General features: G+C 62.6%; 102 protein-coding genes and 1 pseudogene. 48 read left to right on the top strand and 55 right to left on the bottom strand.

What is annotated here, in order from left to right:
* From CH283_RS18555 to CH283_RS18515, 9 genes are all read right to left on the bottom strand, one after another.
* Window positions 1-183, bottom strand: a 183-nt coding sequence (locus CH283_RS18555) for an acetyl-coenzyme A synthetase N-terminal domain-containing protein (RefSeq protein WP_141216250.1), incomplete at its 3' end; no start/stop codon positions are given.
* A gap of 44 nt (window positions 184-227) precedes the next feature.
* Window positions 228-1,430 (bottom strand): acetyl-CoA C-acetyltransferase, encoded by a 1,203-nt coding sequence (locus tag CH283_RS18550; RefSeq protein ID WP_094638264.1) that lies wholly within the window; start codon window positions 1,428-1,430, stop codon window positions 228-230.
* Between the two features lie 148 nt (window positions 1,431-1,578).
* Complete coding sequence (locus tag CH283_RS18545) at window positions 1,579-1,881, bottom strand: WhiB family transcriptional regulator (protein WP_068368216.1); 303 nt, start codon at window positions 1,879-1,881, stop codon at window positions 1,579-1,581.
* A gap of 250 nt (window positions 1,882-2,131) precedes the next feature.
* On the bottom strand, window positions 2,132-2,530 hold the full coding sequence (locus CH283_RS18540) for a carboxymuconolactone decarboxylase family protein (protein WP_094638263.1): 399 nt from the start codon (window positions 2,528-2,530) through the stop codon (window positions 2,132-2,134).
* Window positions 2,523-3,383 (bottom strand): HpcH/HpaI aldolase/citrate lyase family protein, encoded by an 861-nt coding sequence (locus CH283_RS18535; RefSeq protein ID WP_094638262.1) that lies wholly within the window; start codon window positions 3,381-3,383, stop codon window positions 2,523-2,525. Before CH283_RS18535 ends, CH283_RS18540 begins: the two co-directional genes overlap by 8 nt.
* On the bottom strand, window positions 3,380-3,865 hold the full coding sequence (locus tag CH283_RS18530; RefSeq protein ID WP_094638261.1) for a MaoC family dehydratase: 486 nt from the start codon (window positions 3,863-3,865) through the stop codon (window positions 3,380-3,382). The genes CH283_RS18535 and CH283_RS18530 overlap by 4 nt, the downstream gene beginning before the upstream one ends.
* A complete protein-coding gene (locus CH283_RS18525; protein ID WP_094638260.1) occupies window positions 3,862-5,028 on the bottom strand; it encodes an acyl-CoA dehydrogenase family protein in 1,167 nt (388 codons plus the stop codon). The genes CH283_RS18530 and CH283_RS18525 overlap by 4 nt, the downstream gene beginning before the upstream one ends.
* Window positions 5,025-7,031, bottom strand: a complete 2,007-nt coding sequence (locus CH283_RS18520; protein ID WP_094638274.1) for an acetyl-CoA carboxylase biotin carboxylase subunit — start codon at window positions 7,029-7,031, stop codon at window positions 5,025-5,027. The genes CH283_RS18525 and CH283_RS18520 overlap by 4 nt, the downstream gene beginning before the upstream one ends.
* 5 nt (window positions 7,032-7,036) lie before the next feature.
* On the bottom strand, window positions 7,037-8,614 hold the full coding sequence (locus CH283_RS18515) for a carboxyl transferase domain-containing protein (protein ID WP_094638259.1): 1,578 nt from the start codon (window positions 8,612-8,614) through the stop codon (window positions 7,037-7,039).
* 115 nt (window positions 8,615-8,729) lie between these two features.
* Between CH283_RS18515 and CH283_RS18510 the strand changes: the two genes are divergently transcribed.
* Both CH283_RS18510 and CH283_RS18505 read left to right on the top strand, forming a co-directional pair.
* A complete protein-coding gene (locus tag CH283_RS18510) occupies window positions 8,730-9,371 on the top strand; it encodes a TetR/AcrR family transcriptional regulator (RefSeq protein WP_094609749.1) in 642 nt (213 codons plus the stop codon).
* Window positions 9,372-9,910: 539 nt separating this feature from the next.
* Complete coding sequence (locus tag CH283_RS18505) at window positions 9,911-10,819, top strand: TIGR03619 family F420-dependent LLM class oxidoreductase (RefSeq protein WP_094609750.1); 909 nt, start codon at window positions 9,911-9,913, stop codon at window positions 10,817-10,819.
* A gap of 182 nt (window positions 10,820-11,001) precedes the next feature.
* Here the strand turns inward: CH283_RS18505 and CH283_RS18500 are convergent, their stop codons facing one another.
* The 3 genes and pseudogenes from CH283_RS18500 to CH283_RS18490 all read right to left on the bottom strand — a co-directional run.
* The gene (locus CH283_RS18500; protein WP_255183263.1) at window positions 11,002-11,850 is read right to left on the bottom strand and encodes a 3-hydroxybutyryl-CoA dehydrogenase; all 849 of its coding nucleotides are present in this window, start codon (window positions 11,848-11,850) and stop codon (window positions 11,002-11,004) included.
* A gap of 63 nt (window positions 11,851-11,913) precedes the next feature.
* The gene (locus CH283_RS18495; RefSeq protein WP_255183262.1) at window positions 11,914-13,224 is read right to left on the bottom strand and encodes an MFS transporter; all 1,311 of its coding nucleotides are present in this window, start codon (window positions 13,222-13,224) and stop codon (window positions 11,914-11,916) included.
* 825 nt (window positions 13,225-14,049) lie between these two features.
* A pseudogene (locus tag CH283_RS18490) lies at window positions 14,050-14,424 on the bottom strand (SDR family oxidoreductase); the annotation flags it as partial.
* A gap of 153 nt (window positions 14,425-14,577) precedes the next feature.
* Between CH283_RS18490 and CH283_RS18485 the strand changes: the two are divergent.
* Entirely contained in the window at window positions 14,578-15,258 is a 681-nt protein-coding gene (locus tag CH283_RS18485; RefSeq protein WP_255182677.1) for a TetR/AcrR family transcriptional regulator, read from the top strand.
* Between the two features lie 44 nt (window positions 15,259-15,302).
* Here CH283_RS18485 and CH283_RS18480 read toward each other — a convergent pair whose 3' ends face one another.
* Window positions 15,303-16,094, bottom strand: a complete 792-nt coding sequence (locus CH283_RS18480) for an SDR family NAD(P)-dependent oxidoreductase (RefSeq protein ID WP_094638255.1) — start codon at window positions 16,092-16,094, stop codon at window positions 15,303-15,305.
* Window positions 16,095-16,393: 299 nt separating this feature from the next.
* Between CH283_RS18480 and CH283_RS18475 the strand changes: the two genes are divergently transcribed.
* The 6 genes from CH283_RS18475 to CH283_RS18450 all read left to right on the top strand — a co-directional run bounded on the left by CH283_RS18475 (window position 16,394) and on the right by CH283_RS18450 (window position 23,568).
* The gene (locus CH283_RS18475) at window positions 16,394-18,073 is read left to right on the top strand and encodes a flavin-containing monooxygenase (RefSeq protein WP_094638254.1); all 1,680 of its coding nucleotides are present in this window, start codon (window positions 16,394-16,396) and stop codon (window positions 18,071-18,073) included.
* Between the two features lie 30 nt (window positions 18,074-18,103).
* Window positions 18,104-19,009 carry an alpha/beta hydrolase gene (locus CH283_RS18470; RefSeq protein ID WP_094609757.1) on the top strand — a complete coding sequence of 302 codons (906 nt, stop codon included), beginning with the start codon at window positions 18,104-18,106 and terminating at the stop codon, window positions 19,007-19,009.
* Between the two features lie 126 nt (window positions 19,010-19,135).
* Entirely contained in the window at window positions 19,136-20,281 is a 1,146-nt protein-coding gene (locus CH283_RS18465; protein ID WP_094638253.1) for an acyl-CoA dehydrogenase family protein, read from the top strand.
* A gap of 147 nt (window positions 20,282-20,428) precedes the next feature.
* On the top strand, window positions 20,429-22,009 hold the full coding sequence (locus tag CH283_RS18460) for a class I adenylate-forming enzyme family protein (protein ID WP_255183261.1): 1,581 nt from the start codon (window positions 20,429-20,431) through the stop codon (window positions 22,007-22,009).
* 150 nt (window positions 22,010-22,159) lie between these two features.
* Window positions 22,160-22,450 (top strand): YciI family protein, encoded by a 291-nt coding sequence (locus CH283_RS18455; RefSeq protein ID WP_094638251.1) that lies wholly within the window; start codon window positions 22,160-22,162, stop codon window positions 22,448-22,450.
* A gap of 68 nt (window positions 22,451-22,518) precedes the next feature.
* Entirely contained in the window at window positions 22,519-23,568 is a 1,050-nt protein-coding gene (locus tag CH283_RS18450; RefSeq protein ID WP_094638273.1) for an oxidoreductase, read from the top strand.
* Window positions 23,569-23,596: 28 nt separating this feature from the next.
* Here the strand turns inward: CH283_RS18450 and CH283_RS18445 are convergent, their stop codons facing one another.
* The 10 genes from CH283_RS18445 to CH283_RS18400 form a co-directional block, all read right to left on the bottom strand.
* On the bottom strand, window positions 23,597-24,367 hold the full coding sequence (locus CH283_RS18445) for an SDR family oxidoreductase (RefSeq protein ID WP_094638250.1): 771 nt from the start codon (window positions 24,365-24,367) through the stop codon (window positions 23,597-23,599).
* Window positions 24,368-24,589: 222 nt separating this feature from the next.
* Window positions 24,590-25,291: a TetR/AcrR family transcriptional regulator gene (locus CH283_RS18440; protein WP_094638249.1), complete on the bottom strand. Its 702-nt coding sequence runs from the start codon at window positions 25,289-25,291 to the stop codon at window positions 24,590-24,592.
* A gap of 129 nt (window positions 25,292-25,420) precedes the next feature.
* Complete coding sequence (locus CH283_RS18435) at window positions 25,421-26,620, bottom strand: acetyl-CoA C-acyltransferase (RefSeq protein ID WP_094638248.1); 1,200 nt, start codon at window positions 26,618-26,620, stop codon at window positions 25,421-25,423.
* A 43-nt stretch (window positions 26,621-26,663) separates the two neighbouring features.
* Window positions 26,664-27,401, bottom strand: coding sequence for an SDR family NAD(P)-dependent oxidoreductase (locus tag CH283_RS18430; RefSeq protein WP_094638247.1), 738 nt, complete (start codon window positions 27,399-27,401; stop codon window positions 26,664-26,666).
* The gene (locus tag CH283_RS18425) at window positions 27,398-28,429 is read right to left on the bottom strand and encodes a phosphotransferase family protein (protein ID WP_094638246.1); all 1,032 of its coding nucleotides are present in this window, start codon (window positions 28,427-28,429) and stop codon (window positions 27,398-27,400) included. The genes CH283_RS18430 and CH283_RS18425 overlap by 4 nt, the downstream gene beginning before the upstream one ends.
* Window positions 28,426-29,646, bottom strand: coding sequence for an acyl-CoA dehydrogenase family protein (locus CH283_RS18420; protein ID WP_094638272.1), 1,221 nt, complete (start codon window positions 29,644-29,646; stop codon window positions 28,426-28,428). The genes CH283_RS18425 and CH283_RS18420 overlap by 4 nt, the downstream gene beginning before the upstream one ends.
* 88 nt (window positions 29,647-29,734) lie before the next feature.
* A complete protein-coding gene (locus tag CH283_RS18415) occupies window positions 29,735-30,532 on the bottom strand; it encodes an enoyl-CoA hydratase-related protein (protein WP_094638245.1) in 798 nt (265 codons plus the stop codon).
* Window positions 30,529-32,346 (bottom strand): acyclic terpene utilization AtuA family protein, encoded by a 1,818-nt coding sequence (locus CH283_RS18410; RefSeq protein ID WP_094638244.1) that lies wholly within the window; start codon window positions 32,344-32,346, stop codon window positions 30,529-30,531. Before CH283_RS18410 ends, CH283_RS18415 begins: the two co-directional genes overlap by 4 nt.
* On the bottom strand, window positions 32,343-34,355 hold the full coding sequence (locus tag CH283_RS18405) for an ATP-binding protein (protein WP_217901123.1): 2,013 nt from the start codon (window positions 34,353-34,355) through the stop codon (window positions 32,343-32,345). Before CH283_RS18405 ends, CH283_RS18410 begins: the two co-directional genes overlap by 4 nt.
* A 7-nt stretch (window positions 34,356-34,362) precedes the next feature.
* Complete coding sequence (locus tag CH283_RS18400; RefSeq protein ID WP_094638243.1) at window positions 34,363-35,961, bottom strand: acyl-CoA carboxylase subunit beta; 1,599 nt, start codon at window positions 35,959-35,961, stop codon at window positions 34,363-34,365.
* 996 nt (window positions 35,962-36,957) lie between these two features.
* On the opposite strand from CH283_RS18400, the gene CH283_RS28800 reads away from it, so the two are divergent.
* Together CH283_RS28800 and CH283_RS18390 are read left to right on the top strand one after the other, a co-directional pair.
* The gene (locus tag CH283_RS28800; RefSeq protein WP_255183260.1) at window positions 36,958-37,086 is read left to right on the top strand and encodes a hypothetical protein; all 129 of its coding nucleotides are present in this window, start codon (window positions 36,958-36,960) and stop codon (window positions 37,084-37,086) included.
* 148 nt (window positions 37,087-37,234) lie between these two features.
* On the top strand, window positions 37,235-38,842 hold the full coding sequence (locus tag CH283_RS18390; protein WP_094638242.1) for a class I adenylate-forming enzyme family protein: 1,608 nt from the start codon (window positions 37,235-37,237) through the stop codon (window positions 38,840-38,842).
* Window positions 38,843-39,437: 595 nt separating this feature from the next.
* Here the strand turns inward: CH283_RS18390 and CH283_RS18385 are convergent.
* Genes CH283_RS18385 through CH283_RS18375 form a run of 4 tightly spaced genes read right to left on the bottom strand, consistent with a single transcriptional unit; the run spans window position 39,438 to window position 42,572 of the window.
* Window positions 39,438-39,833 (bottom strand): hypothetical protein, encoded by a 396-nt coding sequence (locus CH283_RS18385; RefSeq protein WP_094638241.1) that lies wholly within the window; start codon window positions 39,831-39,833, stop codon window positions 39,438-39,440.
* Window positions 39,830-39,952: a hypothetical protein gene (locus tag CH283_RS28795; RefSeq protein WP_255183259.1), complete on the bottom strand. Its 123-nt coding sequence runs from the start codon at window positions 39,950-39,952 to the stop codon at window positions 39,830-39,832. Before CH283_RS28795 ends, CH283_RS18385 begins: the two co-directional genes overlap by 4 nt.
* A gap of 32 nt (window positions 39,953-39,984) precedes the next feature.
* On the bottom strand, window positions 39,985-41,115 hold the full coding sequence (locus tag CH283_RS18380; protein ID WP_176460317.1) for an alpha/beta hydrolase family protein: 1,131 nt from the start codon (window positions 41,113-41,115) through the stop codon (window positions 39,985-39,987).
* Window positions 41,112-42,572, bottom strand: coding sequence for an APC family permease (locus tag CH283_RS18375; protein ID WP_176460316.1), 1,461 nt, complete (start codon window positions 42,570-42,572; stop codon window positions 41,112-41,114). Before CH283_RS18375 ends, CH283_RS18380 begins: the two co-directional genes overlap by 4 nt.
* 146 nt (window positions 42,573-42,718) lie before the next feature.
* Between CH283_RS18375 and CH283_RS18370 the strand changes: the two genes are divergently transcribed.
* Window positions 42,719-43,735 carry a LacI family DNA-binding transcriptional regulator gene (locus CH283_RS18370; RefSeq protein ID WP_094638239.1) on the top strand — a complete coding sequence of 339 codons (1,017 nt, stop codon included), beginning with the start codon at window positions 42,719-42,721 and terminating at the stop codon, window positions 43,733-43,735.
* Between the two features lie 552 nt (window positions 43,736-44,287).
* Entirely contained in the window at window positions 44,288-44,968 is a 681-nt protein-coding gene (locus tag CH283_RS18360; RefSeq protein WP_141215270.1) for a hypothetical protein, read from the top strand.
* A gap of 1,194 nt (window positions 44,969-46,162) precedes the next feature.
* On the opposite strand, the gene CH283_RS18355 is transcribed toward CH283_RS18360, so the two are convergent.
* Window positions 46,163-46,420: a hypothetical protein gene (locus tag CH283_RS18355; RefSeq protein WP_141215269.1), complete on the bottom strand. Its 258-nt coding sequence runs from the start codon at window positions 46,418-46,420 to the stop codon at window positions 46,163-46,165.
* Window positions 46,421-46,494: 74 nt separating this feature from the next.
* Window positions 46,495-47,961 (bottom strand): DUF6924 domain-containing protein, encoded by a 1,467-nt coding sequence (locus tag CH283_RS18350; protein WP_141215268.1) that lies wholly within the window; start codon window positions 47,959-47,961, stop codon window positions 46,495-46,497.
* 503 nt (window positions 47,962-48,464) lie between these two features.
* On the opposite strand from CH283_RS18350, the gene CH283_RS28790 reads away from it, so the two are divergent.
* Window positions 48,465-50,183, top strand: a complete 1,719-nt coding sequence (locus CH283_RS28790; RefSeq protein ID WP_176460584.1) for a restriction endonuclease — start codon at window positions 48,465-48,467, stop codon at window positions 50,181-50,183.
* Between the two features lie 50 nt (window positions 50,184-50,233).
* On the top strand, window positions 50,234-52,000 hold the full coding sequence (locus tag CH283_RS18340) for a helicase associated domain-containing protein (protein ID WP_369597654.1): 1,767 nt from the start codon (window positions 50,234-50,236) through the stop codon (window positions 51,998-52,000).
* Between the two features lie 21 nt (window positions 52,001-52,021).
* On the opposite strand, the gene CH283_RS18335 is transcribed toward CH283_RS18340, so the two are convergent.
* Window positions 52,022-55,621, bottom strand: a complete 3,600-nt coding sequence (locus tag CH283_RS18335) for a DEAD/DEAH box helicase (RefSeq protein ID WP_141215266.1) — start codon at window positions 55,619-55,621, stop codon at window positions 52,022-52,024.
* Between the two features lie 219 nt (window positions 55,622-55,840).
* On the opposite strand from CH283_RS18335, the gene CH283_RS18330 reads away from it, so the two are divergent.
* Together CH283_RS18330 and CH283_RS18325 are read left to right on the top strand one after the other, a co-directional pair.
* Window positions 55,841-56,431, top strand: coding sequence for a type IV toxin-antitoxin system AbiEi family antitoxin (locus CH283_RS18330; protein WP_255183258.1), 591 nt, complete (start codon window positions 55,841-55,843; stop codon window positions 56,429-56,431).
* 244 nt (window positions 56,432-56,675) lie between these two features.
* A complete protein-coding gene (locus CH283_RS18325; RefSeq protein WP_217901122.1) occupies window positions 56,676-57,731 on the top strand; it encodes a nucleotide kinase domain-containing protein in 1,056 nt (351 codons plus the stop codon).
* 26 nt (window positions 57,732-57,757) lie between these two features.
* Here the strand turns inward: CH283_RS18325 and CH283_RS28050 are convergent, their stop codons facing one another.
* The 4 genes from CH283_RS28050 to CH283_RS18305 form a co-directional block, all read right to left on the bottom strand.
* A complete protein-coding gene (locus CH283_RS28050) occupies window positions 57,758-58,531 on the bottom strand; it encodes a hypothetical protein (protein ID WP_141215265.1) in 774 nt (257 codons plus the stop codon).
* Window positions 58,531-59,325 (bottom strand): ImmA/IrrE family metallo-endopeptidase, encoded by a 795-nt coding sequence (locus tag CH283_RS18315; RefSeq protein WP_176460315.1) that lies wholly within the window; start codon window positions 59,323-59,325, stop codon window positions 58,531-58,533. The genes CH283_RS28050 and CH283_RS18315 overlap by 1 nt, the downstream gene beginning before the upstream one ends.
* A 233-nt stretch (window positions 59,326-59,558) precedes the next feature.
* A complete protein-coding gene (locus CH283_RS18310; protein WP_094638228.1) occupies window positions 59,559-59,924 on the bottom strand; it encodes a helix-turn-helix domain-containing protein in 366 nt (121 codons plus the stop codon).
* Window positions 59,921-60,202, bottom strand: a complete 282-nt coding sequence (locus CH283_RS18305; protein WP_217901121.1) for a hypothetical protein — start codon at window positions 60,200-60,202, stop codon at window positions 59,921-59,923. Before CH283_RS18305 ends, CH283_RS18310 begins: the two co-directional genes overlap by 4 nt.
* Before the next feature lie 93 nt (window positions 60,203-60,295).
* On the opposite strand from CH283_RS18305, the gene CH283_RS18300 reads away from it, so the two are divergent.
* Complete coding sequence (locus CH283_RS18300; protein WP_094638227.1) at window positions 60,296-61,165, top strand: nucleoside triphosphate pyrophosphohydrolase family protein; 870 nt, start codon at window positions 60,296-60,298, stop codon at window positions 61,163-61,165.
* 254 nt (window positions 61,166-61,419) lie between these two features.
* Window positions 61,420-62,634, top strand: coding sequence for a deoxyguanosinetriphosphate triphosphohydrolase family protein (locus CH283_RS18295; RefSeq protein WP_179275562.1), 1,215 nt, complete (start codon window positions 61,420-61,422; stop codon window positions 62,632-62,634).
* On the opposite strand, the gene CH283_RS18290 is transcribed toward CH283_RS18295, so the two are convergent.
* The 3 genes from CH283_RS18290 to CH283_RS18280 all read right to left on the bottom strand — a co-directional run bounded on the left by CH283_RS18290 (window position 62,628) and on the right by CH283_RS18280 (window position 65,692).
* Complete coding sequence (locus tag CH283_RS18290; protein ID WP_094648549.1) at window positions 62,628-62,843, bottom strand: hypothetical protein; 216 nt, start codon at window positions 62,841-62,843, stop codon at window positions 62,628-62,630. The two genes, CH283_RS18295 and CH283_RS18290, sit on opposite strands and share 7 nt — an antisense overlap.
* Before the next feature lie 678 nt (window positions 62,844-63,521).
* The gene (locus CH283_RS18285) at window positions 63,522-64,502 is read right to left on the bottom strand and encodes a DUF368 domain-containing protein (protein ID WP_094638224.1); all 981 of its coding nucleotides are present in this window, start codon (window positions 64,500-64,502) and stop codon (window positions 63,522-63,524) included.
* 275 nt (window positions 64,503-64,777) lie between these two features.
* Window positions 64,778-65,692, bottom strand: coding sequence for an aldo/keto reductase (locus tag CH283_RS18280; RefSeq protein ID WP_094638223.1), 915 nt, complete (start codon window positions 65,690-65,692; stop codon window positions 64,778-64,780).
* A 170-nt stretch (window positions 65,693-65,862) separates the two neighbouring features.
* On the opposite strand from CH283_RS18280, the gene cynS reads away from it, so the two are divergent.
* Window positions 65,863-66,312, top strand: a complete 450-nt coding sequence (gene cynS, locus CH283_RS18275) for a cyanase (protein ID WP_094638222.1) — start codon at window positions 65,863-65,865, stop codon at window positions 66,310-66,312.
* Between the two features lie 9 nt (window positions 66,313-66,321).
* On the opposite strand, the gene CH283_RS18270 is transcribed toward cynS, so the two are convergent.
* Entirely contained in the window at window positions 66,322-67,605 is a 1,284-nt protein-coding gene (locus CH283_RS18270) for an esterase/lipase family protein (protein ID WP_141215263.1), read from the bottom strand.
* Window positions 67,606-67,714: 109 nt separating this feature from the next.
* On the opposite strand from CH283_RS18270, the gene CH283_RS18265 reads away from it, so the two are divergent.
* Complete coding sequence (locus CH283_RS18265) at window positions 67,715-68,005, top strand: hypothetical protein (protein WP_094638220.1); 291 nt, start codon at window positions 67,715-67,717, stop codon at window positions 68,003-68,005.
* Window positions 68,006-68,010: 5 nt separating this feature from the next.
* On the opposite strand, the gene CH283_RS18260 is transcribed toward CH283_RS18265, so the two are convergent.
* Window positions 68,011-68,994: a phytanoyl-CoA dioxygenase family protein gene (locus tag CH283_RS18260; protein ID WP_094638219.1), complete on the bottom strand. Its 984-nt coding sequence runs from the start codon at window positions 68,992-68,994 to the stop codon at window positions 68,011-68,013.
* Complete coding sequence (locus CH283_RS28045) at window positions 68,985-69,797, bottom strand: class I SAM-dependent methyltransferase (protein WP_176460313.1); 813 nt, start codon at window positions 69,795-69,797, stop codon at window positions 68,985-68,987. The genes CH283_RS18260 and CH283_RS28045 overlap by 10 nt, the downstream gene beginning before the upstream one ends.
* Window positions 69,798-69,860: 63 nt before the next feature.
* Between CH283_RS28045 and CH283_RS28040 the strand changes: the two genes are divergently transcribed.
* Window positions 69,861-70,721, top strand: a complete 861-nt coding sequence (locus CH283_RS28040) for a class I SAM-dependent methyltransferase (protein WP_141215262.1) — start codon at window positions 69,861-69,863, stop codon at window positions 70,719-70,721.
* A 108-nt stretch (window positions 70,722-70,829) separates the two neighbouring features.
* Here CH283_RS28040 and CH283_RS18250 read toward each other — a convergent pair whose 3' ends face one another.
* Window positions 70,830-71,726, bottom strand: a complete 897-nt coding sequence (locus CH283_RS18250) for a hydroxymethylglutaryl-CoA lyase (RefSeq protein WP_094638217.1) — start codon at window positions 71,724-71,726, stop codon at window positions 70,830-70,832.
* Window positions 71,727-71,863: 137 nt separating this feature from the next.
* Between CH283_RS18250 and CH283_RS18245 the strand changes: the two genes are divergently transcribed.
* The 7 genes from CH283_RS18245 (at window position 71,864) to CH283_RS18215 (ending at window position 80,272) form a co-directional block, all read left to right on the top strand.
* Window positions 71,864-72,529 carry a GntR family transcriptional regulator gene (locus CH283_RS18245; RefSeq protein ID WP_068056015.1) on the top strand — a complete coding sequence of 222 codons (666 nt, stop codon included), beginning with the start codon at window positions 71,864-71,866 and terminating at the stop codon, window positions 72,527-72,529.
* On the top strand, window positions 72,526-73,731 hold the full coding sequence (locus CH283_RS18240; protein WP_094638216.1) for a CaiB/BaiF CoA transferase family protein: 1,206 nt from the start codon (window positions 72,526-72,528) through the stop codon (window positions 73,729-73,731). The genes CH283_RS18245 and CH283_RS18240 overlap by 4 nt, the downstream gene beginning before the upstream one ends.
* Window positions 73,732-73,782: 51 nt before the next feature.
* Window positions 73,783-75,879: a hydantoinase/oxoprolinase family protein gene (locus CH283_RS18235; protein ID WP_094638215.1), complete on the top strand. Its 2,097-nt coding sequence runs from the start codon at window positions 73,783-73,785 to the stop codon at window positions 75,877-75,879.
* Window positions 75,879-77,768: a hydantoinase B/oxoprolinase family protein gene (locus tag CH283_RS18230; protein ID WP_068056026.1), complete on the top strand. Its 1,890-nt coding sequence runs from the start codon at window positions 75,879-75,881 to the stop codon at window positions 77,766-77,768. Before CH283_RS18235 ends, CH283_RS18230 begins: the two co-directional genes overlap by 1 nt.
* Window positions 77,765-78,394 carry an isochorismatase family protein gene (locus CH283_RS18225; protein WP_094638214.1) on the top strand — a complete coding sequence of 210 codons (630 nt, stop codon included), beginning with the start codon at window positions 77,765-77,767 and terminating at the stop codon, window positions 78,392-78,394. The genes CH283_RS18230 and CH283_RS18225 overlap by 4 nt, the downstream gene beginning before the upstream one ends.
* A 169-nt stretch (window positions 78,395-78,563) precedes the next feature.
* Window positions 78,564-79,778, top strand: a complete 1,215-nt coding sequence (locus CH283_RS18220) for an acyl-CoA dehydrogenase family protein (protein ID WP_094638213.1) — start codon at window positions 78,564-78,566, stop codon at window positions 79,776-79,778.
* 95 nt (window positions 79,779-79,873) lie between these two features.
* Window positions 79,874-80,272, top strand: a complete 399-nt coding sequence (locus tag CH283_RS18215; protein WP_094638191.1) for a VOC family protein — start codon at window positions 79,874-79,876, stop codon at window positions 80,270-80,272.
* Window positions 80,273-80,292: 20 nt separating this feature from the next.
* On the opposite strand, the gene CH283_RS18210 is transcribed toward CH283_RS18215, so the two are convergent.
* The 4 genes from CH283_RS18210 to CH283_RS18195 form a co-directional block, all read right to left on the bottom strand.
* Window positions 80,293-81,801, bottom strand: a complete 1,509-nt coding sequence (locus CH283_RS18210) for a protein adenylyltransferase SelO (RefSeq protein ID WP_094638192.1) — start codon at window positions 81,799-81,801, stop codon at window positions 80,293-80,295.
* 60 nt (window positions 81,802-81,861) lie between these two features.
* Window positions 81,862-82,665 carry an ABC transporter ATP-binding protein gene (locus CH283_RS18205; protein WP_094638193.1) on the bottom strand — a complete coding sequence of 268 codons (804 nt, stop codon included), beginning with the start codon at window positions 82,663-82,665 and terminating at the stop codon, window positions 81,862-81,864.
* The gene (locus CH283_RS18200; protein ID WP_373557603.1) at window positions 82,662-83,660 is read right to left on the bottom strand and encodes a FecCD family ABC transporter permease; all 999 of its coding nucleotides are present in this window, start codon (window positions 83,658-83,660) and stop codon (window positions 82,662-82,664) included. The genes CH283_RS18205 and CH283_RS18200 overlap by 4 nt, the downstream gene beginning before the upstream one ends.
* Before the next feature lie 65 nt (window positions 83,661-83,725).
* A complete protein-coding gene (locus tag CH283_RS18195) occupies window positions 83,726-84,772 on the bottom strand; it encodes an ABC transporter substrate-binding protein (protein ID WP_094638194.1) in 1,047 nt (348 codons plus the stop codon).
* A 180-nt stretch (window positions 84,773-84,952) separates the two neighbouring features.
* On the opposite strand from CH283_RS18195, the gene CH283_RS18190 reads away from it, so the two are divergent.
* Window positions 84,953-85,372, top strand: coding sequence for a nitroreductase/quinone reductase family protein (locus tag CH283_RS18190; protein WP_094638195.1), 420 nt, complete (start codon window positions 84,953-84,955; stop codon window positions 85,370-85,372).
* Between the two features lie 115 nt (window positions 85,373-85,487).
* Here CH283_RS18190 and CH283_RS18185 read toward each other — a convergent pair whose 3' ends face one another.
* Entirely contained in the window at window positions 85,488-86,105 is a 618-nt protein-coding gene (locus CH283_RS18185) for an NAD(P)H-dependent oxidoreductase (protein WP_094638196.1), read from the bottom strand.
* A gap of 79 nt (window positions 86,106-86,184) precedes the next feature.
* On the opposite strand from CH283_RS18185, the gene CH283_RS18180 reads away from it, so the two are divergent.
* Window positions 86,185-86,760 (top strand): TetR/AcrR family transcriptional regulator, encoded by a 576-nt coding sequence (locus tag CH283_RS18180; protein WP_068056052.1) that lies wholly within the window; start codon window positions 86,185-86,187, stop codon window positions 86,758-86,760.
* Between the two features lie 9 nt (window positions 86,761-86,769).
* On the opposite strand, the gene CH283_RS18175 is transcribed toward CH283_RS18180, so the two are convergent.
* The 3 genes from CH283_RS18175 to CH283_RS18165 are packed head-to-tail and all read right to left on the bottom strand — an operon-like array spanning window position 86,770 to window position 89,521.
* On the bottom strand, window positions 86,770-87,561 hold the full coding sequence (locus CH283_RS18175; protein WP_068056055.1) for an ABC transporter ATP-binding protein: 792 nt from the start codon (window positions 87,559-87,561) through the stop codon (window positions 86,770-86,772).
* Window positions 87,558-88,505 carry a FecCD family ABC transporter permease gene (locus CH283_RS18170; protein WP_176460312.1) on the bottom strand — a complete coding sequence of 316 codons (948 nt, stop codon included), beginning with the start codon at window positions 88,503-88,505 and terminating at the stop codon, window positions 87,558-87,560. The genes CH283_RS18175 and CH283_RS18170 overlap by 4 nt, the downstream gene beginning before the upstream one ends.
* A gap of 26 nt (window positions 88,506-88,531) precedes the next feature.
* The gene (locus tag CH283_RS18165; protein ID WP_176460311.1) at window positions 88,532-89,521 is read right to left on the bottom strand and encodes a FecCD family ABC transporter permease; all 990 of its coding nucleotides are present in this window, start codon (window positions 89,519-89,521) and stop codon (window positions 88,532-88,534) included.
* 31 nt (window positions 89,522-89,552) lie between these two features.
* On the opposite strand from CH283_RS18165, the gene CH283_RS18160 reads away from it, so the two are divergent.
* The 6 genes from CH283_RS18160 to CH283_RS18140 all read left to right on the top strand — a co-directional run bounded on the left by CH283_RS18160 (window position 89,553) and on the right by CH283_RS18140 (window position 95,339).
* Entirely contained in the window at window positions 89,553-90,482 is a 930-nt protein-coding gene (locus tag CH283_RS18160; RefSeq protein ID WP_176460310.1) for an ABC transporter substrate-binding protein, read from the top strand.
* Window positions 90,483-90,590: 108 nt separating this feature from the next.
* Window positions 90,591-90,704 (top strand): streptamidine family RiPP, encoded by a 114-nt coding sequence (gene amiA, locus CH283_RS28785; protein ID WP_254924168.1) that lies wholly within the window; start codon window positions 90,591-90,593, stop codon window positions 90,702-90,704.
* 24 nt (window positions 90,705-90,728) lie between these two features.
* Entirely contained in the window at window positions 90,729-91,433 is a 705-nt protein-coding gene (locus CH283_RS18155) for a hypothetical protein (RefSeq protein WP_141215261.1), read from the top strand.
* The gene (locus CH283_RS18150; RefSeq protein WP_068056070.1) at window positions 91,430-92,761 is read left to right on the top strand and encodes a CocE/NonD family hydrolase; all 1,332 of its coding nucleotides are present in this window, start codon (window positions 91,430-91,432) and stop codon (window positions 92,759-92,761) included. The genes CH283_RS18155 and CH283_RS18150 overlap by 4 nt, the downstream gene beginning before the upstream one ends.
* Window positions 92,758-94,116, top strand: coding sequence for a YcaO-like family protein (locus CH283_RS18145; RefSeq protein ID WP_094638201.1), 1,359 nt, complete (start codon window positions 92,758-92,760; stop codon window positions 94,114-94,116). Before CH283_RS18150 ends, CH283_RS18145 begins: the two co-directional genes overlap by 4 nt.
* Complete coding sequence (locus CH283_RS18140; RefSeq protein ID WP_369679395.1) at window positions 94,029-95,339, top strand: MFS transporter; 1,311 nt, start codon at window positions 94,029-94,031, stop codon at window positions 95,337-95,339. Before CH283_RS18145 ends, CH283_RS18140 begins: the two co-directional genes overlap by 88 nt.
* On the opposite strand, the gene CH283_RS18135 is transcribed toward CH283_RS18140, so the two are convergent.
* Both CH283_RS18135 and CH283_RS18130 read right to left on the bottom strand, forming a co-directional pair.
* The gene (locus CH283_RS18135; RefSeq protein ID WP_094638202.1) at window positions 95,289-96,032 is read right to left on the bottom strand and encodes a SagB family peptide dehydrogenase; all 744 of its coding nucleotides are present in this window, start codon (window positions 96,030-96,032) and stop codon (window positions 95,289-95,291) included. The two genes, CH283_RS18140 and CH283_RS18135, sit on opposite strands and share 51 nt — an antisense overlap.
* A gap of 71 nt (window positions 96,033-96,103) precedes the next feature.
* A complete protein-coding gene (locus CH283_RS18130; protein WP_068056078.1) occupies window positions 96,104-96,352 on the bottom strand; it encodes a hypothetical protein in 249 nt (82 codons plus the stop codon).
* Window positions 96,353-96,514: 162 nt separating this feature from the next.
* Between CH283_RS18130 and CH283_RS18125 the strand changes: the two genes are divergently transcribed.
* The 4 genes from CH283_RS18125 (at window position 96,515) to CH283_RS18110 (ending at window position 100,460) form a co-directional block, all read left to right on the top strand.
* The gene (locus CH283_RS18125) at window positions 96,515-97,045 is read left to right on the top strand and encodes a hypothetical protein (protein ID WP_082898847.1); all 531 of its coding nucleotides are present in this window, start codon (window positions 96,515-96,517) and stop codon (window positions 97,043-97,045) included.
* Between the two features lie 181 nt (window positions 97,046-97,226).
* Window positions 97,227-98,699 carry a PepSY-associated TM helix domain-containing protein gene (locus CH283_RS18120; RefSeq protein ID WP_094638203.1) on the top strand — a complete coding sequence of 491 codons (1,473 nt, stop codon included), beginning with the start codon at window positions 97,227-97,229 and terminating at the stop codon, window positions 98,697-98,699.
* Window positions 98,696-99,244: a copper chaperone PCu(A)C gene (locus CH283_RS18115; RefSeq protein WP_094638204.1), complete on the top strand. Its 549-nt coding sequence runs from the start codon at window positions 98,696-98,698 to the stop codon at window positions 99,242-99,244. The genes CH283_RS18120 and CH283_RS18115 overlap by 4 nt, the downstream gene beginning before the upstream one ends.
* On the top strand, window positions 99,237-100,460 hold the full coding sequence (locus tag CH283_RS18110) for a Dyp-type peroxidase (RefSeq protein WP_094638205.1): 1,224 nt from the start codon (window positions 99,237-99,239) through the stop codon (window positions 100,458-100,460). Before CH283_RS18115 ends, CH283_RS18110 begins: the two co-directional genes overlap by 8 nt.
* 30 nt (window positions 100,461-100,490) lie before the next feature.
* Here the strand turns inward: CH283_RS18110 and CH283_RS18105 are convergent, their stop codons facing one another.
* Both CH283_RS18105 and CH283_RS18100 read right to left on the bottom strand, forming a co-directional pair.
* Entirely contained in the window at window positions 100,491-101,612 is a 1,122-nt protein-coding gene (locus CH283_RS18105) for a TIGR03364 family FAD-dependent oxidoreductase (protein WP_094638206.1), read from the bottom strand.
* A 1-nt stretch (window position 101,613) separates the two neighbouring features.
* Window positions 101,614-102,327, bottom strand: a complete 714-nt coding sequence (locus CH283_RS18100; protein ID WP_176460308.1) for a GntR family transcriptional regulator — start codon at window positions 102,325-102,327, stop codon at window positions 101,614-101,616.
* A 108-nt stretch (window positions 102,328-102,435) separates the two neighbouring features.
* Between CH283_RS18100 and CH283_RS18095 the strand changes: the two genes are divergently transcribed.
* The 6 genes from CH283_RS18095 (at window position 102,436) to CH283_RS18070 (ending at window position 108,477) form a co-directional block, all read left to right on the top strand.
* On the top strand, window positions 102,436-103,134 hold the full coding sequence (locus CH283_RS18095; RefSeq protein WP_176460307.1) for a phosphonatase-like hydrolase: 699 nt from the start codon (window positions 102,436-102,438) through the stop codon (window positions 103,132-103,134).
* A gap of 41 nt (window positions 103,135-103,175) precedes the next feature.
* Window positions 103,176-104,144 (top strand): phosphate/phosphite/phosphonate ABC transporter substrate-binding protein, encoded by a 969-nt coding sequence (locus CH283_RS18090; protein ID WP_094638269.1) that lies wholly within the window; start codon window positions 103,176-103,178, stop codon window positions 104,142-104,144.
* On the top strand, window positions 104,144-104,950 hold the full coding sequence (phnC, locus tag CH283_RS18085; protein WP_176460306.1) for a phosphonate ABC transporter ATP-binding protein: 807 nt from the start codon (window positions 104,144-104,146) through the stop codon (window positions 104,948-104,950). Before CH283_RS18090 ends, phnC begins: the two co-directional genes overlap by 1 nt.
* Window positions 104,947-106,539, top strand: a complete 1,593-nt coding sequence (gene phnE / locus CH283_RS18080; RefSeq protein ID WP_094638208.1) for a phosphonate ABC transporter, permease protein PhnE — start codon at window positions 104,947-104,949, stop codon at window positions 106,537-106,539. Before phnC ends, phnE begins: the two co-directional genes overlap by 4 nt.
* Complete coding sequence (locus CH283_RS18075) at window positions 106,515-107,597, top strand: zinc-binding dehydrogenase (RefSeq protein ID WP_094638209.1); 1,083 nt, start codon at window positions 106,515-106,517, stop codon at window positions 107,595-107,597. The genes phnE and CH283_RS18075 overlap by 25 nt, the downstream gene beginning before the upstream one ends.
* 82 nt (window positions 107,598-107,679) lie before the next feature.
* Complete coding sequence (locus tag CH283_RS18070) at window positions 107,680-108,477, top strand: DNA-formamidopyrimidine glycosylase family protein (protein ID WP_094638210.1); 798 nt, start codon at window positions 107,680-107,682, stop codon at window positions 108,475-108,477.
* A 117-nt stretch (window positions 108,478-108,594) separates the two neighbouring features.
* Here the strand turns inward: CH283_RS18070 and CH283_RS18065 are convergent, their stop codons facing one another.
* Together CH283_RS18065 and CH283_RS18060 are read right to left on the bottom strand one after the other, a co-directional pair.
* Window positions 108,595-109,314 (bottom strand): GAF and ANTAR domain-containing protein, encoded by a 720-nt coding sequence (locus CH283_RS18065; RefSeq protein ID WP_068056101.1) that lies wholly within the window; start codon window positions 109,312-109,314, stop codon window positions 108,595-108,597.
* 194 nt (window positions 109,315-109,508) lie between these two features.
* Window positions 109,509-109,679: a CsbD family protein gene (locus CH283_RS18060; RefSeq protein ID WP_027495724.1), complete on the bottom strand. Its 171-nt coding sequence runs from the start codon at window positions 109,677-109,679 to the stop codon at window positions 109,509-109,511.
* A 140-nt stretch (window positions 109,680-109,819) separates the two neighbouring features.
* Between CH283_RS18060 and CH283_RS18055 the strand changes: the two genes are divergently transcribed.
* Window positions 109,820-110,809 (top strand): YihY/virulence factor BrkB family protein, encoded by a 990-nt coding sequence (locus CH283_RS18055; protein ID WP_373454852.1) that lies wholly within the window; start codon window positions 109,820-109,822, stop codon window positions 110,807-110,809.
* Window positions 110,810-110,980 lie beyond the last annotated feature (171 nt).

The following is a 110,980-nucleotide window of genomic DNA, read 5'->3' as shown; positions in this document are numbered from 1 at the left end:
GGCGACGGGGGCGTCGGACCAGTCGAGTACCTCGGTGAACGGGGTGTGCCAGTGGAGTCGGCGAGCCTGCTCGGCCCAGAAGCCGAGTCGATCGTTCTCGGCGGCGGCGTAGAGGTCGGCTCCGGCGTTGGCCTGAGCGGCGAACTCGGCCGAGGGCGGATAGACGTCAGGGAAAAAGGGCATTTGCGCTGCTTTCGGATGAGGTGTCGAGGCGTTGCTACCGCTGCTCATCGTCGTCTCGGCACGCGGATGATGAGGGCGTCGCCTTGCCCGCCGCCGCCGCACAAGGCAGCGGCACCGATGCCGCCGCCACGACGTCGCAGTTCGAGCGCCAGGTGTAGTGCGATTCGAGCTCCGGACATTCCCAGCGGATGACCTATCGCAATGGCACCACCGTTGACGTTCACTTTGCTTGCGTCGATACCGAGCTCACGTGCGGAGGCGATACCAACGGCAGCGAACGCCTCATTGATCTCGATCAGGTCCAGATCCTTGGGATCGATCCCCTCCTTCGCGCACGCCTTGTCGATTGCGCGCGCCGGCTGAGACTGCAGAGATGAATCAGGACCGGCCACGACACCGTGGGCACCGATTTCCGCGATCCACCCGAGCCCGAGGGTCTCGGCCTTTGCTTTGCTCATCACGACAACGGCGGCCGCACCATCGTTGATCGTGGAGGCGTTTCCTGCTGTGATGGTCCCGGTCTTGGCGAACGCCGGCCGCAACTTGGCGAGTGAGTCGGTGGTGGTGTCGGCGCGGATGCCCTCGTCCTGAGTAACCACGATTGGGTCGCCTTTACGCTGTGGGATCGACACCGGTACAACCTCGCCGTCGAAGATGTTGTTTTTCCACGCCGCAGCCGCACGTTGATGTGATGCCGCGGCGAATGCGTCTTGCTCTTCACGGGTGCTTGCGCCTGCGCCTTCATTGCAGGCTTCGGTGAGCCCGCCCATCGCCTGATTGGTGAAAATGTCGTACAACCCGTCGTACGCGAGATGATCGCGCATGGTGATATCGCCGTATTTGTATCCTGCGCGGGACTTTTCGAGCATGTGTGGAGCCTGCGTCATCGACTCCTGACCGCCGGCGACAATCACTTCGAACTCTCCCGCACGAATCATCTGATCTGCCAACGCGATCGCGTCGATGCCGGACAGGCACACCTTGTTGATCGACAAGGCCGGCACATGCATCGGAATGCCTGCGGAGACTGCGGCCTGACGTGCGGGTATCTGACCGGCACCAGCGGTGAGAACCTGACCCATGATGACGTATTCGACGAGCTCGGGGGCGACACCGGACTTGTCCAGCGCGCCTTTGATCGCGATTCCACCCAGGTCAGAACCGGAAAAACTCTTCAACGCACCGGACAATTTGCCGACTGGGGTTCGGGCTCCGGCCACGATCACGGACGAGATGGGGTCGCTCATGCTGTTGAGTCCTTTTCATTCGGTTGCGGGCGACAGGCATCTGTCACCGAAGTCGAATTATTTGGCGAACGTTGGTGCGGGCGTGTTATTCGCGATGGAAATGAAAGCCGACTCTTTCGGAACAAGTCGGTCGACGTGCACGTCCGGTTCATCTCACAGAGCCGTTCAGTTCCCACGCAATGAGCGCTCGTTCTTTCGGCGTCGTTCCTCCCCAGATTCCGTGAGGTTCGTGATGGGCGAGTGCATAGTTGGCGCATTCGACACGAACTGGACAGTTCGAGCAGATGCGCTTGGCTTCCGTTTCCGCTCGATGTCGCTGGGGACCACGTAGTGACTCCGACGGAAAGAAGACCGACGAGGCGTAACCATGGCAGTTCCCACTCCTCTGCCAGGCCCACACCTCCTCGGTCGGCACCGCAAGAATCGCTGTGCCGGTTCGGTATCGACGCATGATCCCGTCGACCAGTTCAGGCGACAACGTTACGGGTGCGGGAAGTGTTCGAGGATACGGTTGGCTGTACTCGTGTCGACTCATTTCAATACGCCTACTAATCGATCTGGGCATCGCCCAGCAGTGCGCCACCGGGTGTAGCTACCGTGGGTCATTGGTTTCCTGTTTTCTCCATCAGAGTGAGCTACCACTGTCGGCTGTTGACGGCCTTGTACGACGCGATGGTTCCTGCAAACGTGTTGGACCGTAGTCAATCTGCGTTGTTCGACTCGTCGAAGACTTGTTGAACTACCCGCATAGCGGCAAGTGCAGCGGGTGCCCCGCAGTAACCCACGGCGTGGAGAATTGCCTCGGTGATTTGTTCACGAGACAGACCGTTGGTGAGCGCCCCCCGAACGTGTCCTCGAACTTCGTCGTGGCTGCGCAGAGCGGTCAGCATTCCAATAGTGACCAAACTTCTTTGGGCTCTGTCCAGTTGCGGCCGCGACCACAAAGCGCCCCAGATATGTTCTGTGACAAAACTTTGTATGTCTTCCGAGTCGGTTCCTCGGGCGTGGTCGAAGGCACCCTGAACGAAGTCGACACCCATGACGGCCGATCGAACAGCTATCCCTTGCGCGAGCCCAGGCGTCGGTGCGTCATCACGCATCTAAGGCCCCCGGTGACAGCGACTGATCCGCCCGTCGAACGTCTCCCTCACGTACCCGCGCGAGTATGCGACGAGCGTGTTGGATGACTGGGGCATCGACCATGTGCCCCTCGAAGGAGAAGACACCGCGATTGGTCTCCGCCGCGGCGAGCACACGCCCCGCCCAATCGATTTCCGTCTCGGCCGGGGCATAGGCCTCACGAATCACGCCAACCTGGGTGGGATGGATCGCTACTTTGCCGTCGAACCCGACTGCGACAGCGTCGTCGGCCTCGTCGCGTACGCCTGCCAGGTCGCCTATGTCGAGAAACACCGAGTCCAGCGCGAAAACGCCCTGTGCTTTTGCCGCCAAGAGTGTTTGCGATCGAACATGCTGTGCGACGTCGCGATAACCGCCGTAGTTGAACCTACTGGAGTTACCACCAAGCGCCGCGACGAGGTCTTCGGCACCCCACATCGCTCCGACGGCGTTGTTGGCACCCAGCGCAACGTAGCTGTTTATCGCACCGAGAGGCGATTCGATCAGCGCAATCACGAGGCGCGGAGCGAGCGCTGCGATTTGTTGTGGGCCCTCGCATTTGGGGAGCATTACGATTTGGTAGTCAGTACGGTCGAGTGCAGCGAGATCGGCTGACCAGTCCGCGCTTCCCTGGGGATTGATTCTGACCACTGTGGTGGCGGGGTCCAACGGTGTGGAGATGAGGGCTTCTCGTGCCGCGGCCTTGTCTGCTGGTGCCACACCGTCTTCGAGGTCGAGGATGACAACGTCCGCGCGAGCGGCGGCCTTGGCGAACCGTTCCGGTCGATCTGCCGGGCAAAACAACCAGGCAGGCCCAGGCGAAGACCACGTCATGACGGTTCCTCAGTGGGCCGCAATCGTACGAGGGTTTTGCGGACAGCCACGGCGACGATGTCTCCGTGCTGGTTTCGTCCGGTGTGGGTGAAGGTCACGATGCCTTCGCCGGGTCGGGACTTGGATTCACGTTTGTCGGTGATCACGGTCTCGGCGTAGAGGGTGTCGCCGTGGAACAGCGGTTTGGGGAACGACACCTCCGAGAAACCGAGGTTCGCGACGATAGTTCCCTGCGTCAGTTGGGCGACCGACAAGCCCACGACAGTGGAGACCGTGAACATCGAGTTCACCAGGCGCTGCCCGAACGGCGTCGACTCGCTGAACGCCGCGTCGAGATGCAGTGCTTGCGTGTTCATCGTCTGCGTCGTGAATAGGGTGTTGTCGGCCTCGGTGATCGTGCGTCCCGGCCGGTGTTCGTAGATTGTGCCGAGTTCCATCTCCTCGAACCACAGGCCGCGTTGGCGAATCCGCTTGTCGCTCATAGTCCCAGGCTCCGCGCGATCAGCATCAGCTGAACCTCGGTGGTGCCTTCGCCGATTTCGAGGATCTTGCTGTCGCGGTAGTGCCGTGCGACGACGTACTCGTTCATGAAGCCGTATCCGCCGTGGATCTGCGTCGCGTCGCGGGCGTTGTCCATGGCGGCCTCGGAGGCGACGAGCTTGGCGATGGACGCGGCCTTCTTGAACGGCTTGCCCGCCAACATCAGTGCTGCCGCGTCGTAGTACGCGGTTCGTGCGGTGTGTGCGCGGGCCTCCATGCGGGCGATCTTGAACGAGATCGCCTGGTTGCGGGCGATCGGGGCACCGAACGCCTCGCGTTCCTTGGCATATTTGACGCTCTCGTCGACGCAGCCTTGCGCGGCACCGACCGATACTGCGGCGATCGCGATGCGGCCCTCGTCGAGGATGTGCAGGAAGTTCGCGTACCCGCGGCCCTCCTGGCCGAGCAGATTTTCCTGCGGGACTCGTACATCGGTGAAGCTGAGCGGGTGGGTGTCGGAGGCGTTCCAGCCGACCTTGTTGTAGGCCGGTTCGGCGACGAAGCCGGGGGTGTCGGTGGGAACGAGGATCGAGGAGATCTGCTTGCGTCCGGTCGCCTCGTCGACGCCGGTCACTGCGGTGACGGTCACCAGTTCGGTGATATCGGTGCCGGAGTTGGTGATGAATTGCTTGCTGCCGTTGATGATCCAGTCGTTGCCGTCACGCTTGGCGGTGGTCTTGGTGCCGCCCGCGTCGCTGCCGGCACCGGGTTCGGTGAGACCGAACGCGGCCAGTGCCTTGCCCGCGGTGAGCTTGGGGAGCCACTGCTGCTTCTGTGCGTCGTTGCCGAAGCGGTAGACGGGCATTGCGCCGAGCGAGACACCGGCTTCGAGCGTCATCGCCACGCTCTGGTCGACCTTGCCGAGCTCCTCGAGGGCGAGGCACAGCGCGAAGTAGTCTCCGCCCATGCCGCCGAACTCCTCGGGAAACGGCAGGCCGAACAGGCCCATCTCGGCCATCCCGGCGACGACCTCGTACGGAAAGGAATGCTCGGCATCGTGTTTCGCCGATACCGGTGCCACGACGGTGCGGGTGAAGTCGGCAACGGATTTGACCAGCTGCTGGTACTCGTCGGGCAGATTCGCGGACGACAGATGATCGGTCATGATGGGTCCTCTTCGGTGTCGGTGGGAACGATTCGGGCGAGGAGTTGGTCGACGCGGACCTGATCTCCCACTGCAACAGTCAGTTCGACGGTGCCGTCGATCGGGGTGGTGAGTGTGTGTTCCATCTTCATGGCCTCGACCACGACGATCGCGGTGCCCGCCGCGACGGTGCCTCCGGATTCCACCGCAACTGCAATGATCGAACCGGGCATCGGTGAGAGAATTTCGGCATCGCCGGAGTGCGCGTCCTGTTCGCGGACACTGGGTTCGGCGACGGCGCGAAGTTGCCACGTTCCGCGGGAACTCGATATCCAGGTCGAGGCCTCGTCTCGTGCGAACGTGAGGGATTCGCGGCGGCCGTCGACAACAACATTCACGATGTCGGCGGTGGAGTCTGCGTGCAGCGACTTGGGAGGGTCGTCGTCGATGGCGACCTTCGCCGAGTCCGGTGTGCCGGAGATAGATACGTGCGCGGCCCTGTTGCCGACTACGAGGCGGAGGACGAACGGCGTGTGTGCCCCGACTCGCCATCCCGACGGCGATGCCCAGATGTCATCGCCTGCGGTGCGCCAGAGCTGTAGCCAATCCACTGCGGCAGCAGCAATCAGTGCTTCGTCGGTGACGGGAGCTGCGATAAAATCCTCGACGCGGCGGTCGAGCAGTCCGGTGTCGAGCTTGCCGGCGCGAACATCGTTGTCCGCGAGCAAGAATCGTGCGAATTCGATGTTGGTGACGACACCGAGGACCGCGGTCTCCGACAACGCTCGGTCGAGTGTGCGGAGGGCGCTGGGACGGTCGGGTCCGTAGGCGATGACCTTCGAGAGCATCGGGTCGTAGTTGCTGCCGACTTCGGTGCCGACAGCAAGCCCGGAGTCGATGCGCACGTTCTCGCCGGCGGGTTCGCGTAGCCCGACGACGGTGCCTCCCGTGGGGAGGAATCCGCGGCCAGGATCCTCGGCGTAAACACGCGTTTCGATTGCGTGCCCGGTCAAGGTGATGTCGTCCTGCGTGATCGTCAATGCTTCACCGGCGGCGATCCGGACCTGCCACTCGACGAGGTCGAGGCCGGTGACAAGTTCGGTGACCGGGTGTTCGACCTGCAGACGAGTATTCATTTCCATGAAGAAGAAGTCGTCGGGATGGTCGGCCGAAACGATGAACTCCACCGTCCCGGCACCGGTGTAGTCGACACTGCGGGCAGTGTTGCAGGCGGCCTCGCCGATGCGAGCCCGGGTGACTTCATCGAGCAATGGCGACGGTGCTTCTTCGATGACCTTCTGGTGTCGCCGCTGCAAGCTGCATTCGCGTTCGCCGAGGTGGATGACGTTGCCGTGTTGATCGGCGAGGATCTGTACCTCGATGTGGCGGGGCCGCAACACGAAGCGCTCGAGGAAGAGGGTGTCGTCGCCGAACGACGAGGCCGCCTCGCGTCGCGCGCTGGCCAGCGCTGCGGGTAGAACTTCGGTGCGTTCGACCAGGCGCATGCCTTTGCCGCCGCCTCCGGCCGAAGGTTTGACCAGTACAGGGAATCCGACATCCTCGGCTCCGATGATGAGGTCGTGATCGGTCAAGCCGGGTCGAGAGATACCGGGTACGACGGGGACACCGAACTCGGAGACTGCCGCCTTGGCGGTGATCTTGTCGCCCATCACCTCGATTGCTCGGGCCGGCGGTCCGAGGAATGCGATATCGGCGGCTGCGCACGCAGAGGCGAAATCGGCATTTTCGGACAAAAAGCCGTAACCCGGGTGAATGGCTTGTGCGCCGGTACGTTTCGCTGCGTCGATCACCTTGTCGATGACAAGGTAGCTCTCGCGAGCGCTTGCAGGTCCGATGCGCACGGCGGTGTCGGCTTCGGCGACGTGGCGGGCACCTGCGTCGGCGTCGCTGTACACCGCCACGGACCGAATACCCATGCGGCGCAACGTACGCGCTACTCGTACAGCGATCTCGCCGCGGTTGGCGACCAGGACCGTATCGATCTGCCTCGTGCTGGTGGTCATATCACTCACATCCTGAAAACGCCGTAGGAGACCGCTTCGAGCGGCGCATTGGCGCACGCCGAGAGAGCGAGCCCGAGAACTTGCCGAGTGTCGGCCGGATCGATGATGCCGTCGTCCCAGAGCCGGGCCGTCGAATAGTAGGGATTGCCCTGATCTTCGTATTGCTGGCGGATGGGAGCTTTGAACTTCTCCTGGTCTTCTTCCGACCACGGCTTACCCGACGCGTCCAGTTGGTCACCCCGGACTGTGGCAAGGACGGACGCTGCCTGCTCGCCGCCCATCACTGAGATGCGCGCGTTGGGCCACATGAACAAGAAGCGTGGTGAATAGGCCCGCCCGCACATGGAGTAGTTGCCCGCACCGTAGGAACCGCCGATGACGACGGTGATCTTGGGAACCCGCGCGCACGCCACTGCTGTCACCATCTTGGCACCGTGTTTGGCGATACCGCCTGCCTCGTAGTCACGGCCGACCATGAAGCCGGACAGGTTCTGCAGGAACACCAAGGGGATGCTGCGCTTGTCGCACAGCTCGATGAAGTGGGCACCTTTCATGGCCGACTCGGCGAACAGAACGCCGTTGTTGGCGATGATCCCGACGGGGTGGCCGTGGATGTGGGCGAATCCGGTGACGAGTGTCTTGCCGTACTCGGCCTTGAACTCGTCGAATCGACCCGCGTCGACGACGCGGGTGATGACCTCTCGCGCATCGTATGGGGTTCGGGGATCGGTGGGAACGACGTCGTACAAGTCGGTCTGAGCGGCAATGGGTTCACGTGTGGGGAGGATGTCCCACGGGACCGGGGTGCGCGGGCCGAGCGTGGAGATGATGGCGCGGACTCGCTTCAGTGCGTCGCGGTCGTCGTCGGCGAGATGGTCGGTGACTCCGGAGACCTTCGAGTGCAAGTCTCCACCGCCGAGTTCCTCGGCCGTGACGATCTCACCCGTGGCGGCTTTCACCAGCGGGGGTCCGCCGAGGAAAATTGTTCCTTGGTTCCTGACGATGATCGCTTCGTCGCTCATCGCCGGTACATAGGCACCGCCTGCGGTGCACGAACCCATCACCGCCGCGATCTGTGCAATACCTTTGGCGCTCAACGTCGCCTGGTTGTAGAAAATGCGCCCGAAGTGCTCGCGGTCGGGGAACACCTCGTCCTGACGCGGCAGGAATGCGCCACCCGAGTCGACGAGATAGATGCACGGCAGAGTGTTCTGCAGTGCGATCTCCTGCGCACGGAGATGCTTCTTGACCGTCATCGGGTAGTAGGTGCCGCCCTTGACGGTGGCGTCGTTGGCGACGATGACGCATTCGCGCCCCGAGACGCGGCCGATACCGGCGATCACGCCGGCACCGGGGCACTCGTCGTCGTAGAGACCATTGGCGGCCAACGGTGAGATCTCGAGGAACGGGCTACCGGGATCGAGGAGCTCGTTCACCCGATCGCGGGGCAGCAGTTTTCCGCGAGCCACATGACGCTCGCGCGATTTCTCGTTTCCACCGAGCGCGGCTCGGGCGATTCGTTCGGCGAGCTGCTTGCTCAGCAGTTCGTGCTCGGTTCTGTTGGCGGTCAGTTCGATTGCCATATGGTGCGCGCCTCAGTCGTCGTCAAACCAGGTGATTTCAGTTAATCGCATGTAACTAATCGTATAGTAAACTACGATTAACTGAACTGTCCAGTGGCTGAGCAGAAATGATGCGATGACAACGCAACCGACGCACCACACCGAACCCAAACCGACGACGCTGCGCGAGCAGCGCAAAGCCGAAAGACGGTCACAGCTCTTGTCCGCCGCGGCATCGTTGTTCGCCGCGCGGGGATTCGCGTCCGTCAGACTCGAAGATCTCGGTTCTGCCGCGGGAGTAAGCGGCCCTGCCGTGTATCGACATTTCCCGAACAAGGAAGCAGTTCTCGTCGAACTGCTGGTCGACATCTCGGAATACCTCCTGGGCGGGGGCCGTGACGTGGTGGCGCGTCACACCGCTGCTGACGTGGTCACCAATAGAATCATCCTGGCGGAGCTGATCGATTTTCACATCGACTTCGCTCTAGGATCACCCGCCCTCATTCGCATTCAGGATCGCGACCTGTACAACGCACCGGAATCTGCGCAAAGACGAATTCGCCGCATGCAGCGGGAGTACGTAGAGCTGTGGGTTTCGAGCTTGTGTGCCGCGGAACCCAGAACGAGCGAGTCGGATGCCAGAACCAAGGCCCATGCGGTGTTCGGATTGATCAACTCGACTCCATACAGCGCAGGCAACACTCCGTCGAAGAATACGAAATCTCTACTGCGGGTGATGGCAATGGGATCACTCGGGTTGAGTACCGCCGAAAGATGAACTGACGTGTCTTCCCGGTCCGCGACCTGCATCTAGTTCCCGAGCGGCTTTGCAGTGTTTCGATCGAAAAGGTCTTCACGGAGCGATGATTCGCGACATCGCGACCTCCGCGTACCCACCCTCAACCATAATCACTTGAGCGAGCACGCGACGCTGGCAGCGGTGTGCGATCTGGCGACTCGCGATCTTCCGATCGGATGTCTGCCGCGCGACGCTCTGCGGGCTCACGATCATCCGCCGACAGCCTCACACGCATGGTGGAGTTCCCCTCCTCGTGGGTAGTCAATGGCTCGATGCGCCACCTTTTGAAGGTCGTAGCGCTCGGTGCGTCGACATTTCGGCCATCATCGCCAACGCTTCAGCGACTGACGGACCAACGACTCGAGGTGACATGCATGTCAATTCAAGTTGGCCTTATCTGGCGCAGGGACTCCCCGATTCGCTGCACCGATAGTGTAACTGGCAACGAAATCATACTTGACTATTAAGTCAAACGGTGATGTCATGTGTTGGCGGTCACACTCAGACCGCTTCCTCCAATGTTCAGGAGAAGCATGAAGATCGGAATCATCCAGGTCCCAGCCGATCACGACCACGATCCAGCAGTGGTAGCAAGGCGCGCCGAAGAATTGGGGTTCGATTCCTACTGGCTGGGTGACCATCCAGTTGTCCCAGTCGACGAGAACCTCTTGAACTATCCCGGACGGTGGGAGGAAGGGGCCAACGAACCTCCGTCGCTGGTAATGAGAGAGTCTGACCCGCTGATTTGCCTGGCTCGTGCGTCCGCTGCCACCAGTACGATCAAATTAGGAACGGGAGTGCTTCTTCCTGCCGAACGAGGGGCTATTCTTGCTGGCTCGCAGATCGGAACACTCGACAACATAAGCGGCGGTCGGCTCCTACTCGGAGTCGGCACAGGTTGGAACGAGACGGAATGTGTTGTCATGGGTGGTGATTGGAAACGGCGATGGACCCAGGTCACCGAACACGTCGCCGCTATGAAAGCTCTGTGGACGACCGACCCATCGGAGTTCCACGGGGAGTACGTTGATTTTCCGCCAGTTCGATCATTTCCGAAACCATTGAGCAAACCACACCCTCCGGTTCTACTGGCTTCGATGGGATCACCGAAAGTGTTCCGCCGCATCGCCGAGTGGGGTGACGGCTGGATCCCGATCGTCCAGTCTGCGGAGGAGCTTGCCGAGGGAGTTCAGCAAATGCACGCAGCCGCGGACCAGGTCGGACGACGCCGCGAAGATCTGAGCGTGACGGTATTCGGACTGCAGGGGCAATGGCGGTCTCGCAGCGAGGTCGAGGCCCTTCACCGTGCTGGCGCGGAGCGTGTGGTCGTCTGGCTTCAGGACGTCCCGCTGGAGGACCTGTTGGCCGAGATGCAATCTCTGGCCGACGAGTTCGGTTTGCTCTCGACTGCTGCTGCGAAGTCCTGAGGACCGACCGTCTCGGCGTCAGGCACCGAGTGCAGCGCGCTCAAACATCGGTATCGAGCCGACCTGGCCATCTGATTCAGCGATGGCCAGGTTGAGCGCACTGGTTGCGAGTATGCGGATACCGATCATCGACGTCGTTGAGCTCCAAACGGCATCGGGGTCCGACGACGGTGAATGGGCAATCAGTAGGTGTAGAAACCATGTCCAGTCTTGCGTCCCAAACGTCCGGCTTCGACCATGCGGCGTAGCAGCGGCGGCGGTACGTATTGCGACTCTCTGAACTCGTCGTACAGCGAGTCCGTCACAGCCAGGATCACGTCCAAACCAACTGTGTCGCAGAGCTTCAACGGCCCCATCGGATGTCCGCATCCTGCCACCATTCCTGAATCGATATCCTCAGCCCGGGCGAAACCGGACTCGAGCATCCGAATGGCAGAGACGAGGTAGGGGACCAGTAGAGTGTTGACAATGAATCCAGCGCGGTCGCCCGAGCGGATCGGGTCTTTGGACAAGCGTTCGGCTACGTAGTTCGTGGCGTATGCGGCCACTGAGTCCGAAGTCCGCAGGCCGACCACTATTTCGACCAAACTCATTACCGGAACCGGATTGAAGAAGTGCATCCCAACGACGCGTTCCGGGTGCGCAGTCGCATTCGCGATGCGGTTGATCGGAATGGAAGATGTGTTGGAAGCCAAAACAGCCGTGGGCGAGACGACAGCGTCTAGTCTACGGAAGAGCTCCGACTTCATTTCTTCGATCTCTGGAAGCGCTTCGATGACCAGCTCCCGGTCGGCGAAGTCGTCGACCGAGAGCGTAGTGGTGATCAGACTCCGTGCGTCGTCGCAGGCTTTTTGTGTGAGCTTTCCCCCGTGGACGGCGCGAAGAAGCGAACTGTCTATCCTCGCGGCAGCAGCAGTAACTGCCATTTCGTCGCGTTCGAGGATCAGGACAGGGTCGCCGGCGCGTGCCACGACCTCGGCAATGCCGGCTCCCATTGAACCACCGCCAACGACTCCAACTTTGGTCTCCACCGGGTACTCCTTCTGTCAACAGCAATCGAAGTAGGTCTGTAGCGCACGTGTCTGTGCCCGGAGTCAGGCCTCGGCTTCGTGAGTCGGTGCGGATCGGACCGGTGTCGAAGGCACCGTCGAGACGCCGTCGATCGCGGCGATGTCCTCGAGTGTCCGTCCTTTGGTGCGTTCACCGAAAACCCCGATGGTCACTGCGGCGAGGCCGGACGCTGCTGCCAAGAATACGAACACGGACGTGAAGCCCAATTGGCCGAGGATTGCGCCGATTGCGAACATGCAGACTACTGTCGCAAGTCGTCCCACGCTGCTGGGAATTCCAGTTCCCAACGCGCGCAGATGAGTTGGAAAAATCTCGGGGATGTATGTGTAGATGACCGCGGTGTTGCAGTAGAGCAGCAGGCTGATAGCGACTCCGGACACCGTGAAGACCACGTTGGAATCGGTGGTGCCGAACACGACCAGCAGTAGCGCCGTCAAAAGATAGATGACCATGATGGCGGTACGACGTTCGACCCGCTCGATGAACAGAAACGCGAGTAGCGCTCCAGGGCAGGCCGCGATCGCGAGTATCGACGTGTAGGTCAAGCTGCTGCTTGTGCTGAATCCATGCTCGGTGAGAAGGATTGGCATCCACGAGTTGTAGCCGTAGAACGCAGATGTCGCGAAGGCAAGCGTCAGAGACATGACGACCGCCCGCTTGAGATAGCCACTGCGCACCAAGTCGCGGGCGGTACCGGCTGGAACTGCCTGCGCGGTGACCGGAGCGGGAAGTTCGGCACCTGCGATGTGCACCGACTGGCGTTCGATGGCGTCGACGATCTCTGCACTTCGCGCGTCGACCGTGACCCCGGGATTCTGCTCGATCCATCGAACCGACTCCGGCAACAGTCGTGTGGCAACCAGCGCGACGATCAGTCCACTGCCGCCGGCGACGAACACCCAGCGCCATCCGTTGTCGCCCATCGGTACAACCCAGCGACTCAGCCAGGACATCAACGGGATGCCCAGTAGTGCGACGGCCAGCAACAATGACTGCACTTTCCCGCGGTAATTGCGGGGGAACATCTCGGCAACGTAGGTCAATGCCGCAACTGTCACGGCATAGAGGCCCGCTCCGATGAAGAATCTGTATGCCGCAAGTTGCATGGGGCCGCTGGATGTCGCGGACAGAATCGACAGGACCGAGTAAAAAACCGTTCCCCACACCAACAGGCGTTTGCGGCCGAAGCGATCAGCGAGAATTCCGCCGACCACTGCGCCCAGCGACATTCCGAGAAAGGCACTTGCGCTGATGAATGCGACGACATCGACGGACAGCCCCCATTGCTCACGTAGCGTCGGGGCGACGTAGGCAAAGGCGTTCAGATCAGCCATTTCGAACACCAGCAGGCCGGCAACGACTGCGCCCCATATCTTGTGGCGCTTCGTGAGAACTGGAATGCGGTTCAATCGTTCTGTGAGTGTGTACTCCGTGCTAGCCATACCCGGCTCGACTTTCTGCCTGAGGAACTCGATGAAGGAGCGTTGGACTGAACTGATGCCCTTGGGTCAGGAGACGCATAGGGCGTGCGCAGCAGGTTGTAAGCACAGATCTCCGCGACTTCCGCTGAGGTCGGCGAACCAGGGGCGGCAGGCCGAGAGCGCGGCCCCTGTCGGGCAGGCAGTCGGCAAATTCGTAGTCGTCGCTGTACGACGAGATCAGCCTGATCTGCGTCGGAGTGTAAAGTAGCTTTACTTGACATTTAAGTCAATAGGGTGGGTCTGTCAAGTAGTGGCGAAGTGCCTGGTGTCCATAGATCCGAGTCAGCGAACTGTTCCGGTCCAATCGGGTTGACATGCGCTGTCGCCGTCGAAGAAATCTTCAAAGCGCGCGCACTCGAGCGCCTGCCCCGGTGTCGTTGAATAGACTGTTGCTGAACCTATTTGGGAACGACCAGTAGTACGACCCGTATCGGATGTTTGTGGAGTACGGCTGCGATCGGTTGTGTTCTAGGCGTGGGGCTGTCACGCAAAGGGCGACGGTAAGTCTCGGAGGCTCAGAGCTGAGCTGTGGTTTTGACTGATGAGTCGAAACTAGAACCCGTGGTCTGCGGTCGGGGAGCAGAAATAGAGGTAGCGACCGCGCCGAAAATTCGTCGTCGGCCACCGTCAATTTACGATGGCGTCGACGGATGGTCTGGACTAACTATGACGGGGCTGCTACGCGAGCGCCGTGGCTTTGCCCAGGATCGGTCCACCGTCCACCGTCCACCGTCCACCGTCCACCGGCAAGCTGACGCCGGTCCCGAAGCTGGCTTTGTCGCTCAGGAGAAACGAAATAACCTCCGAGACCTCCTGGGTCTCTCCCATGCGCGGAATGGATTGAAACCGACCGCATCGTTCAGAGCTTGATTGAGATCTTTGCTCGAATCCATCGGTTCTTTCAGCATGGGTGTGAACCACACCGGGGTGAAGGGCATTGACGCGAAGGTCGCGTTTGCCGTTTTCGATCGCAGCAGTCATCGCGAGACCTTCGATTTCGGCTGTGGTGCCGGTGTACGCAGACATGTTCTCGAAGCCGATCAGTCCGGCACGGGAACCGGTGTTTGTCTATCGCCCCCGATCGAGCGGCGAGCGTGTCGGAAGCAACCGTTTTGATGGCCCGTTGAGACAGAAGATGCAGCCGCAGTCGTGGGCAGCGGAGGTGCCGGGGTGCCTCGAACGGCTGTGGTGTGCGAACCTGGGAGTGTGGTCACTCCTTTACCGAACTCTCCGCGCCCCGCCGCGGAGCCTTCTGTTCTGCCACCGGACACTGCATCGGCCCAGCCGACCACTCCCCGCGGTCGACGCACACGCAACGCATTAGTGCACGCAGCTCGCGAAGTATTCGAGGAACAGGGCTTCCACTCCACCAAGATCGCCGACATTCCACGGCGTGCGGCTATGTCCCACGGCTCCTTCTACACGTACTTCGACTCGAAGCATGCGATTTTTCGCGAGGTCGTCAATGCAGCGATGGGGGATCTTTTTCAGGCGACGCGATCGGGCTTGGGTGACGGCGGATCGCCGGTCGAACGCATCCGAGCGGCGAACACTCGATACTTCGCCTCCTACGCGCGTAACGCCGGTGTTCTCAGAGCCATCGAAGAGGCGTCGTTTCGCGATCCCTACTTCCACGACTTGCTGGCGCAGATACGTGCGGTTTTCGTGGATCGAATCACGACCGGCATCCGGCGTCTGCAAGAGCAGGGGCTCGCCGACCCGAAGCTGGACGCAGAACGGGCCGCTGCAAGCTTGGGCGGAATGGCGGAACAGGCTGCGCGCCATGCCTTTCTGTTCGGCGATTCGTTTGTCGATGAGCTGACCGTGGACACGCTCACACGGCTGTGGGCACGCGGGATCGGGCTCGATCCTGATTCGCGCGACTGACACGTGTTTCGACCCGGATGGTCTGGCGCTCGACGGTCGAGTGGTCAGCTGTCAGGGACCGAGTGCACTAGTGAATTCATGGCACCGAGCCAGCGGTCGGTGTCGCTCGCACGGTTCATGTAGAAGCGGTGCACGTCGGGGTGGGGCAGGATGAGGAATCGGTCATCCAGGATCCCTTGAAACGCCTGCTCGGCGACCTCTTCCGGGCTGAGTGTGCCGGTGCGTTCAGCGACCTCCGCGAGTGCGCCCAGTCCTCCCAGCATTTGGGTTCGCACCGCTTGTGGGCAGATTGCTTGCACCACGATGCCGCGGTGTCGGTACGTCATGGACAACCACTCGGCGAACGCGACCGCGGCGTGCTTCGATGCAGCGTAGGGTGCCGCCCCCGGCATGGTGAGTAACCCGGCGGCCGAGGCAGTTATGACAAACCGGCCGCCTCCATTGCCGATCCACAAGGGGACGAGTAGTCGAGCAGCTCGAACGTGTGCCATCACATTGACATCCAGTGCCAGTTGCCAGTCTTCATCGGAAGCATCGATATCGCCGACGCCTGAAACTCCGGCGTTGGCGATGAAGACGTCGACCTGACCGTATTGCAAAGTCGCGCCGGCTATCAGGGCGGCGATCCCGTCCTTCGACGCGCAGTCGGCCGTTACTGCGATCCCACTTACCTCGCGCGCAACTGTTTGTGCGCCTGCATCGTCGAGGTCGTTGACGGTGATGTTGGCGCCAGCGGCAGCGAGCCTTACCGCCAACGCTCGGCCGATCCCCCCGGCAGCACCGGTGATGATGACGGATTTGCCGGTCAGGGGGGTCGGGTGAGGCTCTGTGGGCATCCGGCATCTCCAAGGTGTGTTCGGGGCAGCTGCATACAGCCAATCGCATAGTCGACATTACAGTCAATAGTTGGTCGGTGCGGAACTACCTCTGCGGCAGGGATATCCGCCTTAACGTGGAGATTTAGTCGCCATTGGCACTGCGAATATGAGTAGGGGTGTTGACAAACAAGTCATGTTAGTGATGCGATGTGATGGTCGTCACCGCCAAGGTCGATCAGTGATCGGCGAGATCGGTGACACCCGATTTACCACCGGCCAGCGCCTCGATGTGCGCGGCAGAACAGGAGCGACCAGCCATGACTGTGGACAATGGGACGAGACCAGCGGGTTCAGTAAGCGGCGATCGAACGTCGAACGGCGCTGAGACAACGGTCGACGCCGTCATCGTCGGCGCGGGGTTCGGAGGGCTGCGCGCCCTGCACGAGATGCGTGAGCTCGGCCTGTCGTCAATCGTCATCGAGGCAGCCGACAATGTGGGTGGCACGTGGTTCTGGAACCGCTACCCCGGTGCCCGCACCGACAGCGAAAGCTGGGTCTATGCCTTCCCGATCCCGGAGATCCAGGACGAATGGGACTGGACCGAACGATTCCCGACGCAGTCCGAGGCGCTCGGTTATCTGAACTTTGTCGCCGACCGCCTCGACATGCGCCGGAATATTCAGTTTGAGACCCGAGTGACGTCAGCCGAGTACGACGAGCAGAGCAGCGAGTGGATCGTCCGCACGGATACCGGTGACACGTTCCGGTGCACGTATTTCGTACCGGCCGCCGGTCCACTATCGGTGCCCTACAAGCCGGACTTCGCCGGCCTGGACGACTTCCGCGGGGAGTGGCACGTAACCGGACGCTGGCCCCACGAGGGTGTCGACTTCGCAGGCAAGCGGGTCGCAGTCATCGGCACCGGTGCCACCGGCGTGCAGCTCATTCCCATCATCTCGCACACCGCGTCCGAGGTGACCGTCTTTCAGCGCACACCCAACTTCGTACTTCCAGCACGGAACTACACTCTGACATCTGAAGAACGGCAAGGCATCCGGGCGAATTACGACAGTATCTGGGAGAAGAGCCGACTGCACTTCTTCGGCTTTCCCATGGACATGGCGGGTCGGACAATCAATGACGTCACCCCAGAGGAAGCCCAGAAAATACTCGAGTGGGGCTGGGAAATCGGCGGCTTTCACTTCATCTTCGAAACCTTCGACGACATCCTGGTTGACCCGAAGTCGAATCAGGTCGTCGCAGATTTCGTTCGCGACAAGATCCGATCCATCGTCACAGATCCCAAGACTGCGGACCTACTGTGCCCGGAGAACTACCCCATCGCCGGCAAGCGCCCTCCGTTGGGACACTTCTACTACGAGACTTTCAACCGCGAGAACGTCACCCTCATCGACGTGAGCGAGACAGCGATCTCTGGAATCACAGAAAAGGGTGTCAAGGTCGGCGACCGCGAGTACGAAGTCGACATTATCGTCTTCGCCACTGGATTCGACGCAGTGACCGGCAGCTATCGAGGCCTGGACATCCGCGGACGAAACGGGCGAACACTGGCCGATGCGTGGACCGACGGCCCCCGCACCCAGCTCGGAATCGGTGTCGAGGGATTCCCCAACATGTTCATGATCGGCGGTCCCCAGACGCCGTTCGCGAACATCCCGGTCGTCATCGACGGCGTCGTGGAGTGGATCGGAGATGCAATCCGGTTCATGCGTGACAAGAACGTCGCGACCATGGAGCCGACAGGGGAGTCCATGGAAATCTGGCGTCAGACCGTCAATGCCATCGTCGACGCCACCGTCCTGTCTCAGGGGCCGAACTCATGGTTCCTCGGCGACAACATTCCCGGTAAGCCACGAGCCGCACTCTTCTACTTCGGCGGAGTCGGTGCCTTCCGTGAAGCGTGCCAACAAGTCGCAAGTGGTGGCTATGACTCGTACGTCTTCAGTCCTGCCCAATCTGTCGCTGTCAGCAACTGAGTCCGACCCGTCACCGAAGGAGACATCACTATGGGAACAGCTCAACCGAACGCGCTCTTCGACCTCTACACCGAGATGGGGGTTCGGATGGGTGCCGAGCCGCCGATGGATCTTCCCACCATGAGGGACATGCTGGAAGGTCTGGCGGTACTCGCAACCGAGCCCACCGACGTCACCTACGAGGACGTCGACGCCGGCGGCGTACATGCCGTAATGATTACACCCTCGGGTGCACAAACAGATCGTGTGATCGTGTACGCACACGGTGGTGGGTGCGTGACCGGCTCCTCGGCAAGTCACCGTAAGCTTGCCGCCCACCTTGCCAAAGCGGCTGGATCCAGAGCGATCGTGCCGGACTACCGATTGGCTCCCGAAAATCCGTTCCCGGCGCAGATCGAGGATCTGATCATCGTGCACCGTTGGTTGCGCGATCAGGGGTACTCACCGGAATCGACTGCCGTGGCAGGGGATTCGGCTGGGGGTAACCTATCGATCAGTACGGCGCTTCGTCTGCGGGAACTAGGAGAGCCGCTCCCGGCAGCGATCGTTGCATTCTCACCGTGGCTGGACATGGAAGTCACCGGTGAGACGATGAAAACAAATGCCGACAACGACGCGCTGATCTCGCCGGAAGTGAGCGGGATGATGGCCGGTATGTACCTGGGCGAAACCAAGCCGAACACTGCTTTGGCGAACCCCCTGTACGCCGACTTGGCGGGCCTGCCTCCTCTGTTCGCGTCCGTGGGCGACGCGGAAACGCTGTTGGACAATGCGCAGCGCATTGTCGAGCAGGCGCGCACAGCGGGTGTCGAAGCGACACTGGAGGAATCGCCAGGCCAGCAACACGTCTACGTCTTCATGGCCGGCCGATCCAAAGAAGCGGACGAGACCATCGGCAATGCCGGGGAATGGCTCAAGGCCCGATTCGGTCGATGAGCTCTCGGTGACACCCACATCTGTGGGTGTCACCGCTTTCGTGGCTGACCTGGCAGCTCGACCGTCTTGATGGGTCCGCGTCACCCATACATCCACAGCTCACATTCGAAACACTGAGGGATCACTATGCAATTCACTACTGAGCACGACGCGTTCCGCAAGTTGGTCCGTGATGTCGTCGAACGAGATATCGCACCCCATCTCGACGAGTGGGAGAAGGCGGGTGCCTTCCCAGCCCACGAGCTGTTCCCGAAGCTCGGTGACCTCGGTCTGCTGGGCCTCGAGTACGACCCGGAGTACGGCGGCCAGGGCGCTGACCACTCCTTCACAGTTGTCCTGTGCGAGGAGCTCTACCGAGCCGGCGCAGCCGGTGTGCCCCTTGCCATCGGGGTGCAGGCCATGATGGCGACACCCTCTCTCGCCGAGTTCGGTACCGACGAACTCAAGCGGCGGTATCTCGCCCCGGCTATTGCTGGGACGCAGGTCTGTTCTGTCGCAGTAACCGAAGCAGGCGCCGGTTCCGATGTCGCAGGCATCCGCACTCGCGCAGTTCGCGACGGCGACGACTGGATCATCAACGGCAGCAAGCTATACATCACCAACGGAACCCAAGCAGACTGGCTGTGCCTGCTTGCCCGTACCTCCGATGAGGGCGGCTATCGAGGCATGAGTCAGATCATCGTCGAAACGAAGTCACCGGGCTTCTCTGTCTCCAAGAAGCTGGACAAGTTGGGGAATCGCTCTTCCGACACCGCTGAGCTGTACTTCGAGAACGTCCGCGTTCCGGTGTCCAACACAATCGGTGAAATCGGGCGGGGGTTCCAGCAGCAAATGTCGCAGTTCGTGATCGAGCGGATGTTCGGCGCATACGGAGTGGTGGGGGCCTGCCAATGGGCGCTGGAACGAACTCGTGAATTCGTTCGGGAGCGCAAAGCGTTCGGCAAGTCCCTTTCCGACAACCAGTACATCGCGTTTCGACTCACGGAACTCGCCGCGAAAGTCGATCTGCTGCAATCGCACAACTACCAATCGGCCGACGCGCATATGGCCGGCGAGGACATCATCCGACAAGCGACTGTAGCCAAACTCATGGCTGGGCGTCTAGCTCGGGAAGTTGCCGACGAATGCCTTCAGTTCCATGGCGGCATGGGATATATGGAGGAGACGTGGACCGCTCGATTCCTACGTGACAGTCGTCTCCATTCCATCGGAGGAGGCGCTGACGAGGTCATGTTGCAGGTGCTCGCCCGCAGGGACGGACTGCTTGCGTGACCAGTGATTCGGCAAGCCCGACTTTGCTGGCGGGCCCGGCCGATAATCGAACCAAAATCCGTAACTTCGTAGACATGAGTGGAATGATGAAGCAGGCGAACACAGTTCAGACCGGAGGCGATACTCGTGCGTCCTGATGTTACTCAGGTGAGTCAGTTGGAGCTCAACCTTGCAACTCGGATGTCGGTCGGCGACCTCCTGACCCGTAGTGCCCGCTTGTTCGGGCATCGAACGGCGGTCGCCGATTCCCGCGAGGAAGTGACGTACTCCCAACTCGACAGCGCGGCCGAGGCTTTCGGGCGCGGACTGCTCGAGTCCGGCGTCCGCAGCCAAGAGCCCGTGGCCTTCCTGCTCGGCAACTCATGGCGCTTTCTGGCCAGCTTCTTCGGCTGCGCGAAGGCCGGAATCGTGGCGTTGCCGATGAATCTCATGCTCTCGACCGACGATGTCGCGTGGATCCTGCGGGACTCCGGTACAACAACGGTGGTAGTCGATGCGGCGTACGTTCCCTTGTTGGAAGCCGCGCTGCCGTCAGTGCCTGCCGTCACGAGAATTGTGCTCATCGGTGACGAGGTTCCATCCGCGATCTGTGGTCGTGAAGTTGTCAGCTGGGACGACGTTGCGGCCGACCCCAGCCCTCTCGAAGTCGTTGTCGATGATCGCGACACGATGCATTGCCTGTACACCTCGGGAACAACGGCACGACCCAAAGGCGTACTGACGAGCCATGTGTCCGTATACGTTGCGCTGATGAGCAACGCTCTACAGCTCGAGCATCGCCGCGGTGACGAGTTCAGCGTATTCCCCGTCGTATTGCCTTTGTTCCACACAACGGCGTTGGATACCCTGACGTTGCCGATTCTACTGACCGGTGGAACAGTTCTTCTCCCAGCAGGTTTCGAGGCCGAGTCATTCTTGGATCTGGCCGAGAGCCGTGCCGCTACACACGTCATGTTGCTGCCCACGATGTTCAGCGCAGTACTCGAATCGCCGAGTCTGGCGACCCGGAATCTGTCCTCGGTGCGGATGTGCATTTATGCCATGGCACCGATGCCGGAGGAGCGAATCGGGCTTTTGGCCGCGGCGTTCCCCAACGCAAAGATCCTGCTGGGCTCGGGCCAAACAGAGGTCGTACCGGCTACAGTGTTCCAGTTCCCATCGCACCAGAAGACGAAGTCGGCGTCGTGGGGTCCCCCGGTTGTCACGGTCGATGCCCGAATCATGGGCCAGTCCGGTCAGCTACTGTCCGCAGGGGAAACCGGTGAAATCGTCTACCGAGGTCCTCATGTGATGTCGGGGTACTGGAACAACCCGCCCGCGAACGCTGCTGCCTTCGAGCACGGTTGGTTCCACAGCGGCGACCTCGGGCATGTCGATGAAGACGGCGTGATCTGGTTCACCGATCGTGTTAAAGATATCGTCAAGACCGGCGGCGAGAACGTGTCCTCCGTCGAGGTGGAGCGTGTGCTGCTGAGCTGTCACGACGTCCTCGAAGCAGCAGTGATCGGCGTGCCTGACGAGCGGTGGGGTGAGTCTGTCACCGGCGTCGTCGTGCCGGTCGATCCTGACATCGATGCCGAGGCGCTTGCCGTTCGCTTGCTGGCCCATTGCAAGCAACACCTCGCAGGATTTCAGGTCCCCAAGCGGATCGATGTGGTGTCGGGGCTTCCGAAAACGGCCACAGGCAAGATTCAAAAAGCTGTGCTGCGCGACAGCTTTCGCATCTGATCGGACGCTGAATCAGTTCCCCGAGAGATCGTGGGTGCGCCGGGCGTCGGGTCAACCGACGCCCGGCCTCCATGTTGGGCCGATGTCGTCTCAACGCAACCACGTACAGCACTCAGTGCGCCGGCGAGCCGGCGCGACGAAAGGTCGCTCATGATTGTTGCCCACAGTACGTATTCGCGTCCTCTTGCAGACGAAGACAAGGGCCTTGTTGCAGAACACCTCGCCTTCATCAAGCAAGGATTCGACGACGGAACGTTTGTCGCAGCGGGGGCCCGCCAATCCTCGATCGGCGGAGTGGTCCTCGCCCGCGGGGTCTCCGAAGATGACCTCCGCAGGCTGATGCAGCAAGACCCATTCGTGCGGGTAGGGCTTGTCGACGAGTACGTGATGCTTCCGTTCGACGTGTCGATGACTTCGATCAACGCGCTCAAGGAAAAATGAGCCGGGTTCCCGAAGGCCGCACGGTGAATACAGTCGTGTCCGACGCTTTGAACGGTCTTCTCCGGCCGATGATGTTCGGTGAGATCCCCGTGAGCAACCGCGTGATCATGGCTCCATTGACGCGGCTGCGCGCTGAACCGGATGGCACGCCTGGCGAAATTGTTGCGCGGTACTACGCTCAGCGCGCCTCTATGGGTCTGATCGTGTCGGAGGGAACGTTTTTCACCGAGGCTTCGCGCGGCTACTTGGGGCAACCAGGGTTGGTCGACGATGCGCATCAGGCCGCCTGGGCTCGAGTTGCTGCGGCCGTCCACGCTGCTGGTGGAAAGATCGTGGTGCAATTGATGCACGCGGGCCGTCTCACCCATCCGGGCATAACGGGAGGCCGCGAAGTGCTGGCACCGAGCGCGATTGCAGCCCCTGGCACCGCGCGAACCGAGGCGGGCAAGGAACGCTTTCCGATACCTACAGCACTGACAACGGCGTCGGCTGGGGATGTCGCCCATCAGTTTGCCAGGGCGGCAGAGCGGGCCGTGGCCGCAGGTATGGACGGCGTCGAAATCCACGCAGCAAACGGATATCTGCTTCACCAGTTCCTTGCACCGAACTCCAACCAGCGCATAGACCGGTACGGCGGCACACCTCGAAATCGAGCCAGACTGGTCGAAGAGGTGATCGACGCCGTCGGATGTGCAATCGGCTCGGGCCGGGTGGGGCTGCGAATCTCACCAGGGCACGACGTACAGGGAACGCTCGAGACGGATTCGGCCGACGTGGTGGCAACGTACGGCACTCTCGTCGATCACGTGAATCGAGGCGACCTGGCATACCTCTCGATTTTGCACGATAGACCAGAGGGAAGCTTGGTCCAGGAACTTCGTCGCCGTTTTGCAGGGCCACTTGTCTTGAACACCGGATTCGCCTCGATCACAACGCTTTCCGATGCCTCGGCCATGCTTCGCGGCGCGGGTGCCGACGCAGTCGCTGTCGGTCGAGCCGCGATCGCGAATCCCGACCTCGTCGAGCGGTGGCGCGACGGATGTGCCTTGAATGTTCTGCGGCCCCAAACCTTTTACGTCGGTGGTCCCGAGGGGTATGTCGACTATCCCCGTCGTTGAGTGATCGCTGAGAAGGGGACTTGCACGGTCACCGTGCGGGCATCCTCAGGCCGCCGTCCAACCGGACGGTCTCGCCATTCATGTAGTCGTTCGTCAACAGCTCGAGCGCCAGTCGGGCGAATTCTTGGGCGTATCCGGCGCGCTTGGGAAAGACAGCACTTCTCGCCAACTTGTTCTTGTAAGCGTCGCCCTGTGGCAAAGAGTCGAAGATCGGCGTGTCGAACAATCCTGGCGCGATCGAGTTGACGCGGATGCCGAACTCGGCGAGGTCCCGCGCCATCGGCAGTGTCATACCCACCACGCCTCCTTTGGCCGCAGCATAGGGCGTCTGGCCGACCTGCCCCTCGAAGGCAGCGATTGAGGCCGTGTGCAGGATCGACCCACGCGTCGCTCCATCGGATGTCGGTTCGCTCTTCGCCATGGCAGCGGCAGCGAGCCTGGCGCAGTTGTAGGCACCGATGAGATTGACCTGAACTTCTCTCGCGAATGCTTCGAGCGGCAACGGGTCGAAATCGGCCGATACGGTCCGACGCTCTTGGCCGAAGCCTGCAGCGTTGACCAATGCACGTAGAGGGCCCATGGTGACCGCGGCCTCGACCGCAGCCGCGACGGATTTCTCGCCCGTGACGTCGGCTCGGCAGAAGCGGCCTCCGATGTCACCGGCTACGGCCTCTCCCCGATCGGTCTGCAGGTCGAGAATGACCACTCGTGCCCCTTGCTGGGCCAACAACCTGGCTGTTGCCTCACCGAGGCCGGAAGCGCCCCCGGTGACAATGGCGGAAGATTCGCTGAGATCCATGACGCACGCCTCTCGATCGGTCTGTGTACAACAACCTTACGGTCCACCTGACAACGTAATCAACTATGCATAGATAAAAATGTCGAGTTGAACGCGGCACAGTAGATGGAAAGTTGTAGTAAATATGCAAAAATCTGACTGAGAAGTCATATTCGAGACCCGACAGGTCCTCGGACGCTAGCTCCACTGGAACCCGTCGGCGCGGTCGTCTGGCGAGACGAATCAGGTATGCGGTGCCGACTTGCCGGCTTCGGTGGAGGGTGAGACGCCGATTGCGCGCGCCCAAAGCTTCGTCAACGTGGTGACAGCAGTTGCTTCGTCGTATTCGACACCGTGCACGAACCACAGGAGCGTGAAGTTCTCGACCATCCCGCCCAGAATGCTCGCTGTCAGATCTGGGTCGAGGTCAGGGTCGGCGATCCCGCGTGACTGCAGCGATCGGATACCTGCTGCGTTTCTTCTCAGGAACGGCTCGCGTATCTGAAGCTTCAACTCGCGAAAGTACGGCTCTCTGATGGCCATTTCCTCGATGACTGCAATCAGTCGGGCGTTGCGCCTGGCGACGGCCAGATAGGTCCGATTGGCTTCCAGGATGCGGCTGTAGGGATCTGACGCAACATCGACGGAAGGCCTGGAGGCAGTGAACATTTCACCGGTGATAACGGTGAAGATCTCGCCGAGTATCTCTTCTTTCGTTTTGAAATAATGGTAGAACACCCCGTACGACGTACCGGCCTGGGCAGCGATGTCCGAGATGCGGGCATCGCGAAAGCCCATCTGCTCGAACGTCTCGCGTGCAGCATGTATCAACGCAGAACGTGTACGTCGGCCGCGAGCCGTGGACGGCGTCTGAACCGACGACGTGGTTTGCCCACGGCTGACGACGGACGACGGGAGCGGGGGAGAGCCGATTCGACGTGCCACTGAGTTCCTTCGGTTCGAGGCCCGTGGGTGTCATCATCGGCGTCGACGGGCGGGTAGGGCCGGTGTGAATGCTGCTGTCGATAGTAGGGCGTCGTCAGTCGCGGGCCGGAGACACCGAAGAAGTGTCGTTCAGACGATCTCGAACAACCCGGCTGCACCCATGCCTCCACCGACGCACATCGAGACGACCACGTAGCGAACGTTTCTACGCTTTCCCTCGATGAGAGCGTGACCCACGAGGCGGGCACCGGACATTCCGTAGGGGTGTCCCACCGAAATCGCACCGCCGTCGACGTTGTACCTATCGGGGTCGATGCCCAGTTCGTCTCGGCAGTACACAGCTTGAGAGGCGAAAGCTTCGTTGAGTTCCCACAATCCGATGTCGTCGATGGTAAGGCCATGCGTAGTGAGCAGTTTGGGGATGGCGAACATCGGTCCGATCCCCATCTCATCCGGTGCGCATCCAGCAACTGCGATACCGCGATATACACCGAGCGGTTGGATTCCTCGCCGTCGTGCCTCGCTCGCCTCCATGAGTACCGCCGCCGACGCGCCGTCCGAGAGCTGAGAAGAGTTTCCGGCGGTCACCGTGGAGGTGGGGGACACCGCGCCGTCGGGAGTTACCGGTGGCAAGGTAGACAGTCCGGCCAAGGTGGTCGACGGTCTGTTGCCTTCGTCTGCGGTCAACGTGACTCGCTGTCGCTCGACTGCACCCGATGACTTGTCGGCCACCGTTCTGACCGACTCGAGCGGAACGATCTCTGCATCGAAGCGGCCGTGCTCCTGTGCGTACGCGGTTCGCTGTTGGGACAGCAAAGCAAACTCGTCTTGTCGATCTCTGCTGACGGAGTACCGATCAGCGACTGTCTCTGCAGTGTGCACCATGGGCATGTAAATATCCGGCGTGTGTTCTTCGAGCCAGGGATCTGTCGCACGGTAGAAGTTCTGGTGGGTGTTCTGCACGAGTGATATCGACTCGACTCCGCCTCCGACGGTGATCGTCATTCCATCGTGAAGTATTTGCTTGGCCGCAGTCGCGATAGCCATCAGTCCCGATGAACACTGCCGGTCGAGTGTCATCCCCGGAACGGAGTCAGGTAGGCCCGCACGAAGTATTGCCTGCCGTGCGACGTTGCCACCGGTACTGCCTTGCTGTACTGCACATCCGAGGATGACATCGTCTATTTCACGTCCGTCGACACCTGCGCGCTCGACGGCGTGAGTCAGGGCGTGAGCAGCGAGATGCTGGCCCTGAGTGTCGTTGAACGCGCCGCGGTAGGCCTTGCCTATGGGTGTACGTGCCGTCGAGACGACTACGGCTTCTCGCATGGTGTGAACTCGCTTCTGTGGATGTGGCTGGATCGGTGAACGATCAGGCGTGGTAACTGGTCGTGCCGGATCGACCGACGACGATCTTCGGTACGACGGCGCGGGAGGAGAGTCGTAGCAGCATGTCCACCATCTCGACGATGTCATCGACACGAATCATCGTTTCTGGAGGTATACGGTCGTGCACCCAGTTCGCCATGTCGGTGTCCACGAAGGCCGGTGCGATGGCGGTTGCCGTGACCCCCTTGCCCGACTCTTCGGCATTGAACGTCTCGATCAACGAGATCAACGCAGCCTTGGTCGCTCCGTATACTGCGAGCCCGGCCTCGGCATAGAGGCCGGTGATCGACGACAGCGCAACAACTTTGGCTCCTCGATCGGGATTCGAGGCTGCCGCGGCGCGCAACGACGGTAAGGCCTGCTGGAGCATGGTCAGCGGCGCGCGCAGGTTGATATCGAGGGTCTTGTCCAACCGTCGGAGTGGATAAGTGTCGATAGTTCCGGACGAACCGAAGCCGGCGTTGAGGATGAGCGCGTCGAGCGTCTCGAAATGCTCGGTGTGGGCTGTTACTACGTTCCCGGCGGCCTCTGGGTCTGACAAGTCCCCGGCGGCGACTACGACGTCACTCGCTCCTGCCGCGCGTAATTCGCGAGCGACCGAGTCGAGGCGTTCGGGATCGCGTGCGTTGATGGTGAGCCCATGCCCCTGCTGTGCGAGGCGGGTGGCGATTCCAAGACCGATGCCGCGTGTGGCTCCGGTGACCAGGGCGGTGCGAATCATGATGATGACCCCTTCAGCGCGTGAAGTCCTGCAGCGATGAACTCGGGAACCGACTCCCCGGCTCTGTCGAAACCGTCGCCCACGGTCGCGCCCACCAGGAAGCGATGGTGAATGCCTTCGGCGATGACGGCGAGTTTCAGGTAGGCGAGTGCCATATAGAAGTTCCAGTGTGCGAGGTCACGACCCGAGGCCAGTGAATAGCGTTGCGCGAGATCATCTATCGACGGCATCCGGTCGCTGGTCCATGCTGCCGGCTCGCCGATGACGAGGTCGAACGAGGGGTTGCGATAGACACACATCGTGGCCACGTCGGATAGTGGATCCCCGAGCGCGGACAACTCCCAGTCCACTACCGCGGCCACGTGCCCGACGTCGTCGAGACCGAGGATGGTGTTGTCGATTCTATAGTCGCCGTGCACGATCGACGCCTCGGAGTGGTTCGGGATCGAGTCGGCGACAGCTGTGTGCAAGCGACTCAGATCCGTGCTCGCACGTGTTTTGACCCGTTCCCACTGCTTGGCCCACAGTGCAACCTGACGAGTGAGATATCCGTCCGGGCGACCGAACTGTCGCAGACCGACGGCGTCGATGTCGACCTTGTGGAGCGCTCCGAGAATTCTCACCAACTCATCGACACACTTGTCGAGATCGGTATCGGAGACATCGACGAGATCTGCTGTTGTCCGAACAACGCGGCCGTCGATGCGCTCTACCAGGGTGAAAGGCGCGCCGAGGACGGACACGTCCTCGCACAAGACCACGGTGCCTGCAACGGGCACATCTGTTTTCTGCAGCGCCGAGGTGATGGTGTACTCGCGGGCGACATCGTGCGCGGAAGGTGTCAGACCCGCAGTAGGTGGGCGGCGTAAAACCCACCGCGAAGTATCGTCCGAAAGGAAGTACGTCAGATTGGATTTGCCGCCCGAGATGAGTTCGGCCCGCAAATCGCCTCGCAGTGGCACATCGGAGTCGTTCAGGTAGGCACGCAATTTCTCCAGGTCGAGGCCTCGATGCTCCGTATCGCTCACGAGGATGCACCAGCATTCTGCTTGGCTCCGGCCTTCTGCGCAGCTCCGATGGCGCGCCGTGCAATTGCCCAGCGGTGCACCTCAGAAGCGCCGTCGTAGATTCGGAAACCGCGCACCTCCTGCGCAAGCCGTGCCAAGGGCAGATCCCCGGATACTCCGAGGCCACCGCACATCTGAATCGAGCGATCGACTATTCGGAACACTGCCTCCGCGCCGAACGTCTTCGCGATCGAGGTCTCGTCGCCTGCATGCTCGCCCTGATCGAGAGCCCAGCACGCACGAATGAGCAGAGCTCGTGTCGCCGCGATGTCGATCTCGTTGTCGGCGACCATCTGCTGAATCATGCCGAGGGCACCGAGCTTGCCGCCGAACGCCTCACGATGGGCAACGCGTTCGACAGCGATGTCGTGAGCGCGGCGTGCAGCCCCCAGCCATCGCATGACGTGCGTCATCCGGGCCGGACCCAACCTGACCTGGACGTAACGGAATCCCTGGTCCACCTCGCCGAGAACGCCACTGTCGGGGACGAACAGGTCCTCGAAGAACACCTCGCAGTGGCCGCCGATCATGGATTTGTCCGGGGTCTCGATGTGGCGACCGACGGTCAATCCGGGCACCACGGAGGGGGTGATGAACATGGTGGCACCGCCCCGGTCCCCGGGCACACCGGCGGTGCGCGCAAAGATGATGAAGAAGCCGGCTCCCTCGGCGCCGGTAATGAAGTACTTGTGCCCGTTGATCTTCCATCCGCCGGGCACCTTGTCCGCACGGGTGGTCAACGCGCTCGGGTCGGAGCCCGCGCCGGGGGCAGGTTCGGTCATGGCGAAGGCCGAGCGCATCTCTCCGCGAGCGAGTGGAGCAAGGAAGCGCTCTTTCTGCTCCTTGTTCGCGATGTGGTCGAGCATGTGTACGTTGCCCTCGTCGGGTGCGGCGATGTTCAACGCGACCGGGCCGAACAGCGAGTATCCGCCCTCCTCGAAAACCGGTGCGCGCTCGACCATGTTCAGTCCATGGCCCCCGTACTCGAGCGGGACGTGCGGACCGAAAACACCCGCGTCTCGGGCCGCGGCTTGCAGTGTTTCGCGCAGTTCATCTCCGCCGGCGGCAGCGATATCGCCGTGGTGAAGATCCTCGACGGGCAGCACCGTGCTTCGGGTGAATTCTCGGGTCTTCTCGACCAGCGTGGTGACTTCGGGGGACATCAGAAAATCGGTCATGGTCAAACCTCCATCGACGGGATGCATCTCGCCGAACGTTCGTTGATCAGCGAGCGCGAGGACATGTATTCCACTCGCGTGGTGACGGTCAGGCTGTGGAGTCGCCGCCGGGTACAGCCCAGTACGGTGGCCGCTTTTCGGAGAATGCGAGCATGCCCTCTTGCGCCTCCGGGGAAGCGAAGTAAGACGCGGTCAGATTCAGCATCTGGGCGAATTGTTCGGCCAGGGTGGTCGCCGAGGGATGAAGCATCTTCTTGACGCCAGCAAGGGCCCGTGGAGCGCCGAGTCCGATTGTTTCGGTGAGTCGGGCGACCGCGGTATCGAGACCGTCAGCTGTGGCGACCTCACTGAGCAGACCGATTCGAGCCGCGTGCTGGGCATCGAAAGTCTCACCGGTCAGGAACAAGCGATGCAGATCTACCGATGCCACGCGCAGTCGAAGCGGCACCGAGATGACTGCGGGAACCACCCCGATCCTCGTCTCGCTGAAGCCGAGTGTCACGGTGTCCGCGGCAACCGCGAAGTCGCATGACGCCACCAGCCCGATACCTCCGGCACGGGCCGGGCCTCTCAGTACAGCGATCATTGGCTTCGGGGAAGTCAACAGCATCGTCATCAGATCGACGAGCTCCTGCCCGGACCGCGAGGTGTCGCCGGTGCGGGCTTCCTTCAGGTCTGCGCCGGCGCAGAACACCGAACCGGTGTGGGTGAGAACCACAACGCGGGTGGCCTCGTCGTCGATTGCGGTGCGCACGTGACCGAGTAGATCGGATCGAAGTTGTGCCGAGAGTGCGTTCCGGTTCTTCGGCGAGTCGAGAGTGACGACGGAGACTCCGCCTTCGGTCGCGAGGTGCGCTAGTTCCGAATTGTGCTCAGGTGCGCTCATCGCGATGCCTGCTTGTCTTCTGAGGGAGCAGATTTAGGCGCGGACGGCGGATTGTCGATGAAGGCCGCGGGGATGTCGTGATGGCGGGCGCGAACGAACTCGCCGAGTCCCTTCCCCTGCGAGTCGAGATTGAGGTTGGCTGCGACCCCTCTGCCGAGTAGTCCGACGATGGTCACTCCGCATGCGCGCAGATGCGGCAATTCCCACATACGTAACGAGCACTCCGCAGCTTCTGGGATCAGAGCCCGAATCGCGTCCTCGGTCCACCAGGACCTGAGCCAGTCGTGCTCCCGATCGTCGCGGGCCCACAGGCCGAGGGTGGCGTTGCCGGCTTTGTCACCGGACCGTGCCCCTACGACTGTGCCCAGCGGTTGGCGCACGGTCGGGCCGAATTCAGTCACTTGCGCTCCGACGACAGGTGCTTCGATCGGTTCTGCGGGCGGTGTGGTGGGAGCCGGGGCAACCTCGAACTGCTTGTCTCCCAGAGTTACCCGCTGATGGAAGGCGTCTGCAGGCATCAGCGTCGGCCAGAATACGGTGACTTCGCTGCCTGCCGCAGGCGGACCGGTGAAGTACAGGCCCGGATAACTCGCAAGTCCGGTCTCGATCGCTGCCCGCGGGAAAGCGCGAACCTTTTCCGGGGAGGCATCCGTGACCGAAATGGTCAGCAAGGCAACGGCTTCGTTCATGCTCGCTGGATCGGACTTGTCGGCACGGAGGAGTCGGACCGTCACCATCTCGAAGGCTTTTTCGCCGCCGGCGATATTTGCCCACATCGCGCGCTGGGCAAGCTCTGCCTTGGCCTCGATGTTGGCACCGGTAAGCACGAACGTCACCTCGTTGCGCCATCCTCCGGAGACCAGTGCGCCCACCTTGATCGTTGCGGGTGCCGCTTCGCCGCGCACTCCCGAGATCTGAACGCGGTCCGTATCGAGCTGGGTGAGCCGAGCGGTGTCGAGCCGGGTGATGACGTCGGGGTTGGCGTATCGCGGTCCGTCGATTTCGTAGAGTAGCTGCGCAGTCACCGTTTCCACGGTCACCGCGCCTCCTGTGCCCGGGTGTTTGGTGATGACGCATGAACCGTCGGCGGCAATCTCTGCGATCGGGAAGCCGACGTGGGCCATGCCGTCCAACTCGGAGAAGAACGAGAAGTTTCCGCCGGTGGCTTGTGCCCCGCACTCGATGACGTGTCCCGCGGTAACGGCTCCGGCCAACGCATCCCAGTCGGTCCTCGACCAGCCGAAGTGCCACGCGGCCGGCCCGATGATGATGGCTGCGTCGGTGACTCGGCCGGTGACGACAACATCGGCTCCGGCATTGAGCGCCTCCTTGATTCCCCAGGCTCCGAGGTATGCGCTGACGACGTCGGGCTCGCGGTCGATGTCGGCGAACGATTGCCCGGTGTCGAGGTGTGGTGCGTCCCAGCCACTTCGGCGGGCAAGTGCGAAGGCGTCGGTGGCGTCGTCACCGTCGACGACGGCGACCCGGACGGTTCGGCCGGCGCTTTGGGCGATGCGCCTTATCTCTTCGGCACAGGCGTGCGGGTTCAGACCACCTGCGTTGGAGACTATTTTGATGTGCCGGTCCAGGCAGGTGGCGAGCACGTCCTCCAGTTGCCGTACGAATGTGCGTGCGAATCCGGCTTCGAGGGAGCGTTTACGTTGTTTGACGAGAACGCCCATGGTCAGTTCCGCGAGCCAGTCACCGGTGAGTACGTCGACGGGTCCGCCGTCGACGATCTCGCGGGCCGCGGCGAGGCGGTCGCCGAAGAAGCCGGAGCAGTTGGCTATCCGCAGGGGGCGTGATTCGCTCATGAGGGATCCACCGCCGACAGAGTCACCAGAACGGTATGAGCCTCGACGTATTGGCCTACCTCCACGTGGATGTGCTCGACGGTTCCGTCCATCGCGGCCGTCGCCGGGTGTTCCATCTTCATCGCTTCGACCGTGACCAGCTTCTGTCCAGCGGTGACGACATCGCCGATCTTCACGGCGATGGCAACGACTGTGCCGGGAATTTCGTTGACCGGACCCAACGCGGTTGCCGCTCCGGAATCAGGATCAGGAAGGCGAGGAGAACGCCGCCAACCCGACTGACTGCTCGAATCGTTGACCCAGATCGACTCGTCAGGATGGGTGACGACCGTGCAGGGATAGTCGACTCCGTCGTACTGCACTCGTACCGAGTCGGACGTGAGATCGAGGAGGCGAAACTCATGCCGTGTCCCGTCGATCTCCAGCTCGAGGTCGGCGTCCCCTGACCAACCATTCTGGTGGTAGCCGATCTCGATGGCAGTGTCGTCTCCGAGACGGTGCCAGGTGGCGTGCGTGAGCGTCCGGGCGGCGAGCGGCCGGAATCCGGGACGGGCATGACCACGCATCGGGTCGTGGGCGGCGCGTCTCGAGGTGGACACGGCCACCGCCGCTGCGAGGTGTACCCGCTCAGCGGTCCTGGCAGCAGGATTCAGCAGGTGGGGATGATTGTCGAGAAAGTCGGTACGGGTGGCTCCGTCGAGGAAATCCGGATCACGGAGCAGCGCTGCCAGGAAGCTGCGGTTGGTCGTGACACCGTGCACGTGAGTGGCGTCGATGGCCGAGGCGAGCGCGAATGCTGCGTCGGTTCTGTTCCCGGCATGAGCGACGATTTTGGCGATCATCGGGTCGTAGAACGGGGAAATCTCGGCCGGGGCGACTATTCCGTCCTCGTATCGGAGTCCGATGCGGTCGGGATGGCTGTAACGGTGCAACTGTCCTGGAGTCGGGAGGTAGTCGTTCGCAGGGTCTTCGGCGTAGAGCCGTACTTCGATTGCGTGCCCGTCGATTCGGACGTCGCTCTGCTCGAATCCCAATGTTTCACCGCGCGCCACGCGCAATTGGAGTGCGACCAAGTCCATTCCGGTCACTTCTTCGGTGACGGGGTGCTCGACCTGTAGGCGGGTGTTCATCTCGAGGAAGTAGAAGCCTCCGGTCTCGTCGTCGTAGAGGTATTCCACTGTGCCGGCACCGACATACCCGAGCTCACGGACGAGTGACACTGCGGTCGAGCCCATTCGTTCGCGCGCGTCGGGTCCGATGACGGGTGAGGGTGCTTCTTCGAGCACCTTCTGATGGCGACGCTGAATGGAGCACTCGCGTTCTCCGAGATGCACTGCGTTGCCGTGCTTGTCGCCAAAAACCTGGATTTCGATGTGTCGTGAATACCGCAGGTACTTCTCGAGGAATACGGTCGAGTTGCCGAACAAGTTCGCGCCTTCTCGGCGCGAGGAGGCCACTCCGTCGATGAGGTCCTCGGAACGTTCGATCAGGCGCATTCCCTTGCCGCCGCCTCCTGCCACGGCTTTGGCCAATAGCGGATATCCCACTTCGGCTGCTGCGCTCTCCCATTCCGAGGTGTCGTCTCCGGTGATGACCGCGTCGGGCAGGACTGGCACGTCTGCTTTGCGCGCCCATTCCTTCGCGCGGTCCTTGAGACCCATCACGCGCATCGATTGCGCATTCGGGCCGACGAAATTGATGCCGGCCGCTTCGCATGCCTCGGCGAATTCGGGGTTCTCCGAGAGGAACCCGTAGCCGGGGTGGACGGCGTCGGCACCGGTGCGCCGGGCGGCGTCGAGGATCTTGTCGACTTTCAGATAGGAATCGGCGCTGCTGGACCCGCCGATTGCGACGGCGAAATCGGCGTCGGTGACGTGCGGGGATCGCGCGTCGGGATCCGAGTAGACCGCGACGGTGCGAATACCCATCGCGCGGGCGGTGCGGATGACACGCCGTGCGATCTCGCCGCGGTTGGCGACGAGCAATGTATTGATCGGTGTGTGGTTCACGGAAGTCTCACAATCGGAACGTAGCGAACCGGGACGTCCCGGTCACCGGTGCGGAATGTACGGCGGACAGGGCGAGGCCGAGAACGGCGCGGGTATCGCGAGGATCGATGATTCCGTCGTCCCACAGTCGTCCGGTGGCGTATACAGCACCGGACTGACTCTCGATCAAGTCTTCGATCTCGCGGCGGACCCTGGCGTCGTCGGCGTCGCTGAACTCGGTGCCGGCACGCTGAGCTGCTGTTTTCTTGATGATGGACATGACCCCGCCGAGCTGTGCTCCGCCCATGACTGCGATGCGGTGGTTGGGCCAGGTGAAGACGAATCGCGGGTCGTATGCGCGGCCCGACATCGCGTAGTTTCCCGCGCCGTACGAAGCGCCGATCATCAAAGTCACATGGGGGACAGTGGAATTGGAGACAGCATTGATCAGCTTCGAGCCATCCTTGATGATCCCACCGCGTTCGGCTGCCGAGCCGACCATGAAGCCGGTGATGTTCTGGATGAACAGCAACGGGATATCGCGTGAATTCGCCAGCTGAATGAAATGCGCCCCTTTGTTCGCTTCATCCGAGAACAAGATTCCGTTGTTGGCGATGACACCTACCGGGAATCCCGCGATCGAGGCCCAGCCGGTGACCAACTGAGTGCCGAACAGTGGTTTGAACTCGTCGAAGCGGGAGCCGTCCAACACGCGAGCAAGAATCTCCCTCACCTCCACCGATCGCTTCGAGTCGGCTGCAGCGCACGCGAGCAGCTCGCTCTGGTCGTGAACCGGAGGATCAGCGGGCAGAGTGGCCCCCGGGCCGGCTTTGGTCCACTGCAGATCCGCCACGATCTGACGCCCCAATCGCAGGGCGTCGCGCTCGTCCTCGGCAAGGTAATCTGCCAACCCGGATACGCGGGCGTGCATTTCGGCACCACCGAGCGATTCGTCGTCGATCTCCTCGTTGATCGCCATCTTCACCAGAGGAGGTCCGCCGAGGTAGACGGTGGCAGCTTCCTTGACGAGGACCGTGTATTGGCTCATACCGGGCACATAGGCACCACCCGCGGTCGAACTGCCGAACACCAACGAGATGGTGGGAATGCCCGATGCTGTGAGCCGGGTGATCTCGCGAAAGCTGCGCCCGCCGTTCACGAAAATATCTGCCTGCTTGGGTAAATCCGCGCCGCCGGATTCGACGAGCGTGATCACAGGTAGCCGGTTCCGGGCCGCGATGTCGAGAGCTCGGAGTTGTTTCGCCACCGCGTCGGGGTTGAGTGAGCCACCCTTCACCGTCGGCTGGTTGGCGATGATCATGCACTCGACACCGCTGACGGGTCCGATGCCGGTGATGAGCCGGCCGCCGGGCTGTTCGTCCGGGTCGTGTGCCCCTGCGTAAGTGGACAGTTCGAGGAACGGGGCGTCTTCGTCGAGCAGCAGATCGACGCGCTCGCGTGCGAGCAGTTTGCCGCGACCGCGATGGCGTTGGACTGCCTTCTCTCCGCCCGACGCAAGGACGCGATCAGCAAGAGCGGACAGAGGTTCCAGAGCGTCCAGCATCGCGGAACGGTCGAGCAGAAATTGCTCCGACCTGACGTCGAATCGTGTGGGTATGACCGTCATTGGTGCACCTCGATGAGTCGGAGATTCAGGGGTAGGCAGCGTCTCGTCAACTGAGGGCATCAGCGCCGAGCGATCGGCAGAGATGCACCGACCTCGGTTGCATCGATGAGCTACATCCATCGAGACCTACACAACACCAAGTTGACTGACAAATCAAGTACGAATCCGCTGAAGATGGGTTCTACCTGGACGACTAGGTAGTCGCCCCTGATCGGCTAACCATGGACTGATCGGATCATCAACTATGGGCCCGCTGTGTCCGACTCTCGAACCGGACACCCTTTCGCTTGAGCCTTTCACCTCAGATTGCTGCAGTACTACGCCATGTAGGAAGGGGATATGAAGGGGGTTGTGCTCATCGATGAAGTTGACCCTGATGTCGATCTTGAGCAGTCGCGAGTACGTGCATTTCCTAGCCTTACTGGTAGCGACCGCAAAACTCCGATGGCTTCCTGGGCTCTCCGACGGCGATGGGGTCGAGGCATTGGGCGGCGCTCACATCGCTCGAGTCGGGGCATCTCGAGTCGCAGATCCTCGGCCACTTATTGCAGGAGGTGAGGATTGTTTCGAAGGGCTGACGCTGACCTCGGTTTCATCGGTGGTCGTAAGCGGTCTGAAGTCGGCAGCACTACACATGAATTGATACTCGGACGTGATCCGGACCAGTCGAGAGGTGATCCTGGGCGGGTTACGGGGTGGTGTTTCCAGCTCCTGGCGGTGCCGGACAGTGTGCTGGTGCACGCGCATGGCACAGGTGCCAGTGCACAGGGCTGACGACGACGCGGTAGACCATTGGCGCTCGCTCACTGTGCCTGAAGTTTTTGACTTCGGTACCAGTCGAACCCGCGATCGGGTCTTGACTCTGCAGTCAAGTGATGATTAAATGTGATCCAGATCGCACCCTCGGGATAAGGGGAAGACATTCGTGCCAGATATGCCGATGCGGTGGGTCGAATCAGGCAATGCGGCAACTGCCTAAAGCCGGCAGCGATCAGCGTGTGGCTGGCCTCGGACGAGTCGAAGTACGTGTCCGGCCAAGAATTGGCTATCGATGGCGGTCACATGTTGTTGCCCGGCCTCAACATGGCCAATATCGCCGAGGCGGCAGCGGCAGCCAACGGCTAGCAGCCTGACCAAATCGTGGTCCCGGACCGGTTGGACCCAGGAGCGCATGCTGAACCGAACCGGCCCGGACCAGTTTCAACCACCCAACCTTCAGTTCGACCCAACTCGTCCCGGCCGCCGCCATTAGTCCGAATCGCAAGGAATACCGTTGAATAGCAATATTATTCAGAGCAAGTCGTCAGTGCAGCCGACCACACTGCCCGGGTTGCTCAGCGATGCATTGCCCGGGCACGAGTCGTTATTTCTGCTGTGTTCGGATCGAAACTGGACTTACGCAGAGTTCTCCCGCACGGTCGACAGCCTTGCCTCGGGTCTTCTTTCACTGGGGATCCGACGCGGCGATCGCGTGGCCATTGCCGCACCCAACTCGGCGCAGTGGCTTCTTACGTGGTTCGCAGTCACCAAAATCGGTGCCGTTCTCGTCACGCTCAACGCGGCATACCGTGAGCGGGAATTCCGCTTCATGCTCAATCAGTCCGGGGCTGTCATGTTGATCAGCTGTGCTCGGGATGGCGAGTTCGACTTCGTCGATTTCTTGGACGAGCTGAGGCCACGTATTCCCACGGTGAGCCACTACGTCTTTCTTGGAGAGCTCGGATTCGAGGATAGCCGCCAGTGGGAGGATCTCTTGGTCGACGACGTCGACATTCAGGCGCTTACCCACGCCGAATCCTTGGTGGAAGAGCATGATCCGGCGGTGATTCTGTACACCTCGGGAACTACCGGAGATCCCAAGGGTGCCACGTTGACCCACGCCAGCATCATTGCCTCCGCGCGCGCTCAAGCTGCACACCTCGATCAAACAAGCGACGACGTAGCGATCGGACACATGCCCCTCAACCACGTCGGCGGCATGACGTGCACTGTGGCTGCCGCCATGAGTGTGCGAGGCAAAGTAGCACTCTTGCCCAGATACAGCCCGACCGTGGCTCTGCAGGCTATCGAGCGGCACGCAGTGACGATATTCATCGGGGTACCCACTATGTACACCTTGGTATTGGATCTTCCGGAGTTTGCTGCTAGGGACACCTCCTCAATCCGCACGTGCGTGATCGGCGGTTCCAACGTGGAACCGGCAATGGGACGGCGCATTCTCGACACATTCCCGGGCTCGCGGTTGGCCAACTTGTACGGACTTTCCGAAACGTCCGGAGGATGCATAATTTCTGCTGCAGACGACGACTTGGCCACTCTCGTCGAGACGCTCGGCGTCGGTATCGGTGACTTCGAGGTCCGCGTCACCGACGACGAGCACAACCCGCTGCCGTCGGGCAGTGAAGGTGAGTTACATATTCGAGGTAGGTGCGTAACCAGTGGGTACTGGGGAAACCCGGTCGAAACCGCCAAAGCGTTCCTCGATGACGGGTGGCTGGTGACCGGGGACATTGCTGTCATTCGGTCGGATGGGCGAGTAGCCCTGTGCGGACGGCAGAAAGAGATGTACGTGCGTAGTGGCTACAACGTGTATCCCGTGGAAATCGAAAATGTGCTGGCCGCAGACGAGACGGTTGCGATGTGCGCTGTCGTCGGCGCACCCGACACACTGCTCGGCGAAGTCGGGTACGCGTACGTGGTCCCGGTGCCGGGGAGCATCGTCGATGTCGATGCATTACTGGCCAAGTGTGCTAGCCAACTGGCCCGCTACAAGATCCCTGCCCGAATCCACATTGTGCAATCGTTGCCGCTGACTCCCTCCGGCAAAATCAAGAAGGTTGAGTTGCAGTCGGCGGCACGGGCGGCGGCGGAATCGAGTTGAGCGTTCTCGTTGTCGTCGTGAAGGTCTCGACAATCTGGGCGGACAGGAGAACCCCAATACCGTGCGCCTCTATCCCTGCTGGTATTGGTCGAACGGGTTGTCCTCGGAAGCTGCGCGCAGCGCAACGCTCGGATACCGCTGCTCGTATCAACGCTGAACTTGTACGTCTTGCAGGTGCCTCACTGTAAGGGGCGCATTTGTGAGCGCGACTCGTCAACTACGCACGGTGTTTGACGTCACGTCGACCCGACTTCGGAGTCGTCCTGCGAAAAAACGCTTGGATTGCTCCGAACGGTGTCCAATCCAGGTCTATCTAATTTGCTCTGAAAGGTCGTCGAATCGTCTCGGCTATCGTCCACTCGATTAGGGCGGAGTTTGCCGATCGGGATGCCCGGAAGTGAATGTAGTCGTATGCGGAGACGACTCCAGCACGCAGGAAGGGGTCTTGGTCCATCAGAGCCTTGACATGGTCCAAGTGCGCGAGAGGTTCCATCGGCCGGCGATCTGTTCCGCACCGATTCCTGGATTGGGAAAATCGTCCCCGAAACGCTGCGCGTCATTCCCGGCTCGCTTCATTTGCCGGACGCCGGGGCTGTTACGTGTTGTCACTCACTACTGAGACGATTCGCCAGGCGGCAGCATCTCGTGCCAGTAGAAAAACGTCGATAGCGTTTGATGGTTCTTGGTGGGTGAAGTTCATCGTAAAATTCTGGTGCACTACCGCGACGGAGCCGAATATCTCAACGGTTCGGTTTGTTGGCGTCTCTGTATAGCCGTGGTCGCTGAGGCCGTGTTGCATCTGCGCTTGGCTGTATTCTTCCAGGCTCATGACGGTGATTGCGTCGTCCTGTGGAAAAACGCGGAGCGCAAGGGTTGCAGATGGGACGAACAACCGGCAGAAGTCCTGCCATTGAGGCTGCTCTCCTGGCTCGAATCCGATCAGTTCGTAAGCTTCGTCGACGATCGAGCCGATACGTTCTTTCTCGGTCACTGGATCACCCGCGCATACAGTGTCGGGCCGATCTTCGGCAGTGCAGCGTAGGGTCCAGTGTGCGCTCCGAGATCCTCGACGTTGGCCTTCGCTTTGTGGTGCTTACCGTTATGGGGCATGCCTCGTCCTTTCGGAGCGCTTGGTGCGTAGTTCACGCCGTAGCCGGCCGGGGATCGATGACGAAAGCTCCGATGTCGCGGTGTGCAAGCGCCTCGCTGATGTTGCCGTGCAACAACTCTCGTGCTTCGATGTTCGATCTCAGGTGGGCGTCCATGTGTGCCGTGATGAGACCTCGCCACGCCTGATGCGCCATGGCACCTGGGACAATTTCGTCCGCAGGTACGACCGATGCGGCGACGAGTTGCCAGTTGCCGCATTCGCGTTGTGGGAAGAGTGCGGCAATTCGGTGTGCGAATTCGCGCAGCCACTCTTGGCCGGTGTCGATGTCGTCCACGAAGTGGTTGTGATCGGCGGATTGCAGCACCACCATTTGGCGATCTTGGGTAGGGACACGACGGAGAAGTTCCAGTTGACCGTCGAGCGGCAGGAGCGCATCGCGATCGGCGGCGAGTAGGAGTGTTGCAGCCGGCTGCTTCCAGTCCAGGTCCAGGAGTGCCCTGAACAGGTTGGATTCGTTCGGGATGACGGGGGAGCGCCCGCCGGCGGGGCACATGGGGACGATGGCGGCGATCCGGGCGTCGCTCGCCGGTGCTTGGAGTGAACTCCAGCCTCCGAAGCTTGCGCCAGTGATACCTACCGCGCTGACGTCGACATCGAGGGATGCTTCGGCTCGGTCGACGAGGAAGGTGATGTCGCCCTTCCGAGCATCTGCGATTGCTGTCAGGTGATCGTGGAGCGCGCGCGGGTCGGTGGGCTGTGTCTGTGCTGACAAGAATGCGTCGACGTCGGTGTAGGTGCTCAGGACCACATCCGGCGAGACAACGATGTATCCGTGACTGGCCAGGTGGGTTCCGATGAACGTCGACTCGCGCCGAAAGCCGGCCCAGCCGTGGATCAGCAGAATCAAACGGTGGGGTCCGGGAACTGCCGGTGCGTTGCGGATCGCTGCTTGTCTCGAGAGCTCGACGTCCGTGTCGTTCTCTGTGACCCAGCCTGGGGTGAACGAGTCCTGTCGTTGAGGATCTAGGTCGTGGCCGCGGACTTCGTCTGTGGCCGGGTACCAAATTTCGACAGGTAGTTCGCGGTTGCGCTCGTTATCGCACCACGAGTCCGTGAGAACGCCTACCGGATAATGCCCGCGATCGAATGAGTTGTAGGTCACGAATGCTCCTGGTTGTGCTGATCTGACGGTGTTCTCGGGTGCGCACGGTGCGGGTTCGTGTGATCGCGGCGGAGGAGTGCCCACGCCATCCCGCCGAGGAAGAGAAGGAACATGAGGGCCGAAACAATCACGTTGGCGGCACCGGTGCGTGCGGTGAACAGTTCGATATTTGCGATGATTGCCGCGATGACTGCTGCCAGGCAAGCGGCGGCCAGTCCTGAGGTGACGAGGACGACGGTTCTGGTTCGGGATGGGGTCCGACGATAGAAATAGCAGATGATTGCGATGCCGGCCAGAAGTTCGAGGAGAGGAATGCCGATGATGGCGGGGGTACTTCCAAGGATGTACAGATCGAGGTAGGGATCCCCGTTGAAGAATGCGAAAGCGGCGATGACGACGAAAGTCAGTGCGGTATGCGACACGCTTGCTTTCCACGGCGTTCCCGACTTCTGGCGAGTTGTGTTGAGCCACTTCGGTGCCATGCCGTTCGACCCTATCGTCGCCAGGTACCGCGCGGTGGCGTTGTGGAACGCGAGGATGGAAGCGAACCAGCTCGCAACTATCAAGACCTCGAATACTCTGACTGCCCAGGTGCCGACATATGTCTGGGTCGCTGTGAAGAACATGGTTGTCGGATCTGTGGCGGCGGCCGAGACTGCACCGATATTTCCATACGCGGTGATCAATGCCCAAGTAACAAAGGAATACAATGCCGCCAGCGCCACTATCACGAGGAATGTTGCACGTGCGATGGAATGCTTGTTCTTAACTTCATCGGAATAGATTGCAGTCGCCTCGAAGCCTGCGAAGGCAGCAAAGGTAACTGCGAACATTGCACCGCTGTGCCCTCCGAAGACTTCCTTCGGTTGCCAGGGTGCGATCGAGGGGCCCTCTGCCCCTCCTTGCCACACAATGACGCAGGCCACTACGAGGAGCATGGCGATCTCGACGACGATAATGGCCCCGAGGATCTTGGCGTTGGCTTCGATCCTCAGGATGCCGAACACACCCATCAATGCTGCGACTCCGAGCGCCCATACGATCCAGGGCACCTCGAAGCCCAGCAGATCTTGACTTGCGATGTCCGCGAACACGGCGAACGCACCGGTGGCGCCGATCGCTGCGAGGGCGTAGGTCGCCACTGCGACGTACGCGGCTCCCACTCCTGGGACCCGGCCGATGCCTTCGACAACGAATTCGTAGAGTCCGCCGACCTGTTGGACCCGTTGGGCCATGGCGACGAAACCGACGGCGAAGAGCAACAGGACGACAGCGGTGACGATGAAGGCGCCCACCGTGCCGATGCCCCCGCGTCCGATGGCCAGGGGAACGGCACTGAGCACGAACCCCACGGGAGCCGCAGCTGCCACGACGAAGAAGAGCAAGTGCGGGGTGCCGAGGGTTTTTCGGCGAGAGGGCTGCGCGGGAATCTCTGCGTTGTGCTCGATCGCGGCCATGGGTGCTCCTCCAGAAGCAATCGTGACTCGGAGGTCTTCGCGCCGTTGGGAAGTCATTCCAAGCGTCGCCAAATCGTTTTGGCGATTGCCGAGGAGTGTGCCAAATCGTTTTTGCGTTTGTCAAGCGGTGCGATAGTGTCACGAGCATGGCGGGCGGCGGTCGAGCGAAGATCACTGACGTTGCGAGAGCAGCGGGAGTCTCTGTCACGACGGTCTCGCATGCGTTGAACGGTAAAGGGCGGGTCGATGCACAGACCCGTAGCCATGTTCAGCAGGTGGCCGCGCAGCTGCAGTACGTGCCGTCCCGGGCAGCTCGTCACCTTGTAGCCGGTGGTTCGGATGTGGTCGGGCTGACATTTCCGTCGATCGCCCGCTTGCCCATCGGCGAGTTGATGAGCACGGATTGGTATTCGCAGGTTGCCCTGACGGCGAGTCAGGCCGCCTTCGAGCATGGCGGAGCTCTCACGCTCCTGCCGCCGTTCGTCGAGACGATGAACTTGTCGAAATTCGGCCTGCGCGGGGTAGTGGTGCTCGAGCCCACGAGGGGCGACTTGCGCACCGAGATGCTCCGACAGTCGGCGATCCCGTACGTCACGATGGGCCTCGACCCAGGCCATCCAGACGTGCTCACCGTGACCCCGGATACGGCCCACGGTATCGAAAAACTCTTGTCACATCTACGAGCCATGGGAGCTCGGCGGATCGCTGTTCTGTCCACCGATAGCGGATGGCATAACGAGGTTGTTGCGGCTGAGGCGGCGCGCGAGTGGGCAATCGCGAACAGATGCGCTCTCGACCTTCGGACGGTCGCTCTGGCCGAACAAGACACTCGCGCTGGGATTGTCGGTGCCGCGCAAGCTGCTGCATACGACCTCCTCACGGGTGACGAGGTCCCGGACGCAATTGTCGGTCTGTTCGAGGACTTCGGTATCGGCATCCTCGACGCCGCTTCCCAGCTAGGCCTGCGTGTGCCGGCAGATTTGCTTGTCGCTCAAGATGTCGACGGCTTCAAAGCTCAGCATTCGCGCCCACCGATCACTGCGCTCGACTTGCACGCAAGTGAGCAGGTCGCTTCGGCGATCGATCTTCTCATCTCCGATTCCCCGTCCGCGTCGATCACGGTACCCACCACTCTTCGGATCCGGGAATCCTCGAGCCGCTGAGCATCGAAGCGGGACCCCCTTGCGCCCCGCTTCGCCTACCTTCACCGCGGAGACCAAACGCGTCCTCCGCTGACCTCTCGAAGGCATCTTTCGACGGTCTCGAAATCGACGTGCCTTGTTCGTGCAGTGCGAATATCTCTATGTCCTCTTCCCAGTGAGCATGAGATCGCGGGTCTCCTTTGGGGTGCTGGTGCGTGATTAGAGACCATCTGCCTCCGGGGAGACCCGCCCTCGTCGGCGGCGTCACACGGGTGGGAATTTCAGTAAGCGTCAGTGGGGAATTCCGATGAGCGCAGTCAGATGCAGGCGAGATACCCGGAAGACTCCGTACCGTCACCTTGCAAAATAGGGGCCATTGCGGCGACGGCGATGTTGCGTCGAGAGTCGTCGTCGGTCTAATCGGCACGGATCAGCACGGACTCGTCATCGACGTGGTCGAGATGGGGCGGGGAGCTGGCGAGTAAGCGTTGCTGCTAGACATTGGAAACCCTGCGGGCCTGCGCAGTGCACTGCAAGACTGACAATGAGTCTTGCGAAGGAAAGAGGTCCGTCGTGAACAAATCAGCGATAATCACGCTGTCTGCGGTGTCCACACTGAGCGTTTTCATGTCGGCGTGTTCGTCAGGAGGCGACGACTCCGGTGCCACAGTGTCCGCCACCTCGTCGAGCGCAGCCTCAAGTGCTGGAACGCCCGAATCATCCTCGACTGCGCCTTCCGCCTCTGTTTCTGCACCTAATGCCCAAGGGCGAGTGGAAAAGCAGATCGGTGAGGTTGCCCGCGTGACACATCCCGACGACACCAGTGCCGATCTATTGCGGTTCAGCCTGGACAGTATCCGTACTTCGCCCACCTGTACCGAGTCCGGTGGCGGTACCACCAAAGCCTCCGAGGAAGGTTCGTTCATCTTCGCCGATGTCAGCTTCGAGACATCCGCAGACTACGACACCTATCAATACCAGGGTGAGAACGTGGCGCCGGCGATCAACGGCATGATGAACCCTGCCCGCTGGGGCGGTGTTGACGCTGACGGGACTACTGACACCGATATTTACCCAAGCTCCGTCTTCACCTGTGACGAGGCAGAAACGGATGGTTTCAGTGATGCATACGCTCCGTCGTCGAAGTACCGTGGAACATACGTCTTCGAGGCCCCACCCGGCCTAAAAAGTGTCTTCTTGCCCGCACCGTCAGGGCGTAACGGGTGGGAGTGGATGGTGCCCGCGGTACAGTAACGATCCGAGCTGAGACTTATGTTCATCAGCTATGTGGATGCAGTGGTACAGCTTCGCCGATTGTCATCACTTTTGCTTATTCCCCCTAGTTAGCTTCCGTTTGGATGCGACGCGACTTGTTTTGTTTTGTTCCGGCCGGTGCGTCAGTAGTTGCTCAACGGTTGTGTCGGTGGTGCGAGATCCTGCACAGTTCCGAGTGACAGGTATGCGCGCTCGCAGTGTGACCTGAACGCGAACGAGGCATCTTGGACGTCAGCGAGTAACAGATCGCGTCCGTCGTACGTTATTACCTCCTGTGAAGCGTGTTCTGATTTCCGTCTTACTTGCAGCGGTATGTGTGTCGGCGTGCGGAGACTCCGACGATGTGGGCTCGGCGGAATCAACGTCCGTGTCGGCGACACGGACGGCCGCCCTTCCCGCTGCGTCGACAACGAGTCCGTTGCCGACGCTCTCCGACGTCAGCGCTTCGGTAGAGGTAGACGCTCTCGGGCCTTCGCCGGCCCCGATAGAGCCGGAGGAGTATTCAACGTACGAGTCGCAACTGCCAGCCACGCAGGCACCCGCTGCACCGCAGATCGCGTCGCCCCCGCTCGAGCAGTCGCCGCCGATCGAGCAAGCGCCGCCGGCGTACACGCCCGCCCCGAGCCCCACCCGATTCACTCCGGATCCGAACGGACCCTTCGCGCGACGCGTGGTCGTGGGCGCATCATGCTCGGCCGGTGACGCCCCCGGCAACGCAGGTGGATTCGTCGCCTATTGCGGGCCGGATGACAATCAGGACTACCCGGGCAATTACGTCTGGACGAGAACTAACGAGCCGTATATTTACTGACGCCTCCGGCGGCGAAGAGCGTCACGGACTTCGCTAGTACATTGAAATACGTCGCGCTCACGGCTTGGGCGCGTCGGTCCGTACCCCCTCCGGATGCCAAGAGGCAATGAGATCTCCTTGTGCAATGATTCGAAAGCCGCTAAGCCGACGGACGCAGACCAGAAGTTTCTGATCGACACGGCGAACGCGGGGCGGACTCTCAGTTGGCCACCGGTGTGGACCTCGGCATGGCCACCATTGGGGACCTTCCTCTTGGCCATGGACAAGTTGTCAGCGGCTGGACATCCAAAAGGACAGTCTCAAATACAGCTGCCTCAGAATCCAGATTTGGGAAGCCCAGTCGACCTAGATTCTCAGCCGCTTCACACGTCCAAGCGCACTTCGACGGCACGAAAAGGATGGGCGATGCCGGGGCTGGAGTTGCTCACGTAATCGACCTCGACTTGCTGCCCGACCCGTAGCTCGAAGTTACTTGTCCCGTAAACGTCGACGATGGAGAAGGACGTCATCCAGCACCCGCCCGCAATATCGGGCGATTCGAGGACACCGAATCTGCCCTCACGATTCCACGACTGCACGGTAGCGGCCGTCGTGCGCACGTCCGTATAAGGAAGCGGCATTTGCACGAGCATTGCTGCTCGGGGAATCAAGGTAGCCGGATCGAGGACCGCCGACCAGTAGCCTGAGTCGACGTTCAGGTGCAGACTGAGTGCAGGGCCGCCTCTTTCGGCAACTTGCAGGAGCTGTAGTCGTTCTCTGACATCCGTTCGTATATTTGACGGAGGTCGTCGATTTCAGTGACGTGGTGTTCGCGTATGGCACTGTTCTTGATCAAGGTCAGATGAAACCGTGAAAGTGCCGGTGTCGATATGTTTCTCGCAGCAGCCTCGACCAGTTCGATGACTCCCACGAATCGTTGAGGCGGCGGGGCCGGAAATCCGCGGAAAATTCCGTCGTCGTCGTCGGCGCTGTCCGCGAAGGACTCGAAGTCCATGTTCGCGATCGACAGGTTGTTCTCGACGCTGCACATCTCGGTCGGGATGACCCGAAAGGTTTTGCCGCGCGGTCGTTCCGGATAGTCAGGCCCGGTGTAGACGGCGACGATGGGCATCTCCGGGTTGGTTACGGTCTCCGCATCGACGAGAAAGGCGTAGTAAGGCGGTGGGTCGCCGACCAGGTCGAGGAGACCGTCGACAGTCAACCCGTCGTAGTCGCGGTTGTCGATGCAGGTGAGGTATGCGGCGAACTCCGTACCGTCACCTTGCGGAACAGGAGCCATTGCGGCGACGGCGATGTTGCGCCAGGAATCGTCGTCGGTGAAATCGGTACGGATCAAGAGGGACTCGCCGTCGAGGTGGTTTGTAAGTACTTCACCGGTTCCGAGGGTGGCGAGCAATTCCTTCTCTCGGCGGTCAGATTCTTCGGCGGCGAGTTCGGCGTTGATGTCCGCGGGGTCACGCTCGGGCGGTTCGACGGGGACGATCGATTCGACAATGCGTGCGCAGTCGTTGGGATCGATCTCCTGGTAACTGCGGATCTCGTAGGTCCACTCTCCGAGTGCCTGTCGATATCGTTCCGGTGTAACGTCGTTCGGCCATTCGAGGGTGTGCTCGCCGATCGCGGTCACCCAGCGGCGCAGTGTGAACTGGGGTGAGTGTCCACTGATCGACAGACTCAGTTCCCCGGTACGAGGGTCCCCGGACAGCGACTGCGTGTTCGTGGTGATCGGCAGCCATGTCGGCAGTGCCTGCGGGATTTCGGCGAGCGCACGTTGGCGTTCCTCGTGCTCACGCTGATGCTGTGCGATGTCGTCCTCGACGGGCCGTGACGGACCGGTCCAGATGAACAGAGCGGGGTCGAATTCGGCATCGAGAGTGGGTTTTTCGAGTTCCATCCACTCATCACCGCGTTGCCACCGGACTGCGACGCCGAGTTCGGCGTCGAACACGTAGGTGACCGGCTCGTTCGCGTGCTCGTCCCGGGCAGTGACTTCCCAGCCGGCGCGGCCGCGAACGGTCACAGCGCGGGGTGCGCTGGGGTGGGCGAATCGCTGATCGTCGAATCCACGAAGCGCGCTTGGCGGAAATGCGTCGTATGCCCGGAGCAGTACGGACGGTTGGCTGGCACCCATCACCGCGTACATGGTGTTCGGTGATTTCACAGCGTGGACCATGATGTCATCTGCACCGAGTGACCAACGGTCTGTGGGGTTTTCGATGAAAGTCGGCTCGCCCGCTTCGTTCTCGTATCGCCACGTTGAGTCGGGGGTGTGGAGGACTCGTTGTTGTGACCCGTCGGGTCGGTGAACGATTGCTTGGACGTTCCGTCCCATGGTGCTGTAGTTCGACCCTCGGATCTGTTCCCATGTAGGACCCATGACCAGAACGTACCCGACGGTCCGACCCACATGTTGGGGTTGTCGCTAGCCTGCCCATAGCAGTCCGTCGTAGATCATCCGACCGTACGTTTCGTGAACAACAGCCGTACCGAACTACGTCGGGCGACTCGATCACAGGTGAATGCCGACGCGCTGGTCGGGCTGCATAGTGAGCAAGGTGAGTGCGCGGTGGGTCGGTAACGCTGATCGTAGGCGGCCCCGGGGTATCTTCTCTCACCATGCCCGCATTCACCGATCTCCTCGTGGCTTGTTCTGCGGATCCGCGCGTGAGGGGTAGGCAGTTCGAAGACCTGTGCATGTGGTTCCTGGCGAACGATCCCCAGTATCGCAACGTCCTCCGACGTGTCTGGTTGTGGGACGACTGGCCTGGACGGTGGGGTGCGGACGCGGGCATCGACCTGGTTGCGGAGGATCAGGAGGGGCGGCTGTGGGCGGTTCAAGCCAAGGCCTACGGCGCGCAATACTCCGTCACTAAGGCTGACGTGGACACGTTCTTGTCCGAGTCCTCTCGGAAAGAGTTCTCGTTTCGGTTGTTGATCGCCACGACCGACCGGCTCAGCCCCAATGCGCGGCGTACCATCGACGCCCAGGAGAAGCCGGTCGGACTGCTGGGCCTCAGCGATCTTGTCACGGCAGACGTCGCGTGGCCGCCCGACCTCACGTCGTTGCAACCATCCCCACGACCGAAACCTGCTCGGCCACACGACTATCAACGTGAGGCAATTGATGCTGTGGTCGCAGGGTTCGCCGCCGCTGATCGCGGGCAACTGATCATGGCGTGCGGGACTGGAAAGACGCTCACGGCGCAGTTCATCAGCACGGCGCTCGACGCGCAGCGCACGCTGATCTTGGTCCCGTCACTCTCTCTCCTGAAGCAGACGATGCGGGTGTGGCAGACACAGGCACCAGTCGAGTTGCTGCCGGTGTGCTCCGACCAGACCGTGTCACGTACCGAGGACAGCCCGATCGAGAACGTGAGCGAACTCGGCCTACCGGCTACGACGGATCCCGTCGGTATTGCTGAATTCTTGCGCAGGCAGTCCGGCCCCCGAGTCGTCCTGTGCACTTATCAGTCCTCCTCACAGATTGCCGAAGCGTTCACGCTCGCCGACGTGCCACCATTCGACTTGGTGATAGCTGATGAGGCGCACCGTTGTACCGGTCAGCAGTCGTCGCCTTTCTCGACTGCGCTCGACGGCACGCGGATCAAGGCGGACCGCCGGCTTTTCATGACCGCCACACCCCGGTACTTCACCGGGCGAATCATCAAGGTCGCGAACGATGTTGATCTCGAAGTCGCCTCGATGGACGACGAGACCATTTTCGGAAAGGTATTCCATCGACTCGGGTTCAGCGAAGCGATCAGCCGTGACCTTCTCACCGACTACCAGGTAGCTGTCGTCGGGGTCGACGACGCCACTTTTCGCAATTACACGGAGAACGGCACTCTCGTGGCCCGCCCGGGCGCGGACGTCACGGACGCACGTTCCCTCGCCGGTCAGATCGGGCTGGCGAAGGCGATGCGCACGTACGACCTTCGGCGAGTCATCAGCTTTCACTCTCGGGTGGCTCGTGCCCGGACCTTCGCCGCCGAGATGCCCTCGGTGATCGAGTGGATGCCGGACATCGAGCGCCCGTCCGGAAGTCTGTGGTCGACCCACACATCGGGGGAGATGTCAGCCGGCGCGCGCCACGTCTTGCTCCAGCAGCTCACTCACCTAGGGGACGATGAACGCGGCCTGCTGGCCAATGCCCGGTGCCTCGCCGAGGGGTCGATGTGCCGACGCTCGACGGCGTCGCATTCATCGACCCACGCCGCTCCGAAGTCGACATCGTCCAAGCGGTCGGCAGGGCAATCCGGAGAGCCGACGACAAGGCAATCGGCACCATCGTCATCCCCGTCTTCGTCGACGGCGACGCGGATCCCGAAGCAGCACTCAATGATTCCGCGTTCAAGCCGGTGTGGGACATCATCAAAGCGTTGAGGGCACACGACGACGACCTGGCCGAGCAGATCGACACGCTTCGCCGCGACATGGGCCGACTCGGGCGCGCACCGCGACTGCCGGACAAGATACACCTCGACATGCCCGTTCAAATCGGCGAAGACTTCGCCCGAGCGTTCGATGCCCGACTCGTCGAACAGACGGCGCAGCCATGGGATTTTTGGTTCGGACTCCTGGAACGGTACGTGGATGAGCACGGAGACGCGGCGGTACTGCAGACGCACACTGTCGACGGCCACCGACTCGGTACCTGGGTCTCGATACAACGCACCCACAGATCGAAGGGCCGCCTGAGCGCAATTCGGCAACAACTTCTCCAAGCCCTACCGCGATGGAGCTGGGACCCCAAGGCAGATCAGTGGGAAGACGGATACCGGCACCTCCGCGAATACGTCATTGTGCACGGTACTGCCGAGATCCGCGACGACTACGTGTGCGACGACGAGTACCGCCTCGGGAAATGGGTCGGTAAACAGCGCAGCAAATGGTCCGCCGTCCAGACTCATCGCAAGGAACGGCTCGAGGAACTTCCCGGGTGGACCTTGGATGCCCGAACCGCTCTGTGGGACAAGTCGTTCACAGCGCTTGCAAAGTACGTGCAGGAGCACGGCCACGCAAATCCCCCGAGGGGCTTGTCCGTCGAGGGCATCGATATCGAGACATGGGTGCGGCGTCAGCGAAGTAAGTGGGACGAGTTGACCGAGGAGCGACAGGAACGCCTGCAGGTTCTTCCCGGGTGGACGCTCAATGCCGTCGAGGAAAAGTGGAATACGGGCTACCGGCATCTCGTGACTTACGTCGAGAAGTTCGGCAGTGCAGAGGTTTTGCAGTCGTACGATGCTGACGACGGTTATGCCTTGGGCAAATGGGTCAGCGTTCAACGCCGTACATGGGACAAGATGACTGCGGGGCGGCGTAACAAACTCGCCGAGCTCCCGGGCTGGACATTGGATGCGAGAGGGGGCTGGTGGGAGGAGTGGTTTACCAGCCTCGAGGCGTACGTGGCGGAGCATGGAGACGCACGAGTACCAGGCTCCTATGTCACGGCAGATGGTGCCAAACTCGGCGGGTGGGTGAGCAATCTCAGGTCGACGTGGGACTCGTTGGCTGACGAGCGACGTAAACGGCTCGAACGACTTCCTGGATGGTCGCCGAACACACGGGATGACTCGTGGGAAAACTGGTTTCGGCTGCTCGAAGTCTATGTGGCGCAACACGGGACGGCTCGTGTTGCACAGGCATACGTGACCGAAGACGGGAAACGTCTCGGATCCTGGGTGGCCAATCAGAAAACGAAGTGGCAAGCCTTGAGCGGTGAGAAACAGCAGCGGCTTTCGAATATCACAGGGTGGGCGCGCAATGTTGCGGATACTCAGTGGGAGGAAGGTTACGCGCACCTCGTTGCGTACGCCGAGGAGAATGGCGACACCCTGGTGAAGGCAAGACACGAAGTAGACGGCTTCAAACTGGGTCAGTGGGTCGTAACTCAGCGAGCACGGTGGGACTCGCTCCCCGAGGAGCGGCAGGCCAAGCTGAGGGCAATTCCCGGGTGGACCGTGTCAGTTCACGACACTCGCTGGGAAGAGGCATACCTACAACTCAAGCACTACGTCGACCAGAACGGTCATGCGAGCCCGCCTCAGACCTACGCAAACGTTAGCGGGTTCAAACTTGGTACCTGGGTTGCCGGGCAACGTCAGGGCAGGGCCAAGGGTCGGCTCAGTGAAGACCGTTGCAAACGGCTTGCGGCGCTATCCGGTTGGGTGTGGAACGCCGTACCCCGGTCCCGCAACTAACTCCGTTCACCCGTTCGATGGTTAGCCGTTGCCCCACTTCCAGCCCGGCAAAGACTCCAGTTTTGCTGATCGCTCGGCTTTCATGTTGTCCCTCCCACGCCACTGCTCCCGAACCCACCAGCCGAGTTTCACGCCTTGTTCTATGTGTTCGTCCGGGGGCTTGATGCGCCCTTCGCGGGCGACATATTGCTCTAGCATCTCGAATTTTTGGTTCCAGATGTGATCGCTTTTTGTGCCCCAGAACCAGCCGGGTATGGCTTCCAACTGAGCTTGTCTGTCAGAGTCGAGTCTTGTGTGCTCACGCCGACGAAGCCTGGCCCATTGACCGATCTTCAGGCCGTCCTCGACGAAGTCGACCGGAACGTTTGCATGGCCTTCCCTTCGTGCGTAGGAACGCAGCAGCTCAAGGTGCTGCGTCCAGGAGTCATCGTTGGCGTTCCAGGTCCATCCGGGCACAGATTCCAATCGGCGTCTTCGGTCCTCAGTCATCGCGGTGCGGTTTGTCCGTTGCTCGCCGACCCAGACCCCCAGGTTGACGTCGGCGGCAACAAACCCGCGAGGGACCCTAGTGTGCCTTTCACGCTCGGCAAAAGCGGTGACCGCGGCGTACCCCCGTTCCCACGCTTCGGCGAACGGATCCCATGACCATCCTGGTACCGCTTCCAGCAGGTCCCGGCGTTCCTGCGTAATGTCGGCGCGGTTGGCCCGTTGCTCTCGAACCCAGCTGCCGATGTTCGCCCCATCTTCCTTTAAGCCTTGCGGAACGAGAGCATGTCCTTCTCGTCTCTGATACTGCTTGAGCAGTTCGAGCTTCTGCTGCCACATCGCGGCTCGTGCGTCCCACACCCAACCGGGCAACGACTGCAGACGCTCCCGGTCGTCTTCGGGTAAGTCATCTCGATTCTTCCGCTGGACGGTGACCCATTTTCCGAGCCGGTAGCCGTTCTCCGCGTGGTTGTTGGGGACGCGTGCGTGGCCTTCGCGTGAGACGAAAGTCAGAAGAATCCCGTATCCGCGGTCCCATTTTTCGGTCTGTGGCGTCCAGGACCAACCCGGCAGAGCCTCCAGGAGCGCTCTCCGAGCTGCGGACATCTCGTCACGGTGGGTTCGCTGCGACGCAACCCACTGCCCGAGCCTCACACCATCCACGACCAAGCGCGGAGCAGGCTGCGCACGTCCCTCTCGCTCGGTGAAGGTCCTCAATGCCTGGTAATTCTGAGCCCAATTGACTTCACGGGTGTCCCACACCCAACCCGATAGTGCTTCGAGCTCCCGTGTCCTTTCTTCAGGCAACTCACCTCGTTTGTACAGACCACGCTGTGTCGCAACCCAGCTCCGGAGGTTGAAGTCACCGACCGCGTATGGAAAAGGAACGTCGGCGTGGCCATGTTCGGCTACGAAATTCTCCATGAGTTGAATCCATGTAGTCCATTGATCTGCCAGTACGTCCCACGTCCACCCGGGGAGTCGATCCAGCGCGGACCGCCTGTGGTCGCTGAGGGTCTTGTTAGTCAAAGCGGTCCGTTGGACGCTCGCCCATTGCCCGAGCGCGTACCCGTCGACGACGTAGTCGACGGCCACCCTTGAGGTGCCCTTGTCTGCGGCGTATTGCTCCAGCATCCCGTACCAGAAATGCCAGGGGGCACTTGTCTTCTCGATTAAACGAACATCGAACGCGTCGACGAATGCCTTCCCGACGGTGTGCGCCACGTCCAGGTGAATCTTATTCGGAATGCATGCGCGCCCACCTGTGCGGCCGAGTTCGCGGCGCATCTCGTCGATCTGCTCCGCCATCTGTTCGTCGTGAGAGCGCAGAGCAGTAACGACACGCCAGACAGACTTGAATGATGAATCTTTGAGCGCGGTTTCGGGATCCACAGCGGTGTCGATGAATACCGGAATGACAATGGTTCCGACGGTTTTGTTCTCGGCCAGCCGAATTGCCCGCCCGACGGCCTGAACGATATCGACCTCCGAGCCCCTCGGGTCGATAAAGGCGATGCCGTCGAGGGTGGGGACATCGACGCCCTCGCCGAGACATCTTGCGTTTGCAAGTAATCCGCGCTCCCCATCATCGAGGTGGCGAAGTCGTTGAAGGCGGACATGCCGTTCGCCGGACGACATCTCGCCCGAGGCGAACCCGGTCCACAATGTTCCCGGGGGCCGCTGCTCCGCGGGCATCCATTCGAGAATTTCGGGCATCTCCGCCGCGAACCGCTTGGCGCGGAGCACACGGGAGTGGAAAGTGATTACGCGGCGAAGGTCATATTTTCGCATCGCCTTCGCAAGTCCGATCTGGCTCGCCAGGGTTCGCGCGTCGGTGCTCTGGTCCTCCCGCCGGATCAGAACGCCGTTGGTCGCCCACTCACGAAATGTCGAGTTGTCGACCCCGACGACAGCGACTTGGTAATCGGTGAGTAGTCCGCGTTGAATGGCTTCTCCGAAACTCAGACGGTGGAAAACCTCCCCGAATTTCGTGGCGTCGTCCATCGACGCGACTTCCATCTCCGAGCCACGCGCCGCCGTCAGCACTCGTCCGGTGTAGTAGCGCGGTGTCGCCGTCATGAACAGCCGCCGGCGGGCTCCGATGGCGTTCGAGTCGAGAATCGTTGCGAATACGGTTGATTCGTCGCCCGCGACACGGTGACTCTCGTCCGCGATGGCCAGGTCAAAATGCGGGACTTGTCCGAGGGCGAATGCTTTCGCGATCTGCGGCGAGGACTGATACGTCGAAAACACCACACGTGGCCCACTGCGCTGAAGGAACTCGGCGATCTCGGCGGGGTCGTTCTGAACTGGCAGGCACAGTTCGCTGGTGTACGCCAAGGCTGCGTCGTCCTGGGTGACGGTTTCATCGGAGCAGACTGGTAGCGCCTCGAACGGTTCGGTCGCGTTCGTCCTCCATACCGCCATCGTCTGCTTCAGCAAGGACAAGGACGGCAGCAGAACCAAGGTTCGCTGCGCGTGGAGTTCCTGCTTGATGAACAGGGAGGTGAGTGTCTTTCCTGTACCGCACGCCATGACGAGCTGACCACGATCGGCGTTCTGGAAGCCGTCTACGACGTTGTCGACAGCTTCGGTCTGGTGATCGCGGGGTACGGCCGGGGGTGGTGGTGGGATGGCTTGTAGGAGGTCCGGGGACTCCGCCCAGTCGATGTCGGCAGTTTGGAGGTCGGCAAGGCCGATCAAGCCGACCGGTTTCTCCTGGGCGTCGATAGTTCTCCGTGCGACGTGGTGTATCCGGTCGGTGGTTGCGACGAGGAGGCGATAGTGGAACCACCTCCTGGACGACTCGGACAGGAATTTGTCGACGTCGTTCTTCGTGACGGCGCGATCCGGGGCATACGCCTTCGCCTGTACCGCCCAGAGTTTTCTTTCGTTGTCTTCGACCACGAGGTCGATACCGGCGTCGCTGCCCCATCTGTGCTCCCAGTCGTCCCAGAGCCAGACAGTGCGAACAGTTTGTCGGTAGTACGCGTCGTTCTCGAGGTACCACTTGCAGATGAGTTCGAACTGTCTGCCCCGGATGTGGTTGTCCTTGGAGAGGTTGCCGCACAGGGTGGCGAATGTGCCCATCCTGGAGACGTTAACCGTCCTTGCCGACCGGCTCGTTTCCTTCACGGGTTTGACCCGAAGCTAGAGCTCGCGATCAGGCGCGCACCTGCGCCTATACGAAGCCACTTTGGCGCACGTGAGCAAATCCGGTGGGCGTGACAGCTCTGTAGGTGCGTGTAGGTGAATGCGCTCGGACTGGGCGGGTGATGGCCGGGCTGAGGTGCAGGGGTGGAATCAGTGTCGGTTCTCTAGGCTTCGAGCCTACGTACCCGACACTTGACGGAGGTGACTGCGACGACGAGCGATGTGCGACGCCGTCAGGCCGGGTTACCTCCCGAGTTTGCGCGACTTCCGATGCGGATGGTGCGGGCCGCGACGGCCGCCGATGTGTATGCGTACCTGCGCGCCGAGCTCGCGCGGCTGACGGATTTGGGTTTGCTGCACCGGGTAGCGACGGGCTTCTACGTGGCGGTGCCCGACGATCGGGTCGGAACCGAGTGGATGCCGGGTTTGGAGGCAGCGACGCCCGGTATCTCGGCTGCTGCCTATGGCCGCGATGATGCGGTGGTGATGGGTGTCAGCGCTGCCCGGTTGCACGGGGTGATTCCGCGGGCGTTGGCGACGGCTGTGGTGGCTGTGTCGGCGCGACATGATCCGATTCGGTTGGCGGATCGTCAGGCGGTGGTTCGGTTCGTCGTGCGCGACACGGCGCGTCTGGATGCGGAGCGCATCGATACCGAGTTGGGTCCGGTATTGGCGACTACTGCGGAGCAGACGGTGTTGGATCTGGTGAACGTCCGGGGCTCGGTGACGCGGAGGGTGAGGTGTTGTCGGCGGTGGAGCAGTTGTATCGGCAGTGCGATCCCGAGGTGTTAGCCGAGATCGCCGATGCTCAAAAAATGAGAACGACGTTGGTTCGGCTGCAACGCTCATCGGGCGAGTATGGCGACTTCCCACGTCACCCACCGCTCTGGGATTTCAGTCGCGCCGGACCTGTCCCTTCTGCGAAGTTGGAGAACCAGCCAGTGCAAAACGGCGGCGTGGCCCAATGCCGAAGTCTGTCGTACGCATGTTCTACTGTCGCGACAGCAGAAACTAGAAGAGACCCGGAGGACGCCAGATGTCGTTGATGGAAGTTGAGACTGGGCCGGTTGACCTCTTAGGTCTGGCTTCTTCGGCTTTTCACCACCCCATCAGACTTCAATCCCCTGTGAAAGTCGCTGGGCGCGAGCTGTTTCCGACTGAGGTTTTTGATACTTACTGGAAATTTGCAGCCACTAGGCAGAAAGTGTACGAGCGACGTATAGCGGGTCTCCCAGGCCCGTGGACCGACGACTCGATCATCTCCGAGCATCGCTTTACCAACTGCTTCCGCGCCTCCGACCGAGTGAGTCAATTCTTGATCAACAATGTCATCTACGAAGGGGCTCAGGATCCGGAAGAAGTAGTTTTTCGTATCTTGCTTTTCAAGTTTTTTAATAAAATATCGACCTGGGAATTGTTGCAGAGCGAACTGGGTGCTCCGACTCGAGAAAAATTCAGTATCGTTGAGTACGATAGGGTGCTGTCAGCGGCCATGTCTGCAGGGAAGAAGATATACTCGGCGGCTTACGTAGTACCGCCTCCGAAAATGGGCGAAGTCAGGAAGCACAAGAATCACCTCCGGTTGCTTGAGCGCATGCTCGACGATTCGATCTCCGACCGGCTGCAAGATTGTGCCGAGATGCAGGATGCTTTCGGTGTTCTGAGGTCCTACCCTGCAATGGGAAATTTTCTTGCTTACCAATTTTTGATTGACATTAACTATTCCGAAGTGCTTGACTTTGACGAAATGGATTTCGTAGTACCTGGACCTGGTGCGCGAGATGGATTGCGAAAATGCTTCGGTGACAGAAGTCGAGGTATCGAGGCTGAAATAATTCGATATATGTGTGACTCGCAGGATGAGCACTTTGCAAGACTGGGTCTCGAATTTCGAGGTTTGCAGGGTGCTCGTTCTCTGCAGCTTGTCGATTGCCAGAATCTATTTTGCGAGGTCGACAAGTATGCACGCGTGGCTCATCCCGATATCGAGGGATACTCTGGTCGCTCGCGGATCAAGCAAAAGTTTGTCGCTGCAAGAGCACCGCTAAATCCTGTATTCCCACGTAAATGGATGCTCGACGAGCGCACGTAGTCGTATTTGAAGAGATATATCTTATTCTAATCGAGTGGAAGTCCCTCCAGGTATCTGCGGACTCTCTGCCGAGAGACGTCTACGTAAGCCCTGCCAGCCGTGACCGTCAAGACTCCGGGCTTTAAGCCCGTCTGGTCTGCGATGTATCTCTGAAGACGTGCGAGACCCAAGTAGTTGCCGTATCCCTTAGAGATGAGGTACTCGTACCTGTAGTGAGCCAGGAGGTGCAGGTGCCCATCGCCGATCTGAAATCCTAGGGAGGATAAGCACGGAAAGCCGCGCAATGAAACATCCGTCCCTGGGGTTTGGATTCTCACAGTGTATTCGTGATCATCTTGGTCATCAGGAATTGTCATTTCGTAGCTGCTACTCATAGTTCCTGGTTTTTCCAGTTGATTGACAATCCGGTCCTTGATGGATAGCAGCTGGTTTACCTGACGTTTGGTGTCGTAGGATACCATGCGCCCGAAGTATGTGCCATGACTATTTCCAGGAAACTTCTTTATTGATGGATACATTGATAGGTACCGACTTGAGAGGTTCTCCAAATCAGTTGTTTTCGCTGATAGTTTCTCCGGAAAGATTGTATTCGATACTGTTTCGATGCCGGGAAGTTTCACGTCTTGCAAGAGTTGGTTGGCAGCACGGCGGAGATCTCCATTCTCAGCCGTCGGATCCGAGATCCTAGTTACTGTGTGAAACATTTTGCCTTCAGGTGTCGACTCAACCATCCGGACTGTCTCGCGCCATGCAGTGGCGATGTCGGTGGCACAAACCATCGACTCGGCAATTGGTGGCATCATAATGCTCCTCTGTACAGTCCCGATTGGGTTTGCGTTACGTGGACGCCCACCGTCCAGGCCGGTCCGGAAATTGAGTGTGCGCGTAGCGCGATCGTGCTGCAGTCAAGTGGGCTAACCTGGAAGCCAATATGCTCAGGTCTCGACGGAGAGTCTGATGATTTGGGCGTTAGTGATGCAAATTCAGCAGGAGCAGTCAGCTCCACACGGGCTGCGTGTACGAGCAAACGGTCGTGAGGCTGTACCCGGACGATCGTGCCCGCCATTGCTGGTGTTACTAGTGCGACATCGTAGCGGCGGCTGGCGGGTTTTTCGAACTCGTGATCTAGTATTTCTTTAATTCGACTTAGTGAAGCGTGTGACCACCTTTCTGCTTGTTGTTTAGAGATAACTCTAAGGTTGGGCAGGTGGTTGACAGTCGTGCGGTACGGCGTTCCAAGAATTTGAGAAATTCGGTAGACGTCGACAGGAGCAGAAATTTTGGATAAGCCAATCTTCCTGACGGTCTGCAACACCAACCGTCGGGGCATCAGGAACCATGCTGCGAAAGACTCTGCAAGTTTTTCCTGGTCCGGCCAATCTCGTCCTTTTTTGTCCGGCATGTAGTCCTGGATCGGGTCATGTGTAATATCAATTGTGCTGCCGTCCTCGACGGAGGTGGTGTGGTTGAGGAAAAGGTGGCCCAGTTCGTGCGCTGCGGTGAAGCGTTGGGCGGCATACGGTAAGCCGTTGTTTACAAGAATTCCCGGGGTCGATCCCGGTTCGTTCAGATATGCGCCGAAGAGGTGAGGCATCTGTTGCCACATTAAGTGCGCCCCCGCGCGGTGGATTGATTGGGCCACGTCGACGAAACCGGCGGTCAGGTCGACCTCAAGGGTAGCGTGAGCCCTGCTTGCGGCTAGATGAGCGATCTCATGGGCGGCCCTCCATGTAAGCACACTGTTTCTCCACTCTTGCTGTCTTGCTCCGACAGGAAACTGCAATAAGTTGCTTTTTGTAATTGGTTGGACGTTGCCCGATTTGTACACTACTGCTCGCCCGGGCGGCGTTTTGCTTGCGCGGAGAACCGTAGAAATTCGGCAAAACGCACGACCTCGTTTCGGTCTTGTTCTGTCAAGTCAGTGACGGCGCGGGCGAGAGCCACCACTTCGATGTTGCTTTCATCGGGATCGTCACCTAATAGATAGGAAACCGGGTACCGGTACAGTTTCGAGAATTTCCGCAGTTCCAGGCTGTCTACCTTGCGCTGCCCCCGCTCGATATCGGAGATCGCAGATCGTGGGATTCCTGTCGCTCCAGCCACGTCCTGCTGTGACAGGTTGAGGTATTCCCTAACTTCTCTCAGTCTGTTGCCGAGATCTTGCCATTGCTGCTGCGATGTGGGCTCGGTCATGCCGACTGCCTGTCGGCTTGCAGTTCGACAGCCGCCAGCACGAGGGTTGCGAACGCGGTTACGGATTTCATCGCTTTTGCGGTCTCGCCGTTGAGCTTCAGCGACACGCCGTAAAGCTTTTCGATCGTTGCTAGGACCTCCACTGCAAGAAGTGAGTCGATCGGTAGGTCAAGACCGGCAGCTTCTAGCTCAGCCCGAAGCTCGTCGGGGTCTTCGTCATTGTCCAAAGCGATCGCGTTGATGATGCTGTCCTGGATGTCCTGTCGGCCATATGACACGGTATCTCCTTGTCGGGTTTGCAGACGGTCATGTCTGATGATAGAACATTCCTATAAAGCAGACAACATGTCGGATTATTCGGAAGGCGTGCCGTGCAGATCAACGACTACCAAGAGAGAGCCCAACGCACCGATCAGCGGCCAGGTGACGGACTCGCCGATCTGGCGGTACATCTTCTAGGGCTCGCCGGCGAAGCCGGGTCGGTAGCTAGCGAGTACAAGAAGTACCTGAGAGACGGCGACAAATTCGCGTTCTGGAAGTCGCGGATGCGCGAAGAGTTAGGCGATGTGATGTGGTACGTCTCGGCCATCGCAACCCACCTTGGTCTTGAGCTCGACGAGGTCGCCCAGGCTAACCTCGAAAAGACCAGGTTGCGATGGTCCACGGCGGGTATCGACACTCTCGATCAACGCTTCCCCCTTGCCGAGCGATTGCCGACGTCTGGGACTTACGAGTTTCGCCCGTCCATGACGCCTGGAGGGCGCCGCACCAGTTCGACTTGGTTTGAGGGTCGTCAGGTGGGTTCCAAGCTCACTGATGCGTCAAGTATCGACGACGGCTATCGGTTTCATGATGTATTCCATCTTGCCTACGCATTCCACCTCGGCTGGTCTCCTGTAACTCGTGCGCTGTTGGGCCGAAAGCGACGCAGTGATCCCAACGTAGACGAGAACGAGGATGGTGGGCGCGCCATGGTGATAGAGGAAGGAGTGGCGGCGCTGGTGTTCGCCTACGCAACCCAGCACAACATGCTGGACGGGGTGACACGTCTCGACCAGCGATTGTTGGACATGATCGAAATGCTGGCCGGCGCGACTGAAGTTGGAGTGCGAGGGCAAGGCGATTGGGAACGCGCAGTGCTAGCGGGGTTCAAGGCGTTCCGGACCCTCAACCAAAATGACGGTGGACGTGTCGATTTCGACATCGGAAAGGCGACTTTCGATGCGCAACCCCTTGCGTGAAGTGGCGTCAGTCAGGTTCGAGATGTTTCTTGAGCGCCCTATGGGGCGGAGTCACGAATACTACTGCTGAGCCCCAATCGTGTAGCTGGATGCTCGTGGTCGCGGTCGACGATAAGGTTCATGCAGGTTAATCCGATAGATGAACGACCTAGCGAGAGATTGATATGCCAACCAGTACGCCTGATGGACGGCGACCCTCAGAGCACGACTGCGATCGAATCTTGTACTAAGATGAGCTGCGCCGATTAGGTGGAGTGACGCAGGTGGTCGCAGTCGGAGAAACGCCCCTCTTCCATACGAGGCTGACCCACACTCTGAAAGTTCAGCAGCTCGCAAGGCGATTGGCAGAGCACTTCGATCGTGATCCGGCACAAACTGACGCGATAGCAAGGCTAGGTGGAATCGATGCGGCTGCCGCCGAAGCTGCTGGACTTGCCCACGACCTTGGGCACCCACCGTTCGGACACGTCGGGGAGGAAGTTCTCGACGGGTTGTGCCAAGCCCACGGCCTCGATGGATTCGAGGGCAACGCACAAACTTTCCGTATGCTCACGAAACTGGCCTCGCACGACACGGTGGCACACGGACTCGGGATCAGCGCTCGAACGCTGTGCGCCGTGATCAAGTACCCGAACCTCCGGGCGCCCAAGGGGCCGGGTGCGAAGAAGTGGAACGCATATCCCACCGAACGCATCTCATTCGATCGAGCCAGGGCGGAGTCAGGCTTATCAGAAGGCGAACGAAGTCTGGAGGCAGCAGTGATGGATTGGGCGGACGACGTCACCTACGCGGTGCATGACCTTGAGGACTTCATTCGTGCTGGGCACATCCCAATCAACGCACTGCTCGACAACCCGGCCGAGATGAGGCGGTTTTGGGACGCATCTTGGCCCCGAGTGTCGGGCAAGGTGCCGACAGCGGATGAGGAGGAGGTGTTCGAGCGGTTTCGCAGCATGTTCGAGCTGGCGTTCTCCGAGGTCCCGGCTCCACGAGACCCCGGCCGCACAGACGGGATTGCGGCCGGAACTCGCGTCATGATTGGTTCGTATATATCTGCTGCACGCGTGGGGGATCGGAGCGAGCCGCTTGAAGTATTACCCGCGCTACGGGCGGAGGTCGAGGTGTTCAAGCAACTAACCTGGTACTACGTGATCCACGACCCACGACTCGCGAGTCTGCAGCAAGGGCAGCAGACAGTGCTCAAGACTCTCTTCAGCAGGCTGTATGCGTGGCTGCTTGAGGCAACGGAAGACGGCCAGCTCTACAGGCTGCCACCCCGGCTCCGCCGAGTTCACGAATTGACCGATGCAGAGGAAGGGGCGGGCTGGTACACGAGCGGCCAGCAGAAAGCCGCGCGGGCCGTTTCCGACTACATCGCCGGGCTTACCGAGCAGCAGGCGCTTGACCTTTCCCAGAGGCTCACCTCGCCGCGCAGTCAGTCTGTACTAGATCCGTGGATGGTCTACTGACGCAGGACCAGCTGCCGATCCGGGGTCAGTTCGATTGCCCCTTCTCGAATGAGACCCGTCACCGCTTTGCTGCTTAACGGTCGCGACGCACCCTTTTGTTGTAGCAACTGAAGCAGCCGGGCGACCGTCCTATTCTGTTCCCGCAGCTCGTCCAGTGCGGCTGCGCGGACGTCGTCGACGGTCAGGTTGCGATCAAGCGTCTGCATCATGCCTTCCATTATGCTTCGAGTTGACGAATCGGGCGACCCGATTCGCTCCCGCTGTCGCCGAACAGCCGCCACTCCTAGCCTCGGCGGACGCGTCTAAGGATAGACGACGGCTGTGACACCTTCGCCCCGCGAGCCCCTGGCGTGTTCCGGGCCGATGCGCCACTGGAAGCTCCTTCAGTCGCGGGATCCTGGCAATGTTGTCGTCTGGTTGCACCCGCACCCATGATCTCGTTTTGAGCGAATCGGCGCGAAGCCGTGGTCTGCGGCACCTTGTTGAACAAACTGTCGCGAGCGTTCGATAGGGCCACCTCTCGGAGGCCGGCTCGTGCATTCCAAGCACCTCCCACCCTCCATGCCGGTGTCACGAGCGTGTCACATGTCGGTACCTACGACGGTGGATTCGGGTGGTACCGCTTGGACGATTGACGCAGGTCAAGGTGGATGTAGTGGTTCCATGCGGACGTATCTGGTTGTCTCGCAACATACTTGTAAGCGAGCGGTCAACGGTTCAATCCCGTTAGGAGGCTCCACTGCTCCGATCCCGCTGCTGGGGTCGGAGTTTTGAGTCTGTGTGGAGGGTTTGCGAACACATACGCCCCTCGTGGGAATTCACGGCACCTGCAGGCGGTGCGGATTCCGACGAGGTGCGTGGATGGTCGGCTACGCCTGCCGTTACGGTCAGGACGTACGCGTGGTTGCCAGCCGTCGCTGAGCGATGGCGACCACCGCCACGACTGCAACTCCTACGGCGAACAATCCCAATGCAGTGGGCCATTCGTTGCCGACGGCCAGCAGTTCTCTGTTCTCGCCTTGCCACGGCCACAGTGCACGCAACGACCCCAACAGCAGGCCGGCAGCGGCGACCATCGCCAGATCGTGGTAGTTCGCCAGCAACCACTCAAGCACCCGAACGAAGCTGACCAACCCCACCAGAGCGCCCAGTGCGAAGACGGCCAGATACGTCAGGTTCCGCTCGTCGACGGCCGTGAGCGTCGGCGCATACAGGCCGATGACAAGCAGAAAGAACGACCCCGATACGCCTGGCAGGACGAGCGCACATATTGCGATCGTCGCGGCGAAGAAGACCAGAATCAACGACGGATTCGATGACTCGATCCCGGGTAACGACGTGAGAACGACGACCCCGACAGCGAGGACGACGAACAGAGCCACGGCAGACAGTCGGGATCGGGTGGTGGGGAAAGCGCCACGACTGACCTCCATGAAGGGGATCGCCACCGACATCGCGATCATGCCCATGAACAGTGCCTTGGAGTAGACGGGCTGATCCGTGACGAAAGCCGCCATGATCCCCGCCACCGAGAACACCATCAACAGCATGCCGACGCCGACCGTGACGAGCAGCCACCAATCGACCTGACGGACCTCGGCGCGCACGTCGGACCGTGTCACCACGGCCTTGGGGATGTCCGTCAGATGCTTCGCCGACGCGATTGCCCTGGTGTAGATGCCGGTGACCAGGGCGACCGTGCCGCCCGAGACCCCGGGAACCGTTTCCGCCAGACCGATCAGACCGCCGCGCACGACGTTGGCCGCCAATTCCGTCGCCGGCGGCCGCCCCCTGACAACTTCATCGAGTCCGGGTCGATCCTGCTCCTTGTCACCATGGCCGGAGGGCGTCTGCCGGTTCGTCGTCATGTCCGAATCGTCCCAAACGCTTCGACGCCACGCGACACCGGCTCGACAAGCGCGGGTACGACCCACTGCAAGCGAGCGGTCAACGGATCGATCCCGTGAGGAGGCTCCCCTCTCCGATCCTGTTGTTGCGCTCGCGGCACCCTGCAGCAGATCAGCTCCTCACTTTCGGATACCCGACGCCGATCGGAGTCGGGTTTACGAAACGGAGGAGCTGATTCGAGGCGGCCGAGCCCGCAGCGGCTGATTCGGTCCCGCGAGGAGGCTCTACAGAGCTGTCATGTCCATGTCATTCGTGATCGGATGTCCCAGTAACCTTCCGGGTCTTCCGCAAGTTTCAGATCGCTCGCCGTGATCAGTTCGCGGTCGATCGACAGCGCGGCGATGTTCTGCTCGAGTTGCGTCACAGTCGCCGCACCGGAGAGCACGACATCGGCCCACGGTTGCGCGAGTGCAATCGCCAGTGCGACTGCGTCACGACCGACCTCGGCGGAATCCGCGACCCTGGCGAGTGGGGAATTTTCTGCCACCAGTCGGCCGTTGGCCATCGCCTCTTTGACGACGACGAACCAGCCGGCCTCGTGTGCACGTTCCAGGGCGGGGCCGACGGACGGCTCGAGCGGGTTCCACGTCGACTGCACCGAGCTGAACACTCCGATGTCCAGCGCTGCCTGCACCACGTCGGCTTGATGCGGCCCGCTGGTGCTGATGCCGATTCGGGTGCCGCTGTCGGCAATGGCACGCAGATCGTCGAGCAGGGCAGTGTCGCTCAGAGCTGGACTGTCCGGGGTGACGCTGTGAATCAGGTAGTGGTCCGGCGCGCCGCCGACATCGCGCAGGGTCTGGGGCCACTGTTCGGCCAAGCGTGCAACCGAGTGCTCTTTGACCTCGTGTTCTGCGGCGCCCCGCTGGAAATCGGCGACGTAGGCGTAGCCCCATTTCGAGCCGATCGTAAGGTGCTCGCGCCGATTCGGATGCCGAGACAGCCAGCTGCCGAGGAAACGCTCGGCCAAGCCGTAGGACCGAGCGGCGTCGAAGTGTCGAACTCCGCTCTCCCACGCGGCGTCGAGTACCGAGTGGCACAGTTGTTCCAGGGCTGCCGGATCGAATCGGCCGTCCACAGCTTTCGAGTGCCCGATCGTCAGGTACTCGGGACGTCCGAGTGCGGCAAGGCCGAGGCCGAGTTGCGTCATGTCGTCAGTACTTTCGTTGTGTCCGTGCCGGAAACAGCCACCATATCCGTGATCGGACAGGGCCCACGTGGTCGATGCCAGATGTTGCGAGACGGCTGTATGCCGCTGAGACTGGAAGTCCAGGCCCAATCGGGTGTGCGCTTGTAGAACGACTACGAAGGAGAGAGCTGTTGACCGACTTTGCAGGTAAACCGTTGATCGGTGAGATTCGACTGGCACGTGTGCGTGCCGGATTGAGTTGGGCCGCTTTGGCAGAAGCCATCGACATGCCGGTGGCCTGGACGGTGTCGGCACTCTACGGACAGCATCCTCTGAGCGTTGCTCATGCCGATGTGCTCGCCGAGAAGCTCGGGATGCCCGAGGGCTCGTTGTTCGAGCTGACCCTCGCTCCTTATCGCGGATCACTCGACATCTCCTCGGACCCCACGGTCTACCGATTCCACGAGGCGTTGGAAGTGTACGGACCCGCGCTCAAGGAACTGATCGCCGAGGAATTCGGCGACGGCATCATGAGTGCCATCAACTTCACGATGAACATCGAGCGACGCCCACACGAGGACGGAGATCGCGTCGTGGTGACGTTCGACGGGAAGTTCCTCGACTATCGATGGACCGAATAGGCCGAAAATCTACAGCCAGGTGGCCGATTCGGAAGACGGGCCGGCCAATGCGCGTCGCATCCAGCCGTACACCCGCTCGTCGTTGAGCAACGTGAAGTGGTGCGCGCTGTTGATCGCCAGACCATCGTCCGGACGAAGTCCTATGTCGCGCAGTTTGTTCCGGCCGCCGGCGCTGTCGGTACGGACGAGGCCGTCGCCGACGAAGATCCCTACCGGGTGTCGAGGGTTTCCGGTGACGACCGCGGAGGCGTGATGATGCCGAACCCCCTCCGGAACCGAGATGTCCGCGGCTGCTCCGACGTCGAATCCGTCGGCATAGCTGGGATGTCCCTCTGCCTCGGTGATCGATCCGTGGACCAGGTCGCGGATTCCGGCGCTGCGACGCGCCAGGAGATTCGCGAACGGCCGGGTCTCGGGCGCGAGGGCCAGAGCTGCGACGGCGAGATGTACGCCGTGTGCGAGTGGCGCACCCAGATGTGGTGTCCCCAGGGTGAATACGTCCGTCAACAGGTCCACCCACCGGCGGCCGGTCTCGGCAGCGTGATGAGCTGCGCTGCGCGAGACCAGGCCTCCCATGGAATGGCCGACCAACGTGATCCGGTGCACCCTGACAGGCCATGCCGTCACGAGCTTTTCCAGTAGGTGCGACAGTTCGGCACCGTTCGCGGCGATGCGACGTCCGGTGTTGTAACGCAAGAAGATCGAGGTGGTGTCGGCTTCGGAATCCAGCCGCTCCCCGTACGTGGGCCGCCCACCGAGCCGCCACGCGGACTCGGTCTCGACGAGCCCGTGCAGGAACAGCACCAGGTGCGCTCCCGCGTCGGGGAACGCCGCAGCCAGAGCGCGGTACTTCGGGAGCACCGGGCGTCCGTCGACGCGTATCGACATCGGATGGGCGAGGACCCGGGCGGTCCGCTCCATGTCGTCGCCGATCAGGCCGTGCAGCACCGCGATGGTCTGGGCACCGAGGACAGTGTGCGACGGCGACGGGCGATGGTCGTCCTCTGCCGCTTCGTCGCCGTCGGTCACGGCACCGCCGGTCAAGGCGCCGGCAGCCTTGGCTGCGCCGCTGCACGCGGCCACGATGCTCGAGTAGGTGCCCGCGGCGATCGCGTCGTGCATCAGCTGTGTCGGTAGAACCGCGGGACCGACGCCGAGCCGCACGGCAGCGAAGGTTCGTCGCGCGATTGCCGAGTGAACTGCGCGAACACCACCCGCGGCCGACGCCAGTTCTCGAAGGGCGAGCTCGCCGAGTTCGCCCAGCTCCTGTGTGCGCTGAGTTTTCGTCCCCACCGTTTCCAGTGTACGTATGTCCACTGAAATGGGTCGTCAGTTCTCGAGGACACCACCCGGCCGCTGTGTAACTATTGTCCGATATTTCCCCTCGAACAGGAGAGAGTCGATGACGGTTGGACGACTTCCGCTGAAAGTGGCAACGATCGCGGCATTGACGGCTGCAGGGCTGTTCGTCGTGCCGGGGGTAGCGTCGGCCGCTCCTGCCTTCGATCCGAACAACGACGGTGCGGTCACGGTCGGTGAAGTGCTCGATGCACCGCTGTTCCCAGCGTCCCTGGCTCCGGGGTTCGACAGCAACGGTGACGGTGCACTCAGTATCGGCGAAGCGTTCGAGGGCAGAATCCCCACCAACCCCAAGCGGTGTCTGATGGTGGAAGATGGGTTCATCTGCCCGTGACCGGTTCAGTCTCGGCGACCGACCACCGGGTTCAGTTCCGAGGCCGCGACGCCACCGGGCTCCACGCCGGGTAAGAATTCGCGCCACGTGCCACTGATCAGTGTCGGCGATTCCACGACCCGAGCCCCGTCGGCGAAATAGGTGGTGGCCAGTGCTCGGCGCGGCTGTGTCGTGCGATTCGGCCCGGCGGTGTGGAAGCACAGCGCGGAGTGGAACGACACGTCGCCCACTTCGAATGGCTCCGATGCCACCGCGACGCCGCGCTCGACGAAGCGCTGGGCGACGGCCTCGTCGTACGACGTGCCGACCTTGTCGAACTCCAGGTCCGCGACCTCGTCGAGCACGCCTGCTCCGCGCGCGAACGACAGCGGACCCATGCGGCCGGGGATGGCCGACATCGGCATCCACGCGGTGACCGCCTGGACGGTCTGCAGTGGGAAATGCTCCGCGTCGTGATGCCAGGGCGTGCGTCCACAGCCGGGCTCCTTGGACAGCGCGTTGTCGTGGTAGAGCCGCACGGCCGGCTCGCCCAACAGCGCCGTGGCCAGCCCTCCGATCCGGGGCGACAGCGCCACCGCGCGCATCAGGTCGTCGTGCAACCACATCTGCTCGAGCGCGGTGAATCGGCCGGACACGTTCTCGCCGTGCTCGGCGCGTAGTAGCTCCTCGAGGCGTTCGGCGAGGCGTCGGACAACGGCAGGCGACAGCACCGCGGGTAGCCGGACGAAGGCATCGCGAGTGAAGGCTTCGACCGCAGCAGGGGAGAGGTCGTACGGCTCGGCAAGCTCACGCTCGACTTGCTCGTCCGTGGCCGCGTCGACGTCGGGTAGGCCGGGCCCGTCGACCAATTCGGCGGGTGCGGTGTCGTTGGCGGCCAGCGTGACGTACCAGTCCCACCAGTCCTGATCGTTGCCGGCCCAGTCCTGATCGATGCCGCCGTCGCGGTTCTGCTCGGGGAGCCGTTCGTTGGTCGACGGGTTCACAGCCACAGCAGCGCCGCCTCGTGGGAGAAGGTGTAGGAACCGGACTTGTCGCGGCAGGAGGCGAGGTAGTCGCCCAGCACCGGTGCGGCCTCCATCTCGTCGAGCGACACGGAGTCGTCGAAGGCGCAGCGCTGCAGAAAGCCTTCGGCGACAGCGCGATCCGATGTTCCGGTGGTGTACGTGACGCGCTGGTCGCGCACGTCCGCGCCCGCTCGAATCAGTGCGTCGCGCACCTGCTCGGCCGTCGTGTACGGCGTTGCTTCGCGCACGCCGGCGCGGAAGGCGTCGTAGAACGCAAGGTAGTGGGAGGACGCCGTGGCCTGCGCGACCAGGCCGAGGCCGCCGGGGGCCAGTGCAGCGACGAACCGTTCGGCCGCGCTGTCCAACTCGGCCGGCGGGAGGGCGTACAGCGCGTGGGTGGCCCACACGATGTCGTACCCGCTCCGATCGGCGGGTAGGTCCTGCAGGGTCATCACCAAGTCGTCCCGAGGCACGAACGGAGCACCGAGCGCACCACGCGCCTCGGCCACCGAGAACGCAGACGGGTCGAGCAGGTCGTAGGCCAGCTCGGGCACCGCCGACAGATCGGTGTAGCGGCGCAGTGCAGTGGGGAACTTGCCACTGCCGCAGGCCACGTCGAGCAGCGACCAGCCCTCGTGCGCGTGCTCGGCGAGCAGGGCGGGCCAATCGGCTGCCAATGCGAGCTGGTGGTAGTCCTCGGTGGCCAGGGCGTAGAACGCTTCCATGCCCCTGCGTCCGGCCTCGCTCCAGTGCTCGAGACTGCGATCGGCTGTATCTCCGCTGCTCACGCGATTCCTCCTAGGAAGCCGACCTCGATGCACCGGATGGGGCGTCGTGGTTGACTCGGTCCAATGTCCAACATAGCTCCGACTTCGTCGACCGACACCGCGGCCGTGCTCCTCGACGGGTTGCGGGCGGCGCGGCGTGGCGCGGCGGCCCTCGCCGGTCTCGACCCCGGCTCCTACGCTCGCGGGCATGCCGCCTTCGAGTTCCTCTCCGACCAGCGCGGCCTCATCGCCGAGCACCTGTCCGGGCGGCTGGCCAGGGTGGGGGATGGGCCGATCTCGGTGCTGTCGGTGGGCTGCGGTGACGGTTCGCTGGACGTCCGCCTCGCCGCGGGGCTGATGCAGCAGGTGCCCGGCCGACCGGTGCGATACGTCGGCATCGACCCCTGGCCCGGGAGCGCGACGTTGTTCGCCGCCAAGATGGCCGCCCTGACGGCCGACGAGCTCGACGCCGACGCGTACGTCGCGTCGTTCGACGACGTCCCGGTGGACGAGACTTTCGACGTCGTGATGTTCGTGCACTCGATGTACTACGTCGCCGACGTGGGGGCAACCCTGCGCGGCGCGCTCGACCTGCTGCGACCCGGCGGCGAACTGTGGGTGGCCGTTGCACCGTCGGCCGCGCTCAACGCTCTGGTCGGTGTGCTCGCCCCGCCGCTGCAGGGCCACCGGCAGTGGTTCAGCGCCGACGTCGACAAAGCGTTCGTGGACAACGGGATTGCTCTCGACGACTCGGTCACTCTGGACGCGATGGTCGACCTCTCCACCGCGACCGACGAGGTGCTGGACTTCGCGGTGCAGGCCCGGCTGACGCCAGAGTTGCACGGCCCTGTGCGGGCCTACCTCGACGCGGTCTCGGTGCCCGGTGCCGATGGCAGGCCTCGGGTGCCGCACCCGGTCGACGTGTTCGCCGCGACCCGTCGTTGAGAGATCGTCGCCGCGAATCAGCTCCCCGGATTTGGATATCCGACGCCGATCGGAGGCACATATCCTTAACTGGGGAGCCGATCCTCGGGGTGTCGACGACAGGCAGCGTCACTCGCCGGGGAAGCCTCCGGCCCGTCCGAGTAGGGCCGGCACCTCTTTGCCCAGTGCACTCCCGAGCCACGCCGCGGCATCGACCAGAACCTGTTGGTGCACGCCGGTTTCGACTCCGGATCGATCGAGTGCATAGATCAGGTCCTCGGACGCTATGTTGCCCGTTGCCGCGGGGGCGAACGGGCAACCCCCGAAGCCGCCGATACTGGCATCCAGCGCTCGCGCACCCGTCTCGAGAGCAGTCAACGCATTGGCGTAGCCCGTGTTCCGCGTGTTGTGGAAGTGCCAGCGCTGTGGGATTCCCGGTGCTCGTGTACTCGCAATGTCGGCCAACACGCGGACCTGTGCCGGCACGCCGACGCCGATGGTGTCCGCCAAGGCGATTTCCGACGGTCGGTCGTCGGAGAACTGCGCGAGAATCTCGCCCACGTAACGAGGATCGACTTCTCCGCTGAACGGACAACCGAACGCCGCCGCGATGGTGACGGTGGTGGCCAAGCCCGCGGATCCGGCGTCCCGAATGACATCGCGCGCAGTCGACACTGCTTCTGCGACAGAGCAATTCTGATTTCGCCGGCTGAACTCCTCGGATGCGACGACCACCACGTTGACCTCGTCCACGCGTGCGTCGATCGCTCTGTCGAGTCCGCGGCGATTCAACACGAGGCCGATGTAGGACACGTCGTCGCGTCGTTCGATCCCGGCCATCACATCCTCGGCCCCGGCCATCTGTGGCACCCGGCGAGGGTTCACGAAGCTGACCGCTTCGATTCGCTTGGCTCCCGCTGCAACGCTTCGGGCGATCAACTCGATCTTCTGATCCACCGACAATGCAGTCTTCTCGTTCTGCAATCCATCACGCGGGCCCACCTCGACAAGTTGCACAGACGTCATCCCCCGATCCTTCTCCCCGCTCTTGTTGTATGCAACACCTGTGTTTCTTTCGGGGAAAATTTGCGATTCTCGTGGACAGGAGGTGGGGATGGTCCTAAGTTGTGAACAACCAGCCCATCTTCGATCGGAGGCCTTCAGTGGCCAGAGCCGTGGATCGTGTGTATTCCCACCTCCGGGAGGGGATCATTGCGGGCACGTACGCGCCCGGTGCCAGGCTGGGTGAGGTCGATATCGCCGAGCTGACCGAGACCAGTCGGACGCCCGTTCGTGAGGCCCTGCGGCAGCTGGAGATGGAAGGGCTCGTCGAGGTGGTTCCGCATCGCGGAGCCCGTGTGTACACCTGGACGGCAGACGATCTCGAGGAGATCTACGACCTGCGTATGACGCTGGAGGCCATGGCTGCCGCTCGCGCTGCTCGTCGTATCGAGGAGAAAGACCTCGACCGGCTGAGCGAACTCTGCGATCTCATGGAATCGTCGGCGGCCGGAGACGCCGGCCAGAGGCTCGACCTGATGGCGCAGTTGAACGACGAGTTCCATGCCATCGTGCGTACCGCCGCCGCCAGCACGCGCCTGCTGACGATGTTGAGCGCGGTCATCCAACTCCCCCTCGTGATGCGCACCTTTCACCGCTACTCGCCTGCCGATCTCTCCCGCAGCCACGCACACCATCGAGATCTGGTGGCCGCGTTGAGAAGCGGAGACGAGATCTGGGCCGACTCGGTCATGCGGGCGCACGTCCGCGCAGCGAAACACGTTCTACTGCAATCTCTCACGCCCGACGAAGCCAAGGAGTCCGAATGAGCGAGGCCGCAACAGGGCCGTTGTCCGACCTACGAGTAGTCGAGATGGGTCAGTTGTTGGCAGGACCGTTCTGCGGACAACTCCTCGCAGATTTCGGAGCCGAGGTGATCAAGCTGGAGCCGCCGGGCAAGGGTGACCCGATGCGGCAATGGGGTCGGGAAAAACCCCACGGCAAGTCGCTGTGGTGGCCGGTGGTGGCGCGGAACAAGAAGTCGGTGACATGCAACCTCCGCACCGACGAAGGACAAGCGTTGGCGCGCAACATCATCGGTAAGTCGGACATCGTCGTCGAGAACTTTCGCCCCGGCACTCTCGAGCGATGGGGGCTAGGGTACGAGGATCTGCGCACACTGGACCCACGCCTGATCATGGCCAGAGTCACCGGCTACGGCCAGGACGGACCCTACTCTCCCCGCGCCGGGTTCGGCTCGATCGGTGAGGCGATGGGCGGAATCAGATACGTGACGGGTAATCCGGATCTGCCACCCTCTCGGGCCGGAATCTCGCTCGGCGACTCCCTGGCCGCGGTGTTCGCGACGATCGGCGTCCTCACGGCCGTGCACCACAGGGAGCGAACGGGGCGTGGGCAACTGGTGGATTCGGCGATCTACGAGGCCGTGCTCGCGATGATGGAATCATTGCTCCCGGAATACGAGATCGGCGGCTACCAGCGCGAACGCACCGGATCGGTGCTGCCGAACATCGCGCCGAGCAACGTCTACCCCACGAAGGGTGGCGAGATGATTCTGGTTGCCGCGAACCAGGATTCGGTGTACGCCCGTTTGGTCACCGCCATGGGGCGGGCCGATCTCGTATCCGATCCCCGGTACATCGACCACGCGTCGCGCGGGGTGAACATGGCCGAACTGGACGACGTCATCTCGGCATGGACCGCAGATCTGGGAACCGACGAGGTTCTCGACATCCTTCACGAGGCCGGTGTTCCCGCCGGCCGCATCTACACCGCTCGCGACATGTTCGACGATCCGCATTTCGCGGCCCGCGACGCCATCGTGCGCCTGGCCCATCCCGATTTCGGCGAAATCCCGATGGCAGGGGTTGTGCCCAAGCTCAGCGACAGCCCCGGAGCCGTCCGGCATGCAGGACCAGAACTGGGAGAACATAACTCGGACATCTATGGATCGCTCCTCGGTCTCACCGAGGCCGAACGGGCTGCGCTCGTCGACCGCGGCATCATCTGAGCTCGACCGCATCGTCCTCACTCACCGCACCGCACACCACCGGAGATCATCATGCGCTATCGACTCGGAGTCGACGTCGGCGGAACTTTCACCGACGTTCTGCTTCTCGAAGAAACGACCGGTACCACCTACAGAGCCAAGACTCCGTCGACGCCGGCCGATCAGTCCGTCGGGGTGTTGAACGGCATCGACAAAGTGTGTTCGAAGGCCGGCATCGAACCGTCGGAGATCGATCAGGTGCTCCACGGCACCACGGTGGCGACCAACGCCATCCTGCAAGGCCGGGGAGCGCGCGTCGGACTCGTCACCACGGACGGGTTCAGGCAGGTCCTGCAGATCGCCAGATCGTACGTACCGGGAGGGTTGGCGGGCTGGATCATCTGGCCGAAGCCCGAACCGCTTGCAGCGCTGGAGAACACCGTCGAGGTCGTGGGTCGTCTGGCGGCGGACGGCTCCGAGGTGACGGCGCTCGACGAGAACCAAGCTCGGGGGCAATTACGTCGCCTCGCCGGTGCCGGCATCGAAGCGCTGACGATCTCGCTCATCAACTCCTATGCGAACGACGCACACGAGAAGAAGATCGCCGAGTGGGCTGCCGACGAGCTCCCGGGCATTCCGATCTCCATCTCCAGTCAGGTCCTGCCCGAGATGCGGGAGTACGAGCGGACCCTGACCACCGTGGCCAACAGCTACGTTCAGCCCGAGGTGTCGCGTTACGTACGCAATCTCGACAACTCGTTGCAGGACAGGGGGATCGAGGCTCCGCTGTCGATCCTACGAAGTGACGGCGGACTGGTGCAGTCGGCGAAGGCATCGGAGGCGCCGGTGTCGTTGCTGCTCTCCGGCCCGGCCGGCGGCGTCACCGGGGCCGTGTGGTTCGCCGAGCAAGCCGGTTTCTCCGACTTTCTCACCTTCGACATGGGCGGGACGTCCACAGACGTCGCCCTCGTGCTCGGTGGGCAACCACGTATCGGCCGTGAGACCAAGGTCGGCGACCTCGCCGTCCGCGCGACGAGCGTGGACGTGCGAACGGTCGGTGCCGGTGGCGGTTCCATCGCGCACGTGCCCGAGTTGACGCGCGCATTGAGGGTCGGGCCGCAATCGGCCGGGGCCGACCCCGGGCCTGCCGCCTACGGAAAAGGCGGAACCGACCCGACGGTGACCGACGCGAACGTCGTTCTCGGTTACCTCCCGGCCTCCTTGGCGGGCGGGGAGGTGGATCTCGACGCCGACGCGAGTCGCACCGCGGTGGCGACGATCGCCGAGGCCATCGGCTTGGCCGGTCCGGAGGAAGCCGCATCCGGAATTGTCGACATCGTCAACGAGAACATGTTCGGCGCACTGCGATTGGTCAGTGTGCAGCAGGGCTACGACCCTCGCGATTTCGCACTCGTCTCGTTCGGCGGTGCCGGGCCGCTGCACGCCAACGCGCTGGGTCGACTGACCGGGTCGTGGCCGGTGATCGTCCCGCCGTCGCCCGGGGTCCTCTGCGCGTACGGCGACGCCACGACGTGTCTTCGGGACGAGGCTGCGCGCACCATGGTTCGTGCCTTCTCCGACATCGACGACGCCGAGTTGCGCACAGCTCTTGCCGAATTGGCCGATGCGGCGTCGGAAAGGCTCTCGTCCGAGGGCGTGCCAGCAGACCAGCAGACCGCTACCTATCAGGTGGACCTGCGCTATCAGGGTCAGGGTTTCGAGATTCCCGTCGACCTCGACGCGTCCGCCCTCGATTCGGGGGAGCTGTTGTCCACTCTCGGCTCTGCCTTCGACGCCGAACACCAGCGACTGTTCTCGTTCCTGCTCAAGAACGAACGCGAGGTCATCAACCTCCGAGTCACGGTCAGTGGTCCACGCCCCGAGGTGGCGTTCCAGCCGTTGGAGGACGGTGGCGACGATCCATCCGCGGCGCTGATCACCACGAACGACGTCTGGATGGACGGGCAGTACGCAGAGGCAGGCATCTACGACCGCTCGAAACTGTTGGCAGGCAACGTCGTGACGGGTCCGGCAGTGATCACGGAGATGGACTCCACCACGCTGGTGCTGTCCGGACACACGGCCACGGTCCACCGCAGTGCATGCCTTCTCATCAACCCCGTCGGCACCGACGACACCCATCGCACCACTCGACTGCAGGAGAGCTGATGGCCACCATCATCGAGACCTCGAAGACCCCGTTCACCACGGTTCCCGTCGACCCGATCACGCTCGACATCATCGAGAACGCCCTGCGAAACGCCCGCGCCGAGATGGACGAGGTCCTCTTCAGGACGGCACTGTCGCCGGGTATCCGCGAACAGCACGACGAATTTCCCCTCATCGCCGATCCGAGCGGCAAAATGGTGGTCGGGCAGTTCGGCCTGTCCGTTCCTGACTTCCTTGACAACTTCTCCGGCACCGTCGGCGAGGGCGACATCCTGCTCACCTCCGATCCTTACGCGTGTGGTGCTGCCATCAGTCACGCCAACGACTGGCTGATCGTGTTGCCCATCTTCCACAGCGGACGGGTCGTCGGTTGGTCGTCGATGTTCGGGCACATGGCCGACGTCGGGGGTAAGACGCCGTCGTCCATGCCGACCGATGCACACACCATCTTCGAGGAGGGCGTCGTCATCCCGCCCTTCAAGCTCTACAGCGCAGGCGAATTGAACGAGACCGCCCTGGACATCATTCTCAACCAGGTGCGCAAGCCGGACTGGAACCGAGCAGACCTGAACGGACTGGTCGCAGCGTGCACCACCGCGTCGCGGCGCATCGTCGAACTCTGCGACCGGTTCGGCGTCGACGTGTATCTGTCGGCGCTCGACGCGTTGCTCGACAGGAACTATCAGGCCATGAAGGTGCTGCTCGCGATGCTGTTCGTCGACGGCGAGACCATCGAGTTCAGCGACTTCATCTGCGATGACGGATGTGGTTACGGCCCTTACGAACTGACCATCGAGCTGACCCGGCACGGGGAGAAGATCCACCTCGACTTCAGCAAGGCGGCACCGCAGGCCGTCGGGCCGATCAACTACTTCATCAACGAGAATCTCGTACGCATGTTCTTCGGCATCTACGTCATCACCGTGGCCGACCCGCAGATTCTGTGGAACGACGGCTTCTATCCGTTGATCGACGTGACCATTCCCGAGGACTCGTTCTGGAAGCCGCGCTATCCGGCTGCACTCAACGGCCGCAACCACGGAATCGGCCGTGTCTTCGACCTTTTCGGTGGGCTGCTGGGTAAGAACAACCCCGAGATTCTCAACGCCGCAGGCTTCTCGTCGTCGCCGCACTTCATGTACTCCGGTCACTACGACGGGGGCGCGCGGGACGGGGAGTGGTTCCAGCTGTACTCGATCGGATTCGGAGGTATCCCCGGTCGTCCGATGGGAGACGGGCCGGACGGTCACTCGCTGTGGCCGTCGTTCGTCAACATCCCCTGCGAGTACCTCGAGTCCTACTATCCGTTGCGTATCGAGCGGTGGGAGACCGTCACCGACACCGGCGGTGCCGGGCTTCATCGCGGCGGCAACGGCGTCGACGTGGCGTACTACTTCGAGGAGCCGGGCACCATCGCCATTCACGACGACAGGTGGCTCACGTATCCGTGGGGTGTCAACGGCGGTAAACCCGGTGCGCGAGGGAAGAAGTGGATCGTCCGAGCGTCGGGTGAGGTCGAGGTGTTGGCCAGCAAGATCCACGAGGTACCGGTGGGACGAGGCGACGTGCTGCACTTCGTCACGTGGGGCGGCGGCGGTTGGGGCGACCCGCTGAAGCGGGATCCCGAACTGGTCGGTCTCGAAGTTCGGCGGGGTCTGGTGAGTACCGAGGGTGCCCGCATCGGCTACGGAATCGTCTGCGATGCCGACGGTGTCGTCGATTCGTCCGCCTCCGAGGCCGCGCGCAGTGAGATGTCTGCTGCGCGCGGGGAGATCGCAGTGTTCGACAAGGGGCCGTCGATCGAGAAGATCCTCGAGCGGTGCGAGGCCGAAACCGGATTGCCCGCCCCGCGTCCGCCGGTGAACGTCCGTAAGGCAGTGCGCGCGTGAGCGATACGCTCGGGTCGTACCGGGAGTCGGGATTTGCCGGTGAGCTGGGCCCCGGCCGTAACCCGGCGGTTCTGGTGGTCGACATCGTCGCGGCCTACCTGGTGGATGGCTCGCCCCTGCGTGCCCCGGTGGAAGCGGCAGTAGAGGCTGCGGCACAGCTGGTTTCGGTCGCACGATCAGCCGGTGTTCCGGTTGTGTTCACCCGGGTCAGCTATCAGCCCGGCGGAACCGACGGCGGGCTCTTCACGACGAAGATTCCGGCTCTGACGGTCTTCGAGGAGGGCTCGGAACTGGGCGAATTTCCCGTCGACCCCCGTCCGATCGTTGGCGAGACCGTGGTGACCAAGCAGTATGCGAGTGCGTTCTTCGGTACCTCTCTGGCGGCCACTCTCACCGCCCGCGGCATCGACACGCTGTACATCTGTGGGTTGACCACCAGCGGCTGCATCCGTGCAAGCGCGACCGACGCACTGCAGCACGGTTTCCGTCCTCTGGTGGTGGCAGATGCGTGTGGTGATCGGGAGCCGGGCATGCACGAGTCGAACCTGCTCGACCTGCAGGCCAAATATGCGGACGTCATCGATCTCGCGCAAGCAATCGGCCAGTTCGGGTCGTCTTCTGGGTGACGGCTGTTCGAGCCACAGATGAAGATCAGCTCCCCGGATTCGAATACTCGACGCCGATCGGAGGCTGAGATCCGAAACGGGAGAGCCGATGTGGTGGGACGGTTCCGTCCTGCCAGAAAATCCCGTCGGTTCGGACGAATCGATCCACCCATGGGGGGATAGTGGTTCCATGGACACGCTGAATCCCGATGTACCGGACGACGTCTTCGCGGACGTGTTGAAGCAGATCTCGCAGTTCGTGCGCTCACGTGTGGTTCCTCGTGAACTGGAGATCATGAACAACGATTCGATTCCGGACGATCTGCGACAGCAGGCCGCGGAGATGGGTCTGTTCGGCTACGCGATTCCGCAGGAGTGGGGCGGTGTGGGCCTGAATTTGATTCAGGACGTCGAGGTGGCCATGGAGCTCGGTTACACCTCGCTGTCGTTGCGATCGATGTTCGGCACCAACAACGGGATCGCCGGGCAGGTGCTCGTGGGGTTCGGTACCGAGGAGCAGAAGGCGACGTGGTTGCCGGGCATGGCAACCGGCGACGTCGTTGCGTCCTTCGCGCTGACCGAGGACGGGGCCGGGTCGAATCCAGCGGGGTTGAAGACGACGGCGACGGTCGAGGGCTCGGGTTGGGTGATCAACGGCAGCAAGCGCTACATCACCAATGCGCCGATCGCGAACATGTTCGTCGTCTTCGCCAAATTGGACCCGAAACCGCAGAGTGGCAACGGTATTGCAGTATTTCTGGTCCCTTCCGACACGGCCGGCATCGAGGTGGGCGTCAAGGACGCGAAGATGGGGCAGCAGGGCTCGGGCACTGCCGACGTGAACTTCACCGACGTGCGCGTCGAGGCCGATGCGTTGGTGGGCGGCAACGGCGACGCCGGAGTGGAGCCTGCGGAACGACCCAAGATCGATATCGGGTACAAGGCGGCTATGACGTCGTTGGCGCGGGGGCGGGTGCATATCGCGGCGTTGGCCGTCGGTCAGGCGCAGCGTGCCTTGGACGAGTCGGTGGCTCATGCCGCGTCGTCCACTCAGGGCGGGGAGCCGATCGGCAACTTCCAGTTGGTGCAGGCGATGATCGCCGATCAACAGGTCGGTGTCATGGCGGGCCGGGCGATGGTGCGTGAGGCGGCGCGGGCGTGGGTGCAGGAGACCGATCGCCGTATCGCGCCGTCTGCGGTGAAGCTGTTCTGCACCGAGATGGTCGGCCAGGTCGCCGATCTGGCTGTTCAGATTCACGGTGGTGCCGGGTACATGCGTGAGGTGCCGGTGGAGCGCATCTACCGTGATGTCCGGCTGCTTCGGTTGTACGAGGGGACCAGCGAGATTCAACGACTGATCGTCGGCGGCGGCCTGATCAGAGCCGAACAGAAGCGGACGTCGTGAACACAACCCCGCCGAACGGGCAGTATTGCGCTGATCTCGGGTGGCACACAGACGTCGGTGCCTAACGTGGACGGGGACGACGAAAGGACCAGCGCATGTCGCACTTCCCCGGCCTCTCCCACGTGGCCGTGACCGTATCCGATGTTGCCGCCAGCACCGAGTGGTACTCACGACTGTTCGACGCGTCCCCCGTACTCGACGAGGACGAAGAATCCGGCAACTATCACCACACCGTGTTCGCGCTCGACGGCGGAATGCTGTTCGGATTGCACACCCACGGCGACGCTCAGGTCTCCGGTGCCTTCGACGAGAAGAGAACGGGCGTGGACCACATCGCGTTCGGCTGCACACAGGACGACCTGGCGTCTTGGGTATCGACGCTCGACCGACTCGGCATCGCGCACAGCGGTATCGAACACGCACACTACGGTTCCGGAATCTCGTTCCGTGATCCCGACAACATTGCCCTCGAATTCTTCGCTGCGCCTGCCTGACCGCGCTGCCCGTCACATCTTCAGGTCCCGCAGAAGGTCCGAAATCCGGCGCTGAAGTTCGCAGGCGCGGGCAGGGCGTACTCGGACCGTTCGTCGCGGCGGTCGAACGGTGTCGTGACGACGTCGAGCAGACGCTCGACAGGCTCGAGATCGCCCTCGGTCGCGGACCTGAGTGCGGCGTCGACCAGATGGTTGCGGGGAATGTAGGCGGGGTTGACGCGATCCATCCCGTCGGCGATCGACGAAAAGTTCTGTCCCCGTGCCGAAACAGTTGTCCGCCAACGCTCGAGCCACTCCGCGGACGCGTCCGGTGGAACGAGGGAGTCGAAGGGCGACGAGTCTCCGCGCAGGTTATCGGCGAGGGCACGGAAGGTCAGGGTCCAGTCGGCTCGGTGGTCGGTGAGCAACCGATGCAGTTCGTCGACGAGCGCCGCGTCCGCGCCATCGTCTGCCAGGCCGAGCTTGAGGGCCATCGCGGCAGCGTAGTGCCGGCGGTAGCGTTCCCCGAACGTGTCCAGCACCGCGGTGAGAGCCGTGATGGCGGTATCGGGCGTCGAATCGACGAGGGGCAGTAGTGTTTCGCCGAACCTGGCCAGATTCCACCCGAGCACTGCGGGTTGATTGCCGTAGGCATAGCGTCCGCCGTGGTCGATGGAGCTGAACACCGTAGCCGGATCGTAGGAGTCGAGAAATGCGCACGGTCCGTAGTCGATGGTCTCACCGGAGATCGTCGTGTTGTCGGTGTTCATGACACCGTGCACGAATCCGACCGACATCCACTGCGCGACAAGCGATGCCTGGGCTTCGACGACAGCCTCGAAGAAGGCGAGACAGCGTTCCTCGACCGGCAGCTCGAGCAGTTCCGGATAGTGGCGGGCTATCGCGTAATCGGCGAGGGGCTGCATGAGCCCCTCGCGCCGAGCCGCGAACTCGAAGGTGCCCACCCGCAGATGGCTCGACGCGACCCTGGCAAGCACTGCCCCGGGCTGCGGACCTCCTTCTCGCACCACCTGTTCACCGGTGGTGACGACGGCGAGCGAACGTGTGGTGGGAATGTGCAGCGCGTGCATCGCTGCGCTGATGAGGTACTCGCGCAGCATGGCTCCCACTACCGCTCTCCCGTCGCCCCCACGCGAGAACGGGGTAGCGCCGGACCCCTTGAGATGCAGATCGACTCGATGGCCCCGATCATCGCGCAGCTCGCCGAGCAGCAGTGCTCGGCCGTCCCCCAGCAGGGGAACGAAATTGCCGAACTGATGACCCGCGTACGCCATTGCCACAGTGGCGGATTCGGCCGGAGGAATCGACCCGGACAGCACACCGGCTGCCTCGGCCGTGCGCAGCGACGTCGGGTCGAGCGCGAGAGACCGAGCGAGGTCATCGTCGAGAATCAGCACCCGAGGAACCGGCGCGTGGGTGCCCTGCCACGGCACTGTCAGTCCAGGAACCTCGTCGGCGAAGGTCGTCTCGAACCCGAATGCGGGCAGGCCCGTGGTCGGTACCGTCGGCTGCGGCGAGGAGTCGGTCATGACAGAAGGATTACCACGAATCTCCGTACCCAACCCTGAGGGCACAGCATCGCGAACCTTTCAGGTGCCGAGTACCCGGCGGTTGTCCTCGAACAACTCGTGCACGGTGCCCGCATCGAAGCGGATGTGTACGCGCCCGTCGCCGTCTCCGGACACTCGCGCTCGCACCTCGTAGACCTCGGCGATCAGTTCCTCGGTCAGCACCTCCGCGGGTGTGCCGCCTGCGACGACCCTGCCGTCCTTGAGAACCAGGACCTCGTCGCAGAACATCGCCGCCAGGTTCAGGTCGTGGAGCGCGACGACGCTGGTGATCGGCAGGCGCGCAACGAGGGCCAACAGCTCGAGCTGGTGATGGATATCGAGATGGTTGGTGGGTTCGTCCAGCAACATCTCGCGGGGCTGCTGAGCCAGTGCGCGAGCGATGTGCGCCCGCTGCTGCTCACCACCGGAGAGCGTGCGCCACAATCGATCCGCTTTGTCGGTGAGTCCGGTCTGCGCGAGTGCATCGTCTACGGCGTCGTCGTCCAGGTCGCTTCCACCGAAAGCCCCGCGATGCGGGATGCGTCCCAGACGCACGACGTCTCCGACCGTCACATCGACGTCCGTGTGGGCGTGCTGACCCACGACTGCGACCGCGCGGGCGATGTGTCTGCGCTTGAGCGAACCGAGCTCTGCGCCGTCCAGTTCGACGACGCCGGAGGTGGGCGATGCCGCCCCGGCAAGCAGGTGGAGCAGCGAAGACTTACCGGAACCGTTGGGCCCCAACAATCCCACCGTTCGGCCGGGCCCCGGATGCAGGGTCACGCCGTCGACCACCAGGACGCCACCGCGCTTCCAGGACACGTTCGATGCGTGCAGTGTCATCGAATTCCCCTCGTTCGAGCCATGATCGCGATGAAGGCCGGAACGCCGACCAACGCCGTTCCGACGCCCACCGGCAGTGGGGTCGGAGCGAACGCGACGCGGGAGACGGCGTCCACCCACACCATGAAGATCGCGCCGATGACGGCAGTGGTGGGCACGAGGCGGCTGTGGTTGGGCCCTACCAACAGTCGCGCGGCGTGCGGAAGAATGAGGCCGACGAAACCGATCGCACCGGCGACGCTGACCAATGTCGCGGTGATCAGGGCGGTGCCGACGAGCAGAGCCAATCGGACCTTCTTGACATCGAAGCCGAGCGAGGACGCCACCGAGTTGCCGAACGCGAACGCGTCGAGGACGTACGCGTAGTAACAACACACCACCGCGCCGATGCCGGCCACGGTCACACACAGCACGACGTCGTTCCATCGCACACCCTCGAACGAACCGAGCAGCCAGAACATCACGCCGCGCGTCTCGTCCGAGTCGGCGAACGCGAAGATCACGAAAGACGTCAGGGCCGAGAACAATTGAGTGGTTGCAACACCGGCGAGAATCACGCGATCGTTTCCGCTGCCGGACATTCGGGCGAGAAACAACACCAGGCCGAACGCGACGAGTGCACCGATGAACGCACCACCGGACAGCCCGAGCGCGGCCCCGCCGACACCGAGGACACCGACCACGACGGCACCCGTCGAGGCACCCGAGGAGACACCGAGCACGAACGGGTCCGCCAGCGGATTGCGCAGAAGCGACTGCATGATGACGCCGCAGACGCCGAGTCCGACGCCACTGGCTGCAGCGACGAGCGCACGGGGGAGTCGCTCCTCCCAGATGATCGCGTTCTTCGATACCTTCACCGGGATGTCGGTGATGCCGAGATGGTTGAGCACCACGTCGCGCACGTTGACCAGCGAGATGTTCGCCGGCCCGAGGGTGATGGCGACGAGAACCGACACCACGCACAGCACGACCCCGCCCAGCAGGGCGAACACCCAACGCCACAGGCTGCGGGAGGTCTGCGATCGCTGGGAGGAGCGCCGACGGGTGATGGTCGCGGTCAGGACGACAGTCCCAGGTCGCGCAGTCCGGCCGACACCTTCTCGACACCGTCGACGGCCCGGATCGACGGGTTCATCTCCGCACCGTGCAGGGAGATGTAGCGCTTGTCTCGGACGGCGGCCATCGTGCTCGTGACGGGGTCGGACTCGAGGAATGCGATCTTGTCGGCGAGCAGGTCACCGGGAAAACGGTTGCGCGCCAGGTCTCCCAGTACCAGGACGGTCGGATCCCGATCCACCATGGTCTCCCAGCCGACGGCAGGCCAGTCGTCGTCGGTGTCGGCGAAGACGTTCGTCATACCGACCGTTCTGGCGAGTAGATCGGCCGATCCCCGTCCGCCTGCGATGTACGGACTCTTGGTATCCGCGAACCAGAATGCCACGGAGACATCCGATTCGGCAGTGGTCGCGGTGGCGTCGGCCATGCGGGTCTTCAGTTCGTCGACGAACTCGGCACCGCGCTCGTTGACGTCGAAGATCGCCGCGAGTTCGGTGATCTCCTGGTACAGCGACTCCATCGTGAGCGGAGTCGTTCGGGTGTTGCCCCCGTTGACACTGCGACCGGCGTCGCAGTCGGTGGGTGAAAGATACGTGGCCGCACCGGTTTCGGAGAAGCGGGACCGCTGAGCGACGCCGCCTTGCTCGAAGTGGCGTCCGAACGATGCGGTGACGAGATCGGGTTCGGTATCGACCACGACCTCGTAGGTGGGGGCGTTGTCGGCCAGTCGGGGAACCGAGGCGTTCGCGTCGGCGAGGTTCTCGCGGACCGGATCGGTCCAGGACGCGGTGCCGACCATTCGGTCCTGCACGCCGAGCGAGAGGAGAATTTCGGTGGAGTTCTGATCCAGCGACACCACCCGCTGAGGTGCCGAGTCGAAGGTCACCGACTCTCCGCAGTTGTCGATCGTCAGAGGGTAGGTGGTCCCACCTGCGGTGGTGTCCGAGACCGCGTCGGGAACCTCCTCGGAGGCTCCGCACGCGACGAGCGATCCGACCAGGGCAGCAGCGGCGGCGAGGGTGCCTGCGCGGCGACGAACGTTGAGCACGTGGGATGTCCTTCGGGTTCCGACAGCAACGAGCCGCCGGGGATCACCCGACGGCGCAGCGCGCCCGAGGCGCGCATGAGCACAGGCTAACCTTTGGTTGGCGGTGATGGAAATCGTCGCCGATGAGCCGTCGGTGAGAAACCGGTCCGCGCCGACGCTGTCCGCGACATAATCGGTGGTATGGCCGACTTCAACGAGATGATCATCGAGGAGTTCCGCAGTAACGGTGGACACGTGTCCACGGCTGGGTTCGGCGATTCCCTTGTCGTCGTGCACTCGATCGGTGCCAAGAGTGGCGAGATCCGGCTGAATCCGCTGATGGCGATTTCCCAGGAAGGCAGCTGGTTGATCGTCGGCTCGGCCGCAGGTTCACCCAAAGACCCCGCCTGGGTTCACAATCTGCGCGCACATCCTCGCGTCGACATCGAGGTTCCCCACGATGGGGGAGTACGGACCGTCGCAGTGGAGGCCTCGGAAGTCCCCGACGCCGATTGGGCCGACAGTTGGCAGAAGTTCCTCGACGCCTCCTCCGGATTCGCGAAATACGTCGAGACCGCCGAGGGCCGTCGATTCCCGATCTTCCGCCTCACTCCCACCTGATCTCCCGGGGCGAGTTTTCCGACTTCGACAAGCGTTGCGCCTGAACGACAATGGACCTGAATGACAATGGATCCGTCGCCAGGGGACGCGGCGCTCCGAGCTCGTCGAGATCTGATCAGCCGGAGGCGAGGGCCTTCTGTCGGTCGGCCACCCGGCCGGCTATGGCAGAAGCGAGATCGGCGACCTCTGCATCGAGTTCCTCGCGACTCCTGGTATCGGTTTCGTACATGAAGTTTGTCGATCCCACTGTTGCACCGCAGTATTCGATGATGCCTCGCTCGATCTGCGTACGGAAAGCGGCATCGACGCCGTGGCGCTCGAAGCTGTCGGCATCGTCGCCGGCAAGGGCAACCAGGTGGACGGTGAGTCGGTCCAGCTTCTTGTCGAACCCGACTCCAGGGCTGTATTCGTACGCCCATCCGCTGACGAAGACGCGATCGATCCACCCTTTCAGTAGCGCGGGCATCGACCACCAGTACATCGGGAAGACCAGAACCAGGTGATCGGCGCGATCGATTCGTTCTTGTTCGACACGTACGTCCTCCGGTGTGGTTCCGTTGCCGCGGAACAGCTTCAGGTCTGCGTCCTCGAATCGAGGATCGAAGTTCTCGGCCGCCAGATCGGCCGTCTCGACGGTGTCGCCCGCGGTGCGGATCGCGTCCGATACGGATCGAGCGACGTGGTGGGTCAGGGAGTCGGGGTCGGAATGGGAGACTACGACAAGTGTGGTCATGGCTGATTCCTTCGGTGAGGAGAAGCGGCTATGTACCAAGAGTAGGTTACTATTCGTATATAGCGCAAGGAGGTGCCCGATGGCCCGGACGCGACTGTCTCGCTCCGACCGATACGACCAGTTGGTGGATGTCTCCTGGGCTCTCGTGCGGGCGGAAGGAGCCGACGCTCTGACGCTCGGCCGACTCGCCGAACACGCCGGCGTCGCAAAACCCGTGGTGTACAGCCACTTCGCCTCGCGTGCGGAACTCCTGGCCGCCCTGTTCACGGAATTCGACGACCGGCAAACGGTCATGCTCGAGGAATCCCTCCACGCCGCGCCCACCTCGTTGAACGGCCGCGCACACGCAATCGCCAACTCGTACGTGGGCTGCGCGTTGGCGCAGGGGCGTGAGCTGACGGGTGTACTGGCGGCATTGGAGGGCTCGCCCGAACTCGAACAGGTCAAGCGATCGGCCGAACGGGCGTATTCCGATCGATGCCGGTCGATTCTCGAGCCGTTCAGCGGCTCCGGCGGGATCTCGGCATCGTCGATCACCGCGATCTTCGGTGCAGCGGAAGCGCTGTCGCACGCGGCGGTATCGGGCGCAATCGCACCCGAGGAAGCCACAGGTGAACTGGCCGAGCTGATCATCGCCGTCGTGGGGAAACACTGACCCCGCAGCTCACTCGGCGATGAACATCGGTCTACCGACAACCGGATCTGTCACTACTCGGGCGCGGATCTCGAATACCTCGTCCAGCAGCGTCGGTGTCACGATGTCGCTGGGATGCCCGTCGGCGACGATCGCACCATCACGCATGGCCACGATCCGGTCGCAGTACCGCGCCGCCTGATTGAGATCGTGCAGCACCATCACCACGGTCTTCCCTCGATTCTCGACCAGATCGACGACCAGTTCCATCACGTCGATCTGATGACGCACGTCGAGATACGTGGTGGGTTCGTCCAGTAGCAGCACTTCGGTTTCCTGGGCCAAAGCCATTGCGATCCAGGTACGTTGACGCTCACCGCCGGAGAGCGATTCGACAGTGCGGTCGGCGAGGTGGAGGATTCCGGTCGAGCGCATCGCCGTGTGCATGGCCTCGTCGTCGTGCCGTCTGAGCATCGACATCGCACCGAGCCGCGGATATCGACCCTGCTCGACCAGCTCGCGGACGCGTAGCCCGGGCGGTGCGACAGCGGTCTGAGGCAGGATCGCAAGTCTTCTGGCTGTCTCGATCGACGATCGGTCACGCACAGGGATGCCGTCCAGCCGCACCTGTCCGTGGCGAGGGACCAACACCCTGGCCAAAGCCATCAGCAACGTCGACTTGCCGGATCCGTTGGGGCCGACCAGCGCGGTGACCGTTCTCTTCTCGATGGCGATGTCGAGGTGTTCGGATACCGTCCGATTGCGATACCCGAGACCGAGGTCGACGGTCTCGAGAATCGGTGTGGTGACGTATTCCGTCATCGAGCATCCTTTCGGATCAGCCAGATGAGATAGGGAGCGCCGACGAGTGCCGTCACAGCCCCGACCGGGAGTCCCGATACGTCTGGTCCGTTGCCTGGTATGTCGATCGAGGCACTGAAGGCGAGAAGGTCTGCGGCGGACAGCAGCACGGCACCACCGATCACGCTGACCGGAATCAGTCCCCTGTGGTCGCCGCCGAGGGCGGCCCGTGCGGCGTGGGGGGCGATCAATCCGACGAACGCGACGGCACCCGCGGCCGTGACCGCCGTCGACGTGGCCAGTACCGCGATGGCGAGCAGCAACATTCGAGTCCTGTGGGGGCGAATCCCGAGGCCGGTGGATGTCGCGTCGCCCAGCACGAGCGCATTTGCGCGCGAAGCACACAGCAGACCGGCCGGTATCAGTACGATTGCCCAGGGCCACAATCGATTCCAGTCGTCCGTTGTCCTTGCATTGAGAGAGCCGATCAGCCATCGAAGAACCACGCCCATCGGTTGTGCATCGACGACGAGCAGCAGTGATGTCACCGCGGACAGGACAGCGCCGATGAGGATTCCCGCGGCCGCCAGGGAGCGTCGGCCCAGCAGGTGCAGAGCCAGTCCGGCACATGCGGCACCGAGCAGTGACGCCAGGGGTGCGGCACCGGAGGCGGGCAACACCAGAATCGACACCACAACGCCCAGCGCCGCACCGGATCCCACACCTGTCGTCGACGGTTCGGCCAGTGGGTTTCGCATGACTGCTTGCAGCAACACGCCTGCCAGTGCGAGGAGTGCACCGGCAACCAATCCGACGAGCACTCGTGGAAGACGGTAGTTCCTGACGATGATCTCGTGTGCCCGCACCTCCGACGTGCCGGTCAGTACTCTGATCACCTCGGCCGTTTCGAGTTCGCTGCGCCCCGAGACGAGGTGAAGTATCACCAGGCCGGCGATGCACGTCATCCCGATCATTACGAGGTGCCGAGCCTTCATCGTGTGGCGGCTTGTCTGTGCAGAGCCATCAGCAATACGGGAACGCCGAGCAGTGTCGTCGTGATGCCCACGGGGATCTCGATCGGATACAGCAAGATTCGCGACGCCAGATCGGCGGTAGCGAGCAGGACTGCGCCGATGATGGGCGTGAGCAGGAATATCCGCCGTGAACTCGTCGTGTGCACAGCCCATCGAGCCAGATGTGGGGACAGCAACGCGACATAGGCAACCGGACCGCACACCGATGCCACCGCGGCGGTGAGCGCTGCGGCGCACGCCAGTGCGGTCAGCCGGGTCGGTATCACGGAGATGCCCAGTCCCGCAGCCACATCGTCTCCGAGTGCAAGGGCAGCGACCCGATGCCGCATGAGCAGAGCGAGTGGGATGAAGACGGCAAGCCAGGGTGCTGCGACACCGAGATGGCTCCAACCTCGCTCGCCGAGACTGCCGAGCAGGTACCGAAAGAGCAGGGGCAGGTTCCCTTCGGTGCCCAGGCCGACCAGTGCAATGACCAGTCCCGACGCGAGAGCGCTGACCGCAGCACCGAGCAGTACCACTCGGTGAGGGTCGCTGGTCGGTCCAACGGTGGTGATGACCGCAATGCCGGCGACAGCTGCGCCGCACAGTGCCAGATAGGGAAGTGCTGTCAGCGGCAACGGAAGTGCAAACACGGCAACTGCCGTCATCGCGACAGCCGCACCGGAGGACACGCCCAGAATCTCCGGACCGGCAATCCTGTTGCGCAGTACATCCTGCATCAACGCTCCCGCCAGTCCGAGGGCTGCACCGCTCACCAGGCCCAACAGCACACGCGGCAGTCGAACGAGCGCGACGTGCGGGTGGAGGGGATTCGACGGGTCGAGCACGGCGTCGAGCGCGCGCACCGGATCGAGAGTCGGCTCGCCCAGGCACAGAGCCAGCACGATCACGGCGACGCAGGCGCAGGTACCCGCAGCACGCCAACGTCTATCGGTAATGATTATCATTGCGGATACATCATTCTGCAAAGGAGTTCCCATGCGCAAGTTGTCCGGCTTTTCTCGATTGTTCGGCGCACTCGCACTCTCGGTGTTCGCGCTCGCGGCATGCGGTACCGCCGATGCGGGCAACGCCGACGCAGCAGCTGCGGTCACGGTCACCGACGACAGCGGAACGGTGATCGAGCTCGATGCACCCGTCGAGCGAATCGCGTGCCTGACGCTCATGTGTGTCGACGCGTTGAAGGAGGTGGGCATGACCCCCGTCGCTTACCGAGAGGAACTTGCGGCCGATCCCCGCTATGCCGGTCCGGATGTGGACATGCGCAAGATCACGGGCGGATTCGGTGAAGAGAACGTCGAGGACATCGCGCTCTCGGAACCGGACCTCGTCATCGGACTCGGGGGAGTGCAGGACGGGTTGCGGGGTGCCGTCGAGGAAGTGGCACCGATGTACCTGGTGAATCCGACTTCCTGGCGGGATTCGGTCGAATTCCTCCGCACGATAGGCCGTTTGACGGATCGGCAGGAGCAGGCGGACGCAGCTGCCGAGGCGTTCACCGCCGAGGTCGATGCGGCCGCGGGCAAGTGGAAAGGCCTCACGACGCTGTCGATGTACGGCGAACCGGGCAGTCTCGGAGTCGATTCCGTCGACACCCCCGTCGGCTCGCTTCTCACGGACGTCAGTGACTATCCGTGGCAGGCGGGAACCGATGCCTTCGCGACGGTATCGGTGGAGCAGATCGCGTCGGTGGATCCGGATGTGGTCTTCGCGCAGGCATTTTCATCAGGTTCCGACAGCGAGCCTCTCTCTGACCGGCTGGCGAGCAATCCGTTGTGGTCGGGTGTGGCGGCGGCCCGCAACGATCGGGTGATCGAGGTGGACGCCGGGGTGTGGGCAACAGGGCGCGGAACGATTTCGTTGCGGTTGGTGCTCGCCACGGTGACGAACGAGCTCGAAAGTTCCTGAACCTTATTGAAAATGATTATCGATTGACGTAGGGTCGGACACCTCGACGATGTCGAGTCCATGGATCGGTTGCACCGCAACCGATTTGCCCATCGAAGAAGGAGAACCATGAACGACAACGAGCTGTTCCGTTCGATCCAGTCACCGGTGTCCCTGGCGACACACTCCGCGGGCCACAGCAACGCCCTGGTCGAGAACCCCTTCGAGGAAGCCGAGGACTGATCTCGGTGGGGTCTGCACACCACGATGTGCAGACCCCGGCCGGCCATCGCCATGGAACTTGCACCCAGAACCGAACTGTACGAATCCGATTCGGGATTCGTGCTCCGCACCGCCGACGACGAACACTTCGCACTCGCGCTCGACCACGAGGAATTCGACCAACTGGCCGGGGCCTTGACCGGTACCGAAGCGGAGCTCTCTGCGAAACCGAAGACGGCGCTGTCCGCGTTGCTCACTGCAGGCCACATCGTCTCCAGTTCGTCCACCGATACGGTTGCGGTGCTCGGCTGTGGCTCCGTAGCTGCTGCGCTGGTGGGGATGCTGGGACGCGTGGGTATGTCCACAGGGCATGCCGCGACTCGATCGATCACCGTGAGTGACGACGGCGTCGACACTCTGCGGTCCGAAGGGGCGATCGCCTGTTTCCGTGAAGGCAATCTGTACCTCGTGGTGCCCGAGGGGGTCCGGCTGACCGACGTGTCGATGCGGCGCGCCGCATCCCGTCGGAACAGGCAACGAATCGAGGACGGCTACGGTCCTCGTGCCGGCGGGCGGCGATTGATCTCGCCGATTCATCCGGTGTCCGACGCGGCGGCCGAGTTCGTGGCTGCTCAGGTCCTGGCGGAGGTCATCGGTCCTACGGCCGACCATTGCGTGACGGCGATCGACCTCCGTACGCTCCGGGTGACTCGGCACCCGATTCTTCCTGTGCCGGAACCACCTCGATGACGCGACGCGAGTACTCGGTCGGGGGACTCCGTACTTTCGTCGTGACGGCGCGAAGTCCGCGTGGCGTGCTGACGATTCGCACGCCTTACAACAGCGAAGCTCATCTCGCCGAGGCCGCGGGCTGGGCCGATCGAGGATTCACCACCGTCGTACAGGACGTGCGCGGCCGGTACGGCTCCGCCGGGTCGTTCCACCCGTATCACGGCGAAGGGGCAGACGGCCTGGCCTGCGTCGAATGGATCACCGCACAACCGTGGTGGTCGCAGGCGCCTTTCCTGTTCCTCTACGGCACGTCCTACGGGGCGCACTGCGCAATCGAAACTACCTTTGCCGCAGGTGAATGCGAGGGATTGGCGGGTGTGTCGGTCGCGGTGCCCGCTCTGGGTATGGGGGAGACGGCGCGAAATCGAGATCGGGCCTTCCACCTGGAGTCTCGCCTCGGCTGGTGGTCCGAGCACGGCGATGCTGCCCACTCTCGCGGGAGTTCGGCGTCGGCGGATCTGCTGGAGACGCTGCCGGTGTCCGACATCGGAGACTCGTCGAGCCCCCGGATACCGTCGTGGCAGTCCGTACTGGCGTCGGAAAGGGTGGATGAGGAGCGCAGGAACCATGCTGCAGCACAACGCTGCCCGCTACTGGCGCAGGGCGGGACCGCGGACTGGTTCGGCCAGGACACCATAGACCTCTGGTCGTCGTGGGGTGGCCCGTCGGCACTCGCCCTCGGACCGTGGGATCACTCGATGCAGGCGTCGGGTCGCGCCGAGCGGATGAGCAAGTGGCTGGGTGCGGTGCTCGACGGTCACCCGTGGACCGGAGCGCAGTTGTACGGTCACCCCGGTGGTCCGCTGCGGCTGCAGACCTGGCCGAACGCCCGAGTGACGGTCGCGCTGACTGGTGGCAGCTTCGTCGCAAATCCGTTGCAGCCCTTCCCTTCCTGCACGTCCGACACCGATGTTCGCAGCCTGACGACACGCTCGGATTGCCTTACCCGTCCGGTGCCGTGGCGCGCAGGAACCCTTGTCGGAACTCCCGTGGTGCGCGTCGTCGGCGGCGACTGCGACCGGCACTGGGGTGCGATGCTGCTCGCCCGAAGACGCGGCGGCGAGGTGGAGCAGCTCACCGAGGGCATGTCCCTCGGCTCCGTCGTGCACCTCGCTCCGCTGTCCACACACATCCATGAGGGAGAGGAACTGACACTGATGATCTCGGCCCACGCCTTCCCCCGATATGCCCGCGATCTGCACACCGATGAAGACCACTTGTACGGTATCCGAGCGGTGCCGATGCAGCGCACCGTGCGAGGCATCGAGCTGGAGATGCCCGTATGAGCGGGGTCGGTTTCAGTGCAGACGATCTGGTCGACCCGTTGACCGGACTCATCCGTGCGTTGCATCCGGTCCAGAGGCTGGACGGTCTGCCGGAACGGTACGTCGGGCTCACGGCGGAGATCGCCGATACTCGTGCGCTCGGAAACTGGCCCTGCGATCTGGTGTCGCTCGGTACCACCTTCGCGGATCCCGCAGGAGCCCGTATCGCCGCGATCGGCGAAGCAGTGGAACGGTACTGCGGAAACTACGTCCCGAACACTCTGCGCTACGCAACGCCGGCGGAACTGCGCGCCGAGGGTGTCCGCCATTGGGGGAACGACACATTCGAGTTCTTCGCGCCGTGGCAGCTGAACTCGGCAGGCTTCCCCTTCGAACAATTCACCGAGGACTCCCGAGTCGCCTGGGTAGACGGGGTGTCGGACGACGGCGCGCGTGTCGCGATCCCGGCCTCGCACGTGTACCTGAACTGGCGCAGTGGATCGCGCCGGACGGACCCGTGGATTCACCATCTGAACTACGCCGGCATCGCCACAGGACAGGGGCTCGACGACGCCGCCGGACGTGGACTGCTCGAACTCGTGGAGCGAGATTCGCTGTCGCTGTGGTGGCACCTGAACCTCCCTGCGCGGGGGATAGATCCGGCATCGGTGCCCGGGCTCGCGGCAGACCTCGGCGACTCACGACTGCGGTGTCATCTCCTCGAGCTGCCGTCGTACTTCGAAGTTCCGGTGGTGGCGGCCGTTGTTCACGATCTCGAACTCGGGATTGTCGCAGGCGGCTTCTCGGCGAAGCTGGACCCGGTCGACACGGCACGCAAGGCCGTTCTCGAAGCGATCCACAGTTGGGTCTTCACTCGAGGACTGCTCGAGGCAGACGGCTGGGTGTTCGGATCGATGCGCGCCGGGGTGCTGTCGCCGGGTCTCTACCTGGACCACCGCGCCGATCGCAGCTACCTCGAAGCCGCCGGAGAGCGCAGTGAACACATCCGCGACCTGGGTGCACAAGCCCAGGTGTGGCTCGATCCCCGTACTCAGGCCGCATATCTTCCTCGCTTCACGAATCCGGCCGAGACGGTATCGATCGACGAGCTTCCCCGCGGCACCGCCGACGGTATGCGGAGCGCGCTCGCGGTGGCGGGCCACGAGGTGGTCGTCTGCGATATCACCACCTCGGACGTGGCGTCGACGCCACTGCGGGTGGCCCGGGTCTGTGCCTCCGGCTTGATTCCCAACGCCCCAGCCGCATTTCCCTATTTCGGGTTACCTCGGTGGCGCGACATCGCTCGACGGTACGCACCCGATTGCGACCCGACCGATCCGAACACGCTGCTGCTCGCTGCGCCCCCGAGTCTGTGACCGGCTTTCGCCGTTTCGTCCTGGCGCGTGCGGTCGCGTGGATCGGCAACGCGATGTCCACGGTTGCCGTGCCGATGCTCGTCTACCAGTTGAGCGGCTCGCCGCTGCTCTCCGGTGTCGCCTTTGCGGTGGAGTCGTTGCCGTACCTGATGTTCGGACTGATCGCAGGTGCGCTCGCCGACGGGTACGACCGTCGCGTAGTCCTGCTCGCAACTCAACTCGGCAGTGCTCTCGCTCTGGCCAGTATTCCGGTGGCTCACCTGATTGCGTCGGTGACGGTTGCACATCTGATGATCGTCGCGTTCGCCGTCTCCACTCTTTTCGTGTTCTTCGATGCCGCGTCCTTCGGCGTCGTACCGGCTTTGGTGGGCCGCCATCGGATCGCCGACGCGACAGGCACGCTCGTCAGCGTCGGCACGGTCATCGGGATCGTAGGCCCGTTGCTCGGTGGCATCACTGCGACGACGCTGGGTCCGCCGGGTGCCATCGCGATCGATGCTCTGTGTTTTCTCGTCGCGACAGTGGTCACCTCGACGATCGCGCTACCCGTGCGGGCCGCGCCGTTTTCGGTCGGTTCCGGTCTCGGCACTTCGATCGGCGAGGGGTTGGCATTCATTCGGCATCATCGTGTGGTGCGTGCCCTGACTGCGGTCGGCGTCGGGGTGAGTGTCGCCAACGGTGTGGTCGTGGGACTGATGGTGGTCGTGGGCGTCCGTCAGCTCGGTCTGGCCGCCGAGGATGCGCGAATTGGATCACTCTATGCAGCAACGGCTCTCGGGGCATTTCTGATCAGCCTGGTCAGTGCGCGCATCCAGCGGATGGTGGGCACCGGCATGATCACCTGTCTCGGCGTGGTGGTGGCCTTCCTGTCGATGCTGGCGTGGTCCATCACGGGAGTACTCGCCGTTTCTCTGCTGCTCCTGATCGTCTATCAGGCCGCCAACACCATGATCGTCGTCAACGGCATCGTGGTTCGTCAGTCCGTCACGCCCGACCACCTGCAGGCCCGGGTGAACACCACGGCGCGGATGATCGCGATGGGTGGGACTCCTTTCGGCGCTGCGGCAGGCGGGGCCGTCGCCGGTACGTTCGGCGTGACCGCGGCCGTCGTCCTCGGAGCGGGCGCGCTCGCTCTTGCGGGGACGGCAGCCCTGTGGCTCGGGGTGCCGCGGTTACCGTTGCTTGCAGTCCTCGCCGAGTCCGCCGAGCGCGAAAGCCAGTAGCGGAACGGACAGTGGGCACAGACGCAGCAAGTGCGAGATCTCGTCGTCGTAGAAGCCTGAGATGGCGCAGCAGGCCAATCCGAGTGCGGTCGAAACCAAGTAGAGATTCTGCGCGGCGATGCCGGCGTCGATGTGGAGGGTGCGATAGTGGCGTTCGGTGTATTTGATCAGGGTTCGGTCGAGGCGTCCGACGAGTACGGCGACGAACGGTGCCCGGCGCGCGAATTGTGGCTGTACGAGACATGATTCGAGCGCATCGACGGACGGTCCCGTACCGGTTCTGTTCAGAACGTGTCTGTGTGGATCGAACAGGTAGGTCCCCGAGTCGATCTCGGCTGGGCCCCGGAGGGCCACGAGGTGCAGGTCGATCGAGTCGAGACCGCCGGCAGTCGGATTCATCCGGTATGTGTGCGTCGTGCCGTCCGTCCGCGCGGAGGTCCGGCCGGGCCCCGCTGCGGACCGGAGGAGAGTCGAGAGCTGCAGTGCGTCCAGATCTGCGAATCGGTAGTGCGACCGTCGAGCGCGCAGTGCTGTGTCGAGGCGCATCGGTGGGAGAGGCGGTGGCGACGGCAGAACAAAAGTTCCGTCTGCTGCGGGCACGGCCGGAAAGTTCGCGCCGGTGCCGCGATCGACGAGGAGTCGGTGCACGTCCTGGACGCGCGCGACCGTGGAATCGAGCGAATCTTCCGCCATGGACTCCAACTCTAAGTCAACATGGTAATCAGTGTCGATAAGAAATTTTGTAGTTCGATCGACGGGACGTTCTACGAGCCGGAGTGGACGGTGGGAAACCGGTTGCGCAACGCATCGAGCTGGCGATACAGCTCGTAGAGCGCCTGCTTCTGGGTCTGCGCTTCGTCGCTGTGCCACACATGGCTGCGGGAATCGCCTACCCGCAAGGCCTTGCGCGCCAGTTGCTCGGACTCTTCGACGCGACTCGACGCGGCTGCGATCTCGGCGGTCAGCATGTCGGCGAATACCCGAGCCTGGGCCGCGTCCGAATTCTCTGCCATGTGAGTCCACTCTCGATCTCGCGGCTCGACCGTTGATGGTTCGAGTACCGATGATCAGGATAACCAACCGGAAAAAGACCGTCGGACCGGCTTGTGGGGTTCGGAGGCGTCGTTCCGGTACCTGGACTACTACTCGGTGTAGTCGGTAGTAAGCTCCCGTCCATGTCTGCGCCAACGGATGGATTCGCGCTCCTGCGCGGTGCGTCCGTGGGCGGACTGTCGGCGCTGGTCACCGTCGCAGCGCACACGTTCGGTGGGGGAATGCCTCCATCCGACGCGGCCATCGTGCTGTTGGCCGTCGTCTCCGCTGCGATCGGCTACGCGACCGCCGCGGCACCGACACCGGCGGCACCCCGCGCACAGCTGCTGATGATCCTGACTGCCGCGCAGTCGGTCGGACACCTGTTGCTCACCGCCGTCGACGGTCACCATCACGGTTCGATGCTCACCCAGCAGATGTTCGCGGCCCATGTGGTTGCCATCCTGGTCGGCGCTCTGGCCATCCGCGGAGCGGAGCACGGCATCCGGCGCGCAGTGACCTCGCTACGTGAGGCCCTGCCTCTGTTGGCGGCTCTCGTCGTCGACGAGTCCCGCATCGCCCCTGAACTTCCGGTCTACCGACTCCCGGGAACGCCTCGTCTGCTCGACCTGTCGGGCTGCGGAAACCGCGGACCGCCTGCGCTTCGGACCTGACCGCAGCTCGTCACTCCCACCCGCCCTGTACGTAGGCGTCGGGTATCGAGCTGTCGCTGTCTGTTCGACGAGCCCTCACATCGCGCGATCCGCGCTGCCTCGAGCACGCCCGATCGTCTGTGCGATGCCTTCTCGCGCACCACTGCGCGCGCCCACACATGCCTTGACGAAACGAGTCCTCATGTCCACACCTGAATTGGAACGCCTCGCCGATCCATCGCCGCCCACCCCTCCCGATCGCCCCCGAAGCTGGCGGCCGCTGATCATGCGTCTGCACTTCTACGCAGGCATCCTGGTGGCACCGTTCATCCTGATCGCCACCATCAGCGGCGGCCTCTACGCCGTGGCTCCCACCATCGAACAACTCGTGTATCGCGACTACGTCCACGTGGACACGACCGGTCCGGCCGTCCCCGTCGCCCAGCAGATTCGGGCAGCGCAGGCCGAACGACCCGACCTCACCGTCGCCGCCGTCCGACCTGCAGCCGAGGCCGGCGACACCACTCGGGTGATGTTCACCGACCCGAGCTTGGGTGAATCGCAGCGGCTGGCTGTTTTCGTCGACCCCGCCACCGCGACGTCCGTGGGTGAGCTGGCGGTGTACGGCTCCTCCAGCGCCCTTCCGTTGCGCACCTGGATCTCCGAACTCCATCGCCATCTGCACCTGGGGGAGCCAGGTCGCCTCTACAGCGAACTCGCCGCCTCGTGGTTGTGGGTGATCGCGCTCGGCGGCCTCTACCTGTGGATCGAGCGGTATCGACGCAATCGCGACAAGGCCAGGCTGTTGACCTTCGATCGAAAGTCGAAGGGCCGCAACAGGTCCTTGAACTGGCATGGCGTGGCTGGTATCTGGATCGCCGTCGGTCTGATCTTCCTGTCCGCCACCGGATTGACATGGTCCACCTACGCTGGGGAGAACGTCACCGAGCTGCGGTCGGCACTGAGCTGGACCACCCCCGCCGTCACCAAGACCATCGGATCCTCCGACGCGGCGACGACCGATCATTCTGGTCACGGCGGTCATTCGATGGACATGCCGGCCGACGCATCGACGACGGAGGACAACGTCGGACGCATCGACTCGGTGCTGGGGATCGCCCGAGCCAACGGAATAGACGGTGCCGTGGAAGCGTCCATTCCACAATCGGCCGACACGGCGTTCGTCGTCGCCGAAACCCGTCAGCCCTGGGTGATGTCGAACGACTCAATCTCGATCGACGGTGCCGCCGGCGCAGTGATCGACACCGTGTTCTTCTCCGATTGGCCCATCGCGGCCAAGCTGTCGGCCTGGGGTATTCAGCTGCACATGGGCACGTTGTTCGGGGTCGCCAATCAGCTTGCGCTGCTTGCGCTCGCCGTCGCGCTGGCATCGGTCATCGTCAGGGGCTACATGATGTGGTGGAAACGCCGCCCCACCAAGGCAAGCGGCCTCACAGCAGGGCGGCCGCCTCTGCGCGGCGGCATTCGCCGCATCTCACCGATGTCCGTCGCCGCGTTGGTGGTCGTCGCTGTCGCTGTCGGCTGGTTCGTCCCACTCCTCGGGCTGAGCCTGGTGGCCTTCCTCGCCGTCGACGTGGTCGTCGGATCGATCCGTCGAGCACGGACCAGAGCTTCCAACTCCACTACTTCCCCACACGAAAGCGAACTGGCATGAATCTCACCCGTCGCACCTCCACACTGTTGGCCGCACTGTCGGTCACCGGACTCGTACTCACCGGATGCTCCAGCAACCAGCCCGCCGCCGCGGCGAAGGAGTCCGATTCCGTCGTCGTACGCGAGCAATGGGTCAAAGCGGCCGACTCCGGTATGACGGCGGCATTCGCCGAACTGCAGAACACCGGCGACTCCGATGTGCACGTGGTCGGTGCATCGTCTCCGGCGTCGAGCCGAATCGAATTGCACGAGATGGCAACCGGGGCGGACGGGGCGATGGTGATGCGGCCGAAGGAGGGAGGCTTCGTCATCCCGGCGGGCGGTACGCACGTGCTCGCCGCGGGCGACGATCACCTGATGCTGATGGACGTCACGTCGCCGTTGACCCCCGGAGCCGACGCGGAATTCACCCTCGAGTTCGAGGACGCGTCGAGCACGACGTTCACCGCGCAGGTCCGTGACTTCTCCGGGGCCCAGGAAAATTACGAGCCCGGCACCATGGACATGGACGGGTCGCCGACCCCCGCGCCGGCACACGGTGGCTGACAACGAGAACCGGTCACCACGCTCGCTGAGCCGGCGGCGTCTCCTCGGTGGAGGCGTCGCCGCGCTCGGCGTCGCGGGCGTAGGAGCCGCGACCGGTTACGGGATCGTCGGCAACCGAGCCGAGCAGACGGCCACCGGCAGTGAGACCGTGCCGTGGCGCGGCGTCCATCAAGCCGGTGTCGATACTGTTCCGCCGCAGGCACACTCGATGTTCGTCGGGTTGAACATGCAGGAACGCGTCGGACGTGACGAGCTGATCGGGATCCTGAAGGTCTGGACGGAGGACATCGGACGGTTGACGTCCGGTGCACCCGCACTGGCCGATACCGAAGCCGAACTGGCGCTAGAGCCCGCCCGCCTGACGGTGACCGTCGGGTTCGGTCCGGGTGTGTTCGATGCGATCGGTCTGCCGGATCGGCGGCCGTCGTGGCTGGCACCGCTTCCTGCGTTCGGAATCGACCGCCTGGAACCGGGATTCACCGGCGGTGATCTGTTGCTGCAGGTGTGCTCGGACGATCCCGTCACCGTTGCGCACGCTGTGCGGGTACTGACCAAGAACGTGCGCTCGTTGGTGACGATCGCCTGGACACAGCGCGGATTCCGGCGTTCGCGTGGTACCGAGGAATCGGGCACCACGATGCGAAATCTGATGGGACAGGTCGACGGCACCGTCAATCCGGAGGCCGGAAGTACCGACTTCGACGGTCTGGTCTGGGACGACGGGAGCGATCAGCCCTGGATGAAACACGGAACGTCGATGGTGTTGCGGCGCATCCGGATCGAGATGGACACCTGGGACGAGTTGGATCGACCCGGCCGGGAACTGTCGGTGGGGCGAACCCTCGACACCGGTGCCCCGTTGACCGGAACCGCCGAGTTCGACGAGGCCGATTTCGACGCAACCGATCGATTCGGAATTCCGATCATCCCACCGTCCTCGCACATCGCGAGGGCACGGCATGTTCACGACGGCGAGCGAATCTTCCGGCGGGCCTACAACTACGACGACCCACCGGCTGCCGGATCGTTGTCGAACACCGGCTTACTGTTCGCGAGCTATCAGCGCGACGTGCTCACCCAGTTCCTGCCGATTCAGCAACGACTCGACGAATTCGATGCGTTGAACGAATGGACCACCCCGATCGGTTCTGCGGTGTTCGCGATACTTCCGGGAGTGGTCGGCGACGGCTACCTGGGGCAGAGTCTGTTCGGGTAACCGTGACACCTGGGTGTTCACGAGGTGCACTCAGGCCGGTGCCAGAGCTCTGTCCACGTTGGCCAGCGCCAGGCCCATGCTGGTCGTCATGCCTATCCCGGTGGTAACGGTGGCGATGTGCACGCGGTCCATCGGTTCCTCCAGCAGGAACTCCGAACCCGGTGCCGAACAGTAGATTCCCTGCCATCGCTCGGTGACGTCGATGCGGTCTACTCCGAAGAGCGACCGGGCCTCGGTGAGCAGCACCTGGAATCCTTCCTCGCTCTGGAACGGCGACGCGGTGATCTCACGAACGTGAGTGTCGCCGAGCAGGATCGATCCGTCCGGTTGTGGGGTGTACATCTGGTGCAGATCGAGTTCGACGTAGCCGGGATACTCGGCCTGCAGGCGGGCAGCGACGTCGGCAACGGCGGGCAGGTTCTCGAAACCCGAGTACCTGAGCAGCGACCAACCGGTGAACAGCGGTGTGGGTAGCGGTGCGTCGAGGGGGAGCGTGGCGCGCAACATGTGCAGCCGACATCGCACCAGTGCGTCGCGTTCGGCGTACTCGGGAAACAGTCGATCGATGTCGTGGTTGACGGTGACGAAGGTGGTGCCGGCCCGCAGTTCCCCGCGCGAGGTGTGGACTACGCCGGGGGCGAACGACGTTGCGGCGGTGCGCCAGAAGAAGTCGACCCCGGAGCTGTCGAGCCAACGTGCGATGGCCGGGGCGGCGGCGCGTGGGTCCACTTGGACGTCCAGCGGCAGATACATGCCGCCCACCACGTCGGTGTCGGCAATGGGGAGTCGGTCCAGTACCTCGGTGCGGCCCAGTAGTCGTACCTGCTCCTTGCCCCGCAGTTCGGCGAACTGCTCGAGCACTGCGTACTCGTCCTCGTGCCGGGCAACGCAGTGCGTACCGGACTCGACAGCCCAGAAACCTGCCGTACGGGCGAGGTCGAGCCAGTGGCTGCGGCCGGCCCGAGCGTAGTTGAGTGCAGTACCGGATTGCGCTGTGATGCAGGCGTGTCCGAAGTTCTGCACCGATGCACCTGCCACCCGATCGAAATGATCGACCACTGCTACCGTCAGGCCGCGTCGATGAGCGTGATAGGCGTGAGCCAGACCGACGATCCCGGCACCGACAACAACGACGTCGTATTCTTTGGTCATGTCAGGCATCCATGACGGCGGTGAAGGTCATCCGGTCTCCGCGGTAGAGCGACCGTCGGTGTTCGATGGGAACCCCGTCCGTGTCGTAGGAGACGCGGCCGAGCAGAAACATCGGTGTGCGGGTGTCGACGGTGAGGAGCGCAGCTTCTCGGGCGTCGGGAAGGACGGTTTCGATGGTGTCGACCACTCGTCCGAAGACGACTCCGCGCGTTCGCAATTCGGCATACAACGACGTTCGGTGATCGAAACTGTCCTGCAGCCCCGGAATACGGTACGCGGGGATGCGAGTCGTCTCGAGACCCACTCGGACGTCCCCGGTGGTGAAGACGCGCTCGAGTTGGACCACCTCCGAACCGGTCTCGATTCCGAGTAGATCCGCGAGGGCGTCGTCAGCTCGGAACGTGTCCCAGCCGACCAGAATTCGGGTGGCACTCATGCCCTTCTCGCGCGCTGCCTCGGTGTAGGACCCGATGGCCAACGGCAATACCACCTTGGGTTCGGCAACGACGGTCGCTCGTCCGCGGCGTTCGATTCGACCGGCCACCAACAGTTCTCGAATGGCTTGACGCAAGGTCTCGCGTGAGACGTCGTATCGATCGGCGAGATCGCGCTCGGACGGAAATGCGTCGCCTGCCGTCATGCCGTCGAGCATGTCGTCGAGACTTCTACGCACGATCTGGTGCTTGAGCACGCGGGGTTCGCTGTCCACAACCATGAGCCGACCATAGCACCAATTGGTCTAGACCTAACTGTTGTGTGACGTTCACGAGTCGTTCACTCGAGTTCCATGCAATGGTCTATACCAAACGGCAGTCTCTCACTCATGCCGAACTCCACTACCCCGAACACCAGCACCGACATCGAACTCGTCGTCCTCGACATGGCCGGAACCACCGTCACCGACGACGGACTCGTGTTGGACGCGTTCGACGTCGCGGCCACCGCCGTCGGACTCGCATCCGAGGGACCCGAACGCGACGACGCCCGTCGCTACGTCCTGGACACGATGGGTCAGTCCAAGATCGAGGTGTTCCGTGCGCTGTTCGGAACCGAGGACCGTGCCCAGGCCGCCAACCGCGCCTTCGAGTCGGCCTACGACGCCCGCATCGACGACGGTATCGCGCCCGTTCCCGGTGCGGCGCAGGCCATCACGAAGCTCCGCGAGTCCGGGATCAGCGTCGTGCTGACCACGGGTTTCTCGGCACCGACACAGGAGCGCATCATCGACACGCTCGGTTGGCAGGATCTGCCCGACGCGTTCCTCGCACCCGGTGAGGCCGGTCGTGGCCGGCCGCATCCGGATCTCGTGCTCACCGCCGCGCTGTTCGCCGAGGTCAGTGACATCGCTGCGGTCGCTGTTGTCGGCGACACTTCGAGCGACATCCTGTCCGGTCGCCGGGCCGGCGCATCTCTGCTGGTCGGGGTGCTCACCGGAGCTCACTCCGTCGACCGACTACGCGAGGCCGGTGCCACGCACGTACTCGACAGCGTCGCCGACCTTCCCCCCATCGTTCTGCCGTGAACACCATCCTCGCCCGAACCTCACCGAACGGACACCCCGCCATGATCGCCACCTCTCACCGTCGCGCTGTGACCGCCGCGGCCGTGCTCTCGGCTGCCGCACTCGTTGCAGCCGGTTGCTCCAGTTCTTCCGATGGAGCCACCACCGAGCAAGGATTCCCCGAAACCATCACGCTCGCTGCCATTCCCGCCGAGAACTCGACCGACCTGAAGGCCAGCTACGACCCGGTCATCGAGCGCCTCGAGAACGAGACCGGAGCAACCGTCGAGTTCATCCAGGCCTCGGACTACGCGGGTGTGGTCGAGGGCCTGATCGCGGGCAATGTCGACCTCGCCTTCTTCGGCCCGTTCGCCTACGTGGTCGCCGGAATCAACGGGGCAGACATGACGCCGCTGGGTGCCGTCGTTCAGGACGAGGGAACTCCGCCCGGCTACCAGTCCTACGGAATCGCCCGTTCGGACAATGCCTCGGTCGACGGGCTCGCCGATTACGCCGGCAAGAAGGTCTGTTTCGTCGACCCCAGCTCGACCTCCGGATTCCTCTATCCGACAGCGGGACTCATCGAGGACGATGTCATCGCTTCCGGTGCGGAGGCCGACATCTCGAGTGCAATGACCCCGATCTACGCGGGTGGACACGACGCCTCGGCCTTGGCCGTCAAAGCCGGTGATTGCGATGCCGGTTTCGCGTTCGACACCATGGTCGACCGAACGATGATCGACAACGGCGAGCTGGCACCCGGCGAGCTGAAGACAGTGTGGAAGTCCGAGATGATCGCCGGTTCGCTCTTCGCTGCCAACAACGATCTCGGTGCCGACGCCATCGCGAAGCTCGAGGACGTCTTCAGCGAGGGCATGAACTCCGATGCCTTCGTCGCGGACGGCATCTGCGCCGAGGAATGCCGCATCACCGACGAGGACGCCTGGGGCGTCGTGCCGGCGCAGGACAGCGATTACGACGGCGTCCGCCACGTATGCGAGGTCACCGGCTCCGAGAAGTGCCAGGGCTGATGATGTCCGCACCGATGGACCGGGGCGATGTCGTGGTCAGCGTTCGCAATGTCACCAAGACATTCGGACCCACCACCGCGCTCAGGGACGTGAATCTCGACGTGCACAACAGTGAGATGTTGGTACTGCTCGGGCTTTCCGGCTCCGGGAAGTCCACGCTGCTGCGGTGCATCAACGGGTTGCAGCCCGTCACCTCCGGTAGCGTCACCGCCCTCGACACTCGCGTCGATCTGGCAAACCGTCGCCGAGTGCGCGAACTGCGCCGCGATGTCGGTTTCATCTTCCAGCACTTCAATCTCGTCGGTCGGTTGAGCTGTCTCGAGAACGTACTCGTGGGCGGCATAGGTCGCCTGTCCTTCCCGCGCTACGGAGCCTTCACCTATCCGAAAGCGATGCGGGAGGAAGCCCGGGCTTGCCTCGACCGAGTCGGGTTGGCGGACTTCGCGCAGCGACGGGCCGACACGCTGTCGGGCGGGCAACAGCAACGGGTGGCGATCGCACGCACCCTGATGCAGCGTCCGCGGATCGTGCTCGCGGACGAGCCCGTCGCCTCGCTCGATCCCGAGAACGCGGGCGTGGTGATGGATCTGCTGCAGCGGGTGTGCAGCGAGGAGAAGCTGACCGTGGTGTGCACCCTGCATCAGGTCGATCTCGCGCTCGGTTGGGCGCATCGGCTCGTGGGTCTGCGGGACGGTCGGGTGGTGCTCGATCGCCCGGCCGCCGGTCTCCGACGCGAGGACATCATGCCGATCTATCAGCGGATCGCGCCCGACCCCGGAAACATGACCACGGTGGCACCGATATGACCGTCACGGTCGAACCGAAGCCCACGAACACTGCTGCACAGAACGATCCGCGGCGACGTCGATGGCTGTTCCCGGCGCTGGGCGTCGCGGCGCTCGTCCTGACCGTGCTCTCGGCGGGGCACATCGACTTCGCGCCGACGACCCTGATCGACGGTCTCGAAGACGTCGGCAACCTGCTCGAGCGGATGCTGCCGCCCCGCGTGGACGACACCGGCAGGATCGTCTCCCTCGCACTCGACACATTACTCATGGCAGTACTGGGCACCGTGCTCGCAGCGATCGTCTCGGTACCGTTGGCGTTTCTCGCGGCGCGCAACACCTCGCCGCATCCGGTCCTCTACAGCGTTGCTCGCGCCGTCATCACGTTCTGCCGGGCGATGCCGGATCTGCTGTTCGCGGTGCTGTTCGTCAGGGCGCTGGGGATCGGAGTGTTGCCCGGCATCCTCGCCCTCGCACTGCATTCCATCGGCATGCTCGGCAAGCTGTTCGCCGATGCCATCGAAGAGACCGATGTGGGACCGCGAGAGGCGATCCGTGCCGCCGGAGCCGGCTACTACCGGGAGATGATCAACGCCGTTGTTCCGCAGGTCGTTCCGGCGTGGATCGGAGCCTTCGTCTATCGAATCGACATCAATCTGCGCATGTCGGTGGTCCTCGGCTTCGTCGGGGCAGGCGGTATCGGGTTCGCCCTGCAGGACGCTCTGCGGGGCCTGATCTACCCGCGTGCTCTCGGCATCGTACTGGTGATCCTGGCGATCATCGCCGCGATGGAATTGGCGGCGATGGCTCTTCGCCGCATGTTGCTGGTGCCGTCCGCGGCCGGCCCGCAGCGCGATCGACTGATGCGCATCGGAGCGTCGGCCGTGCTCGTCGTCGCGGTCGTGGCGTCGTTCGTGGTGCTCGAATTGGATCCGCGCTCGCTTCTGACGTGGATCGGGCCGTCGATCGAGGTGTTCGGGCGTATGGTTCCACCGGACTTCTCCGCGTTGGGAGCGGACCTGTTCGACGCCGCCGTACAGACCGTTGCCATCGGAGTCGTGGCCACCGCCATCGGTACCGTTCTGTCGATACCCGTCGGAGTTCTGGCCGCGCGCAACGCAACTCCGCATCCCGCGGTGTACTGGGTCGCGAGATCCTGGATCCTGCTGGTCCGCGCGGTACCCGAACTCATCCTCGCTGTCGTATTCGTCGCGGCGCTCGGACTGGGCCCGGTGGCGGGAACCTGTGCACTGGCCATCGGGTCCGTAGGATTTCTCGGCAAACTCGTCGCCGACGCGATCGAGGAGATCGATCCCGGTCCCCTCGAAGCGGTGGCGTCGGTCGGTGGCGGTTGGTGGAATCGGACACTGAGTGCCGTTGTTCCTCAGGCCATTCCGTCGATGGTCGGTTCGAGCCTGTATCTGCTCGACGTGAACATCCGCACCTCGACCATCCTGGGGATCGTCGGTGCAGGCGGTATCGGCTTCCTGCTCTTCGAGTCGATTCGTACTCTGAACTTCGACGTCGCCGGTGCGATCGTTCTCGTCATCTTCGTCGTCGTGTACATCGTGGAAAGGATCTCCGGATGGATCAGATCATTGTTGGTCTGACACAGGCCGCCGTCTGGACGGGGAGCGGAATCGAACTGCGCGACATGGAGATTCCCACTCTCGAATCGGGTGAGGTGTTGGTGCGCGTCGATCTCGCCACGGTGTGCGGAAGCGACCTGCACACCGTGTCCGGTCGACGGCACTGTGCGTGCCCGTCGGTGCTCGGGCACGAGGCCGTCGGTCACGTGATTGCCATCGGCGATGCGGTATCGGCTGTCGAGGTGGGAGATCGGATCGTCTGGTCGGTCACGGTGTGCTGTGGTCGGTGCGCCCGATGTGTCCGCGGGTTCACGGCCAAATGTTCGGCCGTGCGCAAGGTGGGTCACGAGTCTGCCGAGAGCGCATGGGCTCTCAGCGGCTCCTATGCTCGACACATCGTGCTCCCACGCGGAACCGCAGTGGTCCGAATTCCCGACACCATGCCCGACGCCGTCGCCGCACCCGCAGCGTGTGCGACAGCGACGGTGATGGCCGCCCTCGACGCCGCCGGTGCGCTCGACGGTCGACGAGTGCTGATCGTCGGGGCAGGGATGCTGGGGGTGACCGCCGCTGCGGCGGCCAGGGAGCGAGGTGCAGCGGTGTCGGTTATCGACCGAGACCTGCAGCGGCAGAGACAATCCCGTGCATTCGGGGCCGTGGAGGACGACGGTGCACACACCGATGTGGCCATCGACTTCTCCGGATCGTCCTCGGCTGTGCAGGCGGCCTCGGGGCGACTCGACGTCGGTGGGCGGCTCGTCCTCGCCGGCTCCGTCGCGCCCGGTGCCCCGATCACCGTCGACCCCGAAGCGGTGGTCCGAAACTGGCTGACCATCACCGGAATCCACAACTACGAGCCGCGGCACCTCCACCAGGCCGTTGCCTTCCTCCGTGATACCGGCGAGAAGTATCCGTGGGAATCCCTCGTCGAGGCACCGGTTCCATTGGCCGAACTCGAATCCGTATTGCGGCCGACGCCGTCGGGAATTCTCCGGTCGTCGGTCGCGCCCTGGGCTCACGGTCTGTCGACGAGGTCCAACGACTGTCCGGCGCGTCCGGCCGGTGTCGCTTCACGGTGATGTCGGCGTCGGCGGAGGCGCTCATCCTACGAGCGGGCCGAGCGTGCGATTACGGTTGTGCCGAGCGGGATACCCCAGAAGCATGCCCGAAGGCGACACCGTATTTGCACTGGCCGCAAGGTTGCGTCGAGCATTGGACGGCGCGACGCTGCGGGCCGGACGGCTGCAGGTGCCGGCGCACGCAGTCGAGAATCTGGCCGGGCGAACCGTCGTCGGGCATCGAACACACGGCAAGCATCTGCTGACCGATTTCGAGAACGACACGACGCTGCACACGCATCTGCGGATGAGCGGTTCGTGGACGGTGGTGCGGGCCGGTCGTTCGATTCCGCAGCGCATCCGACCCGACGTGCGCGTCCGGCTTGCCGTGGTCGACGGGCCGACCGCCTACGGAGTTCTGCTGCCGGTCGTCGACTACGGATACACGAGGGACATGAACGCGCTGATCGCGCATCTCGGGCCGGACCCGCTGCACTCGACGTTCGACGCCGAGCGCGGAGTTGCCAACATCGGGGCCCAGGGAAGTCGTCCGATCGTTGCGACGTTGTTGGATCAGCGGGTCATCGCCGGTCCCGGAAATCTGTGGGCCAACGAGCTGTGTTTTCTGCGCGGCCTGTGGCCGTGGACGCCGTCGGGTGATGTCGACGCGCAGAGATTGGTCGCGTTGCTCGAGCGGGCGATGCGTCATTCGGCGACAGTTCCGGGTGCGATGCAGGTGACCACCGGGGACACTCGCCGGGGCCGATCACACTGGGTTGCAGGGCGGGCCGCAAAGCCGTGTCTGCGGTGTGGGACGTCGATTCGGGTGGTCGCGGAGACACCAGGAGACCCGGACAAGCGTCGAACATGGTGGTGTCCGACCTGCCAACCGGAGCGCTAGCGACGAGCGGTCGATCGCTGTTGGCTCAACGACATAACCGCCCGCGGGTATCGCGTGTTGCCTGCCGATACCAACGATTGCTTTCCTCGTGACCGAAAGATCGAAACCTGGGGGTCGTCAGAAGGTCGAATTGGTCGGGTGGTCGGTATCGACCAAGTCGTGAGCCACCTTGTGCAGAGGCTGATTCTGCTGCTGTGACAGCTTCGCCAGCAGCTCGAACGCCTGCACCGCGTCGAGATCGTAGCGTTCCATGATCATTCCCTTGGCTTGGCCGATGATGTCGCGACTGGCCAGGCCCGTCCGGAACTGCTCGTTGTCGCGGGCGCTGAGCAAGGCAATGGCGGCATGCGCTGCGAGGGCTTCCCCGATCTCGACCGCGTCGACGTCGAAGGCACGCGGCTCGTCACTGTAGAAGATCAACGCACCGAGGTCGTCGGCGTTGCTGTAGAGCTGAAACGCCGCCAAGGATTTGAATCCCTCGTTCACGGCCAGAACCGCGAACTCCGGCCATCGTGGCTCGGACGTGAGGTCGTCCGAGACGACGACATCGAAGTGGCGAACCTCGGTGGGAATCGGGCCCTCGTCGAGCTCGTACTGCAGTCGACACAGCTTTTCGGCCAGGGGGTCGGTGGATGCCACCACGGTGCGGACGCCTTTGCTGACCGTGGTGACGCAGCCGACGGTTGCACCCGGTATGAGCCGAATGGAGGTGCGCAAGATCTCTGCCATCGTCTCGGGCATCGAACGGCGGGTATCACGCAACGACCGCGCGAATTCGGCGAGTGACGATGCAGGGGACGATCCGGGAAGGTGCACATCGGGCGATGATTGCGACATTCACACGGTCCTCTCGCGTAGGACCCCTGCCGCTCTTCGCCGGAGAGATCCACGATCTTGCGCCTTCTGCTGGACGCCCGTGCCGGCTCGAGAGCCAGCGCTGTGCACTTTATACGCTTCCGCCGAAACGGTTGTACGTCGCACAGCGCGAGGGCCGCCGATCACCTGATCGACGGCCCTCACAGAGATACGACTTACTTGAAGGTGTCCTTGATGTTCTCGCCGACCTTCTTCACGCCTGCCGAACCCTGATCCTTCTTGCCCTCGGCCTCGAGGTCCTTGTTGTTCGTGGCGTCGCCGACAACTTCCTTCGCCTTGCCGATGGCGTCCTCTGCTGCGTTCTTGGCCTTGTCGATGAAGCTCATGTGAGTTCCTTTCCTCGTGCCGGGTTGGTACTGAAGACTTAGTCGGAGCCCGTCGACGAAAGCGCACGTTCGCATGTTGAGATCTGGGTCACACGTACCGTCGACGTTTCCGTGGTGCCTGCGGTGGTTACATTCGTCCGATGATGGTCGCCAAGGTGGACAGTTATCAGCGCAGGCATCCGTCGGCGGGTTTCCCGCTGGCAGTGCTGTACAAATTTCTCGACGACCGTGGCGGCTACCTCGCGGCCCTCATCGCGTACTACTCGTTCCTGTCGTTGTTCCCGTTGCTGCTGCTCTTCACCACCGTGCTGGGAATCGTGCTGGCCGGGGACCCCGAACTGCAGACCCGTATCATCGATTCGGCAATGAGTCAGATCCCGGTCATCGGTGATCAACTCGGACAGCCGGATCGGCTCAGCGGCGGAACGACCGCCATCGTCATCGGCGTGGTGGGGTCGCTGTACGGCGGACTGGGAGTGTCACTGGCCGCTCAGTACGCGATGAACACCGCGTGGTCGGTCCCGCGAAACGAACAACCGGATCCGATCAAGGGTCGGCTGCGCGGGCTGGTGCTGCTCAGTACCGTCGGCACCGCCATCATCGGACTGACCGTTCTCAACGGCGTCGCGTCCTCGGGCGTGTTCGGATTCGCCGGCGGCGCACTGGCACTCGTCGGAGCAGTCGTGGTCAACGCCGTGGTCTTCATTGCCGCGTTCCGCATCGGGACCGCCCGCGCCCTGAGTGTGCGCGAGGTTCTGCCCGGCGCCGCGATCGCCGCGGTGATCTGGCAGGCACTGCAATCGTTCGGCGGCATCTACATTCGCTATGTCGTCGGCAACGCCAGCGCCAGCAACGGGATCTTCGCGATCGTCCTCGGCCTGCTCGGCTTTCTCTACGTCTCGTCGGTGCTGATCGTGCTGTGCATCGAAATCAACGCCGTACGCGTCGACCACCTGCATCCCCGAGCGTTGTTGACGCCGTTCACCGACAACGTCGAGCTCACCGAGGGTGACAAGAACTCCTACACCGGCCAAGCAGAAGCGCAGCGCAACAAGGGATTTCAGGACATCACAGTCACCTACGACGAGCCGGAAGCAGTGACGGAGAAGGATGCGCCGCCGAACAAGTGATGGGTGGTGGTGCGTGGCATTTGCTGGGTGATCTGGGTGGGGCAAATGCGCGCGCATTCGCCAGGTGCTCACGGAATAGCCAGGTGATCGGGCACGAGTTCGCGCGCGTATGGCAAACGCGCGCGCATTTGCGGGAACTGGGGCGGCGGGAACTGGGGCGGCGGGGAGTAC

It is taken from the genome of Rhodococcus sp. 05-2254-2 (assembly GCF_002259095.1).
Classification (GTDB): Bacteria; Actinomycetota; Actinomycetes; order Mycobacteriales; family Mycobacteriaceae; genus Rhodococcoides.
The sequence above is the reverse complement of the archived record's forward strand: the minus strand, read 5'-3'. Positions and strand labels throughout refer to the sequence as shown.

What these genes read in the sequence shown, in the direction of transcription:
- CH283_RS18545 (WP_068368216.1), bottom strand. Translation starts at nt 1,881, where the DNA reads ATGCGTCGATACCGAACCGGCACAGCGATTCTTGCGGTGCCGACCGAG.
- CH283_RS18265 (WP_094638220.1), top strand. Translation starts at nt 67,715, where the DNA reads ATGACGGTTGGACGACTTCCGCTGAAAGTGGCAACGATCGCGGCATTG.
- CH283_RS18165 (WP_176460311.1), bottom strand. Translation starts at nt 89,521, where the DNA reads ATGATAATCATTACCGATAGACGTTGGCGTGCTGCGGGTACCTGCGCC.
- CH283_RS18370 (WP_094638239.1), top strand. Translation starts at nt 42,719, where the DNA reads ATGGCGGGCGGCGGTCGAGCGAAGATCACTGACGTTGCGAGAGCAGCG.
- CH283_RS18530 (WP_094638261.1), bottom strand. Translation starts at nt 3,865, where the DNA reads ATGAGCGACAAGCGGATTCGCCAACGCGGCCTGTGGTTCGAGGAGATG.
- CH283_RS18315 (WP_176460315.1), bottom strand. Translation starts at nt 59,325, where the DNA reads ATGCCTCACCTCTTCGGCGCATATCTGAACGAACCGGGATCGACCCCG.
- CH283_RS18180 (WP_068056052.1), top strand. Translation starts at nt 86,185, where the DNA reads ATGGCCCGGACGCGACTGTCTCGCTCCGACCGATACGACCAGTTGGTG.
- CH283_RS18535 (WP_094638262.1), bottom strand. Translation starts at nt 3,383, where the DNA reads ATGACGTGGTCTTCGCCTGGGCCTGCCTGGTTGTTTTGCCCGGCAGAT.
- phnE (WP_094638208.1), top strand. Translation starts at nt 104,947, where the DNA reads ATGACCGTCACGGTCGAACCGAAGCCCACGAACACTGCTGCACAGAAC.
- CH283_RS18375 (WP_176460316.1), bottom strand. Translation starts at nt 42,572, where the DNA reads ATGGCCGCGATCGAGCACAACGCAGAGATTCCCGCGCAGCCCTCTCGC.
- CH283_RS18550 (WP_094638264.1), bottom strand. Translation starts at nt 1,430, where the DNA reads ATGAGCGACCCCATCTCGTCCGTGATCGTGGCCGGAGCCCGAACCCCA.
- CH283_RS18090 (WP_094638269.1), top strand. Translation starts at nt 103,176, where the DNA reads ATGATCGCCACCTCTCACCGTCGCGCTGTGACCGCCGCGGCCGTGCTC.
- CH283_RS18430 (WP_094638247.1), bottom strand. Translation starts at nt 27,401, where the DNA reads ATGATTCGCACCGCCCTGGTCACCGGAGCCACACGCGGCATCGGTCTT.
- CH283_RS18540 (WP_094638263.1), bottom strand. Translation starts at nt 2,530, where the DNA reads ATGCGTGATGACGCACCGACGCCTGGGCTCGCGCAAGGGATAGCTGTT.
- CH283_RS18470 (WP_094609757.1), top strand. Translation starts at nt 18,104, where the DNA reads ATGGGAACAGCTCAACCGAACGCGCTCTTCGACCTCTACACCGAGATG.
- CH283_RS18310 (WP_094638228.1), bottom strand. Translation starts at nt 59,924, where the DNA reads ATGACCGAGCCCACATCGCAGCAGCAATGGCAAGATCTCGGCAACAGA.
- CH283_RS18475 (WP_094638254.1), top strand. Translation starts at nt 16,394, where the DNA reads ATGACTGTGGACAATGGGACGAGACCAGCGGGTTCAGTAAGCGGCGAT.
- CH283_RS18280 (WP_094638223.1), bottom strand. Translation starts at nt 65,692, where the DNA reads ATGACGCAACTCGGCCTCGGCCTTGCCGCACTCGGACGTCCCGAGTAC.
- CH283_RS18235 (WP_094638215.1), top strand. Translation starts at nt 73,783, where the DNA reads ATGCGCTATCGACTCGGAGTCGACGTCGGCGGAACTTTCACCGACGTT.
- CH283_RS18115 (WP_094638204.1), top strand. Translation starts at nt 98,696, where the DNA reads ATGAATCTCACCCGTCGCACCTCCACACTGTTGGCCGCACTGTCGGTC.
- CH283_RS18450 (WP_094638273.1), top strand. Translation starts at nt 22,519, where the DNA reads ATGATGTTCGGTGAGATCCCCGTGAGCAACCGCGTGATCATGGCTCCA.
- CH283_RS18420 (WP_094638272.1), bottom strand. Translation starts at nt 29,646, where the DNA reads ATGACCGATTTTCTGATGTCCCCCGAAGTCACCACGCTGGTCGAGAAG.
- CH283_RS18215 (WP_094638191.1), top strand. Translation starts at nt 79,874, where the DNA reads ATGTCGCACTTCCCCGGCCTCTCCCACGTGGCCGTGACCGTATCCGAT.
- CH283_RS18220 (WP_094638213.1), top strand. Translation starts at nt 78,564, where the DNA reads ATGGACACGCTGAATCCCGATGTACCGGACGACGTCTTCGCGGACGTG.
- CH283_RS18455 (WP_094638251.1), top strand. Translation starts at nt 22,160, where the DNA reads ATGATTGTTGCCCACAGTACGTATTCGCGTCCTCTTGCAGACGAAGAC.
- CH283_RS18290 (WP_094648549.1), bottom strand. Translation starts at nt 62,843, where the DNA reads ATGATGCAGACGCTTGATCGCAACCTGACCGTCGACGACGTCCGCGCA.
- CH283_RS18285 (WP_094638224.1), bottom strand. Translation starts at nt 64,502, where the DNA reads ATGACGACGAACCGGCAGACGCCCTCCGGCCATGGTGACAAGGAGCAG.
- CH283_RS18505 (WP_094609750.1), top strand. Translation starts at nt 9,911, where the DNA reads ATGTTCAGGAGAAGCATGAAGATCGGAATCATCCAGGTCCCAGCCGAT.
- CH283_RS18525 (WP_094638260.1), bottom strand. Translation starts at nt 5,028, where the DNA reads ATGACCGATCATCTGTCGTCCGCGAATCTGCCCGACGAGTACCAGCAG.
- CH283_RS18150 (WP_068056070.1), top strand. Translation starts at nt 91,430, where the DNA reads ATGACGCGACGCGAGTACTCGGTCGGGGGACTCCGTACTTTCGTCGTG.
- amiA (WP_254924168.1), top strand. Translation starts at nt 90,591, where the DNA reads ATGAACGACAACGAGCTGTTCCGTTCGATCCAGTCACCGGTGTCCCTG.
- CH283_RS18145 (WP_094638201.1), top strand. Translation starts at nt 92,758, where the DNA reads ATGAGCGGGGTCGGTTTCAGTGCAGACGATCTGGTCGACCCGTTGACC.
- CH283_RS18465 (WP_094638253.1), top strand. Translation starts at nt 19,136, where the DNA reads ATGCAATTCACTACTGAGCACGACGCGTTCCGCAAGTTGGTCCGTGAT.
- CH283_RS18240 (WP_094638216.1), top strand. Translation starts at nt 72,526, where the DNA reads ATGAGCGAGGCCGCAACAGGGCCGTTGTCCGACCTACGAGTAGTCGAG.
- CH283_RS28050 (WP_141215265.1), bottom strand. Translation starts at nt 58,531, where the DNA reads ATGCCACCAATTGCCGAGTCGATGGTTTGTGCCACCGACATCGCCACT.
- CH283_RS18160 (WP_176460310.1), top strand. Translation starts at nt 89,553, where the DNA reads ATGCGCAAGTTGTCCGGCTTTTCTCGATTGTTCGGCGCACTCGCACTC.
- CH283_RS18230 (WP_068056026.1), top strand. Translation starts at nt 75,879, where the DNA reads ATGGCCACCATCATCGAGACCTCGAAGACCCCGTTCACCACGGTTCCC.
- CH283_RS18400 (WP_094638243.1), bottom strand. Translation starts at nt 35,961, where the DNA reads ATGACGGTCATACCCACACGATTCGACGTCAGGTCGGAGCAATTTCTG.
- CH283_RS18210 (WP_094638192.1), bottom strand. Translation starts at nt 81,801, where the DNA reads ATGACCGACTCCTCGCCGCAGCCGACGGTACCGACCACGGGCCTGCCC.
- CH283_RS18495 (WP_255183262.1), bottom strand. Translation starts at nt 13,224, where the DNA reads ATGGCTGATCTGAACGCCTTTGCCTACGTCGCCCCGACGCTACGTGAG.
- CH283_RS18435 (WP_094638248.1), bottom strand. Translation starts at nt 26,620, where the DNA reads ATGCGAGAAGCCGTAGTCGTCTCGACGGCACGTACACCCATAGGCAAG.
- CH283_RS28795 (WP_255183259.1), bottom strand. Translation starts at nt 39,952, where the DNA reads ATGCCCCATAACGGTAAGCACCACAAAGCGAAGGCCAACGTCGAGGAT.
- CH283_RS18125 (WP_082898847.1), top strand. Translation starts at nt 96,515, where the DNA reads ATGTCTGCGCCAACGGATGGATTCGCGCTCCTGCGCGGTGCGTCCGTG.
- CH283_RS18515 (WP_094638259.1), bottom strand. Translation starts at nt 8,614, where the DNA reads ATGGCAATCGAACTGACCGCCAACAGAACCGAGCACGAACTGCTGAGC.
- CH283_RS18130 (WP_068056078.1), bottom strand. Translation starts at nt 96,352, where the DNA reads ATGGCAGAGAATTCGGACGCGGCCCAGGCTCGGGTATTCGCCGACATG.
- CH283_RS18520 (WP_094638274.1), bottom strand. Translation starts at nt 7,031, where the DNA reads ATGACCACCAGCACGAGGCAGATCGATACGGTCCTGGTCGCCAACCGC.
- CH283_RS18095 (WP_176460307.1), top strand. Translation starts at nt 102,436, where the DNA reads ATGCCGAACTCCACTACCCCGAACACCAGCACCGACATCGAACTCGTC.
- CH283_RS18355 (WP_141215269.1), bottom strand. Translation starts at nt 46,420, where the DNA reads ATGCCGCTTCCTTATACGGACGTGCGCACGACGGCCGCTACCGTGCAG.
- CH283_RS18120 (WP_094638203.1), top strand. Translation starts at nt 97,227, where the DNA reads ATGTCCACACCTGAATTGGAACGCCTCGCCGATCCATCGCCGCCCACC.
- CH283_RS18510 (WP_094609749.1), top strand. Translation starts at nt 8,730, where the DNA reads ATGACAACGCAACCGACGCACCACACCGAACCCAAACCGACGACGCTG.
- CH283_RS18190 (WP_094638195.1), top strand. Translation starts at nt 84,953, where the DNA reads ATGGCCGACTTCAACGAGATGATCATCGAGGAGTTCCGCAGTAACGGT.
- CH283_RS18075 (WP_094638209.1), top strand. Translation starts at nt 106,515, where the DNA reads ATGGATCAGATCATTGTTGGTCTGACACAGGCCGCCGTCTGGACGGGG.
- CH283_RS18105 (WP_094638206.1), bottom strand. Translation starts at nt 101,612, where the DNA reads ATGACCAAAGAATACGACGTCGTTGTTGTCGGTGCCGGGATCGTCGGT.
- phnC (WP_176460306.1), top strand. Translation starts at nt 104,144, where the DNA reads ATGATGTCCGCACCGATGGACCGGGGCGATGTCGTGGTCAGCGTTCGC.
- CH283_RS18205 (WP_094638193.1), bottom strand. Translation starts at nt 82,665, where the DNA reads ATGACACTGCACGCATCGAACGTGTCCTGGAAGCGCGGTGGCGTCCTG.
- CH283_RS18175 (WP_068056055.1), bottom strand. Translation starts at nt 87,561, where the DNA reads ATGACGGAATACGTCACCACACCGATTCTCGAGACCGTCGACCTCGGT.
- CH283_RS18480 (WP_094638255.1), bottom strand. Translation starts at nt 16,094, where the DNA reads ATGCCCACAGAGCCTCACCCGACCCCCCTGACCGGCAAATCCGTCATC.
- CH283_RS18060 (WP_027495724.1), bottom strand. Translation starts at nt 109,679, where the DNA reads ATGAGCTTCATCGACAAGGCCAAGAACGCAGCAGAGGACGCCATCGGC.
- CH283_RS18070 (WP_094638210.1), top strand. Translation starts at nt 107,680, where the DNA reads ATGCCCGAAGGCGACACCGTATTTGCACTGGCCGCAAGGTTGCGTCGA.
- CH283_RS18415 (WP_094638245.1), bottom strand. Translation starts at nt 30,532, where the DNA reads ATGAGCGCACCTGAGCACAATTCGGAACTAGCGCACCTCGCGACCGAA.
- CH283_RS28040 (WP_141215262.1), top strand. Translation starts at nt 69,861, where the DNA reads ATGTCCAACATAGCTCCGACTTCGTCGACCGACACCGCGGCCGTGCTC.
- CH283_RS18340 (WP_369597654.1), top strand. Translation starts at nt 50,234, where the DNA reads ATGGGCCGACTCGGGCGCGCACCGCGACTGCCGGACAAGATACACCTC.
- CH283_RS18065 (WP_068056101.1), bottom strand. Translation starts at nt 109,314, where the DNA reads ATGTCGCAATCATCGCCCGATGTGCACCTTCCCGGATCGTCCCCTGCA.
- CH283_RS18325 (WP_217901122.1), top strand. Translation starts at nt 56,676, where the DNA reads ATGTCGTTGATGGAAGTTGAGACTGGGCCGGTTGACCTCTTAGGTCTG.
- CH283_RS18135 (WP_094638202.1), bottom strand. Translation starts at nt 96,032, where the DNA reads ATGGCGGAAGATTCGCTCGATTCCACGGTCGCGCGCGTCCAGGACGTG.
- CH283_RS18250 (WP_094638217.1), bottom strand. Translation starts at nt 71,726, where the DNA reads ATGACGTCTGTGCAACTTGTCGAGGTGGGCCCGCGTGATGGATTGCAG.
- CH283_RS18170 (WP_176460312.1), bottom strand. Translation starts at nt 88,505, where the DNA reads ATGACGTGCATCGCCGGCCTGGTGATACTTCACCTCGTCTCGGGGCGC.
- CH283_RS18100 (WP_176460308.1), bottom strand. Translation starts at nt 102,327, where the DNA reads ATGGTTGTGGACAGCGAACCCCGCGTGCTCAAGCACCAGATCGTGCGT.
- CH283_RS18185 (WP_094638196.1), bottom strand. Translation starts at nt 86,105, where the DNA reads ATGACCACACTTGTCGTAGTCTCCCATTCCGACCCCGACTCCCTGACC.
- CH283_RS18055 (WP_373454852.1), top strand. Translation starts at nt 109,820, where the DNA reads ATGATGGTCGCCAAGGTGGACAGTTATCAGCGCAGGCATCCGTCGGCG.
- CH283_RS18155 (WP_141215261.1), top strand. Translation starts at nt 90,729, where the DNA reads ATGTGCAGACCCCGGCCGGCCATCGCCATGGAACTTGCACCCAGAACC.
- CH283_RS18410 (WP_094638244.1), bottom strand. Translation starts at nt 32,346, where the DNA reads ATGAGCGAATCACGCCCCCTGCGGATAGCCAACTGCTCCGGCTTCTTC.
- CH283_RS18445 (WP_094638250.1), bottom strand. Translation starts at nt 24,367, where the DNA reads ATGGATCTCAGCGAATCTTCCGCCATTGTCACCGGGGGCGCTTCCGGC.